Below are 113,554 nucleotides of genomic sequence, written 5' to 3'. Positions count from 1 at the left end.
TGCAAATGCTCTACACACTCCGCTGATCGACGGCGACGCTAAGCCGACAAAACAAACGCCGTTCCCCGCAAACAACCAGCATCGACACGGTTCCTCGGCTTAACGTCATCCTCGGCATAATCGCTGTTAAGCCGAATTCGGCTTAACAGCGACCGCGGCACCCCATATGCCTCGGCTCAGATCACTGCGCCACAGCAGTTCTTCGAAGGTGGCGTTAACAATAGAAGCGACAATCACGATTATGGTGACGGCGAAGAATCCGTAGTCCTGGCCAGGAAGGACCCTCCATTCGAATGACCCACTTGACTCGCGCAGTGAACTAGTGACCCACTGAAGCGTAGCCACCCCGGCCAAGACGACGACAACGCTCGCCACCACAAGCAACGATGCGTGCGGGACGAAGATTCGTCGCCACCGGCGGTGCGCCAGATTGGCCGTCAAGAGGAGCACGCTCCCTAGTGCCGGGACGAGCACATACCAGCCCGCGATGGCGGGCAGAAACGTCACTATGCAGAGCAAAACGAAGAGTGCGCTCGAACGGTCGCCTCGGGTAATGTATGCGATCGCCACGATGCTCAGCAAGACTAGACAGACGACGGGGATCCATAGCGACACAGCGGACCCCAGGTAGAGCGCGCCAATGATTGCCGGAACAACCACTGGTGCGCCACCACAACGGGGGCCGCTAGGCGAGAACGGAAGATCTCTCCTCCAGAGTGCCTTGACGGGACTACGGAACGGAGATGACCTGAAGAGGAGTGACGCACGGGTTCTTGACACCCTTCTTAGTGTCCGTTGTCTGCCACTCGGTCGAGGACTGAGCGACGCCGTTAAGGGCCGCGCTGCCGCGTGATTGAGTACGGAATGTGCCGGTTTGGCAGAGAATGAACCCACTAACGCCGGTGTATGTGACCCCGCTCTTCAAAGTAGTTTGAGACGTCGTGTTGGTGCTGTTCGTCACCGACGCCCACGAATTGCCGTTCCACTTCTGCAGACGCGTCTCAATCTTGAGGTTTGATTGCTTCCCAGACCGGCTCGTCAGACTTTCTACCGAAGCAACCGCCGCCCCCCGAAGCACATACCGCAAAGCTGTCGCCCGACAGCACACGCGGCATTCGCGTACGTCCCGCGATCTGATCCCGGTTGTCGTGATCTTGTCTCCTCGCAGTGGGGTTTTCTGACGCCGTCACAGGCCCGCGGCCTGGGAGTCACGGCGTCGCAGCTGGCCAGGCTTGCTGAGCACGGCGCCCTGACACGCGTGCAGCATGGCGTGTATCTGTTCGCTGGGGTGCCGTTCGATCGGCACCGCGCACGACAGGCAACTTGGCTTTCCCTCGACGCCCGTCATTCAGTGTCCGAGCGACTCCTGGTGCCGGACCCGGCGGGCGTCTCGCACGCTTCAGCCGCCGCGCTGCACGGCATTGGGAACCGAGACGCCGACGTTCTCGAGTTCACCCTCGCGGGCCGCAAACAAAGCCGACAAGCGGATGTGCGCATCCATCGTGGTGTGATCCCGCAATCGGATTGGACCCAAGTGCTGGGACTTCCCGTCACCACGCTGGCCCGCACCGTCGCAGACCTCGTCGCGGCCGGCCTCGACGGGGGACACCTCGCGGGTCTGGCCCGAGACGCGATCTTCTCGGCGGGGGTCGACCTACAGGAGCTCGGCAGCAGGCTGGCACCCTTCGCCGCCAGGTACGGCGCACCGGTCGGCGAAGATCAGGCGTTCGTTCGGCGTCTTCTGGATGAGGCTGGCATTCCTGCGGCCACGGAACAACTGGTCCAGGACCGAGCCCTGGACCTCCTGCGCCAGCTATATCGCCAGCCTAATGCGGGGTGCCGTTCGTAAAGATGGCCGCCTCGGCATCGCGCCGCCGAGTAACGTCGTCCACGACGAACTGGATAAAGTACTCGACGTGATCACCCATTATGACGTCTTCGACTGTACGTCTTCGACAGGCCAGCGGTGGGCGACACTTTATGGTCGGTGTTGCCGCGCGCCATAGACTCGGGAGGACGCGGCGACAAGGGAGACGAATGAGCGAGTTGGAGCATCACGTTCGGGCACTGTGGACGTTGTTCGAGCCGATCCACGCGGTGACGTATTTCTCGCCGGAGGCGAGGGAGGCGTTCGCGGACATCGGATTGACCCGTTACTGGGACGGATACTTCGCCGGTCGCGCCGCCCCGCTCGGAGCTGTGATCGCGGCCCCGGTGGTGGCGATCTTCAGTGGGTTCGCTCCGTTCCTGGTCGAGCGGGTGCTACCGGCTGTGTGGTCGACGGTGACGGTAGACCGGGTCCTCGACGCGCGGTCGCGGGGTGCCGCAGCGACGTTGCGAAACCTCATGCCCGACGAAGGATCTGTCACCGAAGCGGCTGACGTACTTGCCCAGGTAGCGGCTCGTGTCGACACCATAGGTCGACCACTCGCGGCGGCGAACAGGGCTCTGACCGTGGAGTCGGATCCGTATCGCCGTCTCTGGCAGGCCGCGGCGACTCTTCGCGAGCATCGCGGAGACGGTCATGTGATGGCGCTGGTCGAGGGAGGGATCGCGGGCATCAGCACACTCGTGTTGCGGAGCGCGGTGGACCTCGACGCGATGAGTGTGCGGAAGTCGCGTGGCTGGACAGAAGAAGAGTGGGCGGTCGAAGTCGAAGAGCTCATGACTCGGGGGCTGCTGACCGTCCAGGGCGAGATCAGCGAGAATGGCAGGGCGGCAGTGGATTGCGCTGAGAATATGACCAACCAGCTGGCCGTCGGTCCGTGGCGCGGATTGAATGACGATGAGATCGCAGGTATTGCCCGCACGCTCGCGCCCATCGCGAGAGCGTGCCAAACGGTATTCCCGTTTCCGAACCCGATCGGGATGCCCCGGCCGTGGGATCCGGATCTCGACCCGAACGCGTCCGCCGTCCCGACCTCGCCGCGGGCGAGTGAAATGATTCCGCTATGAAAATTCGAGCGAGCCAACCCCGGCTCAGCAATTCAACTGAGACGGCGACGTCGGAGGTCCCCCTTGCGGGCCTGGATCGTGCTCGTCGGCGACGGAATACATTTGACCTATGACTACACCAGCGCGAAAGGGTGAGCGCCCCGTTGTCTCGACCGAAGGCCCGCAGACACAGCTGTCCCAGCAGTCCAGTCCAGGCATGTGGGGTCGGCTCGTGGCAGCAACCTTCGGGCTGGACTCCGTTGTCGAGGGCCACAGCCAAGTGTCACCATCGTCTTCACGCGCCGTCTTCCTCGTCGACATAGCGGAGGCACGTTTGCCTGAAACATCGCTGGCTCCGGGCAAGCGCCTTGAACCGGTTCACCTCCACGGCGTGCATGACACGAGCGTTCACCTGTGCCTGCCAGCGAAACGCGGCACGGAACTCACCGAACTGGGATGGGCCGAACCGCATCAGTATGAGGACTACGGCACCGAATTCATGATCTACGGCCCGCGCACCGAAGCAGAACTGGACTTCGTTCTCGCCCTCATCGTCGAGAGCGTATCCTTCGCTCGCCACGCCACAATCCCAACGCGCTAAACGATCCGCGTCACATGCGAGGCACGCGAGACCTCGATGCCATCGAGACGATTGGAACGAGGCTGACCAACTCTTGATCAGCAAAGTCAAGCCACGCGGCTGGGCGGCCGCACGCGCGGGTGCTGCGCGTGGGCGCGAGCCCGGCCTCAACACCGTCGTCGTGACGATGTGTTCCCAACCCGTTTCGCTCAAGGTCGCCGCGGAGAACTGGCGCCGACTTTCCGGGATGAATCACATTGCTCTTCACGGAGGAATTTCGGCGGATATCGACCGCATTGTCGGTCAGGCACCGACCCACGGCTGGAAGGCGCTGTACTCGGATCGGTATCCCTACGCTGGCGGTCCCGACCACTACGCTGCGTATCTTGAAAACGAAGCGGGTTTCAAGGTTGAAGTCGTCGGCATGGCAGCGCGGCCGTATGCATCCGCTCGGTCACATCGGTGTCTTTTACAGCGTGACCGTGTGCCCGGCTGTGTTTGGTGCGCTGGGCACGACACGGTCTCAGCGTGCGGTGACAGAATTGGGCGGAGAGGCGATACGGATCTCGGTCGCCCTGTGCAGAGAAGGAAATCCATGGCGACAATCGAGCTGCTCCACATTGCCGACTGCCCGAACTCCGGAGAAACCCTTCTCCGCCTGCAGCGCGCGGTCGAGAACACGATGTTGGCGAACACCTTCATCAAATCCACCCTGATCGATTCCGCCGAGACAGCCGCAAGTTTTCCCTTCGCTGGTTCCCCGACGATCCTCGTTGACGGTGTCGATCTCTTTCCCACGGACGGCCGCACCAATGATCTCGCCTGCCGGATCTATCTCACCCCGAACGGCATGGCCGGAGCTCCCACCCAGCAACAAATTGAAGCAGCGCTCAATGCTCATGAATAAGTCCTCAGAACTCACCTGTTCCTGCTGCGGTCGCATCTATTCGCGCCGCCGGGTGCATGCCCTCAGCGACAACGTCTACATTTGCCGTCGCTGCGGGCTGTGGGTCGCACTCCGGCTGCGGGCCGATCCAATTGAGCATGATCAGCACCAGGAAATAGCGCTGCATAAGCCCGGGACCCACCCTTACCGGCCGGTGGTGATTGGTCAGCCCCTGCTGTAATGTCAGTGCATGCTGACTATTGCTTCGCGAGTGGACGTGATGAACCGGTTGGGCCGAGCGATGGCCGTTTCTACCAGATCTCGAATCCTGCTCTCCCTCCTCGCTGGGCCGGGCTATCCGGGTGCGTTGGCACGCGAGCTGGAGCTGTCGCGGTCGAACGTGTCCAACCACCTGTCCTGCCTGCGAGGCTGCGGAATCGTGGCCGCCGTTCCGGAAGGGCGCTCGACTCGGTATGAGATCGCGGATCCTCACGTGACAAAGGCGCTGTTCGCCCTGATGGATGTGGTGCTCGCCGTCGACGACGGTCTCGGCTGCGTCGATGAGACCTGCGACGTGCCGTTCTGTTGCGGGACTGACGCATGAGCCTTCCCGCCCACGCCCGAGTGGTTGCGATCCAGCCTGACCGAACGCAGGTTCTCCGTCGCCGGATTCGGTGGATCGTCGCGGCGACCATTGCCTACAACGTCATCGAAGCGATCATTGCGATCGCGGCCGGGAGTGTGGCGTCCTCAGCGGCCCTCATCGGGTTTGGCCTGGACTCTATCGTTGAGGTTCTCTCCGCGGCCGCGGTGGCCTGGCAGTTCGCAGCCCCAGACCCAGAGAAGCGGGAGAAGACCGCGCTTCGAGTCATCGCGTGGGCGTTCTTCGCTCTCGCAGCGTACGTGACCGTCGATGCCGGGCTGTCCCTGCTCGGTCTTCGGGAAGCGGAGCACAGCACGGTCGGCATCGTGCTGGCCGCGGTCAGCCTTCTGGTGATGCCCTTTCTGAGCTTCGCCGAACGTCGCGCCGGCCGGGAGCTGGGCTCAGCCTCGGCGGTCGCTGACTCGAAACAAACCCTGATCTGCTCCTACCTCTCTGCGGCCCTGCTAGTTGGGCTGCTACTGAATACCCTTTTCGGTTGGGCGTGGGCCGACTCGGTCGCAGCCCTCGTGATTGTCGTCTTCGCCGTCAGGGAAGGCCTCGAGGCGTGGCGCGGCGACGCCTGCAAAGTGCCCGTGGCTGCTCTGACCGGGGAACGCGACGTCGACCACGAAGACTGCTGCTGAACCAAGTCACTCGCTCCGACACAACGGCAACGCCACCGCCGTAAACGCCTGCGCCTGCTGCCCCACGCGCCGGCGCATTTCGCACGATGCCTGAATCGCGACCTACTCGATCAACGCCACCGCGGCATCGAGCTCGTCCACCGTGGGCGCGGTCACGCAGATGAGTCCGGTGGATCGTCGACGACTATCTCGGATCCGTTCGACTCGGTGACCTCCGGGCGGCCACGTCGAATCGAAACAGTGCGGAACCGGAGATTGAGACGCTGTGTCGGTCTGGACGACCGTAGGTGCATTTCGCGCTGCGTTCCTCGGCCTCGGCCTCGACGCGCTCCTCGCTTCACCCTGGCTCAGGGACGCCGAAAGGGCCGCAGTCAAAAGTTGGCGCGGCAGCGTCCAGTCCGTGTGAACGATCCGCCGACCAGACTTCGGCGTGCGGACGCTCACGGCTGGGCGGCTGCGCGCGGCGTCAGTCGACGTTCGTTCGTCGCAGGAGACGGGTTCATCTGAATTTGACGCCCGGATGCGATGGACCATCAAGTACCGTCGTGCCGAGCGCGGTGAGTCACAGAAGCACACGCGCGCAGATCAAGACTTGTCAGGGGCGGCCTCAAGAGTTGATTGTTCGGAGGACGCCTTCTTATCTGTCCTACGATTCAAAATGGACCCGAGTGCGCCGGTAACCCCGGAAGTAGCACCCTTGACGGCTGCACTTGCATTCTCCGCAGCAGCGATTGCCCGCGGCTTATCAGGGATACCGTCGCCGTCGATGTCAATCGCGCGGAAAGATTCGGTGGCCCGGTAGAAGGTTTCGGCCCCAATACGCCCGGCAACATTGACCCCTCCCGATGCAGATGCAAAAGCTTTGTCTCGCGCGTCAGCGACGGCCTGACCCCATCGTCTCGCGTTCTCGGACTCGTGGCCCGACGCGATCCCGAGCCGCCCACGGAATTCAAGGACGCCGACCGCGACTTGATTGCTCGATTTCACCGCCGCCGGGGAGTCGAACGGGTTGAGAATGACTTTAGCGTTCGCGCGCTGCACAGTCGCGTGCATCTGGGCCAGAATGCGTGCCGTCGTGCGCGCGATGAGGTCGACACGATTCTGACGTGCTTGAGCCAGTCCGAATCGGTGAGTCTCCAGATCAGAAGGCGCAGCGTCGAGCACTCGGTCGAGTTCGAGTATTGAGACCCCGTCCTGAAGTTGAACCGTCCGCGCCAGGACCTTGAGCCATTCGAACACCCTTGGCTCGGCTTCTTTGGTCGCCCGGGCGATTTCTCCGAGATCTGCTTTCTTCTCGAGCTTCTCGGCGATGTTGTCGAGTTGAAGAAGCGAGTAGCCCTGCGTGCGCGCTAGCGTCATGCCACAGGCTTGCACCTTCGACCAGGTGACCTCGGAGACTCGCCCGACGTGGTTACGCACAGTAAGGGCGTCTTCGATGATCAGGTCGACGCCGATCATGTCCGCTAGAACTGCGTCCTTCTGGCTTCGCAGTATATCGTCGACCTTTTCGTCGAGCTCCCGGAGGTATTCAACAATCTCATCCATCTGCTGCTGCATCGCGCGCTGTTGCATCATCGTGGACAGGGCGGTCAGAGCGAACGGCCCACTAAGCAATACGGTCGGGTTTGAGATTTGAAGCCACTTCTTGATATCGCCGGGATTACCAATCATCGCGTGGCTGACCCCGGGGGTTTTCGTCGCCATCAATCCGAATTCCTTTATGGCCTCGGCCGACTCGGCGGTCAGCTTCACCCACCGACCAGAGTTCGCCGCGAGATCCGCGCCTACTTGCGCGGCCGCCGCGCCGGTGCCAGAGAACGACCAAAGCCGATGAAGATCAAGCTTCCGCGACGGCGCCCGGTCTAGCCCCGTCGAAAGGAAAAACCGCTCGACATCGGCTGAAGCGCCAAAGGCCACGAGACCGTCCCCGTCACTCACCAGTTCGATCTCGCTGCTCATCGCTACTCCTGTCGCTTGTATGGTTCTCTCTCACCTTAAGGCCCCTGCAGGGCACCTTCTCGCCGGCCAAGTTCCCCATCTGATCGCACCCGCGAGGCCCCACAGCACCAACCACAGCTGCAACCCGATGCCCGTTCAATGGGGTGCCGGCGCTCCGGCAGGCGGTCGTTTTGCACCAGCACCATGTCGGCACATCCGAATGAATCTTCTCCGCACAGGCGATAGCAACCCGGCTGACCCCGGCCCGGCTGCCTCACGGCCCTGATCGCGGCTTCGGGGGCGACGCCCCAGAGGTGACGGGGATCCGCGTGCAAGCGGCGCCTTAACGCAGACGGTGCCAGGAGCAGACGGTTGCTCGGCGTCTCCTGCCGGCCGCTAAAGGATTCCTGCTCAGATGAATTCGACGGTCGTGAATCGTGGAGGCCCATAAACGGGGCGGCGACGACCGGGGCAGAGATGTGGCCGACGTCGGTGCAGACATTCGTTGCGACCGGCACATCGAACACGCTCATCGATTGCTCCGTTTGGATTCGCAGGGTCCGAGGGACTGGCCGACGTTCCAGAAGAAGTTGACGAGTGTGACGGCCACTCCGCAGATGATCGCGGCGCCGCCAGCCACCCTGACGCCTGTCTTGCCGCGGGAGACGAGGTGCGGGGTGGACGACTTGGCGCCGAATCCCTAGACGGTCGCCGCGACGATAAGGGCGAGAACGCTGAGCATGAGGCCGATGGTCTCGTGACCGCCCCGACGATGATGCGCATCAGCCCACTGCCGGGAAGTCCCGTGCCGTTCAGGTTGATATCGATCATTGGACCTTCCTGTTCCTCTGCCTCGGGTTCGCCAGCCAACCCGCCGCCCGCACCCTCCAGGCGCGATCACGCGACCGACAGACCCGCATGCTCGTCCATGATCTCGAGCCCATTTGGGCCGACGCGACGACAGTACGTCCGGGAATCAGCTACAGCGAACATGCCGCATTCGATGCCGCCGACCCCGAGGCGAGGTTGGTGTCTTTGGGAAAGTACTGGCGTAGTAGGCCGTTGGTGTTCTCGTTAGAAGACAGCCTCCCTCGGACGGCGCCAGGGCGACCTCGACTCGATCCGCTTCACTTCCCAGGCCGGATGCGGTTCCCGAATCCGGGTGCCAGAGACCTGCCAGAACGGCACAAACGCCGACGCTACGAAGTTCTCGACAGGATGTTCACAATGCCCTCTCGGAGCCTTCCCAAATTAACTGTTGATCGAATATCGGCCATACTTTTCTCGACGCACGGTACCAGTGGGCCGCCTTCGATTCCGAATAGAATCTTCCTTCGGTACATCGACCGGAGAGCAAATCGCCCGTCATCAAACAAGACGTAATGTGTCCCAGTCCAGGCATCGGCGTCAGCACTCGAATCTAGCAACCAACCACGCCCAATTTCAGCGCCAGCCCAAAGCGTTCGGGTAGGGCCGGATCCGTTGTGGAAGAGCAGGTCACGAATCCTAGTCTCGTAGATTGCTGTCGTGGGGATGGATCGGTGACGCATCTCCGTCGCGAACTCTTTCAATAGCGCCTCGGCGGCCAGAGAGGTCTTGCCCTGGTCGGCCGACTTTCGCGCTTTGTCGACACCACGCTGTGCTTTATGTGCTGCGGCATCCTCTGCAAGTCCCATGGCAAGACAGTAGCGCCTGTCCGCAGGGTCACGTCCCGCTGAGTGGTGTAGTTTCCGGTTTTTCCCGTCATCCCGATGACGTGAGGAGCCATCGTACGATGGTCAGTGAGAACTATCTAGAATTCTCACGAGAGATCACCACACACGATGGCTCTTGACCAGTTGGACCTGTGGACCTGCTAGGCCGACTGAAACAAACCGATGTCACCCACCGGGTTCGCTCGGCCACAGAGAAGCTCTACCAGGAGCTGATCAATCCGAAACATCCGCCTTCATCGGCGCCGGCCCGTTCGAACGCTCCGCTTCCGCGCCCAGAGTATGTCCGCGGCGGAGGGCGCGATCGGATGCGCGCGAGCAGGTGCCGGGAAGCAAGGGGGAGCATCCGCTCTGAATTGTGGCCAGCTACTTTCCCCCAGCAGATATCCAGTTCTAAAGTATGGGAAGGCAACCTCTATTACGCGCCTTCGCCCGTTGCGACGGTATGACTCTTAGTCCCTTCAGGTTCTTGTTGCCGAACATCTGCAAGGCCACGCCATGTTTGGATTCATTCCGGCAGCCACGGTCCGCAGCTATTTCTTCTTGCGCCGGTTCATGCCGACCGCCATTGTTATCGACGACATCAATACGCGGCGTGGGCTGAAGTGGGGGGTGCCTGCGCTCTGGGCTCCCAAGTACCGACCTCTGATGCGTTGCCCTCGCGTTCACGGCGCTCTCCCGGCCGTGAACAGATACGCAATCATGGGTAGGCTCGATGAAGTGCGTTTGCAGAACTTGTTGACGTGCCGCTCGGCGGGCAATGTCCCGTCGCGCTCGGCTGGAACGTGAAGGAAACACCGTGTCTGATCACGCAAGAATCAAGGGGCACACCGTGACCCGCACCGTGCACATCGAGGCCTCGCGCGCGCACGTCTGGAAGGCGCTGACCGACCCCGAGGTGATGGTCAAGTGGTTTGGCGACGGTGTGGGGTTCGCCGCGCTCGAGCCCGGTGCTACCGGCAGCATCGACTGGGATGACTACGGCAGCTTTCCGATCGAAATCACCGAGGTCGTGCCCGACGGCTCGTTCGGCTTCCGTTGGTCGGGAATCCCCGCCGAACAGCTCGACGAGTACTCGACTCACGTGCGCTTCACCCTCGCCGATGCTGGTACCGGGACGGATGTCACGGTGTGCGAATCGGGTTTCGAAACACTCCCCGGCGGCACCCGCTACCGGCGCGAACGTCTTGAGCAGAACCGAGAGGGCTGGGACGTCGAACTCGACGAGCTCGCGATCCTATTCGAGGGTGTCACTGAGTAGTAAACGATTACGGGGGAGTCGCTCGACGAGTTGGCCACGTTGCTCGGCCGTTAGAGGACTGTTTGGCGGACCGCAGAAGATCTGCGTGAAAGCGCCCAAAATCTGCCCAGGGATTGCGCCGCCCGTGAGTTCTAATGACCCGCTTTGGCCAGCTTGTGCATCCGGATTTCGTCTAGACCTCTCGGACGCCGATGACGGCGAGGAGTGCTTCCGGGCTCATAGTTGAGTCCGCGGCGCGCAGGGCTTCGAGATAGATGGGTACGTCTTCAATCCAGTCGAATACCCGGGTGCCATCGGTGAGTGCGAACAAGAGCGCGTCGGCGAATAGCCGAGTGACGCGCCCGTTGCCGTCCGTGAACGGATGACGGTGGACCAGACGGTGGTGCGTGTTCAATGCAATCCACTCGGGTGCTGCCGCCCCGTTCTCGATCTGCCAGGCAAGGGTGCCCAGTCCTTCGGGGAGGCGTTGCCGTCGCGACGCTGGCTCGACCCCGATGCTGAGTTCGCGTTGTCTCAGATTTCCCGACCATTGCCAGATCGTGCCGAAGCATGCTGCGTGGATATCTTCTAGGGTCCCCGCTCGGGTGAGGTCCACCTGTCCAACCTCATCATTTGGCGATGCCTAACAAGAAGTCCTCGGACCCTGCGGCGATCGCGACTGCCTCCACCAAATAGACCTCGTCCATGGTGTGCAAGCAAACTCCCGCCACGAAGGCGATTTGGTCGTCAGGTTCAACGGGGTCCCAGAACAGGGAGAGGGTGCTGCCATCTCAGTCGTTGCGGCGAGCCTTGATCGACGCTACGAGAGTCAAACTCTTCGGCGCACGATCCGACGGTGTGGGTGCGACGCGGGGCGTCCGGCCTTCGATCGCCATTGTGCACTGCGTTGAACGAACCACGAGGGCGCAAGCTAGAACGGCCTTGTTGCCTCCTCGACGAGCTCCAGCAGGTGCCGGTAATTCTGCCCGGTCGCCCGGCTCATCCCGACCTCACAGGTGCGATTGGCCGACGCATACGAGGCAAAGCTGAGCTCGGCGATCTCCGCCGACTCCCGTGCGGTCGCCGAGGCGGTGAGCTCCGGATGCAGTAGCCCGCGGTCTCCGGCGAAGCCGCAGCAACTCCAGTCCACCGGAACGTGCACATCGGGGCTGATTAGTTCCGCTAGTTCGGTCATTATCGTGTTGATGCCGAGTTGTGTCGACGAGCAGGTGTGATGCAGGGCGATCGACGACACTGGCATCGTGACCGGGAGAAGCTCGATCACGTTCTCGTGAATGAACTCGACAGCGTCGACGAATCGCAGCACCGCATAGTCTCCACCGGCGGCGATAGCGTTTTTCTGCATAGTCTCCAACCCCTCGGTGCAGGAAGCCGCGTCGCACACGATCGGCAGCTCACCGCCGCGACTCGCGGCTAGCAGCGCCGGAAGCACGGAGTCGGTCATCCGGTTGTAGCCGCGCGTATTTCCCTTCGACTTCCACGGCGTGCCGCAGCAGAGCGAATCAATGCCTGTGGGAACCGTCAGGCTCACGCCGGCCCGCGCGCACAGCTCCCGAAAGGCATCGGTCACTCCGATACCGTCGGCCGCGGGGCCGAACATCGCACCGATGCAGGCGGCGAAGTACACGGCGACCGGCTCGCCCTCCGGTTCGCGCGCCGGCAGAGTCCGGCGTCGCGAACCGCCGCGCGGCAGATCCTTATCGTAAAGCGGCACCGTGTCGGCGCCAAGCAGCGCCCGGCCGACCCGAGTGGCGGCAGTAACCAACGGTGCCGGTACCCGGTCAGCCACGCTCAGCGCCAGACCGCCGAGCGCGGTGACCGCGCCCCAATTCTTCGCCGCCCCGAGCCAGACCGATTGCTCGAGCGCGCTGGTGTTCTCAGCGCGTAAGCGGCGAACGAGATCGCCGGTGTTGATGTTGACTGGGCAGGCGACCTGGCACATCCCATCGACTGCGCAGGTCTCGACACCGTCGTAGTTGTAGTCGCGGCGCAGCTCAGCCAGCAGCGTCTCATCGCCACGGGCCTCTGCGGACTTCATCTCCCGGCGAATCACAATGCGCTGCCGGGGCGTCATGGTCAGGTCCTTGGACGGGCAGGCCGGTTCGCAGTAGCCGCACTCGACACAGCGGTCTACCTCTCCCTCCACCACAGGGGCGAGCTTGAGGTTTGCCATGTAGGACTGAGGGTTGTCCGAGAGGATCACGCCGGGGTTCAGTAGACCGGTCGGGTCGAACAGGGCCTTGAGCTCGCGCATCACGGTATAAAGTTCGTCGCCGTATTGGCGCTGCACGAACGGGGCCATGATGCGCCCGGTGCCGTGCTCGGCCTTGAGTGAACCGTTGTTACCGAGAACGAGGCAGACCATCTCCTCAGTGAACCGCGCGTAGCGGGCGAGGGAGGTCTGGTCGTCGAAATGCTCGTTGAGCATGAAGTGGATGTTGCCATCCTTGGCATGACCGAAGATTACGCTTTCTTCATAGTCGTAGGCGTCGAAGAGGTCGATCAGGCTTTCGCAGGTGCCGAGTAGCGCCGGAACCGGAACCACGATGTCTTCAAGCAGGGCCGTCGTTCCTGACGGGCGAGCGCCGGCGACGGTCGTGTACAAGCCCTTGCGGATGTGCCAGAGGTTCGCCCGTTCGCGGGCGTTCCCAGTCAACGACAGCGGAGCAATCAGGTCGAGTGCCGCTAGGGTGGCAGCGCCGGCATCCCGCTGCTTGGACAGCTGGTCAGGGCTCGCGGCCAGGTACTCGAGCAGTAGGGCGGCGTGCCCGTTGACGCTGAGCGCCTGAAGCTCCGGCGTACTGTCTGGCTGGGTCTGGGCGACCCGTAGCGAGGTCGCATCCATGAGTTCGATCGTGCCGAGCCCGACTGCGACCAGCGACGGAAGCGCCGAGGTCGCCGCACTTAGGCTGGGAAAGAGCGCCAGTCCGGTCAGCGCATGGGGGAGCGCGGGAACGGTGTGGAAGGTGACCTCGGCGATGAAGCCCAGGGTTCCCTCGCTGCCGATCATCAGGTGGGCGAGGATATCAACCGGGCACTCGTAGTCGAGAAACGAATTGAGCCCGTAGCCCATAGTGTTCTTCATCGAGAACTGTGCTTGGATCACCGACACGGACGCCGCTTTCCCGCGGACTCGATCCCGCAGCCGGGTCAGCCCGCGGTAGAGGGCCGGTTCGAGGTGGCGCAGGCGGTCGTCGGCGTCGCTGGCCCCGGTGTCGACGATAGTGCCGCTCGGCAGCACAACTACCATCGATTCGACAGTCTGGTAGCTGTTTTGTGCGGTGCCGCAGGCCATTCCGCTCGAGTTGTTGGCGACGACCCCGCCGATTGTGCAGGCAATCTCACTCGCCGGGTCGGGTCCGAGTTTGCGACCGAAGCGGGTGAGGCGCGCGTTCACCTGACGCACTGTGACACCGGGCTGCACACGCACCCGCGCGCCGGCATCCAGTACCTCGATGGAACGGAAATTGGCCCGTGTATCGACGAGGATGCCGTCGGTCACGCCCTGCCCGCTCAGGCTGGTTCCGCCGGAGCGAAAGGTCAAAGGGATGCCGCGGCGCTGGCTCTCCCGATACAACTCGGCCACCTCGGCCGCGGAAGTCGGTGTGGCGACACTGGTTGGAACGAGCAGGTAGTGCGACGCGTCGTGCGCGTATTTCAGTCGATCAATCGAGCGGTTGCTCGAGGCAATCGAGGTGTTCGGTGCTGATGCGGGTGCAGAAACGGGTATCGATGCGGCGTTCATTCAAGATCCTTTCAGGCTACGGCTGTGCACTGCCTCATATGTGGTGCGGACCGCAGTCATCGATTCGTCGAATGAGGCCTGTGCTACCGCGGTGAAGAGGCAATCGATAACCATGAGCTGCGCGATTCTGCTGCCGAGCGCCCCGGAACGGAACCGGGTTTCCCGTGCGGCGGTGGTCAGCACGATGTCGGCCGCGTTGGCCAGGGGCGATTCCCCGAAGTTGGTGATGGCGATCGTCGCAGCACCTGCAGCACGCGCGAGCTTCAGAAACTCCACGGTATCGATCGTCGAACCGGTGTGCGAGACTGCGATGGCGACACAGGATGCGTCGAGTGTGGCCGCCGAGGTCCAGGCAGAGTGGGGGTCTGGCCAGTTGAGGGCGGTGCGGCCGATTCGCGTAAGTTTCTGCTGCAGGTCCAGACCCACGAACGAGCTTGCCCCCACGCCGAAACTGTCGATGCGTCTGGCTGACTTCACCAGATCAACGGCTCGGCCGAGCACCAGCGTGTCGAGCACTTTGGCGGTGTCGGCGATCGACAGCGTTTCATTGAGGGCCACTTTCGCCACGATGTCGGCGAGGCTATCCTCCCGGTTGATGTCGCCGGACACCGAGGAGAAGTTGGAGTTCTGCAGGTCTTCCCGCGTCGTCTCCCGAGTGAGGTCGATGCGCAGATCTTTGTAATGTTCGTATCCGATGCGTTTGTAGAACCGCACGACCGAGGTCGTGGACGTGTCGCAGCGGACCGCAAGCTCGGCGATGGACAGGTTCACGGCATCCGCCGGGTGTGCCAGAAAGAGTTCAGCGATCCGCCGTTCGGTGGGGCGAAGCGAGGGCATGGCGGCACGCATGCGCACCAGAACGGTCCGGGAGTCCGGTCGTTCGAGGATGTCATCGGTCACGTTCTGTCCCTTTCGAACGGTGAAACGGCCACGGTGCGGTACCTCTGTCGTGGGGTCCTCACTGCATACCGACAACAATACGAGAAAAGAAAGTACGCATGTTGTAAATGTGGTGTACTTTTATTCCAACCTGGATCACAGACGCTTTCAGTGTGACCGCGAGTCGGCGGCCTCATGCAATGGAGCATCACAACACACCTGAGGAGTAACCCTTGTCGCACGGTTTCCGTTTTACTCGTGGGGCAGTCTCGGCACTCGGTATCGCCGCGATCGTTTCACTTGCAGTATCGGGCTGTTCAAGCCCCGGCACGCCAGCACCCGCTGAAAGTGCCAAGTCCGGCGGTTCGTTGGTCGTTGGAGTCACGTCAGACCCCGACACCCTCTTTCCTTGGAAAGCCACCCAGTTCCAGGCGGTCAACGTTCTGCAGAACGTGTACGGCACCCTGACCGAGTTCGATGGGGACCTGAACGTCGTTCCGGGCCTCGCCGAGTCGTGGGATGCATCCGAAGACGGCTTGACCGTCACCCTGAAATTGCGTGAAGGAGTCACCTTCGCCGACGGCAGCACGTTCGGTTCAGAAGACGCCGTCAGCTCGCTGACGAAGATCCAGGAACAGGCGACCGCCGCGGTGTCACGCAGCGCGCTCGCCTCCGTCACGGCCATCGAGGCCAGCGATGAGAACACCGTGTTGCTGACCCTGTCAGCCCCGGATGCCGCACTGCCGGCTAGCCTCGCCGTGATCAACATGGCGATGCTCTCCTCCGATGACACCGAAGAAGCGCTGAACACGACGCCCAACGGCACCGGCGCCTACTCCTTCGACACCCGCGCGGCGAACCAGTCGATCACCCTAGTGAAGAACACCGCGTATTGGGGCGACGAGCCGACGCTAAAGAGCGTCGAGTTCCGCGTCATCCCCGACGAGTCGTCGATCGTGTCGGCCATGCAATCCGGCAACGTGCAGATGGCTGTCTTCGACGACCCGTTGGTCGCTCAGACCGCTGAAAGCGGCACAATCACGATCGCCAAGACACCGCAGCTCAGTTACCACGCACTGCAGCTGAACGCGACGCGCGGCGATCTCACCGACGTCAACGTGCGCCTCGCGATTTCCTGCGCCATCGACCGCCAGGAAGTGCTCGACACCGCTGCGCTCGGCGAAGGTGAAGTCACCGGCCCGATCACCTCACCGGCCTACAAGTCCGACACGGACGCACGCCCGTGTCCAGAGCGTGACCTCAAGAAGGCTGCCGCTTACCTGGCCAAGGCCGGCAAGGCTGACGGCGTCACCATCAAGACGATCGTGTCGCAGGGCGAGTACGCGACCTCGGTGAACGAATCTCAGAACCTCAAGGCGCAACTGGCCGAGGCGAAAATCACCCTCGATGTCGAGACCCTCGAATCCGGTGCCTACGTCGACCGTTGGATCGCCGGCGACTTCGACGCCGCCGTCGCTCTGAACGGTGGACGCCCGGACCCCGACGGCATGTACGGCCGTTACTTCACCAGCACCGGCAACCTGAACAAGGTCGCCGGCTACAGCTCGCCGGAACTGGACGCGCTGTTCGCCGAGGGCCGTGCCTCGAGCGACCCGAAGGACCGCGCCGCCATCTACGAGAAGGTCTCGGCCGAGCTTGAAGACAACGCCGCCTGGGTGTGGCTGTTCACCAGCTACAGCTACACAGCGACCGACTCTGCGGTGCAGGGCTTCGTGCCCATGGCCAATGGTTCGCTCCAGTACTTGCGCACCACAACCGTCAACTAACGATTGCCGGGGCGGGTGCCGACTGACAACGTCGGTACCCGCCATGCAATTGGGAATGCCCGAAGGACATGCTCAAAACTTTCTCCCACAACAGCGTCGTGCATCGAATTGGCGCCGCAGCGCTCACCCTCTTCGGTGTCGCGATATTTGTCTTCATCATGCTGCGGGCCATTCCCGGTAACCAGATCACCGCGGGTCTCGGCACCGAAGCCGCTGCGCTCACCCCGGCGCAGAAACTAGCTCTCGAGCAGTATTACGGTCTCGACCAGCCCCTGGTCGTGCAATTCTTCTCGTGGCTGGGGAACCTGTTCACCGGAAATCTCGGGTTTTCCTCGCGCGCTCAGCAGAGTGTTCTCGACCTCACCGTCGCAGCCCTGCCGGTCACCTTCGAACTTGCGATCTTCTCGATCATTCTCGCGCTGCTGATCGGGATCCCGCTCGGGATGCTGTCGGCCTCGAAGCCAGACTCCCCGCGTGACGCCCTCGGCCAGATCGTCGGCCTCGCCGGCCTGTCAATCCCCGCCTTTCTGCTCGCCACTGCGTTACTCTCAGGGCTTGCCTCCTCTCTCGGTTTCAATCCGAACGGGCAAGCCTTTGCCCCGCTGTTCAGCGACCCGCTGCTTAACCTGCAGCAGATGCTTCTCCCGTCTTTGGTCCTCGGCTTCGGAATCGCGGCCCCGATCATGCGCACCACACGCACCGCGGTGCTTGAAGTGCGCTCCAACGACTTCATTCGCACGGCACGCGCCAAGGGTGTTCCGCCCCGCCGCTTGCAGCTGAAGCATGTGCTCGGCAACGCTCTCGTACCGATCGTCACGATGACCGGTCTGCAGTTCGGATACCTTCTCGGCGGCGCCGTCGTCGTCGAGCAGATCTTCTCACTGCCGGGCATCGGCCGGCAGGTTCTGCTCGGGATTCAACAGAAGGAGTACGCGCTCGTGCAGAGCACCGTGCTGGTGATCGCGCTCACGTTCGTGATCGTGAATCTACTCACTGACCTGACTTATCGCCTCATCGATCCCCGGGTGCGCGCTTCATGACCGATCTCGCCCCGGCGCCCGTCGGCCCCACGCGCCGCACCGGCAGCGTCGCAGCCGGTCGCCTCCATGCACTACTGCGGAGCCCCAGCGGTCTGAGTGGTGCAATCATCGTCAGCCTGCTCGTGCTCCTGACGTTCGCTTCGTACTTTTCCCTGCTGCCCTATGAACCGATCGCTCAGGATCCGCCGTCGCGGCTCCTTGCCCCGTCGTTTACGCACTTGTTCGGGACCGACCAGTTCGGCCGCGACGTGTTCTCCCGCGTTTCCGCCGGGGTGGCGAACTCCGCCCTGATCGCCGTTGTCGCCGTGACCTTCGCCACTGTGATCGGCACGATGGGCGGCCTTATCGCGGGCTTCTTCCGCGGCATCCCCGATGCCGCCATTGGCGGAGTTACCAACGTACTCTTCGCGTTCCCACCGTTGCTGCTCGCCCTCGCCCTGGTATCCGTGTTCGACCGCAACTGGTTCACCATCGCTGTCGCGATCGCCATTGTCTACGTGCCGATTTTCATCCGCGTCACCCGCGGTCCCGTGCTCTCGCTCCGGGAGATCGAGTACGTGAAGGCCGCCACGAGCACTGGCGCCAGCCGCATCGCGGTGATGATGAGGCACGTGCTGCCGAATATTACCTCGATCATCATCATTCAAGTCACTTTGTCGCTGTCGTGGGCGGTGCTCACCGAAGCCTCGCTGAGCTTCCTCGGCCTGGGAGCACCGCCGCCCACCCCGTCGCTCGGCTCGATGATCTTCGAAGCACGCACCCTGGTCTACATCGCCCCCTGGACCATGATCGCGCCCGGCGTGATCGTCGTTCTTCTCGTAGTCGGTCTCAACCTGCTCGGCGATGGCCTGCGCGACACACTTGATCCCCGAAACAAAGGCAAACGATGACCCGGCACGACCTCAGCCCGACCGAAACAGCAGCTCCCGACGCCGCGACGATCTCACTCGTTGGGCTGACCACCGAAGAAGCAGACCCGCGCTTCGCCGAGATCGATCGGATGTCGGTGGGCAACTTGGCCGCGCTGATGAACGACGCCGACGCCACGGTTCCCACAGCGGTGGCGCTGGCCCTGCCGAGCATTGTGCCGGCGATTGAAGCTACCGCTCTTCGGATGAAGGCCGGCGGCCGCCTGATCTATGTCGGGGCGGGAACGCCCGGGCGGATCGGCGTGCTCGATGCGTCGGAATGCCCGCCCACCTTCAGCACACCGCCGGAGCAGGTCTTTGCGATCATCGCCGGAGGCTTGAAAGCAATCGTGTCACCTTGCGAGGGAGCCGAGGATGACCCCGCAGCCGGCGCATCCGCCATCGATGCGGCGGGCGTGACCTCTCTCGATACCGTGATCGGCATTGCATCCAGCGGCCGAACCCCCTATGTGGTCGCTGCCGTCGCCCGTGCGCGGGAACTCGGCGCGCTCAGCATTGGACTTTCCTGCAACCGTGGAACCGTGCTCAGCGAGGCGGCCGAATTTGGCATCGAGGTTCTGGTCGGGGCGGAGATACTTAGCGGATCCACCCGGTTGAAGGCCGGCACGGCGCAGAAACTCGTGCTCAATATGTTCTCGACCATCGTGATGGTGCAGCTTGGCAAGACCTACGGCAACCTGATGGTCGACGTGAAACCGACCAACGTGAAACTGCGAGCGCGCGCCCTCGGCATTGTGCGCACCATCGCCGGCGTCAGTCGTGACCGGGCAGAGGCCGCACTCGCGACCAGCGGCAACAACGTCAAGCTGGCGATTGTGCTGCTCCGCACCGGTTGCAGCCCCGAGGAAGCCGGCGCTCGCCTGAGCACCGTCAACGGAAACCTACGCGCAGCTCTGGAGGAACAATGAAGATTCTCGGCATGATCTCTGGCACGTCACACGATGGAATCGATGCGGCAGTCGTCGACTTCAACTTCGCCGACGGCGTTCTGACCGGGGCCGTACTACACCGCAGCGGCACGCCCTATGAACCCGAGCTGCGTGCCCGGCTGATCGCGGCGCTTCCGCCCGCCGCGACGACCCTCGCCGAGGTCTGCGAGCTCGACACCCTGATCGGGCAGGCCTTCGCAGACGTCGCGGCTGCGGCAATCGCGGCCGACGGCAGCGTCGACCTGATCGTCTCGCACGGTCAGACCGCCTTCCACTGGGTGGACGGCGGCCACGCACTCGGCACTCTGCAGATTGGCCAGCCCGCTTGGATCGCCGAGAAAACCGGCACCCCCGTCGTCTCAGATGTGCGCATTCGGGACATTACCGCGGGCGGGCACGGCGCCCCGCTCGTCTCCTTCCTGGATGCGCTGCTGCTCGCCGGATCGCCCGGAACCCCCGCAGCACTGAACCTCGGCGGCATCTCGAACATGACGGTGGTCCCCACCGACGGTGCACTCTACGCCTACGACATCGGTCCGGCCAATGCGCTCATCGACGCGACGATCACCGAACGCACCTTGAACACACTCGGCTACGACGAGGACGGCCGGATCGCTGCATCCGGTTCGATTGATGCGGTTCTGCTCGATCTGCTGCTCGGTGATGCCTACTACGTGCTGCCCGCTCCGAAGAGCACCGGAAAAGAGCACTTCCACGGCAGCTATGTCAGCGATGCGATTCTCCGCTCCGAACGCACCGTAAGCGACGTCGATTTGGTAGCCACGCTGACCGAGCTGACGGTGCAGACCGTGGCCCGCGACGTGCGCGGCGCCGAAATCGACCTGCTCGTGGTCTCGGGTGGAGGATGCCACAACTCGGTGATTCTGGACGGCCTGCGCGCCGCCCTGCCCGGTGTCAATGTAGTGCTATCCGATGAGTTTGGTGCACCGGCCGACGAGAAGGAAGCCATCGCGTTCGCGCTCATCGGTTGGTGCACGGCCCACGGCCTCCCCGGCACCAACCCGGCTGGAACCGGGGCGCGCGGAGCGCGCATGCTCGGCACGATCACACCGGGCAACGGCCCGCTGGTGCTGCCAGCTCCGCTGACCGAACCGCTCCGCTCGCTCACCCTGCACACGAAGCGCTGAGCCGGGCATGTCCATCGCCTATCGCCCAGCAACCGCGGGGGACATTGACGGCATCGTGACGGTCTTTCTTGACTGCTGGCGCGGAAGCTACCGGGCGGTTCTGCCAGCACACCTGATCGACGCGATGACCGATGCGCAGGCCCACGCCCTCTGGTCGCGGGTGCTCGCCGAGGCGGCGCCAGGCGAGGTACTCGTTGCCGAGCGGGATGCCGATGCGATGGCGGATGCGGCCGCTGAATCTGATGCGGGTGTGGTGCCGGGCGTCTCCGATACGTCGGGAGCGACCGCTGCACTGGGTGCAGGGGCGCCTCAAATTATTGGCGTCACGCGCTTCGTTGCAGGTCTTGACGGCCAGGGCGCGGTTCACTCCCTCTATGTCTCGCCGCTTGCTCAAGGCACCGGCATCGGCTCCCACCTGCTGCGCGCGGCTGGCGATGCCCTGGTCGAAGCCGGCATGACGACCGCCGGATTGTGGGTCTTCAGGGACAACGCACCCTCGCTTGCCTTCTACCAGCGTCAGAACTGGACGCCCACCGGAGAGACCCGAGTGCAAGCCGAATTCGGCGAGCCGGAACTGGGCCTGGCCCGCCAGCTCACCGCGACCGTAATATCTGGAAGCGCCTCGTGAGCGGCAGCCAGACCGGCACGCGTTCGGTGTGCTCCCTCGCTTTCGCATTCGCCGCGCTCGGCGGTACCGCCGCGGTGATTCCCGCGATCATCCCGGCTTTCGCCGCCGACCTCGAGGTGCAGTCTGCTGTCCTGCTCCCAGCAATTCCGGCGCTGTTCACCGGGCTGCTGGTCGGTGTGTTGTCCACCTCGTTCGCCTCCGCGCTGTTTTCGTTGACTTCTCTGTTGCGGGCCGGAGCCGCGGCTCAGGCCCTCGGCCTAGCTGTGACTGCCTGCGCCCCCGCGCCGCTCTGGTTCGTAGTCGGCGCCGCCCTAGCTGGCTTCGGCTTCGGCATTGTCGAGGCAGCCGGCACCGCTGCCGTGCGGGTCATTCGTTCCGACGGAATACCGCGCGCCCTGACCAAACTCACCCTGATAATCAGCATCGTTGCCACCGTCACGCCGCTCGCGGTTCTCGCTTCGGCGATGCTGGGCTGGGCGCGTCCGATTCCGCTGCTGATCGCGGTCGTGCAGCTTGGTGTCGTCGCAAGCCTCCGGAGGATTCCATCGGTGCCGCGCCGGACACCGGGCGACGGTGCCACCAAGACCTCTGGCGCTGCTGCCGGCGCCGCCCGCCCGGGCGGTTCGGCGCACACTGCGCAACTCTCGTTTCTCGCCGCTGCCCTGTTCTGCTACGTGGGCACCGAATCGGTGATCTCGGGGTGGTCGGCGTCGACCTTGGAACACAACCTCGGGGCATCCGCGGCTGTGGCACCCCTCGGCACCAGCGCATTCTGGTTGCTGATGAGCCTCGGTCGGATGTCGGGCGTCGCGGTGACCGGCAGGGTGTTCCCGGGACGCGTCGCGCTCGGCTCTACCGCGCTGATCGCCCTGGCCCTCTGCGGGGCGGCTCTGCTGCAGGGACCGTATCCCCTCATCGCTCTACTCGGCCTGGGACTCGCGGTATTCGCCTCGGGGTCGTGTTACGGACTCCTCATCGGTACCGCGGTCGAACGCACGCCGGAGCGGAACGCCGTGCACGCGTCCTCGGCATTCGTCGCGCTCGGCGCGGCCGGGGGAGCGACGATCCCGTTCATCGCAGCGTCGGTCACGTTGTCGTCTGGTCAGGGCGCAGCGACGACCACGGCGGCCATGTCGGCTGTGGCGCTGTTCGTGCTCTTCGTCGCTTCGTTGGCCTGGCGGGCGACGCCTACCGTGACGGTGCCCGCTGTCGGGGCGGCCGCTGGGACGGCTAGGACCAGCGGCTTCGTCATCGCCTCCTCCTCATCCTCCGAGACATTCGCCGAGGCCTCGCTCGGCTTATCGATCGGGGGAGAACGATGAGGTCCCACGTTGAACAATCGACCGTGCATACCGTCGATGTTCCGCTGGTGCGCCCGTTTGTTACGGCGATCCGCCGGGAAGAAGCGATTCAGGCCGTGCTCGTTGAGGCCGTCGATTCCGACGGACGCAGCGGGTGGGGTGAAGCCGCCGCTAGCTGGCGGGTGGCAGGCGAGAGCCCGGCGAGCATCGCCGCTCCCGTGGCCGGTCCGCTCTCAGCCGCAGTGCAGGGCCGCACTCTAGAGCAGCTCGCCGCGGTGAGCGCTGAGCTGGCCGGCAGCATCCTGCATAACGATGCCGCACGTGCCGGGGTCGACAGCGCGCTCTACGACCCGGCTGCCGAGCGGGCCGTCGACATCATCAGGGGCTGGGAAGACGCCAGCCTCGGCCTGGAGTTCGTCAAACAGCCCGTCATCGCCGCGGCAGCCTTCGTCAGCATGCTCTCGCCAGCGGATCGTCAGCGCGCGCAGAACCTCGACGCGGGGCGCTGGCAACACTCCTCTCCGGTGTGCGGCGGCGTGAGCTACCGCGGTGACATGGTGCTTCCGGACTCGGATTTTGGCCTCAGAATCAACGGCATCGCTGGCCCCTCGAAAACGGAGAGTGGGCGATGACGCTCTCGACGATTCTCGACCAGGCCGCCCGGCAACTGATCCACACCATTCCCGCCGGTCTTCCCGCCGGCAGCACCCCGCCGGCTGGTGTGGCCTTGGCCGTGCGCGCGCCCGGCTTTGACCAGACGGCGCACGCCGGTTTCCGCGCGCTGCCCACTAGCCAGACGGATACCGCGCCCCTGGGTCTTGACACTCAGCACGACCTCGCGTCGGTCACCAAGGTTGTGGCGACGACCACCGCCCTGCTCCGGCTGGTGTCAGATCGGCTGCTCAAACTCGATGACCCGGCGCACCGGTACCTGCCACGGTTCTGCGACGGCCGGAAAAACGAGATCACGGTGCGCCAGCTGCTGCAACACCGGGCCGGTCTCTGGGAATGGCAGCCGCTCTATCTCGCCGCCGACACCGTTGACGCGGGATTCGAATTCGTCGACCGGCATCCGCTGCGCTATGCGCCCGGAACCGCACGTCACTACTCAGACTTCGGCTTTATCCAGCTCGGACGCATCATCGGGTCGGTGACCGGTCTGCCACTGCCGGACGCGATCGGCGCGTTGGTCACGGGTCCACTCGGTCTCCGCTCCACCCAGTTCGCTCGGTCCCTTTCCGACGACGTCGCTACGAGCTCGCTCGGTGACCAGGCGGAATTCGTCATGGTCGATACTGGAACGCCCTATCCGGTGCCCTACAAGAGCGGCGACTTCAGCGGCTGGCGACGCACGCCCCTGCGCGGTGTGGTCAACGACGGTAACGCTTTCCACGTCTTCGACGGGGTGTCGGGGCACGCCGGCTTGTTCTCGACGCTGCCCGACCTGATGACCTTCGCCGACGCGTTCGCACACTACGGCGATCATGAGCAACTTTGGCGTCCGGAGGTGGCGGAAGAATTTTTCGCCGCTGGACCTGATGCCGAACAGGCATTGGGATTCCGCCGTTCCCAGCTCAAGGTCGGGGGTCGACAGCTCGATCTGCTCTGGCATCCTGGGTTCGTCGGCTGCGTCGTCGGCTTCGTCCCGGGCCACGGAGTGTCGCTTGGTCTCGCGAGCAACCGCCTGGTCACCCCCGGCATCCCGATTCCGACCGATAGCTTGTGGGAGCGGCTGCGCGGGGCCGCAACCGCAGTGCTCGACGAGACCCTCGGCTCGACACACAGCGCGGCGAGAACGTAACCTACGCGCAGGCGGCATCCGCTCGCCCCACACCGTGAGACCATACTCAAGTTCGCACAGCACCGAAGAGGTAACCATGAACACCCCCACACCCGTTCTGTCCATCCGTGACCTGTCGGTGTCCTTTAACACCGGCGCCCGCGAGGTGCAGGCGGTCAAACATGTCTCGATCGACGTGCTGCCCGGTCAGACCGTCGCGGTTGTCGGCGAGTCTGGTTCGGGCAAATCGACGACGGCTGCCGCGATCAACCGGCTACTTCCCGGCACCGGCCAACTGACCAGCGGCGAGGTGTGGTTCGACGGTGTCGACTTGGCCTTGCTGAGCGAACGGGAGATGCAGGCGATTCGTGGCGCGGGCATCGGCATGGTGCCGCAGGACCCGATGTCTAACCTCAACCCGCTGATGCGGATCGGAGCTCAGGTTGCCGAAGCACTTGAGGTGCACGGCGTCGCGTCGGGGGCAGCGGCTAAGGCGCAGGTGATCGAACTGCTCACCATGGTCGGCATTCCCGACCCCGAACATCGGTTGAACCAGTACCCGCACGAGTTCTCGGGCGGGATGCGCCAGCGCGTGCTGATCGCGATGGGCCTCGCCTGTCGCCCCAAGCTGCTCATTGCCGATGAGCCCACTTCTGCGCTCGACGTGACGGTGCAGCGGCGCATTCTCGATCAGCTCGATCTACTGACCGCCGAGATGGGCACCTCGGTCTTCCTGATCACCCACGACCTAGGGTTGGCCGCCGAGCGCGCCGACAAGATTGTCGTCATGCTGCGCGGCGAGATCGTGGAGTTAGGGCAGGCCGAAGAGATTCTGGCAGACCCTCAGCACGAGTACACCAAACAGCTGTTGCAGGCCGCGCCGAGCCTCACCTCGATCAGCATGGTCGGGGCGGTCAGAAATCGCCAGATTGCTGGATCGTTGGATGTCGTCGCGACGACGTCAAGAGATGCCGCGGTGCAGCCCGCCGTCGACAACCTCGTTGAGGTGCGCGACCTCACGAAGGTCTTCACGATTCGGGCGACCGGAACTGGGGTGGCGTCACAGTTCACTGCTGTCGATCAGATGAGTTTTGGTATCCCGCGTGGACACACTGTATCGATCGTGGGCGAGTCGGGGTCCGGCAAGTCGACGACTGCGAATCTGATCCTCGGTCTCGAACCGATCACGTCGGGCACCATCCTGTTTGCCGGTGCCGACATGGCGACCCTCGGCAAGCGGGAACTCTTTGCTTTCCGCCGTCGTGTGCAGCCCGTGTTTCAGAACCCCTACGCCTCGCTGGACCCGCGGTACACAGTCGAGGAATCGATCGCCGAGCCGCTCCGCGTACACAAGGTGGGAACCAAACAGACCAGGCGCACGATGGTGGCGCAGCTCCTTGACCAGGTGGCGCTTTCCGCCGTCATCGCTGAACGGCTACCGCACGAACTATCCGGAGGGCAGCGCCAACGAGTGGCGATCGCCCGAGCGCTCGCACTCTCCCCGGAGCTCGTCGTACTCGACGAAGCAGTCTCGGCGCTTGACGTGCTCGTGCAGGCTCAGATCCTCGACCTGCTCGGCGTATTGCAGCGTGACCTCGGTCTGAGCTACTTATTCATCAGCCACGATCTCGCCGTGGTACGGATGATCTCGCACGAGGTACATGTCATGCAGGGTGGGTGCATCGTCGAGAGCGGAACACCGACCGAGATTTTCGAGAATGCGCAAGTTGACTACACCCGTGAGCTGCTCGATGCCATCCCTGGGGCTCGCCTGAATATCTAGTACGAGAGCCCGGCCAGGGATCAGGTAGACCACCTCGGCCGATATGTTGACGAGCATATGACCATCGCCCGCTTAGACGGCGATAACACCATCAATGAGACTGAAGGCAATAAGACGATCGCGAGGAGAACATCATGGCAGTCGCGCGCTGGGCAACCCGGTCCTGGTTACCGAAAGGCGAGTAATATTCATCGACGGTCTCCTCGCCGTCGCGGTGCTCTTCGACTTGGTGCTCGATCTGGCACTCGAATGGTGGTGGGCCGACCCGCTCGCGGGTTACGTCATCGTCTATTACGCGGCCCCGAGGCCCTTAGTATCTTTGGTTCGAACGGGAGCAGCTCATGACGACCTGGTGGGACGTCGTTCTGAACGTGCTCGGCGGATTGCTGGTGCTGTGGCTGGCCCTTATTCTGGTTCTCTGGATCGAGCAACGCCGGCATCCTGGCGGTGCTTCACTTCGTGATCTGCTGCGCCTCGCGCCCGACGTCGCCCGGCTACTCAAACGCCTCGCCGCCGATCGAACTGTATCGATCGGGGTTCGAATCTGGCTCGCGGTACTTTTGCTCTACCTGCTGTCGCCGATCGACGTCATTCCGGATTTCATACCCGTTCTCGGTTACGCCGACGACGCCATCGTTGTCGCGATCGCTCTACGATTCGCGACGCGTCGGGCAGGCAGCGATGCGGTCAAGCGACATTGGCCGGGAACACCCGAAGGACTCACAGCCGTGCTCCGACTTGTTGGCTTGAAACCCTCGGCGTAATGCTCGCGTTCGCTGTCATCGATCGCCGCCTGCCCACGCTGGACGACCTCAGCGAGGTTGAGGCGCTCGGCCGCAAACTGATCACCACCCCCCTCCTGCTTCTCGCCGCCCTGGGGACGACGGGCGACAAAGTTGCCGGGCTCGACACGGTCGCCATGACGGGCGTATCCTGCTGACTGTCAAAGAGGGTCTCGGCACGACGGGAACCAGCGTGCTGCTCCTGGCCGTGATCCTCATCCTGGTGATCGTGCTCACCCGCCGCGCCCGCTCCACGAACGCCCAACTGACGGCCACCGCGTAAACGACCGCGTCGTCTAAACCACCGCGCGCAGCACCGGATGCGCGGCTCGTCTTCAGAAAACTCAGAGAACCCCAGGTGATGCCGGCGGCCGGATCCTGACCGACGAAGGAGAGAAGCCAGTGACACGCGACGAGGAGCGACTCCACAATCCACTTGATCGGCCAGAGGATCGTGCCAATGATGTCCATCCTGGAATTGTGTCCCTTTGCCGCTGTCAGTCAAACTATTGCGACTCATGCAAGGGGCGGGCGTCGGATTGCGCCACACTCAGATGGAGGCTTTGGGGATGAGCTTCTCGGCACGATAGCGGTCGAACAGCGACATGAAGGAGTCAATCGTGCGGTGGTGGGGGGTGAAGCCGGCGAGGCGACTTTTGGTGATGTCGGTGAAAACCTCGATATTACGTCCGAGGTCGGCGTCGGTGTGCCACCATGATGCGATGCGCCCCAGGTCGGCCTCGACAAGGCCTTGTTCGGCGGCCAGCTCTGCCCATACCGCTTCTAGACCGGCCATCTGCCCCTCAAGCGGTCGCGGCTCGTCGACGAATCCTTCGGGTTCGACGCCGAAGTAGGCGGCGATCTTCGGCCACATCGCTCGCCAGCGAAAGACGTCGCCGTTGACGACGTTGAACGCTTCGTTGGCACCGGCCGCCGTTGTCGCGGCCCACACCATCTGCTCGGCTACGATCGTCGCATCCGTCATGTCGGTGATGCCGTTCCACTGCGTCTCACTGCCGGGAAATACAAAGGGCATGCCGAGGTGCTTGCACAGAGAGGCTTGGGCGGCGAGGGTGAGGCCCATATTCATGAGGTTGCCGACCGCGTGTCCAATCACGGTGTGCGAGCGGTGCACCGACCAGCTAAATCCCTGGCGAGCGGATGCCGCGAAGAGCTCATCTTCCTGGGCATAGTAGAAGTTGGCCACGTCGAGTCGCGGTTCGTCTTCATAGAAAGGGGTGTCGGGCATGTTTCCCTGCCCGTAAGCCTCGAACGGGCCAAGGTAGTGCTTGAGGCCGGTGACGAGCGCGACGTGGCGAAGCGGCGCGTGGGCGAGCGCGGCGAGGAGGTCGCGGACCATGCCGGCGTTCACCTCGATGTTGAGCTCCTCGGTGGCCTGAAGAGACCAAGCCGTGAAGAAGACCTGCTCGGGCATCTCGTCGGCCAGCGCCCGGTTGAGGTCGGCGGCGGAGCGCAGGTCGGCCTGGATCCAGCGCACGCCGGGCAGGTCGCGGCCGGTGCGGCGGGCCATGGCCAGAACGTGCCAGCCCTCGGCCGAAAGCCGGTCGACGACGGCGGATCCGGTGATGCCGGAGGCTCCGACGACGAGGGCGGTGCGGGTGTGGGGCTGGGTAGAAATAGTCATTATGGGGTACAACCTTTTGGGGTGAGAGGTATTCCGCGTAGGCCAGTGTTCGAGTCGACAATTCGTGCGGGTGGGAGTCCTTTTTCGTGAGCGGCGTGCATTCGGCCTGCGCCACGACGGCGGAGGAGGCGCCGTCTGCAACGCCCACAAGTTCAATGCCCGGGTGGACAATTTCTGGTTTGATGACGAGGCCACGGTGAAGAACGTCTCACTCCGAGCGCGCGCATACGCTGGCGCCGGCAGGATCTTCGTCCCCGGCTCCTTGCCGTAGGGCACAGCCTTGGATGCTGACGCAATGACAGGTCAGCGCGTGCGGGCCGGTACGAGTTTGTTTACACCGACGGCGAGGAGCAGCCCTATCCCGGCCAAGGCCGTCGTCGCGGCCACGATCGTTTCGGTCCACGGCGTCGTATCGTACGACTGATATCCGGCCAGCGCTGGCGCGATCACGAATGTGGCGACGAGGTATCCGGGCAGGGTTGACCCCAGCAAAAACAGACAACTTACTGTGGCTGACCACGACGCCGGCAACCAGCGCAGGCCGAGGAACAGCAATCCGACACTCTGGATCAGGCTCAGGGCAATCTGCACCGGTAGGTATTGTGCCGGCGATGGGATGCCGGCTAGTCCCGAGACGACCGCATGCACACCGGTGATGCCGAACGCGAGGGCCACGACCAGGGGGACCACCTGCGTACTGCGGCCAACGCGTAGTCGGGGAGTGTTGGCCAACGCGAGAACGCCAAGCGCGAGCAATATCATGCCAGCTCCGAACAGTTGAGCGGCGACCCCGACGTTCTCCCACGGGTCCGAGGGATAGAAATAGTCGAACCGGTGGTCCTCGATCAAGCTATCCGTGCGTGTCCATCCGGCGCTGTAGACAACCCACCGTTGAAGCGAAGCGATGAGTTGCAGCGTGGCAGACGCCAGAAACAGGCCGCCCGCCATGGTCGACCACAGCGACGAGGCCTTGCCCGGAGTACGCGAAGGCAGCGCGCTGTTGTGAGCGGTGGCTGTTGTCATGCGGACAGGGTAGCAGCGTCATTCTTCTGTTGAAATTGTGCCGCGAACCGTGAGCGGGCTCTGAACGGACAAAGAGATTCGGGGATCGGCGTCGGGATCGGGCCACGCGATCTGAACAACCCAGTCACCATCCGCTTCAGCGAGACGGTAGACCTTGATGAATGTCATCGTCCCGCCTTGATCGACGAGCGGATCGGCCGTCCACTTCTCGGTGAGAAGGTAGGTGCCGACCGCGTCGGCGACGTCGGCCGGTAACGCGGTGGTCGCCAGGGTGACGGTTGACCAAGTCGTCCAGAAGGCGGTATCGGTCTCTCGACCGCCCAGCAATTCGGATTCCTCGAACTGCGCCTGCGAGGTCGGCGGCACTTCGACTGCGCTACTGGCGTGGACCTGCGCGAGCATCCCAGCGTGGATCTCGGAAGCGCGGGTCTCGTACTCGTGGAGCCGACTCTGCGTCTGCGCCGTCGAACAACCCGCCAGCGCGATGGATGCGGTGAGGAGGATGCCGGCCTGAGTCACGTGCAGAGTTCGCATGCCATCACCGTAGCGGTCGACGTGCCCGCACCGCTCGCGACGGGTCGTCGATGCTGCGCCCGGGGAGCGTATCCGTTGGCGGTCCGCATCCATCGGGAGTCCATGACTTTCGCGATTCCGTCGGCGCCGCGCTCAGCGACGACCACGGTCGCTCCGAATTCGATGCCGAGGTCGGTACGAGTAGAGGTTGGTCCACACCGAAAAGGCGCGCAGAGCGTCGTCGTCGAGGCCTTCTGCATCGAGGACCACGGCAACCGGGTTTCCGGTGCAGAGACCGTCGCCAAACACATCGACCTGGCGAAATTTTCGGATCATCCTCAAACGCTACACTCGCGTTTCAGCGTTGCGCCTAATCTCCGTCGCCGATGTCCGACCGCGACGGTCGACTTCATCGAGCTGGCTCGAGGCCGACCGCAGGCGCTTCCGTGCGGGGCCGTCGCCTATCGGTCTTTGAGAACCCGGTTGACGATGTCACTGACCGTTTCGAAAGCTGCAATCCTGCGCTCCAGAACAAAACTAAGGCTTGCCATCCGTGGTGACAACGGCCATGTCGTTTGCGGTGACGTAGACAGCCTGTGAGCGGGCTTTGTGGCGGAGGACAGTTTCCTCAAAACTCAGGTCGAAGGCATAGAAGCGGGCATCATCCGTCATGGATCTGACGCGCGCGAGCAAAGGCGCGTACCGATCGGCGTTGAAGATGCCGTCAAGGATCACGTGCTGTCCGACACCCAGGCAATGCGCCGCCGCAACTTCGAGCAAATCGGGGTGAGCGAGGCTGTCCTGTTCACGCTCGTGTTAGATGACCCGGCGGAAGTAGTCCTGGCTGAAAATGGCGGCTTGTTCCGGCAGCTCCGACTGGAGCTGTTGGGCAATTGTGCTCTTGCCTGAGCCAGAATTTCCACGGAGCACGATCAGCATGAATCGACAGTCGCGGCCGACCCGAACCCCCGATTTGTTCCCATAACCAGCGCGACGCAACCGTCGATGAACATATGTCTCCCCGTCGACCCGACTACTGCTGCCCCCATCTTGTCCACCGTATCGACGCGAGCAGTGGCGGGGTCACAACTCGCCAACAGAATTTTTGTGCGGACGCAGCCGGGTTGGGTTGCAGGAAGACTCTCGACGCGCGCGTGGCTGCGTTGCGTCGGCATCGGCATCGGAAGATCGACAGTGGAGGAGAAGGCTGCCGTCATCTGGTGGAGGCTTGGGCACACAGGTCGTCCTTCGCCGTTTGGCCGGTGAGACCGTCCAGGGGCTGAACGGTCGGCTCCGGGGACGGGACGGCGGTTTCGCCCGGAGGCGTAGGCGGCGTTGACGTTTCGACCGGCACCGCGGCATCCGTTGTCGGTTCCGGAGTGGACGCCGTTCCCGGGAGCGTGAAGGGCTGATCGGCGGCGAGTTTGGTGAACATCTCGGCGGCCACCGATTCCACCGGAACGACCTTGCCCGGGAAGTCAGGATCTTCGGTTGTACCGGGATATTGCACGAACAGCAATCGGTCCAGATCGATGTCTTTGAGCGCCAGGGCCATCGACACCATCGTGTCGATGTTGGCCAGCGATGTCGACAACTGGATGTTGGTGGCTGCAGCGTTGGCGAGTTTGACCAGGGTGGGGATGCTGGTCAGTGTTCCGTTGCTCTGTACGGTACGCATGAGTGAGGCCATGTAGATCTGCTGCGAGGAAATTCGTGCCAGGTCGCTGCGGTCGCCGACGCCCTTGCGGCTGCGCAGGAACGCCAGCGCGGTGTCTCCGGCGACGATGCTGGTGCCCGCGGGCAGGTCCAGCCCGGCGCCAGGGTCGTTGATTGCTGCATTCAGGCAGATGGGTACTCCGCCGACGGCGTCGCTCATCTGCACGACCCCGTCGAATGAGATGAGCCCGGCATAGGGGATGGTCAGCCCGGTCAACTCGGACACGGTCTTGACCACGCAAGGGAGCCCACCTCGAGACATGGCCTCGTTGACGGGTCGAGCGGCCATGGCCGAAAACTCGGTGCCGCTCGCGACGTCTGTGCAGGCGGGGTGCGGCACGATGAGGTCGCGGGGGATGCTCACGACGACGGCGTTGCTGTGGTCGGCCGATACGTGCACGAGAATGTTCACGTCGTTGAGTGTGCCGTCACGTTCACCGTACGCCGCGCTCTGCGTTGCATCATTGTCGATGCCGACCAGGAGAATGTTGAAACCGTTTTGGTAGCTTTGGAGCTGTGGCTCGGGTGCCGCAGGGTCGCCCCCCGTGATGTCGATTGCGTTGTCGTCGACCGTCTTGCTGAAACTCCACACGGCCACCGCAGCCACAGCTGACGTGCTCGCTACGGCGACGGCCAGCACGGCCGCCACCAGTCTGAGCGCGGTCGCATACGGATTCGAGCGCTTCAACCGCCCGTGACGTGCTACTCCGCCGATCCGCTTACTTCGCCTGCCCGCGTCAACCACAGAGCTCCGTTCATTGTGTCCGATCACGCCCCTCGACGGGGCGCTGGACCATTCCGAGGGTATCGCGCCTACCGGTGATGCAACTGAACGGTGTTCTGCTGGCTGCCGGTAGGTTCGGGCCATCAGCAGTCCCCGTTTCTCGGGACAGCCCGCTCACCGTCTGCGACGCCACAGAGCGAATCGATCGGGGACGCTTCGACGGTCCCGATCACGAAGGAATCTGGATCGAAGTAATTACGCTGCGCCGGGTCTGCTCCGCGTTGCTGGATGACCTGGAAGACGGAGCCGCTGTTCGATTTGCGCCTGGGGACCGCGTTTCGCGGTCGAGGCATGGGAACTCCGGCCCTCGAGGCGCTGATGAAAAATCTTAACGAATACGTCCTAGCGCTCTGTGACCCGGCGACCTAGGCTGTCTCCATGGCAGCTGGACCTTTGCCTGCTGGGTTGGACGGAAAAGCGTCGGATGCAATGCTGTCGCTTGGCCGTTTTTTCACGCGGTGGGAACAAACAGATGACGGCCGGGCGGTATTTCGCGAGGGCGGCCGTAAGGGAGACGTGTTCTACCGTGACCGGTGGAGCCACGACAAGGTGGTTAGGTCCACCCATGGTGTCAACTGCACCGGGTCATGCTCGTGGAAGGTCTACGTGCGTGACGGCATCATCACCTGGGAGGCTCAGCAGACGGACTACCCCTCGGTGGGTCCGGACAGCCCCGAGTATGAACCCCGCGGCTGCCCACGCGGAGCGGCATTCAGCTGGTACACCTACTCGCCGACCCGGGTGCGCTACCCATACGCACGCGGCGTTCTCGTTGAAATGTACCGTGAGGCCAAGGCCCGGCTGAACGACCCGGTATTGGCCTGGGCGGATGTCGTGGGAGACCCCGAACGCCGCCGCCGATACCAGCAGGCTCGCGGTAAAGGCGGGCTAGTGCGCATCCCGTGGACGGAAGCGATCGAGATCACCGCCGCGGCCCACGTGCACACGATCAAGACCTACGGCCCAGACCGCTGCTCGGGGTTCTCCCCGATCCCGGCCATGTCGATGGTCTCCCACGCTGTCGGTAACCGCTTCATTCAGCTCATCGGCGGCGTCATGACCTCGTTCTACGACTGGTACGCCGACCTCCCGGTGGCCAGCCCGCAGGTCTTCGGCGACCAGACCGACGTTCCCGAGTCCGGTGACTGGTGGGACGCCACCTACCTCATGATGTGGGGTTCGAACGTGCCGGTGACCCGCACGCCGGATGCCCATTGGATGGCCGAGGTACGCTACCGCGGCACCAAGGTCATCGCGATCAGCCCGGACTACGCTGACAACACCAAGTTCGCCGATGAGTGGCTGCCGGCACAGGCGGGAACGGATGCCGCGCTCGCCATGGCCATGGGCCACGTGCTGCTCAAGGAATTCTTCGTCGAGCGGAGCATCCCGTACTTCGAGGGCTACGTGCGCCGGTACACCGACCTGCCCTTTCTGGTGCGACTCGAGGAGCACGCCGATGGCCAAGGGCTCGTGCCTACGAAGTTCCTCACCGCCGCCGACCTGCCGGAGCACGCCGGTACCGAGGGCGCTGCGTTCAAGACGGTGCTGCTCGATGCGGACACGGGTGCGCCGGTCGTCCCGAACGGATCGATCGGCTACCGCTACGGCGAGGCGGGGCAGGGCAAGTGGAACCTGGATCTGGAGGGTATCGACCCGGCGCTGACGCTTCTTGGAGGGGCGAACGGCGAGGCCGCGAGCATCCGTCTGCCGTGTTTCGAAGCGCCTTCTGGCGAGGGCTCGATCCTGACCCGCGGGGTGCCGGTGCGCCGTGTCGCCGGCCACCTGGTGACGACGGTGTTCGACCTGATGATGGCGCAGTACGGGGTGGGCCGGCCAGGGCTGCCCGGCGACTGGGCCACCGGTTACGACGACGTATCCACGCCATACACACCGGCCTGGCAGGCCGAGATCACGAGCGTGCCGGCCGAGGCCTGCATTCGGGTGGCGCGGGAATTCGCCCGCAACGCCGAGCAGTCCAAGGGCCGGTCGATGATCATCATGGGCGCCGGAATCTGCCAGTGGTTCCACGGCGATGCGACGTACCGGGCGGTACTGTCGCTGCTGATGCTGACCGGCTGCATGGGCCGTAACGGCGGCGGCTGGGCGCACTACGTTGGGCAGGAAAAGACCCGCCCGATCACCGGGTGGATCTCCCTGGCCAACGCGCTGGACTGGAGTCGCCCGCCGCGCACGATGATCGGCACCGGCTACTGGTACATGCACACCGACCAGTGGCGGTCGGACGGGTATTCGGCGGACTCGCTGAAATCGCCGCTCGCTACTGGCCACTTCGACGGCATGCACACCGCCGACACGATCGCCCAATCGGCGCGGTTGGGCTGGATGCCGTTCTACCCGCAGTTCGACCGCAACCCGCTCGACCTCGCCGACGAGGTGCAGGGTGCGATCGACCGCGGCGAAACAACGGATGCCCCGCGCTACATCGCCGACGCGTTGAAGAGTGGCCGACTCACCGCGGCCATCGACGACGTTGATGCCCCCGAGAACTGGCCGCGCACCCTGGTGCTGTGGCGCTCGAACCTGTTCGGTTCCTCCGCCAAGGGAAACGAGTACTTTCTCAAGCATCTGCTCGGTACCCACCACAACGTGCTCGGCCAGGATCACGTGAACGCCGCCCGGCCCCGCGATGTGACCTGGCGCGAGACCGCGCCAGAGGGCAAACTCGACCTGCTGGCGTCCGCCGATTTTCGGATGACCTCGACCACGCTGCTGTCGGACATCGTCTTTCCGGCGGCCACCTGGTACGAAAAGCACGACTTGTCTTCGACCGACATGCATCCATTTGTGCATGCCTTCAGCCCGGCGATCGATCCGCCGTGGGAGGCCAAGACTGATTTCGACACCTTCCGCGTGCTCGCCGAGGAATTCTCCCGGCAGGCGCGAGTTCATCTCGGCACACGACGGGATCTCGTGAGCGTGCCGCTGCAGCACGACACCCCCGGGGAGATCGCACAGCCGGGCGGCGTCGTACGGGACTGGCGGGACTCGTTCGTTGCCGCTGTGCCCGGGCAGAACATGCCGGTTTTTTCGATCGTGGAACGCGACTACACCGCGATCGCCGAGAAACTCGCGACAGTGGGGCCGCTCGCCGAAGAGCGCGGCTTCACGGTGAAGAACGTGACCTACCGCATGGAGCACGAGATCGAACGGCTCGCCCGCAGCAACGGAGTGATGCTCGGCGGTGCCGGTGACGGCCGTCCGGCGATCGACACCGACGCGAAGTTCGCGCAGGCGATTCTGAGTTTCTCCGGAACAACCAACGGCGAGCTCGCTGTGCAGGGTTTTCGGGAACTCGAGAAGCAAACCGGAATGCACCTCGTCGACCTCGCGGCCGGCTCTGAGGAGAAACGCGTCACCTTCGCCCAGACCCAGGCCGCCCCGGTGCCGGTGATCACGTCACCGGAATGGTCTGGGTCAGAAACCGGCGGTCGCCGCTATTCCCCGTTCACGATCAACGTCGAACGACTCAAGCCGTGGCACACCCTCACCGGGCGCATGCACTTCTTCCTCGATCACGACTGGATCATCGACCTCGGCGAGGCCCTGCCGACGTACCGCCCGCCGCTCGACATGCAGCGTTTGTTCGGCGAACCTAAATTCGGGCCCAACGGCACCACCGAGGTCACTGTGCGCTACCTCACCCCGCACTCCAAATGGTCCATCCACTCCGAGTATCAGGACAACCTGTTCATGCTGTCGCTGTCCCGCGGCGGCCCGACCGTGTGGATGAGCCCGATCGACGCGGCCTCCATCGAGGTCGCCGACAACGACTGGGTGGAGTGCGTGAGCATGAACGGTGTGCTCGTGGGCCGGGCCATCGTCAGCCACCGGATGCCGCAGGGCGTCGTCTACGTCTATCACGCGCAGGAGCGCACCATCGATGTTCCCAAGTCCGAGGCTACCGGGCGCCGCGGCGGCATCCACAACTCGGTGAGCCGGCTGCTCGTGAAACCGACCCACCTCATCGGGGGTTACGCGCAACTCTCCTACGCCTTCAACTACCTGGGGCCGACCGGCAACCAGCGAGACATGGTCTCAACCATTCGGCGACGTTCCCAGGAGGTGCGGTACTGATGCGCGTTATGGCTCAAATGGGCATGGTGATGAACCTCGATAAATGCATCGGCTGCCACACCTGCTCTGTCACCTGCAAACAGGCCTGGACCAACCGGGCTGGCACAGAATACGTCTGGTTCAATAACGTCGAAACCCGACCAGGACAGGGCTACCCGCGCCGCTACGAAGATCAGGAGAAGTGGCGCGGCGGCTGGAAGCTCAACAAGAAGGGTCGGTTGGCACTGAAAAGTGGCGGTCGCGTCGCCAAACTTCTCGGGCTGTTCGCAAGCCCGGTGCAACCCGAGCTGAAGGACTACTACGAACCCTGGACCTACGACTACAAGACCCTCATCGATGCGCCGCTCGGCGATGACTTTCCCGTCGCCAGGCCAAAGTCGCTGATCACCGGCAAGGACACCAAAATCACCTGGTCGGCTAACTGGGACGACGATCTCGGCGGAGCCCCGGAGATGGGCCACCTCGATCCCATCGTGGAAAAGGTGCGCCGCGAATCCGAGGACAAGATCAAGTTCGCCTTCGAGCAGACGTTCATGTTCTACCTGCCACGAATCTGCGAGCACTGCTTGAATCCTTCCTGCATGGCATCCTGCCCTTCTGGCGCCATCTACAAGCGGGTAGAGGACGGCATTGTGCTCGTCGACCAAGACAAATGCCGCGGTTGGCGTCAGTGCATCACCGGCTGCCCCTACAAGAAAATCTATTTCAACCACAAAACGGGCAAGGCCGAGAAGTGCACCTTCTGCTATCCCCGCGTCGAAATCGGGTTACCGACGGTGTGCTCGGAAACCTGCGTGGGGCGTCTGCGCTACCTGGGTTTGTTCCTCTACGACGCTGATCGGGTGACGGATGCTGCGGCCGTCACCGACGAGAAAGATTTGTACGAATCGCAGATGGATGTGCTGCTCGACCCGTTCGATCCCGCGGTGGCGGCCGCGGCATCCGCTCAGGGTATACCCGACGATTGGATCGACGCAGCCCGGCGCTCACCGGTGTACGCGCTCGCGAAGGTCTACAAGGTCGCCCTGCCGTTGCACCCTGAATACCGCACCATGCCGATGGTCTGGTACGTGCCGCCGCTGTCCCCGATCGTGGATCTGCTCAGCGACCAGGGCCACGATGCTGAAGACAGCGGAACTCTGTTCGGCGCGATCGACGCCCTGCGCATCCCGGTCGAGTATCTCGCCGAGCTGTTCACCGCCGGCGACACCGACCGCATCACCGCGGTGCTGCGCAAGCTCGCCGCGATGCGAGCCTACATGCGCGGCATCACCCTCGGCCAAGAAGCGGATGTCGACATTCCGGCCTCCGTTGGAATGTCACCGGAATCGATGTACGAAATGTACCGGTTGATGGCCATCGCCAAATACGAGGAGCGCTACGTCATTCCGAAGGCGCACGTGGAGCAGGCGCACGATCTGGAGGAGATGGGCTGCTCCGTGGACTTCGAGGGCGGCCCCGGCATGTACGAGGACTCGCCGTTCGGTGAGGCCAGCGGACGGCCGACACCGGTCGCCGTGGAGAACTTCTACGCTTTGAAGGATCGGCAGACCTCCGACACCGCCAGCGGCGCGGCGACCCTGCGCAACCGGGTGAACCTGCTCAACTGGGACGGCAACGGCGCCCCGGCTGGCCTGTTTCCGGAGACTCGCGATGTGCCACGGGCGGCGGCGGCGTCTCCGGCCGACCTGCACGGCCCGGTGTCGGACTCGGGCACGGGCGCTGGCACGGGTGACGGTGACTCAGCGGGCACGCCATGATGCGAGATCGGGTGGTTTACCAGGCTGCCGGCTGGTGCCTGTCGTATCCCGATGCCGAACTGTTGGAGCGGCTGCCGTTGATGCGCGCCGCGCTCGCCGAGCAGGGCCGCAAGGCCGCGAAATTCAAGGGTTTCTTCGAATACCTGACGGGGGCCGACCTCGGCACACTGCAGCGGCGCTACGTGGAGACCTTCGATCTGAGCAAACATCATCCGCTCTACCTGTCGTACTGGACGGACGGTGACACCCGGCGCCGTGGTGACGTGCTTGCCGCCTTCAAAAAGGTATACCGCCAGACCGATTTTCTGACGAATACCCACGGCGAACTGCCCGATTTCCTACCGCTCGTGCTCGAGTTCGCGGCGATCGCCGACCCCATCGCCGGCCGGGAGTTATTGCGGCAGTACCGACCGAGCCTCGAACTGTTGCGGCTCGCCTTGATCGAGCATGGGTCGCCCTACGGTGAGGTCGTCGCTGGCGTCTGCGGCACACTCCCAGGCTCCTCCCCGGCCGATCAGGAAGCGGTGCAGCGAATGGCTGGATACGGCCCGCCGACCGAAACCGTCGGCCTCGAACCCTACGATCCCCGGCTGCTGCCGCTCAAGGGGGCGTGAAAATGGACCTACTCTTGTGGGGCGTGCTGCCCTACGTCATGGTCGCCATTTTGATCGGCGGCTCGATCTGGCGCTACCGATACGACCAATTCGGCTGGACGACGCGGTCCTCACAACTGTACGAGAGTCGACTGCTGCGGATTGGATCGCCGATCTTTCACTTCGGGCTGCTCGCGGTCATTGCCGGACACTTCTTCGGCCTGGTTATTCCGATGGCCTGGACCTTGGCGGTAGGCATGAGCCAGGACTTTTACCATCTCAACGCTCTGCTCGTCGGCGGCGTAGCCGGGGTTGGTACCCTCGGCGGGATTTTGATTCTGATCTACCGTCGGCGCAAGACCGGGCCAGTGTTCATGGCCACCACCCGCAATGACAAGGTTATGTACGTCGTGCTGACCGCCGCCATCGTGCTCGGCCTGTGGACGACCCTGGCCAGTGTGTTCGAGGGCGAGCATGGGCATAATTATCGGGAGACCGTTGCACCCTGGTTTCGTTCCTTGTTTATCCTGCAGCCCGACATCACGGCGATGGCGGCGGCCCCGTTCTCGTTCCACATTCATACCCTGGTCGGGATGCTGCTGTTCAGCATTTGGCCCTTCACTCGGCTCGTGCACGCCTTCACCGCCCCGCTGCACTATCTGTTCCGGCCGTATATTGTCTACCGCACCCGCGACAAGGTGCCCGGCGCGGTCAGACCGATCCGGCGAGGTTGGGCACCGATCGGCACCGAAGACCGAACGCGAGACAAGAAATAGCCATGGCTGAACCTCTGCGGGAGCGCGCCAGGGGCAGCAAGGGCTTCAATCTCGTTCTCGCGACGATGTCGTCCGTGGTGTGCTTTTGGGCGTGGACGAGCGTGGCACCGCTCGGGGTTCGTTACAGCCTCGATCTGGATCTCTCGTCGACGCAGGCATCCGTTTTAGTGGCCATGCCCGTCTTTGTCGGTTCGATCGGACGTATTCCGGTGGGCGTGCTGACGGATCGCTTCGGAGGACCGATCATGTTCACCGCGGTGCTGTTGGCCACCGTACCGGCGCTTCTGCTCGTTGCGCTGGCTGGAACCCTGGGGGTCTATTGGGCTCTCGTGCTTTGCGCGCTTCTGCTGGGCGTGGCCGGGACGGTCTTCGCCGTCGGCATACCCTTCGTGAGCAACTGGTACGACGTAACCCGGCGAGGCTTTGCCACCGGCATATTCGGTGCGGGAATGGGCGGTACGGCACTCTCGGCATTCTTCACCCCCCGATTTGTGCAGTGGTTCGGCTACATTCCCACTCACCTGATCCTGGCCGGGCTGCTGGTCGCAACGGCGGTCCTGGTGCGCACCTGCATGGGGAACGCACCCAGCTGGGTGTCCAACTCACAGCCGTTCATACCCAAACTGCTAGCAGCCGCGAAACTCGGTGTGACCTGGCAGATGTGCTTTCTCTACGGTGTGGTGTTCGGCGGGTTCGTTGCCTTCTCGACTTACCTGCCGACCTACCTGCGCGATATCTACGATTTCGACCTGACCGCAGCGGGAACGCGCACGGCCGGATTCGCCGTCGCTGCCGTTCTGCTGCGCCCAGTCGGTGGAATTCTGGCGGATCGAATCGGCCCCAAACCTGTCGTCATCGTATCGCTGGCCGCAGTCACGGTGCTCGCCTGGTTGGTCAATCTGCGCCCCGACGGCGAGATCCCGGCCGGACTGACGTTCGTGGCGATGGCGTCGGCCCTCGGGCTGGGCGCCGGGGGAGTGTTCGCCTGGTTGGGACGCAACGCGCCACCCGACAAGGTGGGTTCGGTCAGCGGTATCGTCAGTGCCGCCGGTGGGCTCGGTGGCTATTTCCCCCCGCTCGTGATGGGGGCGACCTATAACGACGCTGACCACAGCTACGCTATCGGTCTGCTCCTGCTGGCGGGGACTGCCGCAGCGGCGCTGGTCTTCACCATCCTGGCCGTGCACGAACGTCCCGCACAAGCACCCTCTCCCGCGAAATGACTGCATTTTCGTGAATCTGAAATTCGACGGTTTGTCAGGTCCTGATTCCGCAGTACGCTCCGTACGGTGAATGCGCGGATGCGTCCACGAGCACCGGTCGACACGGAAACATCCCTCATGCTCACGAAGCGTCTCCTCCCTCCCGTGCGCTGCAGTGTTCCCAGACTACTTGGGGGCGTGGATTTCGGTCGCGAGCAGGGGGCACCCGAGGGCCAGGGCCTGCGGTGTCCGCCGCAACTCATAGACTGCTCATATGAAACATCGTCTTCTCGTCCCGTTCGCAGCTGCTCTCCTCTTACTCACCGGGTGCTCGGCCCCCGCCGCCGAAACCAAGGCTGACTCCTCCGCCGCACAGACGGAGGAGACCGTCGAAGAGGTCGTCGTCGTTCCGCTGGATCTCACGGGTGAGTGGAAGCAGACGAATTCGAACAGCGACGACTCCTATCAGGCTGCGACCATTACGGGCGAACAAATCACTGTTGATTGGGTGAACGGGACCGACTCGACGACGGCCGTTTACTGGATCGGTTCGTACGCTGCACCAACCGAGGACACCGAGTCGTATTCGTGGGACTCACAGGGCGATGTTGCGCAGATGGAGACCGCACTCCTGGCCTCCGGCGACACGGCAAAATCCTTCACCTATAAAGACGGCGTGCTGTCCTACGAGCTCACGGCCATGGGTGTCACTGTAAACGTCGAGATGACGCGCCCGTAGCCTTCGAACACTGAATGGGCGTCACCTCTTCGATGAGGTGGCGCCTATTGTTCTTTTGGCAGGCCAGCCATTAGAGAAGTCCCGTTGAACTTAACCACGGGAACTACTATCGTTCTCAACGATCATCCGTGCACAGCAGCTGGAGTCCAAAAAATGGTCGAAGTCGTTCTGTTCCATCACGCACTGGGGCTCACGCAGGGCATCGTTCAATTTGCCGACGAACTGCGCAGGGCTGGGCATGTCGTTCACACGCCAGATCTCTTCGATGGCCGTACCTGGGAAACCATAGATGAGGGCGTTGGTTATGCCGAGCAGATTGGATTCGGCGCCCTGATCGAACGCGGTGTTCAGGCGGTCGAGGGACTGCCCGATGAACTGGTCTATGCGGGTTTCTCCCTCGGGGTGCTCCCCGCCCAGAAGCTGGCGCAGACGCGCCAGGGTGCCCGAGGTGCTCTGCTGTTCTATTCCTGCGTTCCAGTTTCCGAATTCGGCCCAGCCTGGCCGGATGGCGTTCCGGTGCAAGTGCACGGCATGGACGCTGACCCGATCTTCGTCGGCGAGGGTGACATCGACGCTGCCCGCGCGCTCGTCGAGTCGACGGACACCGCGGAGCTTATTCTCTATCCCGGAGACCAACACTATTTCGCGGACAGCTCGCTGCCCTCGTATGACGCGGGTGCTGCAGCGCTGCTGCTTCAGCGCACGCTGGAATTTCTTCGGCACACCACATAGAACGGATGTCCGAGACTCCGCCTGAAGTAGACGGCGAATATCGGCCCCTGGAAAGGAACAGACCGTGAGTACCACCTTTAGCAAAGAGGAAAAGGCAGCCATGCGGGCGGCCGTGGCCGAAGAGAAGGCCGCTAAAGCGGGCGCCGACTTGGCGGCAGCCTGCCTAGCTGCAATCGCCGATTTGACCGGCACGGACCAGGAATTGGCCGAGACCCTGCACACGCTGGTCATGAGCCACACGAATCTGGCCGGAAAAACCTGGTACGGCATGCCGGCCTACGCCGATCGTGAGGGCAAGGTTGTGGTGTTCTTCCAGAGCGCGGCGAAGTTCAAGGTGCGGTACGCCACCATCGGCTTTCAGCCCGATGCGCGCCTCGACGAAGGTGACTTTTGGCCGACCTCTTACGCCGTCACCAAGCTGACCGCTGCTGACCAGGATCGACTGGTGGCATTACTCAAAAGAGCCGTCGGCTAGGCGAAGTGTCCGTTCGATTGGATGCCTGATCGCCGAGGATTCGATCGTTTGAGCGCTCAGGAGCCACCACGCAGTTTGGCGATTCTTTTCTCAACGCGATGCGCGCTCGTGGCGTCACTCTTCGCATCCGCGATGGTGCGGTCGTGTTCCTTGCGATGGCTGTAGGACAGCCGATGCCGGGCCGCGGTCGCCTCGGGATCAGCCGCGAGCGCGAGCGCATCGGGTACGTCGACCTCTCGCACTGCACGGTCACGCTTCGATGATGACTGCGCCTGTGTCTTCTCCGCCGAGCCCGGAAGCAGCCCGGTGTTGCGCGCTCAGGCCAACCAAATTCAATCCGCTCATCACCGCCGTCGTGTTTCGGTAGCTATAGACCCCATTCAGCGTGATCAGGACGGGTACGCGTCTGCCGCCAAGTTCAGTGGAACGATGCCCAAAATGGGGGTATGGGATTGGGTGTGTCCGCTGGTTTTACCGGTACGTTTCACGTCAGACTTCGTTCACTGGTGCAGTGCAACGCTCAAGTTGCCGCCTCGGGCGTTCCTTCTGTACTGAGTGGGGTGGAACGTAACTCTTCGCGCGCATCCGTGCGAGGAACGACCACACTCGCTGACAGAGGAACCATGACCAACAGCACGAGCTTTCAGGAACGATTTCGCTACTGGTTCGACAACGTCATGGCGAAAGGCGCAGGCGCCCTGATGGCCCTGCTGGCCCTCGCCAGCCTCGTATTCATCGCTCTAGTCGCGCTCGTGGTGATGATTTTTCAGCTCTTTCCTAGTGCCGAGCCCGGTGACCCGTTACCGGGCTTCTTCGAAGTACTGTGGGGCAACCTGATGCGTACCCTCGACAGCGGAACCATGGGCGGCGACGCCGGTTGGGGCTTCCGCGGTGCCATGCTCGTGGTCACGATCGGCGGCGTCATCATGGTGGCCAGTCTGATCGGCATTATCTCCAGCGCTTTCGATTCCAAAGTCGACGAGCTGCGTAAGGGCCGTTCCAAGGTGCTCGAGTCCGATCACACACTGATCCTCGGCTGGAGCCCCAAAATTTACGCCATCGTCAGCGAGATTTGCGTCGCCAACGAGTCCCGCAAGCGTTCGACGATCGTCGTTCTGTCCACCCGCGAGAAAGTCGACATGGAAGACGACCTGCGCGCCCAGGTCCCCAACACCGGCAAAACCCGCATCATTTGCCGCAGCGGCGATCCGATGAACCTCGCCGACCTGGAGATCAGCAACCCGCACACGGCCCGCAGCATTGTCATCCTGGCGCCGGAGGGTAATAGCGACCCGGACTCCGTCGTGATCAAGACGGCACTGGCCCTGACCAACAACCCTCGACGCAAACAGGCGGCCTACCACATCGTCGGTGAGATTCAGCAACCCCGCAACCTCGAGGCCGCCCGGCTGGTCGGCCGTGATGAGGCCCACTGGGTACTGGCGAACGACCTGATCAGCCGCATCACCGTGCAGAGCTGCCGACAGAGCGGCCTGAGCGTGGTCTACACCGAACTGCTCGACTTTGATGGCCACGAAATCTACTTCACCGAACAGCCCAACCTGGTCGGTCAGACCTACTACGACACCCAATTGTCGTTCGCCGAATCCTGCGTCATGGGAATGGTCAAGGCTGGCGTCGTGCACCTCAACCCGCAACCCGACCTCGCGTACGAGCGCGGTGACCAGCTCATCGTCATCGCTGAAGACGACAGCACCATCCGGGTGAGCGCGCCGGGCGCCGCCGACGAGCAGGCCATCAACGACGCCAGTATGCTCACCGTCGCTCCCGAGCGCACCCTCGTGCTCGGTTACAACGCTGGTCTGCACGCGATGCTCGCGGAGCTCAACGAGTACGTCACCGCGGCGTCGAGCGTGACCGTTGTCGCCGACACGGAGCATCCGCTCTTCAGTGCCTTCGCGAATATGACGGTGGCTTTTCAGAATGGCGATACCACGAGCCGGGCGCTTCTGGAGAGCCTCGCGGTGGAAACCTACGATCACATCATCGTTCTGGCCGACAAGAGCGAGAACGTGGAACCACAGCGTTCAGACGCCCGCACACTGATCACTCTGCTTCACCTGCGGGACATGGCCGACCAAGCCGAGGTGGACCTCAACGTCGTCAGCGAAATGCTCGATGACGCTAATCGTGAACTGGCCGAAGTCACCCAGGCCGACGACTTCATTGTCAGCGATAAACTCATCAGTTTGATGCTGTCGCAGATCTCCGAGAATAAACAGCTGACCGACGTGTTCAGTACACTGTTCTCCAGCGCTGGCAGCGAGATCTACCTGCGCCCGGCGGATGTTTACATTCGGCCGGGCACCGAGGTCGACTTCTATACCGTGCTCGAGGCCGCCCGGCGACGTGGCGAAACCGCAATCGGGTACCGTGTGGCCGAACATGCCCGCAGCAGCGCGCACGCCTACGGGGTGGCGGTCAACCCGAAGAAGGGCGTGAAACGCAGCTTCGCCGCAGCGGACAAGATCATCGTGCTCGCCAACGATTAGGTAGAAATCGAGAGAGACCCGGCGGCGCGGGTTGTGTGCGGCACCGAAGAAAGTAGACACCCACCCGGAACGTGCGTGGCTGATCCGTACGATTTCTTTACGCCGTCCGCGGCAACGTTAACGACATTGCCGCGCGCTCAAGCTCTCGGCCACAGAAACTTCCGGAACACTGAACCATTCCCGGCTGTACCTCGTGGTAGCTCCAAGGACCCCTACGCCTCGCACCGAAGCACCGATACCAGTCATCGAATAGCAACACTTCATCACGCACCAATTCGAAAAGCGTGCACCGAGAGAAGGAAGCAATCATGAACAGCAGAATTTGGCTCAAGGTCGGCCCCGTCATCGGGGCGGTATCGCTCAGTGTTCTCGCGCTGACCGGATGCTCGCAGGGAACGACGACACCGGCGGCCGACACATCGAGTTCATCCAGTTCGACGAGCGACGCCGCCGTCAAGCCGGCCCTGGCCACCGCGGATAGTTCGCTCGGTACGATCGTCGTCGATACCGCCGGGATGACACTGTATGTCTTCGACAAGGACGTCGCCGACTCCGGCAAGAGCAGTTGTGAGGGTGAATGCCTGGTCAAATGGCCAGCTGTCATCGCCGAGTCCGACACCCCCACGGTTGACGGTGTGACCGGAACTGTCGGCGTCATCACCCGCTCCGACGGTACCAAGCAGGTCACCCTCAATGGACTCCCGCTCTACTACTGGGCGGGCGACGCCGCTGCTGGTGACACCACCGGCGAGGGTGTTGGCGGCGTCTGGTGGGTCGTCGCTCCAAACGGAGATAAGATCGCCGGCTAGAGCGACCTGACGCAGGCGTTCTCTCGCAGACCCCGTACCCATCGGCACCGCGAAGCCGATGGGTACGGTGCCGCCCGGCACCGGGCAGAATAGATGGGTGTATGTTCTGGTGCGGCAATCGAGCGGGGGCGACGTGCTCGTCGACCCGTTGGACGACGCCGGTCTCCCGCTCGGGACGACCCGCCGACTCACCCTGACCGAGTTTCATTCGTTCGTGATATCGCTCGAGCCGGCAACGCGCGAACCCGCGGCGCAGAACGCCGCTGCGCCCCGCTGGGTCTGGGAAGAAACCGCCAAAATCTATCCCGTACTGCTCGCGGCCGAGATCCGCGTAGACCGGTGCCATGACCTCCGCTTGTGCCACGTGATCCTGAAGAATTCCGCACTGACGATGGCGAGCGAACTTGCGCTGGCCGCACCCGGTCGCTGGGACGTGGCGAGCGTGGGATCGCTCGACCAGACGGAACCGCCGGCGACGCTGTTCGACCTGGACATCGACGAAGACGATGACGATGACCTCGACCTAAACGTTGACGCTGCCGGCCCCGGTGATGTCGCTGCTGGTGACTCCTCCGCAGCGCGCGAGTTTCGACGCCAGCTCGACGCCGTGGCATCCGCTGGCGAACCGGGGCGACTGCGGCTCCTGCTGGCGGCCGAGTCCGCCGGAGCGCTCGTGGCCGCGGAGATGCGCTATGCCGGACTGCCCTGGCGCACCGACGTGCACGACCTGCTCCTCACCCGGGAACTCGGGCCGCGGGTCGCGCCCGGAGTACGGCCGGAGCGTCTGGAGCTGCTGGCCCAACGCATCCGTTTGGAATTGGATGATCCGGACCTCAACCCGGACTCCCCGCAGGAGCTGTTCAAAGCGCTGCAGCGAGCCGGGCTCACCGTCACGTCCACGCGAGGGTGGGAGTTGAAGGAGCTGAAGCATCCGGTCATCGAACCGCTGCTGCAGTATAAGAAACTGTCCAGGCTGCTCAGCGCCAACGGCTGGACCTGGATGGAATCTTGGGTCGTCGACGGTCGGTTCCACCCTGACTACGTGCCCGGCGGTGTCGTGACCGGTCGCTGGGCCACCCGCGGTGGGGGCGCGTTGCAGCTGCCCAAACAGATTCGTGGTGCCGTGATCGCCGACGACGGCTGGAAACTCGTCGTCGCCGATGCTGCCCAGCTCGAGCCGCGGATCCTCGCGGCGCTGGCGCAGGACACGAACATGGCCACGGCCGGGCGCGGAACCGACCTATATGCCGGAATCGTGTCGAGCGGTGTCGTCGAAACTCGCGACCACGCCAAGGTCGCCATGCTCGGCGCTATGTACGGGGCCACGACGGGAGAGAGCGGCCGACTGATGCCGCGCCTCGCCCGCGCCTATCCCCGAGCGATCGCTCTCACCGAATCGGCCGCCCGTGCCGGAGAACGTGGCGAGGTCGTCACGACCAGACTCGGGCGATCGTCACCGATCCCGGGTCCGGGTTGGCACGAGGCCCAGGCACAGGCCTACGATCCGGCGGCAACCGCGAGCGATGAGCGGCGCGCCCGCAGCCAGGCCCGCGACTGGGGGCGATTCACCCGCAACTTCATCGTGCAGGGCAGTGCTGCCGAATGGGCTCTGTGCTGGATGGCCGAAATCCGTCGAGAGCTCACGGCATTGCCAGCACCCGGTAGTCTTCAAGCGGATGCCGCGCACGGTGCGCTCTGCCAGCCTGTTCCGGGGGCTGGCCCAGCGAACCCGGGGGATACCCGGGGTCGCGCTCCATTTCACGCCACACCGCATCTGGTGTTTTTTCTCCACGACGAGGTGATCGTGCACACCCCCGCTGCCCAGGCTGCAGCCGTCGCACAGATTATCGTCACTGCCGCCGAAACCGCCGGGCGACTACTCTTCGGCGACTTTCCGGTCGACTTCATGTTGAAGGTAGCAACCGTCGATAACTACGGCCAGGCCAAGTAACCCGGCGAACGTTCCCCCATAGCCGCTCGCGCTCGTTCTTGTCGTCGCTTACCGCACTGGCAAAGTGTCTCGTTCCGCCCGGTTGTCAGGACAGCCGCACCATGCGCAGACGTCGAAGGGCGCGCGTGGCCGCCCCGGCCAGACCGGAACCGAGCCGATGACGCACGTCAGCCACGGCCACACTCCAGAGGCCGTCGTTGTACGTGGGGTACGCGTGCGTTGTGCTGGCGATATCGCTCGTGGTGAGTCGGTTCTTCACCGCCAGAGAAATTTCGCCGAGGGTTTCACCGGCCCGGGGGCCCACGACTGTTCCACCCAGTACGAGGCCGCGTTTGTCGACGATGAGCTGGGTGTAGCCGGTTGTTTTCGCCTCCGTCACGGCACGGTCAACGTGCTCATGATCCCAGCTGAGGATTCGGTGGACGCCGGCTTGCGCATCCCGGGCTTGCAGGCCGACGGCACCCAGTTCAGGGTGAGTGAACGTAACCCGGGGGATTGCCGTACTGTCGACCGTGCGGCTCAGGCCGAGGATGGCGTTGGCGGCAGCCACGCTGGCGTTTACGGCGGCCGTGTGGGTGAAATGGGGAAGGCCGGTGACGTCGCCGGCGGCCCAGATGCGCGGGTTGGAGGTGCGCAGTCGGGAATTGACCAGGATTTTATCGTGCACGTCGCGGAGCACTCCCACGCATGCCAGGTCGAGATCGGCGGTGTTCGGGCGGCGGCCCAGCGCCACGAATAGCCGGTCGAAAGACAGGGCGGTCCCATCGCTGAGAGCAGCTGTGCCGGCGCGACGGTCGGCGGAGGTGACCGAGATTGCGGTGCAGTTGGTGCGCACCTCGACTCCGTCAGCGATCAGCGCGCTCTGGATCAGGGCACTGGCCCGTTCGTCTTCTTTGGGAAGGATGCGTGGACCTCGCTGCACGAGCGTCACGGCCGCACCAAGGCGAGCCATGGCCTGAGCTATCTCACAGCCGATTGCCCCGCCGCCCAGGAGGACGAGACGCTGCGGGGCAAGCCTCAGGTCCCAGAACGTTTCGCTGGTCAACACATCGACCGCGTCGATTCCTGGGATATCCAGCAGGGCAGGTGCTGCGCCCGTGGCGATCAAGGCTTGTTGGAATTGGAGTTCACGGCCGTTCACATCGATACTGTCCGGTCCGGTGAATCGCGCTCTTCCGATCACTACGTCAATGTTGTCCCGCTCGAGGGACTCTGCGGAATCGACGGGGGCGATCTCGTGCATCGCGTCCTGAACGTGCGCCATGACCTGCGCAAAGTTGACCACGACATCGCTCACGCTTACTCCGAGGCGAGCTGAGGATCGGGCGTTCGCTGCGGCGTTCGAGGCGGCAATGAGAGCCTTCGACGGAACGCACCCGGTCCACAGGCAATCCCCGCCGAGGCGGTTGCCTTCGATCAGAACCACTTTCGCTCCGAAACTCGCCGCGGTGCGGCTAGCCACGAGGCCGGCCGTTCCGCCACCAATGACCGCCAAGTCAAATTTCTTGAGTCCGTTCATGACTGTGAGCGTAGACGGTCGGTGGGGTCCGGAACGACGGCGTGCTGGTTAGGCTGGCAAAAAAAGGAAGGCCGGTCTGCACCATGGCGAACGTCTACGAAGTCGCTGCTCGCTTTTACGATGTGCTCTCCGGAGAACGCGTCGTCTACCGGGCGGGGCGAGAATCCGGCGTGGCGCTCCTGCGGGTGCGTCAGGGCGATACGGTTCTGGACCTGGCCTGCGGTACCGGCCTAAATTTTGCGCTGCTCGTCGCTGCGGTCGGCCCCTCGGGCACCGTGATCGGGCTGGATCGAAGCTCGGTAATGCTGGAGATGGCCCGCCGCCGAGTGATATCGAACGGGTGGACCAGCGTGCGTTTGGTCGAAGCGGATGCCACGACCTTTGACCCGATTGTCGTCGTGAATGAGCTCCCGGCGGCGGCGGAAGGGTTCGTCGACTGCATCTTCTCCAGTTATGCCATGAGCATCTTCAACGACTGGCGCCCGGCCTGGGACCGAACGCGTGCGCTGTTGCGGCCGGGCGGTCGAGCGTGCATTGTCGATATGCAGTTGCCCGTAGGCATCTACCGGCTTTTCTCGCCGCTCGTGCGGTTAGCCGTCGCGATCGGCGGCTCCGATCTCAGGGCTCGCCCGTGGACCATCATCGAGCGCGAGGGAGTGGATGTGCGCTCCTTAGCAGTTCGTGGCGGCCACATTCGCATCGTTGCAGGCACGATCCCCTAGCCCGCGTCCCAGCACCATGTTGTGGATGAACGGTCCGCGAGCTAGCCCCCCCTGTCGACATCGACCTCAACGCCTCCGGCCGCACGGCGTACTTGGAGCAGCTGTCAGCTGACGTTGAGCACCGTTGGGTGACGCGGAATTTCATCCGTCTCATTCGACGTCCGTGACCAGCCGCCGCTTGTCAATGCGCAGGTCGCTGGGGCATAATGGCGCTATCGGCTTGCTGGGCTCCAGCAGTCGAACAATTTCACATTCACCATCGTGCCCGCAGCACTGAGTTGTAAAAAGCTCGACGTTGTACGCGCGGTCGTTCCGAGGTCGTTGGGGAAGACGCACCTACTAGGAACGGAGAAACACGATGGATTCAACACCTAACCGTCGGGCGCGGATTGCGCGGGGGGTGCTATTTGTGCACTCGTCTCCGCGGGCCGTCTGTCCGCACGTCGAGTGGTCGGCTGGCCGCGCTCTCGGCGAGGCTGTCAACTTTGACTGGTCAGAACAACCGGCGCTGCCCGGATCCCATCGGGCCGAATATTACTGGGAGGGTTCCCCGGGAACCGGCGCGGCACTCGCATCCGCTCTGCGCGGCTGGGAACAGCTGCGCTTCGAAGTTACCGAAGACGCCGAGAGCGGGTCGGATGGCGGTCGCTGGCTGCACACGCCGGCGCTGGGCATTTTCTACGCGCAGACCGACAGCGTGGGCAATGTGGTCGTCCCCGAAGATCGCATTCGAGCGGCAATGGAGCGCGCAGGGGCCAATGCTATCGAACTGCACCGGCAGCTGCGCCTGGCCCTCGGGCAGTCCTGGGACGACGAGCTGGAACCGTTCCGCCAGGCCAGCGACCTGAACGCCGTGGTCTGGCTACACCAGGTCGGATGATCAGGCGGTTCCCCCAGCGTGCGGTTCGCCCGTGGTGGCGCGGCCTGTCGACCGGTGATTTTCCCGGCGGCAATCCCACGAAGTCACAGTCTGTTCCCGTCAAAGCGGCCAGACACGGCGAACCGCCTTACAGAAATGACCCCGTCCGGATTCGGACGGGGTCATTCTCATCTGCAGAACTTAGACGGAGCGGAACGCCACAACGGCATTGTGTCCACCGAACCCGAAAGAGTTACTCAGCGCGAGCAGGTCACCCGCCGGAAGCGCCCGCGGAGTGGTCACCACATCGAGTGGAATCTCCGGGTCCTGCGACGTGAGGTTGATCGTCGGCGGTGCCGTGCGCTCGGCGAGAGCCTTCACGGTGAAGAACGCCTCGAGGGCGCCGGCTCCACCGAGCAGGTGCCCGGTCGACGCCTTGGTGGCTGAAACGGGGATGCCGTCCAGCAGATCCCCGAACACACGCTTGAGGGCGTTGTACTCGGCGATGTCCCCGACCGGGGTGCTCGTGGCGTGCACGTTGATATGGGCGACGTCGGCGAGGGTTGCGCCGGCGTTCTGCACCGTGGTCACCATGGCGCGAGCGGCGGCAGCACCTTCGGGATCCGGTGCGGTCACGTGATACGCGTCGCTGTTGACGACGCCACCGAGCAGTTCGGCATAGATGTGGGCACCGCGGGCCTTGGCGTGCTCTTCGGTCTCAATGACGAGGGCAGCAGCGCCCTCACCGAGAACGAAACCATCGCGTGTGACATCGTACGGGCGGCTCGCGGTGGCCGGGTCGTCGTTGCGGGTAGACAGGGCGTGCATCGCCGCGAAGGAGGCGATCGGCAGCGGGTGGATGGCCGCTTCGGAACCGCCGGCGATGACAACGTCGGCCAGTCCGGCTTGCAGCCGGTTGTAGGCGTTGATCAACGCTTCGGTGCTCGATGCGCACGCGGACACGACGGTAGTGATACCGGCGCGGGCGTGCAGGTCCATTCCGATGGCCGCTCCCGGACCGTTCGGCATGAGCATCGGCACGGTCATCGGCAGAACGCGACGAGGACCGCGCTCGCGCAGCGTGTCCCAGGCGTCGAGCAGGGTCCACACTCCACCGATTCCGGTGGCCCAATCAACGGCGAGGCGCTCAGGCTCGACCTCGGGGGAGCCAGCGTCGGCCCAGGCTTCCCGTCCGGCGATAAGCGCGAACTGGCTGGACGGATCGAGGCGTTTGACCTCGAATCGCTGCAGCACATCAACGGTCTTCACACGTGCCTGTGCGGCAAAAGTTACGGGGATCGCTGTTTCGGCGACCCAAGTCTGCTCGAGGGTGGTGGCACCCGATTCGCCGGCCAGCAGGGCCGTCCAGGTGTCGACCGCCGTGCCGCCCAGCGGCGTAGTGGCACCGATGCCAGTGATAACGATTTTCTTGGTCATAAGTCAACTCTCCATGGGACGACAAACGTGTGGGCCGGCGCGTTCGGCACCAGCCCAATGAACAGGTCGGCCGATTTCCGGCCGACCTGTTTCAGGCTTGGGCCTAGTCCTGTGCCTTCACGATGAATTCAACGGCGTCGCCGACGGTCTTAAGGTTCTTGACCTCTTCGTCGGGGATCTTCACGTCGAACTTCTCTTCTGCGTTGACGACAATGGTCATCATCGAGATGGAGTCGATATCCAAGTCGTCGGTGAACGACTTGCCCAGCTCAACCGTGTCGGTTGCAATTCCGGTCTCGTCGTTGATGAGCTCGGCCAGGCCGGTCAGAACTTCTTCGGTGGACAATGCCATGTTTTTTCTCCTTGAGGGTGTCTCGTTGACCGAGACCTAGTTTAGGGGGTGGGTGGGTTAGGGCAGCACAACGACCTGCGCGCCGAACACGAGTCCGGCACCAAAGCCGATCTGCAGTGCCAGGCCGCCGCTGAGCTCGGGGTGTTCCTCGAGCAGGCGGTGGGTGGCGAGGGGGATGGAAGCCGAAGAGGTGTTGCCGGTCGTGGCTACATCACGGGCAATAACCACGGATTCCGGCAGCTTGAGCTGCTTGGCGAACTCGTCGATGATGCGCATATTCGCCTGGTGCGGAATAAAAGCGGCCAGGTCGGCACTTTCGATCCCAGCAACTTCGAGGGCCTTCTTGGCGACCTTGGCCATATCCCAGACGGCCCAGCGGAAGACGGCGGGACCTTCCTGGCGCAGGGTTGGCCAGGCTGCTTCACCGCGGCGATATTCCTGCAGCGTGTGATCCATCTGGATGGTTTCAGCCTTGGAACCGTCCGAGCCCCACACTGTGGTGGAGATGCCCGGGTAGTCGCTCGGGCCGATGACGACAGCGCCCGCACCGTCGCCGAGGAGAAAAGAGATGCTCCGATCGGTGGGGTCGACGAGGTCTGAGAGCTTCTCGGCGCCGATGACCAGTGCGTAGTGCGCGGCACCGGTACGAATCAGGGCGTCCGCCTGGGCTACGGCGTAAGCGTAACCTGCGCAGGCCGCGTTGATGTCGTAGGCCGCCGCCGGATTGGACCCTACGCGGTCGGCGACGATGGCGGCGACCGACGGGGTCTGCCGAATATTGCTGATGGTTGCGACGATCACGGCGTCGATGAGAGCGGGATCGATGCCGCTGCGCTCGATGGCCTCACTGGCGGCATCCGTTGCCAAATCGATGGCGTTGATGTCCCGGCTCGCCCGGGTGCGGGTGATGATACCGGTGCGTTGCTGAATCCACTCGTCAGAGGAGTCGATCGCTTCAACCAATTCATCATTGGGTACAACGAGGTCGCCGCGGGCGGCGCCGACGGACAGAATGCGGGTGTACTGCGGTCCCTGGGACTGCTTAAGTGTTGGTTTGGTCATTGTCTCTCTCATCACATTCAGGACTGCTGGTCGATCATGGCCCAGGCGGCGGGCAAGTCGTCCGGGGTCTTGATGGCGACGCTGGGGACGCCTTTCAGGGCTCGCTTCGCAAGCCCCAGGAGGGCACCGGCGGGTGCCACCTCGATGATTCCGGTGACTCCCTCGGCAGCAAAAGCCTCCATGCACCTGTCCCACCGTACTGGCGACGACACCTGACCGACCAGCAGTTCCACAAAACGGAAGCCGTCGCTCACCCGGCTTCCGTCGCGGTTGGTCCAGATCGGGAGGGTCGGGTTGCTGGGGCTGAGGGAGTCGGCGACCACGGTCATCCGTTCGACGGCTGGCTGCATATACCGGGTGTGGAATGCACCCGCAACCTGCAGCGGGATAACGCGGGCCCGGTGCGGGGGAGTCGCGGCGAGGGCCGCGAGGGCATCAAGGGCCCCGGCGACGACGATCTGGCCGCTCCCGTTAAAATTGGCCGGTTCCAGGCCGAGTTCGGCGACTTGCGAGAGTAGTTCGGTCTCATCGGCGCCGATCACGGCACTCATGCCGGTGGCCTCCAGCGCGGAAGCCGCCCGCATGGCAAGGCCCCGTTCGCGCACAAAACGTACGGCTTCGGCGTTGGTCAGGATGCCGGCGCCTGCGGCTGCGGTCAGCTCGCCGACCGAATGTCCAGCGATACCCGCGATGTGGTCACGGCGTCCATCGGTCAGAAGGGCCTCGAGGGTGAGGATGCCGGCAGCCACTATGAGGGGCTGGGCGATCGCTGTGTCGCGAATGGTGTCGGCGTCACTGACCGTGCCGTGGGCGACGAGGTCGAGCCCGACCTCGTCGGAAATTTGGCGGAGGCCGGTGTCGAAGGCAGGCAGAGCCAGCCAGGGTTCAAGGAATCCGGGAGTTTGGGAGCCCTGACCCGGGCAGACGACAACGATCACTTAGTTAGTCTTCCAATCTGGTGACGTAAATGAATGTGCAGATCGCACTAAGTATCCAGGAAAGCTTTGTCGACAGTAGTACATTCGCTGGTTTCGAGGCTGGATCAGCGACGGCGGGTGGATCCGTCGTGGTCGCTGATTGAGCCGATGATCAACGCGGACTGCAGAATGAGCGCCTCGCGGGCTCCGGTAGCGTCGTAGCCGATGACCTCGGACACCCGTTTGAGGCGATACCGCACGGTGTTCGGGTGCACGAACAGTTCGCGCGCGGTCGCCTCCAGCGAGCGGCCATTATCGAGATAACACCACAGCGTGGTGAGCAGCTCGGTGGAGTGGGCTTGCAGGGGCCGATAAATACGATGGATGAGCGTGGCGCGGGCGAGCGGGTCGCCCGCGAGGGCACGTTCGGGGAGCAGATCGTCGGCCTGTACCGGGCGCGGCGCATTGCGCCACGAGCGAGCGACTGCGAAACCGGCCAGTGCGGCCTTCGCGCTTTTCGACGCATCCACCAGGTTGGGTACCTCGTGGCCCAGCACCAGGTGCCCTGGGCCGAAGATCGGCTCGAGCTGCATGGCGATTTCCATGAAGGTGAGGGCAGCGGCCGTGCCGACGTCCTCGCTGTCGGCAGGCGCCGGGCGGGCGCGACCGATTACGAGCACGAGGCGGTTGCCCTGCACTCCGATCAAAACGTCAGCAGCCATATGCCGGGCGGCCCGGCGCAGCTGATCGACGTCGAGCATCTGTGGCGTCGTGCCGACAAGCACGCAGACCTCGCCGTGGCCGTGCCAGCCCAGGGCTGCGATGCGGCTGGGCAGCTCGTCGTCATATTCCCCGCTGAGAATAGAGTCGACGACGAGCGCCTCGAGGCGTGCGTCCCAGAGCCCGCGCGCCTCGGCGGCACGAGCGTAGACATCCGCTGCTCCAAAAGCGATCTCGCGCGAATAGAGCAGAATGGCCTCGCGCAGGGCCTCGCCGCCGTCCTTGACCCGTTCCTCGACGACTTCAACGGTCACTCGAATGAGCTGCAGCGTCTGCTGCAGGCTCACCGAGCGGAGCAGCTCGCGTGGCGCAGCACCGAAGACGTCCGCGGCAATCCACGGCGTTGACCGTGGGTCGTCGAACCACGAGATAAAACTCGTGATCCCAGCCTGGGCCACCAGCCCAACGGCGGACCGCCGTCCTGGAGGCATATCGCCATACCAGGACAGCGTGTCCTCGAGTCGCTTGAGCGTCTGGGTCGACAGCTCACCGGAAATGGTGCGCAGCCAGTTGAGGGTCTGCTCTTTCGTCTTGGGCGCCGGTGCCACGGTTTCTTAGCTCTCGCCCCCGGCAGAGCCGGTGGTGCCCGCGCTCACATCGTGCAGGCGATACTTGGCAATAGCCTTGCCGGCGAGGCTCTGGTCTACTTCACCGCGACGGGCGAGCAGCTCCAGGGTGCGCACCACCATCGAGGGACCGTCGATCTTGAAGAACCGACGTGCCGCCGGACGGGTGTCCGAGAAGCCGAAGCTGTCGGCGCCGAGCGTCGCGAAGTCGCGCGGAACAAACTGCCGAATCTGATCCGGAACGGCGTGCATGAAGTCCGATACGGCCACGAACGGGCCGGCTGCTCCCTCAAGCTTCGAGGTGACATAGGGAACGCGTGGCTCGTCGTCGGGGTTGAGGAAGTTGTACTCCTCGGCGGCGAGACCATCGCGGCGCAGTTCGGTCCAGGACGTGACCGACCAGACATCGGCCGACACGCCCCAGTCATCGGCGAGCAGCTTCTGGGCCTCAAGCGCCCACGGCACGGCGACACCGGAGGCCATCAGCTGAGCCTTCGGACCACTGACAGCGGATGCGCTCACCCGGTGGATACCGCGCAGGATGCCGTCCGCGTCAACATCGTCGGGCTCGACCGGCTGCACGGCGGGCTCGTTGTAGACAGTGATGTAGTACATGACGTTCGGGTCGGTGTGGGTTCCGCCGTACATGCGGTCGAGGCCGGCGCGCACAATGTGGCCGATCTCGTACCCGTACGCCGGGTCGTAAGAAACCACGGCCGGATTGGTCGACGCCAGCAACGGCGAGTGCCCGTCGGCGTGCTGCAGGCCTTCTCCGGTCAACGTAGTGCGACCGGCCGTGGCGCCGATGATGAACCCGCGGGCCATCATGTCGCCCGCTGCCCAGAGGGCGTCACCCGTGCGCTGGAATCCGAACATCGAGTAGAAGACGTACACCGGAATGAGTGGTTCACCCTGGGTGGCATACGAGGTACCCACGTTGGTGAAGGCCGAGGCGGCGCCGGCCTCGTTGATGCCCACGTGCAGGATCTGGCCCTGCGGGCTCTCCTTATACGAGAGCAGCTGTGCGTGGTCGACGGACGTGTAGTGCTGGCCGTTGGGGTTGTAGATCTTGGCGGTGGGGAAGAACGCGTCGATGCCAAAGGTGCGAGCCTCGTCGGGAATGATCGGAACGATACGGTTACCAAAGTCCTTGGCCCGCACCAGCTCCTTGAGCAGCCGCACGAAAGACATCGTGGTAGCGATTTCCTGCGTACCGGAACCCTTCTTGGCCACCTTGTACGTCTCGTCGCCGGGGAGATTGAGTTTGGTGTGCGCGGTGCGACGCTCGGGCAGGTAGCCGCCGAGCGCACGGCGGCGCTCGTGCATGTACTCGATCGCCTCATCCTTGTCGCCGGGGGTGTAGTACGGCGGCAGGTATGGGTTTTCCTCGAGCTGAGCATCCGTGATCGGCACGTGCATGCTGTCTCGGAAGGACTTGAGATTGTCGAGGGTCATCTTCTTCATCTGGTGGGTCGCGTTGCGGCCCTCGAAGCTCGGACCGAGGCCGTAGCCCTTGACCGTCTTCGCCAGGATGACGGTGGGCTGGCCCTTGTGCTCTGACGCAGCCTTGAAGGCCGCGTAGACCTTGCGATAGTCGTGGCCGCCGCGCTTGAGATTCCAGACTTCGTCGTCGCTCAGGTGTTCGACGAGTTTGAGTGCGCGCGGGTCGCGACCGAAGAAGTTTTCGCGCACGTAGGCGCCGCTTTCGGCCTTGTAGGTCTGGTAGTCACCGTCAGGCGTGACGTTCATGAGGTTGATCAGGGCGCCGTCGACGTCGTTCTTGAGCAGGTTGTCCCACTCGCGGCCCCAGACCACCTTAATGACGTTCCAGCCAGCGCCCCGGAAGAAACTCTCGAGCTCCTGAATGATCTTGCCGTTACCGCGCACCGGACCGTCGAGGCGCTGCAGGTTGCAGTTAATCACGAAGTTGAGGTTGTCGAGGCCTTCGTTGGCGGCGACCTGCAACTGACCGCGGCTTTCCACCTCGTCCATTTCGCCGTCGCCGAGGAACGCCCAGACCTGCTGGTCGCTGGCATCCTTGATGCCGCGGTTGGTCAGGTAACGGTTGAGCTGCGCCTGGTAGATGGCGTTGATTGGGCCGAGACCCATCGACACGGTCGGGAACTGCCAGAAGTCCGGCATGAGCCGCGGGTGCGGATATGAGGAAATGCCGTCGGGGGCGTGCGACTTTTCCTGGCGGAATCCGTCCAGCTGGTTCTCGGTCAGGCGGCCCTCAAGGAAGGCACGAGCATAGGTGCCGGGGGAGGCGTGGCCCTGGATGAAGATCTGGTCTCCGCCGCCCGGGTGGTCCTGGCCGCGGAAGAAGTGGTTAAAACCAACCTCATAAAGGGCAGCGGATGACGCATACGTCGCGATATGCCCGCCAACGGCGATGCCGGGGCGCTGTGCGCGGTGCACCAGAACGGCAGCGTTCCAGCGAATCCAGGCGCGGTAGCGGCGCTCAATGTCTTCGTCGCCCGGAAAGTCAGGTTCGTTCTCCGGGGCGATGGTGTTGATGTAGTCCGTCGTCGGCACCATGGGAACGCCGAGGTGAAGCTCCTTCGAGCGCTTCAGCAGGCTGAGCATGATCTCGCGACCGCGTTCGTGGCCGTGTTCGGCAACGAGCGAATCGAGCGATTGCGACCACTCCGCCGTTTCCTCCGGATCGGAGTCGGCGTTGTTCGTCGAGTACGGGTCCTGGTCGTTGACCGTCACAGTCGACCTCTCCTTGGGGTTTATGCAGCGATGGAGTTTATGCAGCGATGGTGCTCCGCGGTGCATTTTTTCGCAACTACGAGGGCACGTGCCGTAAATGAGCAGGTTGGATTGCAACCAGCGGCACCACGTAAGCCTACAGATTTTTAGTCGTCGTCCGCGTGCGGGCGGTTTCACCGGCCAAAATTCACGAACCGTACTTGACCCGGTCTGTGAATCCACGCACGTTGCCGGACTAGAGTGTGTCACCGGCCAATCCGTGCGTTACGGCGCACCAGGAAAGGAGCATTCATGGCTCTCGAAAACGACACCCAGGCACCCGATTTCAAACTCATTAACCAGTTCGGTGAAAGCGTTCAGCTCAGCCAGTACCGGGGAATGAAGTCGGTCGCGCTCGTCTTCTTTCCGCTCGCCTTCTCCGGAATCTGCAGCGGTGAACTGTGTGAGCTGCGCGACAACCTCGCTCTATTCGACGATGGCGGCGTTGAACTGATTGGTATTTCGGTCGACTCCAGACACGCCCTGCGCGCCTTTGGGGAGCAAGAGAAATATAGCTTCGACCTGGTCGCGGATTTCTGGCCCCACGGCGCGGTCGCGAAAGAATATGGCGTCTTTCTCGAGGACAAGGGTTTCGCCAATCGCGCGACGTTCCTGATCGACCCGAGCGGAATCATCCGTTCCAGCTTCATCACCGCGCCAGGCGAGGCGCGGTCGATCGAGTCGTATCGGGCCGCGCTCGAGCAGCTCGCACCGGTCCACTGAACCCATCGGGTCGGCAATCGCGCAGCGACTCTGACCTATACTGAACAGACCCGCGACGAAGAGTCGTCGTTCGGGGCCTTTAGCTCAGTTGGTAGAGCGCCACGTTTACACCGTGGATGTCATCGGTTCGAGCCCGGTAGGGCCCACAGAGATTTTTTCCACAGCTTGTGATCGTGAGGCCGAGTGACACGCACGATGCAAATATGTCTGGGTTGGGCATTTTAGTGACTAATCGGCTGGCTTTCGGGGCCGCGGTCGAACAGCTTTCGCTCGCTCACGAGAGCCGCACCAGCATCTGTGCGCCTTTTCTGCACGTGCTGCCGGTGAACGCCGCAGCCGTTTGCACGCTCGCGAATCCATTTGGGCGCGAGACCGTCTGCGCGAGTAATTCGATGGCCGCTCTATTCGATGAGCTGCAATTGGACCTCGGTGAAGGGCCATCCTGGGACGCGCTGCACACTCGGCGGCCCATGATCATCAATAATTTTCAGGCGACGAAGGGCGCGACCTGGCCGGCACTGATGAAGGCCTCACTGCACACCGGTGTGCGTGCCGTCTACGCCTTTCCGCTGAGCTTGGGATCGCTGGATATCGGTGCCGTTTCCCTGTTTTCGAACCGCTCAGGTGGACTGTCGCCGGCGCAGATTCTCGACGCGGAAGTGCTCGTGCACATTGCCGCCGTGCAGGTTTTGCGTCGGTCCCTCACATCGCAAACACTAAAAACAAATCTGGAAGATAATGAAGGATATTCAAGGCGCGTCGTTCATCAAGCAACCGGAATGGTTTTAGTCCAGCTCAATCTTTCCGCGGCCGACGCGCTCCTGATAATGCATGGACATGCTTTTGCTCATGGACGAACTGTTCGGGAAGTCGCCACAGATGTAGTGGCACGACGACTGGATTTCTCGTCGATTCCCGAGTCTTAGAATGGAACTATCGTGACAAAAACCCGGGAAGGTCAACTCCTTGAGACTTTCGTTACCTTGGCCGACACACTCGTTGCCGACTACGACGTCGTCGACCTATTGCACACGCTCGTCGAGAAATGTGCGGCCCTGCTCGACGCGTCGGCGGCCGGAATCATCCTGTCGGCCGGCGACGGTGAACTCGAAGTCGTGGCGTCAACGAACGAACGAAGCCGCTTGGTCGAAATTTTGCAGTTGCGTGCCGGAAGCGGCCCGTGCGTTGAGAGCTTCACGACCGGCCTGGCCGTAGCCATTCCCGACATTGACAGCACCGGCGACAAATGGCCGAAGTTTCGTTCGGGTGCCCTCGCGCAGGGCTTCGCTACGATGCATGCCGTACCACTTCGACTGCGGGCCACAACCATCGGCTCCCTCAACCTGTTCTGGGATCGCACCGGGGGATTGAGCGCGGCAGACACCAACACTGTTCAGGCGCTGGCGGATGTCGCCACCATCGGTATCCTGCAGGAGCGGGCAATTCGGGAGAGCGATATTGTTCGCAAGCAGCTGCAGCACGCGCTGAGCAGTCGGGTGCTGATCGAACAGGCCAAGGGCGTGGTGGCCTATACCCACGGCGTGCACATGGGCGATGCGTTTGACAAGATTCGCGAATATGCGCGCAACAACGGTCTTCCCCTCGCGGACGTCGCCGAGCGGATCGTGAATCGCGCGCTCACCCTGTAATCTCGCGCGGTGTGGTCCGATTCATCATCGAATATGCGAGATAGCCGTGTTCCCATCGCCTTAGGGTAGACCGGGCATATACTTCTACAGCGACCCCGGACCCTGGAAGCACGTGAATATTCCGTGAGCTTCCGAGGGGCAATCATGAAACGCATATTTCACCCGGGCGGTTCAGTAACAACCGGCAGCGATCTCGCTGATGCCGTACTCCTCTACGCCGAGGCGCTGTGCAACCGCCGTCAGGTCGATGTCGTCGATATCCCCGTGATGGGAGATGACGGACACCTGCTGCGTGCCCAGTTCCTGATCGGGTCGGCCAGCCAGTTGGTGAGCGTGACGGCCGACAGTCTCGCACCCGAATTGGTTGAACCGGAGACCACCGATTTTCTGCACCGCAAAGCTCAAACCGGCGCCATGATTCCCGCCGCTTGGACGCGCGAGGAATCTGCCGCAGCCCAGTTCGACGACTTCGACTACTGACTTGTCTCTCGCCGGGAACGGAGCATCGGGTTGCTCCTTTCCCGGCGAAGTTCCAGCGCCGGGCGCCCGGTAGGCTGAACGAGTGCCATTCTCGCTCGCCGACGTTACCCGCGTCGCCCATACCCTGTGGCCCCTGGGTGGTGCCGAGGGCTGGGACGCACCGGGCCTGGTCAGCGGAAATCCGAACCAGCCCATTCGCAGCATTCACTTGGCAGTCGATGCCGTCTCCGACACCGTCGACGAAGCTATCGAGGCCGGCGCTGACCTGCTGCTGACGCATCATCCGTTGCTGTTGCGCGGTGTCACGAGCGTGGCCGAAGACGGCTACAAGGGTGCCCTGCTCAGTCGTCTGATTCGCGCAGACTGCGCGCTGCTCGCCGCACACACCAACGCCGACGTCGTCGCAGACGGAGTGTCCGACGTGATCGCCACCCGGCTGGGACTGATCGACGCCCTGCCCATCACAGAAAGTTCCGCTCCGGGCACCGGCATCGGGCGGTTCGGCCGTTTGGCCGTGCCGACGACGCTGGGACACCTCGCCCACACGCTCCTGGCAATTCTGCCGGCCACGGCATCGGGAGTGCGGGTCGCTGGGGATTATTCCGCGCCGATCAGCACGGTCGCTCTCTGCGGCGGCGCCGGTGATTCCCTGCTGCGGAATCCTAAGGTGCTGGCAGCGGATGTCTACATCACCTCCGATCTGCGTCACCACCCGGCGCAGGAAGCGCGGGAGCAGGCGCTCTGCGGCGGCGGACCGGCCCTCGTGGACGTCGCCCACTGGGCCAGCGAGTGGCTCTGGCTGGAACCGGCCGCCAAACAGCTGCGCGTGGCCTTGCCCGGAGTGTCCGTAACGGTAAGCGAACTTAACACCGACCCGTGGGATTTTGCCGTTGTGCACTAATCTCCGAGTCACCCCCATTTTTTCGTAGTACATCTCAATTCCAGCGTTAGGTCAGGACATCGTGAAGGCATCACCACTCCAGCAGAAGGAACTTCTGCGGCTTCAGGCCCTGGACATCAAGGTTCTTCAGCTCAGCCACCAGTCAAAATCGCTCGCGGTGCACACCGAACTGGCCGCGCTCAATCGTGAAGCTGAGGCCAGCCGCATGAAACTGCTCGGTCGGTCGGGTGAGCTCGACGATGTGCGCACCGAACTGGGACGCATCGAAAGCGACGTCGAGGTCGTGGAGAAGCGGATCGCGCGCGACACCGACCGCCTGCAGCACACCTCGTCGATCAAGGACATCCAGGCCCTGGACTCCGAAATTGCTTCGCTCAAAAAGCGCCTGTTCGACCTCGAAGAGATCGAGATCGCAGTGCTGGAGCGCCAGGAAGAGCACGAGGCTGCCGTCGCCGTGGTGGAAAAGGAACAAGGCGTCATCGCCGAACGCCTGAGCGCCACCGAGTCCGCGCGCGATGAGGTGCTGGGCGACCTCACCCGCCAGCTCGGCGAGCTTACCCGCGACCGTGCCACCGTAGCGGCTACCATCCCCGACGACCTTGCCGCACTGTATGAGCGTCTGCGCATCACTGGCCACGGCAACGCGGCGGCGCTGCTGCGTGCCCGCACCTGCAGCGGCTGCACCATGACCCTCACCGGCAGCGACCTCGCCGACGCCCGGCAGGCACCGGCCGACGAGGTTATCTTCTGCCCCGACTGTGGTGCCGTCCTGGTGCGCACCGAAGAGTCCGGAATCTAGCCCCGGTTGGGCGGCAGCCCGCTCAGGGGTAGACTCAAGTCTCGGAATGGGTCGGCAAGACGGTCGCGTCATTCGCGAGATTTTCGAATCGAGCGGATGCCGAGGAACGTCCGGGCTCCACAGAGCAGGATGGTGGGTAACACCCACCCGGGGTAACCCGCGAGACAGTGCCACAGAAAGTAGACCGCCACCAGCGCGAGCTGGTGGTAAGGGTGAAACGGTGGTGTAAGAGACCACCAGAGGCCAGGGTGACCTGGTCGGCTCGGTAAACCTCGTCCGGAGCAAGGTCAGACAGAAAGCGTTGAGGCGGCTCGCCGAGCTTTCGGGTAGACCGCTAGAAGGCTGCGGCAACGTAGTCACGAGATAGATGGCCGTCGACGGTGTGCAAGCACCCGAACAGAACCCGGCGTACTAGCCGGCCCATTCCACCCCCTCGAACACCGCATCCCGCCAGCGCGGGATGCGGGTGCTATCTAGCCGGGAAAGCGCGCCGCCAACGCAGCGGCGCCGAGGATGCCGGCGTTGTTCCGGTGCACGGCCGGGATGATGCGCGTCTTCAGGTTGAGCAGGGGCAGAAAGTCCTCGTGGTGCTTCGAGACCCCGCCGCCGACGATGAACAGGTCGGGCGAGAAGAGCAGTTCGAGCATCGAGTAATACTTCTGCAAACGCGCAGCCCATTTGTCCCAGCTGAGGTCGTCACGCTCCTTGGCGGAGTAGGCCGCACGGGTTTCATAGTCATAGCCGTCGATCTGCAGGTGGCCCAGTTCCGTGTTGGGCACGAGCACGCCGTCGTTCAGCAGCGCTGAACCGATCCCGGTACCGAGAGTAGTCAGCAGCACCACGCCGGCGACGTCTTTGGCCGCACCGAACTGTGATTCGGCGTAACCGGCAGCATCCGCGTCGTTGACGAAGTGAATGGGCAGGCCCAAGCCCTTTTCGAACAGGGCTTCAGCGGCGAGGCCGATCCACTTCGACGAGACGTTCGCGGCCGACATTGTGTGACCGTTCTTCACGACCGCGGGGAAACACACGCCGACCGGGAGGTCGCCGACGTCCTTCGAGACAGTGGCGAGCAGGGTTCGGGTGGTCTCGACGATATCCTGCGGTCGACCGCCCTTGGGAGTGGGCAGCTTCACTCGATCAGAGAGGAGCGAGCCGGTGGCCAGGTCGACCACCGCCCCCTTGATTCCCGTGCCACCGATGTCGATGCCGATTGCGGTCTGTGCGGTCATTTGTTGATCCTCTATCCGTTCGAAAAGGTCGGTCAGGCCAGGGTCAAAATCTCAGCGCCTTGTGCGGTCACCACGAGGGTGTGTTCGAATTGTGCGGTCATGCTGCGGTCTCGCGTGAGCACCGTCCAGTCATCGCTCCAAATGTCCCAGTCGCTGGTACCGAGGGTCAGCATCGGCTCAATGGTGAAGACCATCCCGACTTCCATCACCGTGTCGTACTGCGGTGCGTCATAGTGCGGAATGATCAGACCGGAATGGAAAGCTTCGCCGACGCCGTGGCCGGTGTAGTCACGCACGACGCCGTAATTGAACCGCTTGGCATAGGACTCGATGGTGCGGCCGATCACGTTGACCTGACGCCCGGGGGCGACGGCCTTTATGCCGCGGGCGAGCGCCTCCCTGGTACGTTCGACCAGCAGCGTCACCTCATCGGTGGCTTCGCCCACGATGAACGTGACGTTGGTATCGCCGTGCACACCATTCTTGTACGCGGTGATGTCGATGTTGACGATATCGCCGTTTTCGAGCACCGTGCTGTCGGGGATTCCGTGGCAGATGACCTCGTTCACCGAGCTGCACAGCGACTTGGGGTAACCGCGGTACCCGAGGGTGGAGGGGTAGGCATCGTTGGCCACCAGGAAGTCGTGACCGATCTGGTCCAGGTGTTCGGTGCTGACCCCGGGAACGATGGCTCGCCCGACAGCGGCGATGGCCTCGGCGGCGATGCGGCCGGACTCACGAATAAGCTCGATCTTCTCGGTCGAATAGACGTCAGAGCCGGTGAACGGGCTCGGGCCTTTCTTGCCCACGTACTCCGGGCGAACGATGTGTGATGGAACGGAACGGGTCGGTGACACCGTTCCCGGGACGAGGTGACCGATTGAATCCTTAGGCATAACATCAAGCTTATGGCCGACGACAAAGAACACGCATTCTGGTACAACATGCGCACCGGCGAGGTGGAGCACGGCCTTCAGTCGACGTCGCTGGATCGGGTTGGTCCGTTCGCGACCCGTGACGAGGCAGCCCACGCCCTGGAGAAGCTGCGCGCGAACAGCGCCAAGTGGTCGGAAGACGACGCCAGGGACGCTCGCTAGCCGCTCTACTCGTAGCTGTGTTCCAGCGCCGGGTAGGCACCGGAAGCGACGTCCGCGGTGAACCGCTGCACAGCATCCGTCAGCACCGCCCGCACGTCGGCGTACTGACGCACGAACTTGGGCACCCGGCCGCTGGTCATCCCGGCGAAGTCGGTCCAGACAAGCAGCTGGCCATCAACGGACGGTCCCGCTCCGACCCCGATCGTCGGGATCGACAGCCTCTCCGTCACGCGTGCGGCGACCGATGCCGGAACCATCTCCAGGACGACGGCGAAGGCGCCGGCGTCCTGCACGGCGAGGGCGTCGGCGATGAGCTCGTCGGCGGCATCCCCACGGCCCTGAATGATGTGGCCCCCCAAACCGTGTTCGCTCTGCGGGGTGAAACCGACGTGTCCCATTACTGGGATTCCAGCCGAGACTATGCGCCGGATCTGCTTGTGGCTGCGCTGGCCGCCCTCGAGCTTCACCGCGTGCGCCTGGGCTTCCTTCATGAACCGCACGGCGGTCGCCAGGGCCTGATCCGGCCCGCTCTCGTACGATCCGAACGGCATATCGGCCACGACGAAGGCGCGGGTCACCGCCCGGGCAACGGCACGGGTCAGCGGGATGAGCTCGTCCACGGTGACCGGCAGGGTGGTCTCGTACCCGAAGACGTTGTTGCCGGCTGAGTCGCCCACGAGCAGAAAATCAATTCCGGCCTGGTCGAAAATCTGGGCGGTGAGCATGTCGTAACTCGTCAGACCCGTAATGGGGACGCCCTGCGACTTGGCGTTCTGAAAGTGGCGGGTGCGCACCCGCTTAGGCCCGGAAACCGCGTTGTAGGGACGCTGCCCTGCGGCATCAGCGGGGGAAACCGTGGAATCGGGCTCGGGTGCTGTCAACTCTGGCATGCGACAAGTGTAGTCAGGCAAGCAATCGTGGCCGGAGCCAGTAGCCTAGACAGTAGTTATCGCGGTCGGCAGCTCTGGGGTGCCGACCTGTTGGAGCAATCAGAGAGAGCGTGAATGGACAAGCAGCGCGACTTCGTTCTTCGGACCATCGAGGAGCGAGGAATCAAGTTCGTTCGACTCTGGTTCACCGATGTCGTCGGTACCCTCAAGTCCGTGGCGATCGCACCCGCTGAAGTCGAGGGTGCCTTCAACGAGGGCCTCGGCTTCGACGGCTCCGCCATCGAAGGCCTCACCCGCTCGTTTGAAGCGGATGTCCTGGCTCACCCGGATCCGACCACCTTCCAGATTCTGCCCTGGCGTGGCGAGGTTGACCCCACCGCGCGCATGTTCTGCGACATCACCACCCCCGACGGCCAGCCTGCCGTGGCCGATCCGCGCAACGTGCTCAAGCGCACCCTGGCCAAGGCGGCCGACCGCGGGTTCACGTTCTATACCCACCCCGAGGTGGAGTTCTACCTGCTGAAGTCGTCGAAGTACGGCAAGAACGGTCCCGTTCCGGTCGACTCAGCCGGCTACTTCGACAACGTTCCCGGCGGCACCGCCCACGACTTCCGTCGCCGCTCCGTGCGCATGCTGGAAGACCTCGGAATTTCTGTGGAATTCAGCCACCACGAAGCCGGTCCCGGCCAGAACGAAATCGACCTGCGCTATGCCGACGCGCTCACCACCGCCGACAACATCATGACCTTTCGTACCGTGGTCAAGGAAGTCGCCATCGAGCAGGGCGTGTACGCGACGTTCATGCCCAAGCCCATGTCGGAACACCCCGGATCGGGCATGCACACGCACATGTCGCTGTTCGAAGGCGACGCGAACGCATTCTACGAGGCCGGCGCCAAATACCAGCTCTCCAAGATCGGCCGCCAGTTCATCGCCGGGCTGCTCAAGCACGCCCCGGAGATCACCGCGGTGACCAACCAGTTCGTGAACTCCTACAAGCGCCTCTGGGGCGGCGACGAAGCCCCGAGCTTTGTCTGCTGGGGTCACAACAACCGCTCGGCACTGGTGCGCGTTCCGCTCTACAAGCCCAACAAGGGCCAAAGCGCCCGCGTTGAGTACCGTGCGATTGACTCCGCGGCCAACCCATACCTCGCCTATTCACTCATGCTGGCCGCCGGCCTCAAGGGCATCGAAGAGGGCTACGAGCTGCCGCCGGAAGCCGAAGACAACGTGTGGAGCCTCAGCGATACCGAACGTCGTGCGCTCGGCTACACGCAACTGCCGGCCAGCCTCGATCACGCTATCCAGTTCATGGAGGAGTCCGAGCTCGTTGCTGAGACCCTCGGCGAGCAGGTGTTCAACTATGTTCTGCTGAACAAACGGCAGGAGTGGCGTGACTACCGGTCACAGGTCACCCCGTTCGAACTGCAAAAAAACCTGGAGATGCTCTAACTCGCCAGTGGTCGATGATCGAAGGAACCACCCGCGATGGAGCGTTTGCACTTGACCCTGACCGAACTCGTTCGGGTGGGCTTCGTCGACCTCGCTGAGGTACGTGCTCGGCTCGACGAGGTCGCCCAGCTCGGTGCGGGCCGCCAGCACGGCTTGGATGCGGCGGCCAGGTTGACCGATACGCGGGCGCTGCTGCCGCTCCTCGCTGCGACGGCAAGCCCGGATGCCGCGCTCGTTGCGCTGGTCGCCCTGCTGCGGCAGGGCGCGCCCGAACTGTTCGATCTGCTCCAGTCTCCGGAGGAAACCGGGCGGCTGCTGAAAGTCCTTGGATCCTCCAGCGGACTCACCGAATTCTTCCTGCGGCATCCGGTGGAACTGTCGGTTCTGGCGATACCCCTGGCCGTGCTGCCCAGCGTTGATGATCTGGTGAGCGACCTGTTGGATTCGGTCGGTGCAGCCGAAGGATTCTCGCAGCTCGTTGATGATGCAGCCTGGATCGCTCTGCGGGTTCGCTACCGTCGTCGGCTGGCGCAGCTGGCAGCCTTCGACCTCGAACAGGCCGACCCCGTGAGCGGGCTCGACGGCGTGGCCCGCACACTGTCCGACCTTGCCACCGCAGCTCTCGAAGCGGCCCTCGCGGTCGCCCGCACGATGTCGAGCGGCGACACGGCCGGGCGCGGCGTTTTTCCGACGGACCAGGTGCGTGCTACCCGCCTGGCCATTATCGGCATGGGCAAGGCTGGCGCTAGCGAGCTGAACTATGTGAGCGACGTCGATGTGATTTTTGTCGCCGACGGCGACGACGCGGCCGGGCTGGAAAGTTCGCGAGCCGTTGAGATAGCGACCCGCCTCGCTGTCCTGATCATGCGCGGCCTCGGCGAATCCGGCATCGAACCGGAGCTCTGGGAAGTCGACCCCAACCTGCGCCCTGAGGGCAAGAGCGGCGCTCTCGTACGATCGATCGAATCACACCTGGCCTACTATGACCGCTGGGCCAAGAGTTGGGAGTTCCAGGCCCTGCTCAAGGCCCGCACGCTGGCCGGTGACCGCGAGCTCGGGGGGCGCTATCTCGATGCGGTCACGCCCAAGGTCTGGAGCAGTGCCAGCCGGGAGAATTTCGTTGAGTCGGTGCAGCGGATGCGGGAGCGCGTCACCGATAACATTCCCGACGACGAGGTCGATGTTCAGCTCAAACTCGGCCCTGGCGGTCTGCGCGATATCGAGTTCACAGTGCAACTGCTCCAGCTCGTGCATGGCCAGACCGACCCCGACGTTCGACAGGCCGGCACACTGCCGGCGCTGACCGCCCTGGCCACCGCCGGGTACGTTGGCCGGGCCGAAGCCACCGAATTCGCCCAGGACTACCGCATGCTGCGCCTGATGGAACATCGGCTGCAGCTGCAAAAGCTCCGCCGTACCCACCTGGTGCCGCGCGACGAAGCAAATCTGCGAGTCTTGGCTCGCTCGACCGGTCTGGCCACGAGCGCTGACGGGCTGACCATCCGTTGGTCGGAGACCAAACAACGGGTGCGCGGCCTGCACGAGCGGCTGTTCTATCGGCCCCTGCTGTCAGCCGTGGCATCGCTGCCGGCCGAGGGCCTCAACTTGACGAGTGCACAGGCCGAGGCCCGCCTCGCCGCAATCGGCTTCCTGAACACCAAGGGTGCCCTGGCCCATATCGCGGCTCTCTCCGGCGGAGTGTCCCGGCGTGCGGCGATCCAGCGGCACCTGCTTCCCGTGCTGTTGCAGTGGCTGTCGCAGGGTGCCGACCCCGACTACGGCTTTCTGGCCTTTCGTCGCCTGAGTGACAACCTTGGCTCGACCTACTGGTTTCTGCGCATGCTGCGGGACTCCTCGGGTGCCGCAGAGCGACTCACCCGGGTATTGTCCGGAAGCCGGTACATCGGCGAGTTGCTCGAGAAGATCCCCGAGGCGGTGGCTTGGCTCGAAGATGAAGCTGATCTGCAGCCACGGCCGCGGAAGTCCCTCCAGGACGAAACCAGAGCTGTGCTGGGCCGGCATGAAAGCCCGGATGCCGCCGCCACCATTCTGCGCGCGGCCCGTCGACGGGAGATGCTGCGTCTGGCTTTTGCAGCGCTGCTCGGCCAGATAGATCTCGACCAGCTCGGCCAGGGCCTGACCGACGTCAACGCGACCTATATTCAGGGCGTGATCGCCGCCGTCCGTGGGGGAGACCTACCCGTTCAGGGTGCCTCCGAGGCGGTTCGCGACGGCGCGGCCGAGCCCGCCTCGTCCGGCGGCGACGGCATTGAATTCGGCGTGATCGGTATGGGCCGGTTCGGCGGCGCCGAGCTTGGTTTCGGCTCCGATGCCGACGTCATGTACGTCTTTCGCGCCGGCGTGCTCGAGGGTGAAGCGGCCAACGAACGGGCACGCTATATCGTGCGGGAACTCAACCGGCTCACCGAAGACGGTCGGTTGCCGCTCGATCTGGACATCGGGTTGCGGCCCGAAGGCAGCAACGGGCCGGTGGTACGGTCACTGCAGTCCTACCAGGCGTATTATCGCCGCTGGTCGCTGACTTGGGAGGCCCAGGCCCTGCTCCGCGGACGCGGTGTGGCCGGCGATGCCACGTTGCTACGCGACTTCGAAGCCGTCGCCGACGACGTGCGGTACCCGGCCGCGATCAGCGAGCAGGCCGTACGGGAGGTTCGCCGCATCAAGGCTCGGGTGGAGAACGAGCGGCTGCCGCAGGGCGCAGACCCGAAACGGCACCTCAAGCTGGGGCGCGGTTCGCTCAGCGATGTGGAGTGGCTGGTGCAGTTGCTGCAGCTCCAGCACGCGGCGGCGATTCCGGCGCTTCGCACCACGTCCACGCTCTCAGCGTTAGCTGAAGCGGTCAGTGCCGGTCTGATACCGGCAGCGGATGCGGCGGTGTTGCGCAGCGCGTGGATCTTCGCATCCCGCGCCCGCTCAGCCATCACACTCTGGACGAACCATACCTCTAACGTGTTACCCACCGATCGTGCGGCCCTAGAGGGCATTGCCCGGGTCATGGAGTACCCCCCGGGATCGGGAAACCAGCTCGAGGACGACTACCTCGCGGTGACCCGCCGGGCCCGCGCCGTGTTCGAGCGCCTGTTCTACGGTCCCGTGGAGCGTCCGGGGCCCACCGTCGGCTGATCCGGCACGAGGCGCGATCCACCGAGTGCACACTGCAACACCGCTTCGCGTAGCAACACAGAAGGGACCGCATCCAAAGATGCGGTCCCTTCCCTCGCTGCGGTACAGCCTGACTATGGTGAGATTTAGACGCCGTAGTACAGTTCGAACTCGAACGGGTGCGGACGCTGGGCGAGCGGCTTGATCTCGTTTTCGCGCTTGTACTCGATCCAGGTCTCGATCAGTTCGGGCGTGAACACGTTGCCGGCCATCAAAAAGTCGTGGTCGGCTTCGAGGGCCTGCAGCGCCTCCTCGAGTGAGGCGGGAACCTGGGGGATGTTCTTGGCTTCTTCGGGCGGCAGCTCGTAGAGGTCCTTGTCGACCGGCTCGTGCGGCTCGATACGGTTCTTGATGCCGTCGAGGCCGGCCATGAGCTGAGCGGCGAAGGCGAGGTAGGGGTTGCCGGAGGCGTCGGGGGCGCGGAACTCGAGGCGCTTGGCCTTGGGGTTGGTTCCGGTGATTGGGATACGGATCGACGCCGAACGGTTTCCGGCCGAGTAAACCAGGTTGACCGGGGCTTCGAAGCCGGGTACGAGACGGTGGTACGAGTTGACCGTGGGGTTCGTGAAGGCGAGCACGGCCGGGGCGTGCTTGAGCAGGCCTCCGATGTACCAGCGAGCCACGTCGGAGAGTCCGCCATAGCCGGCCTCGTCGTAGAACAAGGGCTTGCCGTCGGCCCACAGGGACTGGTGGGTGTGCATACCGGAGCCGTTGTCGCCGAACAGCGGCTTGGGCATGAAGGTCGCGGTCTTGTTCCAGTCGTGCGCCGTGTTCTTCACGATGTACTTGAACTTGAGCAGGTCGTCGGCAGCGTGAACCATGGTGTCGAACTTGTAGTTGATCTCGCCCTGGCCGCCGGTGCCGACCTCGTGGTGGCTGCGTTCCAGGATGAGGCCGGCTTCGATCAGCTTGAGGCAGATGTCGTCGCGCATGTCGACGTGCTGGTCGACCGGGCTGACCGGAAAGTAGCCGCCCTTGAACGGGGTCTTGTTGGCGAGGTTTCCGCCGTCTTCCTTACGACCCGAGTTCCAGGCACCCTCGCTGGAGTCGACCTTGTAGTAGCTGGTGTGCTGGTTCACTTCGTAGCGCACGTCATCGAAGATGTAGAACTCGGCTTCTGAGCCGAAGAAGGCGGTGTCGCCGATGCCGGTGGAGGCGAGGTATTTCTCGGCTTTCTTGGCTACCTGACGCGGGTCCTTGGAGTAGATCTCACCGTTGCGCGGGTTGTAGATGTCGAAGAGCATGATGAGTGTCTTCTCGGTGCGGAACGGGTCGAGGTACGCGGTCGACACGTCGGGGATGAGCTGCATGTCGGATTCGTGGATCGACGCGAAACCGCGGATCGAGGAACCATCAAACATTTGGCCCACGGTGAAGAACTCTTCATCGACGGTGGATGCCGGGATGTTAAAGTGCTGCTGCACACCGGGAAGATCGGTGAAACGGATGTCAAGAAACTTGACGTCATTCTCTTTGATGAATTTAAGCACTTCGGACGAATCGCGGAACATGCGGTGTAACTCCAGACGACGAGGGCGTGGAAACGGCCGAATCGGACACATCGGCTTCATTGAGATTAGTAGCGCTGCGTTACTTGTCCGTGACGCTTATGTTTCGCCCATGTTACAGGGGCGCCCCCTCGGTAGACTCATTGGGTGCCAGCCTCCGACTCCCGCCCGAACACTTTTGGTCAGCTTCCACCGAGTCAATGGCCGGGGGAGCGCCTCGGATTCCCCCGGATCGGGCCGAGTTCCATCGGTCGCCCCGGTCGACGGTTGCTTGGCTTCGCCATCGACTGGGCCCTCGCGATCGGGGTATCTAAGATCTTCTTCAGCTACGATCCGGCGGCGAACCTGATTATCTTCGTCATCATGCAGATCGTGTTTATTCCGACCATCGGTGCCAGCATCGGCCACCGTCTGGTCGGTTTGCGCCTTATCTCCATCCACGGCGGCTGGATTGGTCTGTGGCGACCGGTGGTGCGGTCACTGCTGCTCGGAATTGCCCTTCCCGCGTTGGTCTGGGATTCCGACCAGCGCGGCTTCCACGACAAAATTGCCGGAACGGCGCTCATCCGCCAGTAACGGTGCTGCAACTGGGCCAACGATCGTGCGGTAACGAAGAACGGCCGGGCGATAGACGCCCGGCCGTTCTGTAATCTGGTGAGGTCAGCCGCGCTGCGGGCGAGCCTTCATCGGGTCGACGCCCTTGGGAATGGGAAGTTTCGTGCCCATGGAGTTGAAACGGTTGTTCACGGCCAGTACCTCGGCCTTAGTCAGGGTGGGCTTGATGCGGGTCAGGCGGCGAGCCAGTTTGTGCAGCGGCACGGCATCCTCGTCGGGTCCGACGGAGATGACCGTTACGCCGACGTTGCCGCCGATGCGCACAATCTTGCGCTTTTCTTCGTCGAGCATGCGGGCAGTGCGCGTCTTGGGCCCCTCGCTGATCAGTACGACCCCGCCGCGACCGACCGCGCGATAAACCGCATCCTGCGTCTTGCCGTTGACCGCTACCGGCATTTCACTGCCGACCCAGCCACGCTTGAGTGAGCTGCGCAACACCGCCCCCACGGCACCGGGCTGGCCCTCGATCTGCGAATATGCAGCTTTCTCCGCCCGACGACCGAGGATGATGAGCATCGCCAGAATGCCGGCGAGTACGCCGGCGACGATCCAGAGCACCGTCGTGAAGACGTTGCTTCCCGGGAGCAGCAGGGCCAGAGCCAGGCTAATCAGAACGGGGATAACGAAGGCCAAAACCAGAATCCAGACGATGTTCGAGTCGTAGCGTCTCGTCATCTGGAACACCTGCCACATTTGCTTCAAGCGGCCGGGCTGTTTTGGTTTTTTGGGGGTCTTTTCCTTGCTGCGTGCCATGGGTATAAGACTACCCAGTCACTCGAATGCTGCGTGACCGAATTCGACTGCGTCCTCGCATCACGAGACCGCCTGGGCGAACCCAAGTTGGGCATCCGCCAGCTGACGCAATTCGGCGGGGATCTCCCGACCGGTTGCGACCATGGACTGGGCCCACAGCCGACCGGCGCGGTAGGAAGAACGCACCAGCGGACCGGACAGAACGCCGAGAAAGCCGATCTCCTTGGCCTCCTCGTTCAGCTCGACGAATTCCTCCGGGCGCACCCAACGAGCGACCGGGAGGTGCCGGGCGCTGGGGCGAAGGTACTGGGTGATGGTGATGATGTCGGTACCGGCCTCGTACAGGTCGTGCAGTGCCTGGGTGATTTCTGCGCGTTCCTCACCCATGCCGAGAATGAGGTTGGACTTAGTGATCAGCCCGGCATTGCGGCCTTGGGTGAGCACGTCGAGCGAGCGGTCATAGCGAAACGCCGGGCGGATTCGCTTGAAAATGCGTGGCACGGTCTCGACGTTGTGTGCGAAAACCTCCGGTTTGGCGTCGAAGACCTGCGCAAGGTGCTCCGGATTGCCGGAGAAGTCTGGTACCAAAATTTCAACACCGGTGCCGGGGCTCTGCTGGTGGATCTGCCGAATCGTCTCAGCGTAGAGCCAGGCGCCTTCATCGGGCAGGTCGTCGCGGGCTACGCCGGTCACGGTGGCGTAGCGCAGGTTCATCGACACGACGGACTCGCCGACCCGGCGCGGCTCGTCCGTGTCATAGTCAGCGGGCTTGCCGGTGTCGATTTGGCAGAAGTCGCAGCGGCGGGTGCACTGCGAACCACCGATCAGGAAGGTTGCCTCGCGGTCCTCCCAGCATTCGAAGATGTTCGGGCAGCCGGCCTCTTGGCAAACCGTGTGTAGGTTCTCGCTCTTCACCAGCGCCTGCAGCTTCTGGTACTCCGGCCCCATCTTCGCGACGGTCTTGATCCAGGCGGGCTTCCGCTCGATCGGCGTTTCCGCGTTCCGAATTTCCAAGCGCAACAGTTTGCGGCCTTCGGGTACTGCGCTCATGCGTTCGTCCTGACGGTGTCGAGGTTGGCTGGGGTCATGGTGTCGGCATTCAGGCTCGACGTGCGACGGAAAGCGGCCGTAATCGGATCGATCAATTCGCTCGGGTCGACGGTTCGGCCGAGCACACGGGACATCGTGGTCACCCCGGCATCGCGGATTCCGCAGGCGATGATACGCGAGTAGGCTTCCAGCGAATTGCTGCAATTGAGCGCGAAGCCGTGCATGGTCACTCCCTGGGCAACCCGAATTCCGATCGCGGCGATTTTGTCTTCGTGGCCGACCGGTCCCACCCACACTCCGGATCGTCCGGCCACCCGCACAGCATCAATGCCGAAGTCAATCAGAACTTCGATCAGAACTGCCTCGAGGGATCGAACGTAGCCGACGACGTCGACGGGTTCCGTCAGATGCAGGATTGGATACCCGACGAGCTGGCCCGGGCCGTGCCAGGTGATCTTGCCACCCCGATCGACGTCAATGACCGGCGTGTCGTCGACGGGGCGTTCCTCCGGCAGGGTGCGTTTTCCGGCGGTATACACGGCCGGATGCTCCAGGAGAAGGACGGTGTCCGGTCGCTCGCGGGCGACGACGGAACGATGGACTGCGCGTTGGAGCTCTAGGCCCTCAACATACGGCACGGAGTTGGCGCTTAGCCCCGCGACGACAAAGTCGAGCATCTGCCCAGTCTAGGGGGCGTCGTGGGCAATCGCGGACAGCGAGCACCTGTGCAGAGCCGTAGTCGGCCCGCGCTGTCACGTCTCCTCCACATCGGTGCGGATCACCTGTTCTGCACGAATGAGCGGAACGTCAGTGCGGCGGCCTGTTCAGCGACCGATCATGGTCCGGTGAGACGACGCACTGAACAGAACCCGGCCTCGGCCGACGACCCACCGTGGCGCGATTTGGATCGAGGCCAGCACGCGACACACCGTGAGACCGCATCCGCAGCTGCGGAGGCAGTGCACACGGACGGCGTCGTCGCCGGACACCGCGTGATCCGTTTGCTGGGCACTGGGGATCGAGCCGTGGTGTACCTGGGCTACTCCGGTGCGGCAAGCGCGGTGGCTCTCAAAGTCTTTCGCGCCGACACCGAGTCGTCGAGCATCGAACTCGACATTGCTGTGCTGACCTCTGCGGCCGCACCGGGACTCGTGCGTCTGCTCGACGTCGCGCAGCTCGGTGATGGCCGTATTTGTCTGGTGCTGGAACGACTCACCGGCGGTTCTCTGGCCAGGTACCTGGTCGAACACCCGCGCCTTTCTCCCGGCGAAGCCGTGACTCTGCTGGCGCCGATCATCGTCGCCCTGGGCGCCCTGCATGCGGCCGGGTTCATGCACGGGGCCATCAGCCAGTCGACAATTCTGCTGGATGCCAGCGGCCGATCGGTGGTGACCGGTTTCGGTGCGGTTGCGCAGCTCGCTGACGTGCCCAGGGAACGGATGCGGCGCCTGCACGCCGACTACGAACGGCTAGGTGTCGTGATGGCTTCCCTCGTCGAAGCGGTCGATCCAACGGACTCGCACCGTGCCAGTGGGGCGGCACTGTTGCGGCGTTTCCAGGCTGCAATCGACCCGGCCGTTCCTCCGAAACCTTTGGAGGTGGCAGTTAGCGCGGCACGAGTGGATTCGATCCTCGGCACACTGGAGCACGAGCTCTTTGATTGGGCCGATGCCCAGCCACTTCAAGGCTTCCAACTCACTGAGCTTCGGGATGCACAAGCACAGAGCGTGAACACCGCCACGGTCGAGGCGGGGGCCGGCCGGGTCAATGGAGTGCAGCTCCGCCACAGTGTGCTCGAGTTAAACCAGGGCACAGCGATAGCTGGCGACGACAGGCGATGCGTCACAGTCGTCGACGCGCAATTCGCGCACGAACCACAAGGCAGACTCGACCCGGGGGTCGACGACACGTTCAACGAGACGTTGGACGTCCGGCCGTCACGCGCGCGATTCGGCTTCGCTGGCGACATCCTTGGCAGCCTCCGCGCTCGGGGCGCTGCCCTCGCGCACCGGTTGCAGTTACAGGCGAGGCCCGGTAGGTTCGCGACCGTTGTTGACTCTCTGGTCGACTGGCAACCGTTCCAATCGTATGCGCACGCCCTGCGCAAACGACTGTACGGGCACCATCGGCCGCTTCTGGTGGCAGCCCTGGGAGGCGCCAGCATTCTCGTGCTCGCCCTGACACTGTTCCCCGTGTCGGGCCGTGCCGGGGAGACCCGACCATCCGGCCCTTCGGGTGGCGCTGCCACGGCGGGTAGCACTGCGGGCGCTATAGACATGTCGACCGCTGCACCAACGACCGCTGCGGATGCCGCCGGTGCGGCAAGTCTGACAGCGATAGCGGGGGACGACCCGGTGTCGGCCGTGCCGGCGCTGCTCGTGCGACGCGCGGCGTGCCTGGCGGCCGGCTCCCTGGTCTGCCTGGTCGACGTGGATCAGACCGGGTCGGCCATCCTGTCAGCCGACAGCTATGACGCCTGCGAGCGGCAACAGGGCCGATCCGGCCGGGAGGTCGCCGACTACACGGACTTCCTGCCGTCCCTTGCTGAGCGAAGTGGCGACCTGGCAGTCGTCGCGTTGACGCCGGCGTCCGGGGAGCAAAAAAGCCAGCCGGCCTCGGTCCTTGTGGTCAAGGGGGAGGGCGGCTGGCGTCTTCGTGAGATTTTCGACTACTGAGATGTCCCAGGCCGAAAGGTCGTACGGTTCGTGCTGTTAGATGCCGAGGTTGCCCTCGAACGCACCGGCTTCGAGCCGCGCCTTCATCGTGGTGAGGAAGCGGGCTGCATCCGCTCCGTCGATGATGCGGTGGTCGTAGGACAGCGCGAGATACACGCTCGAACGGATCGCGATCGAGTCGAGACCATCATTGGTGACAACGAGCGGCTTTTTGTACACGATGCCGGTGCCCAGAATGGCGCTCTGCGGCAGGAACACGACGGGCGTGTCGAACAGTGCGCCGCGCGAACCGGTGTTGGTCAGCGTGAACGTTCCGCCACTCAGTTCATCGGGCTTGAGCTTGTTGTCGCGAGTGCGAGCGGCGAGGTCGGCGATCTGGGCGGCGAAACCGGCCAGGTCGAGTTCGCCAGCGTTGCGCACAACCGGAGTCAGCAGGCCACGCTCGGTGTCAACGGCAATGCTGATGTTCTCCTGCGCCGGGTAGACGATCGTGTCGCCCTCGATCGTGGCGTTCACGATCGGGATGGCACGAAGGGCCTCGGCGGCAGCGAGTGCGAAGAACGGCAAGAAGGAGAGCTTGTTGCCGGTCTTCTCGGCGAATGCACCCTTGACCCGGTCGCGGAGCAGGGCGACGCGGGTGACGTCGACCTCGACCACGGTCGTGAGCTGAGCGGATGACTGCATCGAGATAACAGCGCGCTCGGCGACGACCTTGCGCAGGCGCGACATCGGCTGGGTGGTTCCGCGCAGCGGCGAGACCTCCACAACCGGTGCGGCGGTGGTCGTGCCAACGGCCGAGGCTGCCTGCACGATGTCTTCCTTGCGGATGCGTCCGCCCACTCCGGTTCCACTGATCGTCGCGAGGTCAACGCCGGCTTCGTTCGCGAGCTTGCGTACGATCGGGGTGACGTATCCGCTGGTGCCGGCGTGTGAACCGCGTGCCGCGGGTGCTGCTGCGGGTACTGGAGCTGCTGCAACCGGTGCTGGTGCTGCAGCAACCGGTGCTGGTGCTGCTGCAACCGGTGCTGGCGCTGCGACGGGCTCCGGAGCGGCGACCGGCGCGGGTACCTCAGCAACGGGTGCCTCAGCAGCCGGTGCCTCGGCGACGCGTGCCTCCACAGCCGGTGCCTCAGCGGCCGGTGCCTCAGCGGCCGGTGCCTCGGCGACAGGTGCGGCAGCGCCGGATCCGTCGCCGATGGTGACGAGGGGGGTGCCGACCTCGACGGTCTCGTCTTCCTGCACCAGGATGGCTTCAATAATGCCGGCGACGGGCGACGGGATTTCCGTGTCCACCTTGTCGGTCGATACCTCGAGCAACGGCTCATCGACCTCCACGCGGTCGCCCACGTTCTTGAGCCAGCGGGTGACCGTGCCCTCTGTGACACTCTCTCCGAGTGCCGGGAGGCTGACGGATTCGCTCATGCGTTTGTCTCCTTCAAAACCGTTTGCTTATCTAAAAATGGATGAAATTGTAGGAATCCGACTACATCGCGTGAAGCGGTTTGCCAGCGAGGGCCAGGACGGCCTCACCCATCGCTTCGTTCTGCGTCGGGTGGGCGTGCAGGAACGGAGCGATGTCCTCCGGGTATGCTTCCCAGTTCACCACGAGCTGGCCTTCGCCGATGAGCTCGCCGACGCGGGCGCCGATCATGTGGATACCCACGATGGGGCCGTCCTTGACCCGCACCAACTTGACCGAACCGGCAGTGCCGAGAATCGAGCTCTTTCCGTTCCCGCCAAGGTTGTACTCGTAGGTGGAGATCTGATCGGCACCGAACTTGTCGGCGGCCTTGGCTTCGCTGTACCCGACCGAGGCAACCTCGGGGTCACAGTAGGTGACCTTGGGGATGTTCACGTCTTCGACGATGATCGGGTTCAGTCCGGCGATTTCTTCGGCGACGAAGATGCCCTGCTGGAAGCCACGGTGAGCGAGCTGCAGACCGGGAACGATGTCGCCAACGGCGTACACACCGGGGATGTTCGTGGCAAGGCGCTCGTCGGTGATGACGAACCCGCGGTCCATGGTAACGCCGACCTGGTCGAAGCCGAGGCCTGCGGTGACCGGGCCGCGGCCCACGGCCACGAGCAGGAGGTCGGCCTCAACCGTCGCACCGTTCTCGAGAGTGACCACGACGCCCGAATCGGACTGGGTGACACTCTGAAAGCGGATGCCGAGGGAATACTCGATACCGCGCTTGCGGAACGCCCGCTCGAGCTGCTTGGAGATCGACTCTTCTTCGTTGGGCACGAGGTGCGGCAACGCTTCGATGATCGTGACGTCGGCGCCGAAAGACTTCCAGACGCTCGCGAACTCGACGCCGATGACGCCGCCGCCGAGCACGGCGACCTTCTTGGGCACGTAGTCCAGGGCGAGTGCGGTCTCGCTCGTGATGACGCGGCCACCGATCTCGAGGCCGGGCAGCGAACGAGAGTACGAGCCGGTGGCCAGAATGACGTTCTTGCCCACGATCGTGTCTTCGCCGACCTGAACGGTCGTGGGGGAGACCAAGTGTCCTTCGCCCTCGATCACGGTGATTCCGCGAGCCTTGACCAGGCCCTGAAGTCCCTTGTATTTGCTCGCCACGATGCCCTCGCGGAACGCGGTAACGGCAGCGATATCGATGCCCTCAAACGCGGTCTTGACGCCGTATTTAGCGGCTTCACGGCTGACATCGGCCACTTCAGCCGAGTGCAGGAGGGCCTTGGTCGGAATGCAGCCGACGTGCAGGCAGGTGCCGCCGAGTTTGCCCTTCTCGATCAGACCAACGGTGAATCCCAGCTGCACGGCACGCAGCGCTGCTGCGTATCCACCGCTTCCGCCACCGAGAACGACAATGTCAAAATTCTGTTCCGACACTCAGCTACTCCCTCACGCATTACGCTTTGTCACGACGGCCGACAGATTATGCTGATCGGCCGCGTGGTTTGACAAGCTTTTTCTTGCCCCTTCGACTGTACTACGGGCGTGAAAAGTCCTCGGCCAGTCGAAGAAGCGCCCGAACGGACACCCCGGTCGGGCCGGCAGCGGTGAATCCCCAGCCCGCGCCGTCGTGGTGGGCCGGTCCGGCAATGTCGAGGTGAGCCCACGGAATGATCTGGCCGGCGGCATCCGTTCCGATGAATTCCCGCAAAAAGACCCCGGCGAGCAGCATTCCGCCGGCCGCGCTGCCGATTTTCGCGTTGGCGATGTCGGCGACATCCGAGTTGAGGGTGGCACGCAACTCGTCCGGGAACGGCATCGGCCACGCTGTCTCGCCGGCGGCAGCGCTGGCCGCGAGCACGTGTTGCACGAGAGCGTCATCGCCCATGGCGCCAAAATACCGGTTGCCCAATGCGACGACCTGGGCTCCGGTCAGGGTCGCGACGTCGATGATTGCGTCCGGGTGTTCTTCGCCGGCCGCGACGAGGCCGTCGGCGAGTACCAGACGACCCTCAGCATCCGTGTTGAGCACCTCGACGGTGCGGCCGCCGCGCATGCGCAGCACGTCGTTGGGTCGAATAGCCGAACCCGACGGCATGTTCTCTGCGATGCACATCCACGCGGTGATCCGAACCGGCAACTGCAGCCGGGCAGCAGCGACCACCACGGCCAGAACAGTGGCGGCTCCGGTCATGTCGTATTTCATGCCCACCATAGATGCCGGCGGCTTGAGGGAGAGTCCGCCGGTATCGAAAGTGATGCCCTTGCCGACCAGGGCGAGGTGCTTGCCGGCGCTGCTCGGGGTGTAGCTGAGTTTGACCAGGCGCGGTGGCCGTGACGAGCCGGCTCCGACCCCGGCAATGCCGCCGAACCCGTCGGCAGCGAGCTGCTGCTCGTCCCAGACCGTCACCTCAAGCGGCAGCCCGCTGGCGGCCTCGATCGCCAGATCGGCTAGCGTTGCCGGGTACAGGTCGAGCGGCGGCATGTTCACCAGGTCCTTGACCAGGCGTATGGCCTCGGCGCTGACCCGGGCGCGTTCCACAGCGGATGCTGCCGACGTCTCCGTGTGCACCACGACCTTTTGAGCCGGCAACTTGGTGGCGGCCAGCGAACTGTGGCGGTAGGCCGTGTACGAATAGCCACCGAGGGCGGCGCCCTCGAGCACGGCCTCGACCTGATCGGCGTCGCTCAGCGGCAGAGCGAAGGCTACCGAGGTCGCGCCGGTCAGCTGCCGAACGGCAGACCCGGCCGCGTGGCGAAGCGCATCGGTGCTGACCAGACGCCCCAGCCCGACGACGGCGATGCTGCGCGGAGTGCCGACGGTCGACACCACACGCACGACCTCATCACGCGCTCCGGTCGCGTTTAGGAGCGACAGCTGAGCCGTCACCGCTGCGATCAGAGCGTCACCGAGAGTGACGCCCGCGACTAACTGCACCCCATCATCCGTTTGCAGCGAAGCGAGGATGAGGACGTCGGCGGGGGAGTCCAGCGCGGACTCGGTGGACAGGGACAGGGTGGGAACAGTCATACCTCGATGCTATCCGGGGCCGTTACCCGGCTGTTCGCTCTGGGCACGATGGTGAAAGCCCCTCAAACACAGCACAAATGGGCACCTCGGATTAGAGTTAAAGAATGTCAGATCCCGAGGAGCTCTACGAACTCACCGCCGACGCCGCTGGCGTCCCGCAGGGGTTGCACCTGATTATGGGCCTGACCGGCTTTGCGGATGCCGGTGGTGCGGTCGCGCAGTTCACCGACTATCTGTTGACCACCCTGGATCACACCGTCGTGGCGTCGTTCGACACCGATGCCCTGCTCGATTATCGGGCCCGGCGCCCGATCATCTACTTCGACCAGGATCACCTCACCGATTACCAGCCGCCGACGTTGCAGCTGTATCTGGCCCGCGACGAGATCGGGCAGCCGTTCCTGTTTTTGACCGGCTTCGAACCTGACTTCCGCTGGGAGCAGTTCACCAAGGCGGTGCTGCAGCTCGTCGACCGGTTCACGGTTGCCGGGGCGACCTGGGTGCACGCCATCCCGATGCCCGTTCCGCACACCCGACCGATCGGTGTCACGGTCAGCGGCAACCGCTCCGATCTCATCGAGAACCGATCGGTCTGGCGGCCACACACGCAGGTCGCGGCCAACGTTCTACACTTGCTGGAGTACCGCCTGCAGGAACGCGGCGCCTCCACGGTCGGCTACGTGCTGCTCATTCCGCACTACCTGGGTGATACCGAATTTCCGGCCGCAGCCCTCACCGCATTGGAAAGCACGAGCGCATCAACCGGTCTGATCTTTCCGACCGATCGCCTGCGCGAAGCCAATCGAGAGTTCGTGGCGCGCATCGACGACCAGGTGCAGAACAACCCGGAGCTGGCCAAGCTGGTGGGAACCCTGGAGCAGCGGTACGACGCTTATATGGAGGGGAGCCCGCTGCGGTCACCGCTCACCGACGAAGACGGCGAGCTGCCGTCAGCCGATGAAATCGCCGCCGAACTCGAGAATTTCCTCGCTCTGCGCCGCAGTCGCGATGACGGTACCGTCAACTAGACGCAGCTGGCCGCACCTGGCACCGCACGCCTGACCGGCTGGTCGGGAACGCGATAGGTTAGATCGAGTGAACTCGCCTCGATCCACCTTGATCTTTATCATCGGGTCGTTCGCGTACCTGTCGGCCGTGCTCCAGCGCACCTCGATGGGAATCGCCGGGGTGGCCGCCACGGAGAAATTCGGCGGCTCAGCCGCCATCCTCTCGAGCCTGGCCGTCGTGCAACTCATCGTCTACGCCGCCGCGCAGATTCCGGTCGGGGTATTGATCGACCGGTACGGCCCACGAGTGCTCATGATCACGGGAACGACGCTCATGGTCACCGGCCAGGTAACACTGGCGCTGGCACCGGATATCTCGGTCGCTGTCATCGGTCGAATCCTGGTCGGTGCCGGAGACGCGACCATCTTCATTTCGATGATCCGCCTGATCAGTTCCTGGTTCAGTGGTCGCCTCGTTCCCCTGCTGTCCCAGTGGATGGGTAACATCGGCCAACTTGGCCAAGTACTCTCTGCGGTTCCCTTGGCCTGGCTGCTGCACACGAGGGGCTGGGAACCCGCTTTTCTCTCGGCGGCATCCGTGGCCGTGATCGCCCTGATCGTGGTCATCATTTTCGTGCAGGACCGACCCCCAGAAGTCACCGAGCACGTACGTGCCAACAGCCTCGGCATCGCACTGACCCAGCTGCGACACAGTTTTCGGCGTCCGGGCACCCAGCTCGGATTCTGGTCGCACTACGTGACGCAGTCGTCCGGTACCGTCTTCAGTCTGCTCTGGGGCTATCCGTTCATGGTCTTCGGCCTCGGCTACGAACCGGCATTCGCGGCCGGAATGCTCACCGTGTTAGTCGGTGCCGGCCTCGTGTTCGGGCCGATCCTCGGCCTGCTGACAGCGCGCTACCCGCTGCGTCGCAGCAATATCGTGCTCGGCATTGTGACCGGCATCGGGATCGCCTGGGCGATCGTGTTGCTCTGGCCCGGCGTTCCCCCGCTCTGGACCATCGTGCTGTTGTTGGTCGTGCTCGGCATCGGCGGGCCGGGCTCGCTGATCGGCTTCGACTTCGCGCGCACGTTCAATCCTCAGCGCAGCCTGGGCTCGGCCAACGGCGTTGTCAACGTTGGTGGCTTCACCGCGAGCTTCGTCATGATGTACCTGATCGGGCTGCTGCTCGATCTGCAGAACGGATGGCGCGTTGCCGGGGGCGCGGCGAGCGACCTCTATGCCCTCGACGCATTTCGACTGGCGTTCACGGTGCAGTACCTGGTCGTCGGATTCGGCATCGGTTTTCTCGTACATGCCCGGCGGCGAACCAGACGTCAGCTCTCCCGCGATGAGGGAATAGAAGTCGCACCGATCTGGGTTGCACTATCACGCGGCTGGAAACGGCGTAATGGATGATCGTAGTACGTGTCGTGGCTTGTCGTCCAGACAAACCGTGCAATAATTATTTATAGGACCCGTTCTGGTCCGGGGCACACTAAATTCACTGTGGTGTGGGCATCCCGGGACTTGACATGGGTCCAAGTTCTGCCCAAAAACGCATCTGGCACCGTCACTGGTCGCACAGAAGCAGGTACGACTCCGCATGAGAGGTGTTCGAATGGCAACCACTGTCAAGACCGAGGTGACCGACGAGTCCGTCACGACTCCGGCAGTACCGCCGGTCAAGAAGACCGTCACCAAGGCCGCAGCCGCAAAGGCCGCAGCCGCGGAGGCCGCAGCGACGAAGAAGTCCGCGGCCGCCGGTCTGGCCGCCGAAAAGCCGGCCCCGAAGAAGCGCGCGACCAAGGCAAAGGTCGTCAAGAAAGACGACGAAGCCGACGTCGACGGTGGTTCAGAGCCCGATGACGACGAGTCAGACGAGGACAGCACCAAGCGCACGACATCGACCGAGCCACTCCCCAGCGGCGCCCTCGTACTCTCGCTGGTCGACGATGACGACGAGGTCCCGGTCTATTCCAGCGCCATCACCGGTGCCACGGCCGACCCGGTCAAGGACTACCTCAAGCAGATCGGTAAGGTCGCCCTGCTGAACGCGGCCGAAGAGGTCGAACTGGCGATGCGCATCGAAGCCGGCCTGTTCGCCGAAGACAAGCTGTCGGAGATGACGGACGTCGAGAAGAAGAACGCACTCGGCCGTGAGCTGCAGTGGGTTGCCAAAGACGGTGCCCGGGCCAAGAGCCACCTCCTCGGTGCCAATCTACGTCTCGTCGTGTCGCTCGCCAAGCGCTACACCGGCCGTGGAATGCAGTTCCTCGACCTGATCCAGGAGGGCAACCTAGGCCTCATTCGTGCCGTCGAGAAATTCGACTACACCAAGGGCTTCAAGTTCAGCACCTACGCCACCTGGTGGATTCGCCAGGCCATCACCCGGGCCATGGCCGACCAGGCCCGCACCATCCGTATTCCCGTGCACATGGTCGAGGTCATCAACAAGCTCGCCCGCGTGCAGCGCCAGATGCTGCAGGACCTCGGTCGCGAGCCCACCCCCGAAGAGCTCAGCCGCGAACTCGACATGACGCCGGAAAAAGTCGTCGAAGTTCAGAAGTACGGTCGCGAGCCCATCTCCCTGCACACCCCGCTCGGTGAAGATGGCGATAGTGAATTCGGTGACCTCATCGAAGACACTGAAGCCGTCGTGCCCGCCGATGCCGTGGGGTTCACCATGCTGCAGAAGCAGCTGGAGAGCCTGCTCGACTCACTGTCCGAACGCGAAGCGGGCGTGATCCGCATGCGCTTCGGACTGGGCGACGGCATGCCGAAGACGCTCGACCAGATCGGCGACACCTTCGGGGTTACGCGCGAGCGCATCCGCCAGATCGAGTCCAAGACGATGGCCAAGCTTCGTCACCCGTCTCGGTCGCAGTCCCTGCGCGACTACCTCGAGTAAACGTGACAGCGACAGGTCCCGCCCGGATTGCGTTGTGCGGTTCGTGAGTTCCCTTCGGTACGCCCCCGCGATTCTGGTCGGTCGAATCGTTCGAGTACTCGCGCGCTGGCGCAAACCGGGCGGTGGCTCAGCTATCCCCGGCGTCGTCGTCAACCGCATCGCCCCGGGCTTTCTGGCCGCGACGCTGAACGGGTTTCCGCTCGGCCTCGTGATCGTGACCGGATCCAGCGGTAAATCGACCACGACCAAGATGCTCGTCGCCGTTCTGCGCGCGCACGGCCTGTCCGTGTTCACCAACCAGTCGACGGCCAACATCAGCCAGGGGTTGACCAGCGCCCTGCTGGAACAGGTCGGCCTGTCCGGCAAGATCGCCGGCGACGTCGCCGTGCTTGAAATGGATGAGGGACATGGCGCGTTCATCGCCGGGTCACTGACTCCGCGGGTCGTCGCCCTGACCAACGTCATGGTCGACCAGATAGACCGGTTCCATGACTCCGAAATGGTCGCCGCCCTGCTGGCGAAAATCGCCGCGCGGGCGACGGAGTCGGTCGTACTCAATGCCGATGACCGCTACCTGGCCGACCTCGGTCAGGTCCTCGAACCTACCGTTTCGGTGGCTCGCTACGGCGTGACCGCCGAGGTTCTCGCCCAGTATCCACGCGGACTCGGTTACGCCGACACCGCGCCGACTCGCCTGTCGGCCGGAACCGGGCTCCAGCTCACCCGGGTGGCCGGCCGCGACGCCGACGTGCACTTTGCCACTGGCGTTCAAAGCATCCGCTTGCCGGCCCGCGGCATCCACTACGCCGTCGACGCGCTGACCGCGCTGAGCACGGCCCAGTCGACCCTCGGAGAACGCTTCGATCCGGCGATCGCCTGCACGGCGCTGTCGGCCATGCCGGCTGTTTTCGGTCGCGGTGAGGTCGTCACCGTTGGCGGCAAGACCATCGAGTTTGTGCTCGTGCAGAACCCATCGAGTTTTCAGCTCAACGTCGACAGTCTCGAACCGGGTACCGAGCAGATTCTCGTGATCATCGGGTCCGATGTGCGGGACCCGTCGTATTTCTGGCCGGTGGACACCTCCGGGCTCGGCCACGTGCTCATCGCCTCCGGGCTGAAGGCACACGACATCGCCCTGCAGTTGGCCTACGACGACGTCACGGTCGATCGCATCGAACCGGACGTCCCAACCGCCCTCGACGCGTTCGTAGCCCTGCCCGATCCCGTCGCCGGCGTGAAAACCATCATCTTTTCCGCCGACGGAATGCGGCGCACCCGTGCGCACCTCGGCCTCGTCTCCAACACGGAGGAACCGGTATGACCGCCACTTCGCTGGACCGGCCGTTCACGGTCGTCTCGTTGCTGCCGCGCCTACTGAATACGAATGGTGATGCTGGCAATGCCCGAGTGCTCGCGCAGCGCGTTCGATGGAGCGGCCACGATGCGCGGGTGGTCGACGTGCATACCCGCGCCGACCTGCCCGAACATGTGGACGCCGTATCGATCGGCTCTGGAACGGATGCTGCACTTCTGCCGGCCAGAGACGCGCTGCGTACCCTGGTCGATGAGCTGCGCGTCTGGTCCAATTCCGGCGTTCCGGTCCTGGCCGTCGGCACCGGGTGGGAATTGCTGAGCTGGGGGATCGACCTCGCAGACGGCAGTGTGCTGGAGGGACTCGGGCTCGTGGCCGGCCACGCTGTACCACGCGCAGCACGTGCCACCGACGATATCATTGTCGCGTCGAAGTATGGACGGCTGATCGGGTTTGAAAATCATGCCCGTGACTATGTCGGTGCCGAAGCCAGTCCGCTTGGCCGGGTGCTGTACGGAACCGGCAATGCGGATGCCCCGGCGAGCGGACCGCAGATTGAGGGACTGACCATGGGCGAGGTGTTCTGCACCCACCTGCACGGGCCCGTGCTCGCACGCAATCCCGCACTCGCCGATCACCTGCTGAAGGCAGCCTTTGGCCGGCTCGATCTCGAGTATGCGCTCGGCGTGACAGCGGAATCCGTCGATGAGACCGCGCGAACAGCACGCAATCAGGTGGCCGTGCGGCTGGGCCAGAGCGCCGAATAGGGGCTGCGGACTAAGCACTGCTCTGTGAACCGAAAAAAACGCGGGAACGAAAAAGCCGCGCAGGTGGCTGACCGAAGCCAGTCGCCTGCGCGGCATCCGTTTTGAGTGCTGCGAGCAGCTAGGAGCGCTGGTCTTCGAGCAGTCGGCTCGACTCGTCGTGCCAACTTTCGGCAATGGTTGCGAGCTTCTCCTGGTGCTTGCGGCCGTGGTGCGCGCAGAACAACAGTTCGCTGTTCTTCACGACGACACGAATGTAAGCCTGGGCGCCGCAGGCATCGCAGCGGTCGGCTGCGGTGAGCTGGTGGGGGGTGCCCGGCTGGTTTCCAGCACCGTTGTCTACAGCACCATTTTCGGTGGCTATCTGGGACATATTCTCCTCCTCCAGACTGAATTGCATGAACCCTCGTAACTAATGTAAACACGTCGAAGGGACAATGACGAGATGAATGGCCGGTATTTCGCTCACCGCGTAGACGGGTCGTGGGGGGTTGCCTGCCGTGCCCAGCCTGCCCGGCGCGAAAGATTCCCGATCGGGGCCGGTATTCTTGGTTGTTGTGAGCTCTGACTATTCCGCGCGCCACCTGTCGGTCCTTGAGGGACTCGAAGCAGTGCGCAAACGCCCCGGCATGTACATCGGTTCCACCGACTCGCGTGGACTGATGCACTGCCTGTGGGAGATCATCGACAACTCCGTCGATGAGGCCCTGGGCGGTCACGGGGCCAGCATCAATATCGAGCTGCACCCCGATCACAGTGTCGAGGTACGCGACACCGCGCGTGGCATCCCGGTCGATATCGAGCCCAAGACCGGCCTGACCGGTGTCGAGGTGGTGTTCACCAAACTGCACGCTGGCGGAAAGTTCGGCAGCGGGTCGTATGCCGCGTCGGGTGGTCTGCACGGGGTGGGGGCATCCGTTGTCAATGCCCTCTCCGAACGTCTCGACGTCGAGGTCGACCGCGACGGCAAGACGTGGGCAATGTCATTCCACCGCGGCGAGCCCGGCCTGTTTGCGGATTCGGGGGAGAAGAGCCCGGACGCCCCGTTCACTCCGTTCGAGAACCAGAGCGAGCTGCGCGTAATCGGCAAGGTCAAGCGCGGCGTCACGGGTACCCGCATCCGCTATTGGGCCGACCGCCAGATCTTCACCAAGGGTGCAGCGTTCCAGACCGACGAGGTGCTGAACCGGGCCCGCCAGACCGCATTCCTCGTTCCCGGTCTCGCGATCGAGGTCTCCGACCGTCGCACCGAGGAGCCGGTGACCAGCCTGTTCCAGTTCGACGGCGGTATCAGCGAATTCGTCGAGCATCTCGCGACGGATGCCCCGATCACCGATACCTGGCGACTTACCGGCAACGGCTCCTTCAGCGAAACCGTACCCGTGCTCACCGACAAGGGTGCCATGGTGCCGACCGAGCTCGTGCGCGACTGCCAGGTGGACATCGCCCTGCGCTGGGGCACCGGCTACGACACGATCGTGCAGAGCTTCGTCAACATCATCGCCACGCCCAAGGGCGGCACCCACCAGGCCGGTTTTGACGCCGGACTGCTGAAGTTCCTGCGCGGCCAGGTCGAGCTGAATACACGCCGCCTCAAGGTCGGAAATGACAAGCTCGACAAGGACGATGTGATGGCCGGCCTCACCGCGGTACTGACAGTGCGCCTGCCGGAGCCGCAGTTCGAAGGCCAGACCAAGGAAGTGCTCGGCACGCCGGCCGTGCGGGCGATCGTCGCCAACGTCGTCGCGAAGTCCATGGCGGAGCGGTATGCCTCGCCGAAACGTGACGACAAGACCCAATCGGCGCTGCTGCTCGACAAAATCGTCGCCGAGATGAAATCCCGCATTTCAGCCCGTGCCCACAAAGAAACCCAGCGACGCAAGAACGCCCTGGAGAGTTCGTCGCTGCCAGCCAAGCTGGTCGACTGCCGCAGCAACGACGTTTCCACGAGCGAACTGTTCATCGTCGAGGGCGACTCCGCCCTCGGCACCGCCAAGCTCGCCCGCGACAGCGAGCACCAGGCGTTGCTGCCGATCCGCGGCAAGATTCTGAACGTGCAGAAGGCCTCCGTCGCTGACATGCTCTCCAACACCGAGTGCGCCTCGATCATCCAGGTGATCGGCGCCGGCTCCGGGCGCAGCTTCGACCTGTCAGCAGCGCGCTACGGCAAAGTCATCATCATGAGCGACGCTGACGTCGACGGCGCCCACATTCGCACCCTGCTACTAACGCTGTTCTTCCGCTATATGCGCCCCATGATCACCGAGGGCCGCGTCTTCGCCGCCGTGCCGCCGCTGCACCGCGTCGTCGTCATGAACCCCGGCTCGAAGCCCAACGAGACTATCTACACCTACTCCGAGACCGAGCTGCACGGGGTGCTCAGTGCCCTCGAGAAGAAGAACCGGCGCTACCAGGACCCGATCCAGCGCTACAAGGGCCTCGGCGAAATGGATGCCGACCAGCTCGCGACCACCACCATGGAACGCGCCCACCGCACCCTGCGGCGCGTTCGCGTTGGCGACGCCGAAGCCGCCGGCAAGGTCTTCGAGCTGCTGATGGGCAACGATGTGGCCCCGCGCAAGGAGTTCATCATCGACAGCTCCGACAAGCTCTCCCGGGACCGCATCGACGTTTAATGCATCCCAGCGGCTTCGTGCGCGGGCTTAGATTTCGGTGCCGATGGCTCCGATCAGGGCGTCGAGCATGACTCCGGATGCGTCGCGTCGGGAACCGGAGTCTGGCAGGGTGCGGGGAGTGCCGTCCGGTCCGACGGCACAGGCGGGCGCGGGGCCGACCCAGGCCACGGCGAGGGTGTCTTCGCCCTTGAGGAACCGCTGGGCACGAACGCCGCCGGTGGCGCGGCCCTTGGCCGGATACTCCGAGAAGTCGCTCTGCTTCGCACTGCCCGGGTCGGTGCCCGGCAGAGTCTGGCTGCTCGACGCCACCGTCGCCACGACGGCCGTGGACACGTCTTCGGCCGACAGGCTCGTGAAGAACACGACGGTTTCACCCGCGGTCAGCTTGATGCCGGCCATGCCGCCGGCCGCTCGGCCCTGCGGCCGCACGCCGGCGGCGGTGAAGCGCAACAGCTGCGCATCCGTCGTGATGAAAACGAGGTCGTCGTCCTCGGCACCCTGCACCGCACCGACCACCTCGTCCTTGGGCTTGAGCGCGATGATCTCGAAGTCCGGCTTGTTCGCCCAGTCGCCAGGAGAGACCCGCTTGACGACACCCTGCCGCGTGCCGAGCGCGATCGCCCGGTCGGCGTCGAGTGAGACGATGGCCAGTATGCGTTCCTTCTTGTCGGCTAGGAGCAGGTATTCGCTGATGCGCACCCCGGCGGCCAGCTGGATCGACGTCGGCGGCATCACGGGCAGGTCTACCGGCGAGAAGCGGATGAGCCGCCCCCGGTTGGTCACCGCGCCCACCTCGGTGCGGCTGGTTGTGTCGAGCGTCGAGAGGACGGCATCGTGTTTGCTGCGGCGCTGCGGCGGCTGGATCCGCGGCGGCAGCGAGTCGTCGACAGCGACCAGGTCGACCCGGGCGATGCGGCCGGTCACGCTCAGGAAGATGCGGGTCGGAATGTCCTGCACCTCGAGCACGGCGGCCTGACGTTTCGCGGCAGCCGCCGACAGTCCGGCAATGCTCGGCTTGGCCTCGGTCAGCACGGTGCGGCGGGGGGTGCCGAATTTCTCGGCGACCGCGTCCAGTTCCGCGGACACCAGGGTGCGGATAGCAGCTTTCGAGGACAGCAGTTTCTCGAGTTTCGCGATCTCGGCCAGCAGCTGGTCACGTTCGGCTTCAAGCTCAATCCGGGAGAACTTAGTGAGGCGGCGCAGGCGCAGCTCGAGAATATATTCGGCCTGAATCTGGCTGAGGTCGAACACGTCGATGAGTTTGGCGCGTGCCTGCTCGGTGTCGTCGCTCGCGCGAATTACCTGGATGACTTCGTCGATGTCGAGAATCGCCACGAGTAGGCCGAGTACGAGATGTAGACGTTCCTTGCGCCGGGCGAGTCGATAGGAGGAGCGCCGGGTGACGACCTCGATGCGGTGGTTGACGTAGACGTGCAGCAGTTCGAGCAGGCCCAGGGTCTGCGGGGCCCCATTGACGAGAGCGACAGCGTTGATGTTGAACGAGTCTTCCAGCGGCGTGTATCGGTAGAGCTGCTCGAGCACGGCATCGGGGCTGAATCCGGTCTTGATGCCGATGACCAGTCGCAGTCCCTTGGTACGGTCGGTGAGGTCGGTGACATCCGAGATGCCGCTGAGCTTCTTGGAGTTGACGCCGTCCTTGATTTTCTCGATCACCTTTTCCGGGCCAACCAGATAGGGGAGTTCGGTCACGACGAGCCCGGTTTTGCGGGCGCTGATCGCCTCGACTGAGACGCGGGCACGGGTCTTGAAGCTGCCGCGGCCGGTGCTGTAGGCATCCTTGATGCCAGCCAGTCCCACGATGGTGCCACCGGTCGGCAGATCGGGCCCCGGCACAAATTCCATCACGTCGTCGAGGGTCGCGTTGGGGTGGGCCAGCAGATGCCGAGCGGCCCCGACGACCTCGATCAGGTTGTGCGGTGCCATATTTGTTGCCATACCGACGGCGATGCCGCTGGTACCGTTGACGAGCAGGTTGGGGTAAGCGGCCGGCAGCACGTCGGGCTGGGTGAGCTGGTTGTCGTAGTTCGGCACGAAGTTGACGACGTCTTCGTCAAGGTTCTCGGTCATCGCTAGAGCAGGCGCCGCCAGCCGGGCTTCGGTGTAGCGGGGCGCGGCGGGCCCGTCGTCGAGCGAGCCGAAGTTTCCATGCCCGTCGATCAGCGGAACCCGCAGAGAGAACGACTGGGCCATGCGCACGAGGGCGTCGTAGATCGCGGTATCGCCGTGGGGGTGCAGCTTACCCATCACCTCGCCAACGACCCGGGCGCTCTTCACGTGGCCCTTGTCGGGGCGGAGCCCCATCTCGTTCATCTGGTAGAGGATGCGACGCTGCACCGGTTTGAGACCGTCGCGGGCGTCGGGCAAAGCCCGGGAGTAGATCACCGAATAGGCGTACTCGAGGAACGACCCCTGCATTTCCACCGACACATCGACGTCTTCGATGCGCTCGGTGCTGGCTGTGCTGGCGGCTGGTGCGGTGCTGTCTGAGCGGCTCATTGAAAAATTCTGCTTCAAGCGTGCCCCGGCAACCGATCGAACCGGTCACCGCTGCACTGCGTAGGGAGCGCTCTCGGGAGCGCTGGAGGGCTCGGGTTCCTCCCTGTGAAAGAATGAGACCCGATGCCCACCATGCTACCGGCCCGCCAATTCAGTGCTCTGCGCCTTGCCGATGTTCTCACCAGTTCCCTCGACGCTGTCTGCGCCCGGCCGAACCCGCTGGGCTTGCCCGCCGTTCGCAAGGCGGTCGTGATTCTGGCCGATGGGCTCGGCGTCAGCTCGATCCGGGCGCGCGCCGGGCATGCACGTTTCCTGTCGTCCCGGCTCAACAAATCGAGCATCATCGACGGAGTTTTTCCGGCCACGACCGCTGCGGGAATCGCGACGCTCACCACCGGCGTGGAACCGGGCCAGCACGGGCTGGTCGGCTACCAGGTGCTGGACAGCGCCAACGATCGCGTCGTCAACCAGCTCACCGGCTGGGATGACGGCATGCAGCCCGGCACCTGGCAGCGCGCCCGGACCGTCTTCGACCGAGCCTCCGACGACAACGTGCCGAGCTTTGCCATCGGTCCCAAACGGTTCGTGGCCTCCGGCTTCACCCAGGCCGTGTTGCGCGGCGCCCAGTACGTTCCCGCCGAGACGGTGGCCGATCGGTTCGCTGCCGCCCGAAGCATTCTGGGCGAGAACCCGACCGCGCTGATCTACCTCTACGTGGCCGAGCTCGATGTGGCCGCGCACGCGCACGGCTGGGAGTCCGATCGGTGGCTGGCCCAGCTCGAGAACCTCGACTCCGAGGTGACCCGGTTCGCTGCAACCTTGCGCTCCGATGAGGGCCTGCTGCTCACCGCAGACCACGGTGTGGTCGACGTGCCGAGCACCAGGCATGTCCTGTTCGACACCGAACCGGCGCTCGTCGCCGGTGTGCGCCACATTGCGGGGGACCCGCGATGTGTGCAGCTCTACCTCGAGCCGCAGCAGTCTGACTCTCACGCCGCTGACACGCTGGCGGATGCTTGGCGGGCGTCTCAGGGGGACCGCGCCTGGGTCTACACGCGCGATGAAGCCGTGGCGGCCGGACTGTACGGCCGGGTAGCCGACGAGGTCCAGCCGCGCATCGGCGATGTGCTGGTCGCTGCCCGCAAGTCCATTGCGTACTACGACTCCCGCCCGGCGAACCAGAAGGCACGCGGCATGATCGGACAGCACGGTTCCCTCACCGATGAGGAAGTGCGTGTGCCGCTGATCCGCGCGGGCGCCTTCGCAAGGTAACCCCGCCGGAGCCTACCGGGGAGCACCGGGTGCTAAACCGTGTGCTAAACCGGGTACTGGCGGCGCTTCACCTGCGGCTTGGGCAGCCGCATCGGCCGCAGCTGGAGCGCGCGCATGGCCGCGTACCAACGCACGCGTTCGGCCTTCTCCTTGCCGAACTTGGCCTCGATCTTCTTGGTGAGTACGAAGCCGAGCACGACGCAGTCGCCGACCGCGAAGATGAAGAACGCCCACAGCGCGATAATCGAGTAGCTTGAGATGCTCGGAATCGTGGTGAGCAGGATGACCAGGAACATGATCGGGATCATCAGCTCCCCGACGTTGAACCGGGCATCGACGTAGTCGCGGGCATAGCGCTTCTGCAGGCCACGTTCCCGCAGCGGCAGATACTTGTCGATACCGGCGGCCATGCCGGCACGCGCGACGTCGCGCGCGGCGGTCGACTTGGCGCGCGCCTGCTTGGCGGCAAGTTTGCGGTCGTCCGGAACCAGCGGGCGCTTGTTGGCCGCTTCCTGCTTTTTGCGGGTCGGGGTCGCCTGACCCTTACCGGCTGTATGCGAGAGGCCGAGGCGCGCTGCGGTCTCGTCGGAATTTTCAATCGACGGCTGGGCGTCGGGGTTTATGGGAGGGTTGGCCACATCAAATCCTTGCAATTGGGTGCCTTAAGATTACCGGTATGACTGGTAACCCACAGACAAATTCCCATTCCGCTGGCCGAGCGGCCGATGCCGCTCCCGATTCGGTCATCCAGGCCGGCCTCCGCAGCGCGGTCGAACGGGGTCTCCCCAGCACGATCGCCGACCTGTGCGCACTGGTGCGCATCCCGTCTGTGTCCTGGGCTGCCTTCGACCGTGCGCACGTCGCCGCGAGTGCCGATGCCGTCGCCGCCCTGGTGCGCGGGCTCGACGTGTTCGAGTCGGTCGACATCGTTCAGGCCGCCATCACGCCCAGCAACTCGGGCGGCGATACCGAGCTGGGACAGCCGGCGATTCTAGCTTCGCGGGCCGCCCGCAACGGGCGACCCACCGTCTTGCTCTATGCGCATCACGACGTGCAGCCCCCCGGCCAGGACGACGACTGGGAGTCCGATCCGTTCACGCCCACCGTGCGCGGCGACCGCCTCTATGGGCGGGGAGCTGCCGACGACAAGGCCGGAGTCATGGCGCACGTCGCGTCGATCCGCGCTCTCGTTGCGACCATCGGCCCCGACTTCGATCTGGGTATCGCACTGTTCATCGAGGGCGAGGAAGAATTCGGCAGTCGTTCCTTCGCCACTTTCCTCGACGAGAACCGCGAGGCTCTGCGCGGAGATGTCATCGTTGTGGCCGACTCCAACAACTGGGACATCAATACGCCCGCCATCACCACGGCTCTGCGCGGCAATGTGACGCTTCGGTTGACCGTGCGCACGCTAGCCCACGCTTCACACTCGGGAATGTTCGGGGGAGCCGTCCCCGATGCCATGCTCGCCACCATCAAATTGCTGTCCACGCTCTATAACGAGGACGGTTCGGTCGCCGTTGCCGGGCTCACGGCCATTGACGTTCCCACCCCGGACTATTCAGAGGAACAGCTACGCGCAGAAACCGGCCTGCTTCCCGGCGTCAGCCCGATCGGCCACGGTTCGATCCTGAGCCGGATCTGGTCGCAACCAGCCCTCACCGTGACCGGAATCGACGCACCGACCGTCGACAACGCCTCCAATACCCTCACCCCCGCGGTGACGGTTCGGCTCAGCACTCGCATCGCCCCTGGCCAGTCCGCGGTGGCAGCTGCCGCAGCGATCGACGCGCACCTGCGTGCGCATGCACCGTTCGGCGCCGTTCTCGATATCGACGATGTGGATACCGGCGAGCCCTTCCTGGTCGATACCAGCGGCTGGGCAGTGACCGAGGCTCGTTCCGCCATGACGGCCGCCTGGGGCGTCCCACCGGTCGACATCGGCGTCGGTGGATCGATCCCGTTCATCGCTGACCTGGTTCGTGTGTTTCCGGCGGCCCAGATCCTGGTGACCGGTGTGGAAGACCCGGACTCCCGGGCCCACAGCCCGAATGAGTCTTTGCACCTCGGCGTGTTCAAACGGGCTGTGCTCAGCGAGGCGTTCCTGCTGGGCAGTCTGAACGAGCGCACCGGACACTGAACAAACACGGGGTCAGCTGCCAACGCCCAAAGAAATGTGAGAGCGTGGGAATGCCACCGTGGACTTTCTGGTTGTCGAAGGTAGAATTTATGACATCGTCATCTATGAGACCGCACTATGCGTGACTGCGTGAACCGAGGAGAAGCATGACCGACACCATGACCGAAACCGTCAGCGTAGCTGACACCGCGCCTACTGACACCGCGAATGGTGCCCACGGCGTCGGACTCACTGAGGCCGCCGCGCTCAAGGTCCGCAGCTTGCTGTCTCAGGAAGGTCGCGAGGACCTTCGTCTGCGCGTGGCCGTGCAGCCCGGCGGTTGCTCCGGCCTCATCTACCAGCTCTACTTCGACGAACGCGTGCTCGACGGCGACGCTCTCGTTGATTTCGACGGAGTCGAGGTCGTTGTCGACAAGATGAGCGTTCCCTATCTCGACGGCGCCTCAATCAACTTCGAGGACACGATCGAGAAGCAGGGATTCACCATCGATAACCCGAACGCCGGCGGCAGTTGCGCCTGTGGGGACTCCTTCCACTAAAGCAGTTCCACCGGCGGGGACACCATCATTTCGATGGTGTCCCCGCTATTTTTCTGTCCAATCTGCATCGGATTCGCCCGGATTTGCCGCAACTACGGTGTGTCAGGCACACAAATCGCGTGCGACCTGAGCCGGAGTGCACTTCGTGCGCGCTCTCGCGGAGTAGGCTAGGAATCGATCAAAACGCTTCCTGAGAAGCGTCCTCGAATCTCCCGAAAGGTCCCCGGTGCGCAATAATCACCGCCTTCGTTGGGCTGCCATTCCGCTCGCAGCGACGTTAGCCGTTGTACTGGCCGGATGCACGCAAGCCCAGCTCCACGGTTTCCTGCCCGGCTTTGAAGAAGAGGGCGAAACGGCGGTGACCAATCAAACCGACCGCATAGCGGGTCTCTGGACTACCTCGTGGATTGTGCTCCTGGTCGTGGGCCTCATCACCTGGGGCCTCATTATCTGGACGATCGTCGTCTATCGACGTCGTAAGGGCCAGACCGGTCTCCCGGTTCAGCTTCGGTACAACATGCCGATCGAGATCTTCTACACCGTCGTGCCGCTGATTCTTGTCGTTGGCTTCTTCGCCTTCACAGTGCGCGACCAGATCGCCATCGAAGCACGCTTCGACAATCCCGACGTGACGATTGAAGTTCAGGCCAAGCAGTGGGCCTGGGACTTCAACTACGTCGACGAAGACGTGTACTCGCCCGGAATCCAGGGCCAGGTCGATCCCAACGGCGAAACCGGTGCGATCAACCAGTCCGAACTTCCCGTGCTCGTGCTCCCCGTCGATAAGACCATTGAGATTGCACTGGAATCTCGGGACGTCATTCACTCCTTCTGGGTCATCGACTTTCTGTACAAGAAGGACGTCGTCCCGGGTAAGACCAACTACATGTCGGTCACCCCGCAGCGCATCGGTACTTACGCGGGCAAGTGTGCCGAGCTCTGTGGCGAATACCACTCCCTCATGCTCTTCAACGTCAAGGTCGTCTCCCAGGCTGACTACGACACGTACATCGAGTCCCTGCGCACCGCGGGTAACGTCGGTCAGCTCGACAATGAGTTCGATCGCAATCAGAATCAGCCGGGCACCAGTGCCCCGACGGCTCCGGAGGGCAACTAAGCCATGACTACGACCATCGCACCAGTGGAGTCTCGCCCGGCCGCGCCGGTCTCCACGTCCGCGGAACGCAAGGGCAACGTCCTTGTCCGGTGGATCACTTCCACCGACCACAAGGTCATCGGGTACCTGTACCTGATTACTTCGTTCGTCTACTTCTGCCTCGGCGGCGTCATGGCGCTCATCATTCGCGCCCAGCTGTTCGCCCCCGGCCTCGACGTCGTGCAGACGAAGGAACAGTACAACCAGCTGTTCACGATGCACGGCACGATCATGCTCCTAATGTTCGCTACGCCGTTGTTCTTCGGCTTCGCCAACTTTCTGGTTCCGCTGCAGATCGGCGCCCCTGACGTTGCGTTCCCTCGCCTGAACGCCCTCGCCTACTGGTTCTTCAACTTCGGCAGCCTCATCGCCGTCGCCGGGTTCCTCACTCCGCAGGGGGCGGCATCCTTCGGCTGGTTTGCCTATCAGCCCCTGGCAAGCACGACGTTCTCGCCCGGCGTCGGTGGCAACCTGTGGATGGTCGGCCTGGGATTGTCCGGGTTCGGCACCATTCTCGGCGCGGTCAACTTCATCACTACGATCATCACCATGCGCGCACCCGGAATGACGATGTGGCGCATGCCGGTGTTCACCTGGAACACCCTCATCACCGCGCTGCTCAGTCTCATGGTGTTCCCTGTTCTGGCAGCCGCCATGCTCGCCGCAGCATCCGACCGCATCTTCGGCTCTCACATCTACGATCCAGCCAACGGCGGGGCGATCCTCTGGCAACACCTGTTCTGGTTCTTCGGGCACCCCGAGGTCTATATCATCGCGCTGCCGTTCTTCGGCATCGTGTCAGAAGTATTCCCCGTCTTTAGTCGCAAGCCGATGTTCGGGTACAAGACTCTGATCTACGCGACCATCTCGATTGCCGCGTTGTCCGTCTCCGTCTGGGCCCACCACATGTACGTGACGGGCTCCGTTCTGCTTCCGTTCTTCTCGCTCATGACCATGCTTATCGCGGTGCCCACCGGGGTGAAAATCTTCAACTGGATCGGCACGATGTGGCGAGGTTCAATCACCTTCGAAACCCCTATGATCTGGGCCATCGGCTTTCTCGTCACCTTCACCTTCGGTGGCCTCACCGGTGTGATTCTGGCATCACCGCCGCTTGACTTCCACGTGTCTGATACCTACTTCGTTGTCGCCCACTTCCACTATGTGGTCTTCGGTACGGTGGTGTTCGCAATGTTCAGCGGATTCTACTTCTGGTGGCCCAAGTGGACCGGCAAGATGCTCAACGAAAGCCTCGGCAAATGGCACTTCTGGCTGCTGTTCATCGGTTTCCACACCACCTTCCTGATCCAGCACTGGCTCGGCGTCATGGGCATGCCACGTCGGTACGCCACCTACTCACCGGAAGATGGGTTCACCTGGATGAACCAGGTATCGACGATTGGCGCCATGATCCTTGCGGTGTCCATGATTCCGTTCTTCCTGAACGTGTACATCACGGCCCGCAAGGCTCCACTAGTGACCGTGAACGACCCCTGGGGTTACGGTTCGTCGCTCGAGTGGGCCACGTCCTGCCCGCCGCCGCGCCACAACTTCACGTCAATTCCGCGCATCCGTTCAGAACGTCCTGCCTTCGATCTCAACCATCCCGAAGCTGGCCTGCCGGTTGGCATCGGCCCGGGCAAGGATGCGCCCGACGAGCTGGTTTACGACATCGATTCGAATCGGGTTAAATAATGAAGACCAACGCTAACCTGCTCTGGGTCCTCACCGCCTTCTTCGCCATCATGACGGTCGTGTACGTTGTCTGGAACCTGCTCGATCACGGCACGATGGAATGGGCTGGCACCTTCATGCTCGGCCTGTGCATGCTGCTCATGGCGTTAGTGGCGTTCTATCTCGTCAAGGTGCACGCGGCCCAAGGCGGCGAACTCCCCGAAGACCGTCTCGATGGCAACATTGATGACGGCGATCCCGAGATGGGCTTCTTCAGCCCGTGGAGCTGGTGGCCGATTTTCCTGGCGGGCTGTACCGCGCTGCTGTTCCTCGGTTTGGCCGTAGGATTCTGGATCAGCTTCATCGCGCTCGGCTTGGGCCTTATCGCCCTCACGGGTTGGGTCTATGAGTACTACCGAGGCATGTTCGCCCGCTAAAACGCTCGACACATTCGGTACCGATCTTCCTGAGGGGAGGTCGGTACCGTCGTTTAACAAAACGAACAGGGTTCAGGGCTCAGCGCCAGACAATGGTTAGCGGCGACGGAAGCCAAAGATATCGAAGGCGACCGTGACGTCACGAATGAGGTCAGGTGCGCCCTCTGCGGCCGTAGCGCCGGCATGGTAAGCGGAGGGGCCCATGCCGATGAGCGATACCACCTCGGGCGGCGATAACTCAACGATGCGGGACCGCTGGTCATGCGACTCAAGGTGGAATCGAGCGGCCAGGCTCTTCGTCAGGTGGGCGGCCTTGTCGGCCTGCATCTCCACGGCCAGCCCGGATTCCCGCAGCTCACGCAGATGGGTGGGTTGCGGCACGACGACGAGCAGCAGGCCGTGCGGCCGGAGCACTCGGTGAAACTCGGCAGCGTTGCGCGGTGCAAAGACGTTGAGGACAGTGTCAGCGACGCCGTCGCGCAGGGGGAGTGGCGACCAGACATCCGCTACGAGACCATCAACGCGATCGTGCGAGCGGATGGTACGGCTAACCGCGATAGGGGAGAGATCCATTCCCAGCGCCCGCACGTCGTCTCCTGGGGGCAACGCTGCGCCCAGGTAGTAGCCCGTGCCGCAACCGACGTCGAGGAGCCGTCGGGGGGACTCACCGGCGACGAGAGCTCGGATGGCATCGCGGAGCGGACTGTACCACCCAGCCAGGAGAAATCGATCCCTGGCATCCAGCATCGCCGCACTGTCGCCGATGAATTTGCGCGGGCCGGTGAGCAGGTTGATGAAGCCCCGCTTATTCACGTCAAAGGAATGCCCGCGGTCACAGCGCAGCAGAAGGTCGCCGCCGGGGTGAAGGGGGAGAAAACAGTTCGGGCACCGAAGCCACTCCGATAACGTCTGGAGTGACATCGATGCCCGTTCTGTTGGATTTCTGTCTACTTGTCGGTGATCTCCGCGGGGTGATCGCCGTGAGCCTGGTTCAACTCCGTTTGCGTGACCGGAGTGATCCGGTCTTCGAAGAACCACCGAGACAGGCCGGCACGTACCTTCTCGGCCGGGCCGATCTTGCCCTGAGCGTTGGGACGAAGCATGAGCGGCTTGAAGTCGCTGTAGCTGACCAGTTTCCAGCGCTCGTACTCGTCAACCGGCTGGTGCACCTCGACGAATTCGCCGCCGGGAAGTCGAACGATACGGCCGGATTCATAGCCGTGCAGCACGATTTCACGGTCCTTCTTCTGCAGGGCCAGGCAGACACGCTTGGCGATGAAGAAAGCGAGGAACGGGCCGAGCAACGTGGTGGCCTGGAGCGTGTGGATGACACCTTCCATGGTGAGGTGAAAGTGGGTGGCCATGATGTCCGAGGATGCGGCAGCCCAGAGCGAAGCATAGAAGGTAACTCCGGCCGCGCCGATCGCGGTGCGGGTCGGAGCGTTGCGCGGACGGTCGAGGACGTGGTGTTCCCGATTGTCGCCGGTGATCCACGCTTCGATGAACGGGTAGATCATGACGGTCACGATGAACAGTCCGACCACGGCCAGCACGACCACAATGTTCATAGAGTACGTGTGGTTGAGCCACACGAACTCCCACCCCGGCGGGATCAGGCGCATAGCCCCATCGGCGAAACCGATGTACCAGTCGGGCTGCGTACCTGCAGATACCGGTGACGGGTCGTACGGGCCGTAGTTCCAGATCGGGTTGATCGTGAACAGGGAGGCGATCAGCATGACCACGCCGAAGACGATGAAGAAGAATCCACCGGCTTTAGCGGCGTACACGGGGAGAACCGGGTAGCCAACCACGTTCTGGTTAGTGTGGCCGGCCGCTGGGTACTGAGTGTGCTTGTGCACGACGACAAACAAGAGGTGCATCGCTATCAACGCGACGATGATCGCCGGCAGCAACAGAATATGGAGCGAGTACAACCGCCCGACAATATCGGTACCCGGGAATTCTCCGCCGAAGATCAGGAACGAGGTCCAGGTACCGACGACGGGGATGCCCTTGACGAGACCGTCAATGATGCGCAGGCCGTTTCCGGAAAGCAGGTCGTCGGGGAGGGAATAGCCGGTGAAGCCTTCAGCCATCGCGAGGATGAAGAGTACGAAGCCGATGACCCAGTTGAGCTCGCGCGGTTTGCGGAAGGCCCCGGTGAAGTAGATACGGAGCATATGCAGTCCGATGGCGGCTACGAACAGCAGCGCTGCCCAGTGGTGCACCTGACGCATGAGCAGTCCGCCGCGAATGTCAAAGGAGATGTCCATGGTCGACGACATGGCCGCCGACATCGGAATTCCCTTGAGTGGTGCGAAGGAGCCGTCATAGACGACTTCCGCCATCGACGCCTGGAAGAAGAAGGTCAGAAATGAACCGGAGAGCAGGATGATAACGAAGCTGTACAACGCCACCTCGCCCAAGAGGAACGACCAGTGGTCGGGAAAGATCTTGCGGCCAAGTTCTTTGACGGCGCCCGAGATGCTGGTGCGTTCGTCAATGTAGTTGGCGGCCGATGCCGTGAAGCCACTGGCCTTCTTGGCCCCGACGGTTTGACCCTCAACGGGTTCGCGGGTGGTTATCGTTGTCATGCTCGCTCCCAGAAACTCGGGCCGACTGGTTCAGTGAAATCGCTTTGCGCGATCAGGTACCCCTGGGCGTCCACGGCGATCGGGAGCTGGGGTAGTGCCCGTTTGGCCGGTCCGAAGATGACCTTGCAATGGTTCTCAACGTCGAACTGCGACTGGTGACACGGGCACAGGAGGTGGTGCGTGTGCTGTTCATAAAGAGCAACCGGACATCCAACGTGGGTGCATATCTTAGAATATGCCACGATGCCGTCATACGACCAGGACTTGCGATCTTCCGCTTCGATCAAGTCGTCCGGATCCATTCGGATGAGCAGAACAGCGGCCTTCGCCTTCTCTTCCAACCGTCCGTGGCCCATTTCGGACAGACCCTCCGGGATGACGTGGAACGACGAGCCGAGCGTGACGTCCGCTGCCTTGATCGGAGCTCCGCTCGGGTCCATGGTCAGGCGAACGCCTTTTTTCCACATGGTCTCATTGAGTAGAGCTACCGGGTCCTGGTCCATCGGGCCGAGGCCACGAAACAACACGACAGCCGGGAGCGGGAAGACGACGAGCGCGCCGATGAGGCTGTTGCGAATGAGTGTGCGGCGACCGAAGCCCGATTCCTCATTGGCCTGCTGAAAGATCTCCACGGCGCGGGCCCGAACGGGTTCGGTACCACGCACGGGGTGGCGTTCGTCAACACCCTCGTGATCGCTCATGAGTGCCTTACCCCAGTGCACAGCGCCGATACCGATGGCGAGCAAAGCGAGGGTGAGGCCGAGACCGATGAAGAGGTTGTTCAGTCGCACCGAACCTGGGTCCTCGGCCACGATCGGGAAGGCCATGTACGCCGCGATCGCGAAAGCACTACCCACGATAGAAACATAGAACAGCGTGTAAACGGTGCGCTCAGCCTTGCGCTCTTCCTTGTGATCAAGGTCGGTGATGCGCGGACGGTGCGGCGGGAATCCTGGGTTAGCCAGGGCATCCCGTGTAACGACGGCTGTGCTTGCGGCGGATGTCGCGAGCTGCGCGCCAGGCGAGTCGGCGGCGGTTACGTCCTCCGCGCCGTTATCGTCCTTGGCCATGGGTCTCCTTCGTGGGTGTAAATTCTGTGCACTGTGGTGCTACGCGACGTTCGATCGGTACCGAATGGCGTGTCAAGAACGGATACCGAGTCTTACCGGATACCGAGTCTTAGTTTGATTTTGCGGTGATCCACACGGTGAGGGCCACGATTGCGCCCAGTCCGAAGATCCATATGAAGAGTCCTTCAGCTACCGGCCCCAGGGATCCGAGAGCCAGACCGCCCGGAGACGGGTTGTCCTCGACGTACTTGAGGTACGTGATGATGTCGCGCTTGTCTTCGGGGGAGATGTTCATGTCATTGAAGACGGGCATGTTCTGCGGGCCGGTGATCATGGCCTCGTAGATGTGCTGCGCCGAAACGTTCTCGATCGCGGGGGCGAACTTGCCCTCGGTCAACGCGCCACCGGCACCGGCAACGTTGTGGCACATGGCGCAGTTAATTCGGAACAGTTCAGCTCCGTTTGCGGCATCGCCAGCAGCGTCCAACAGCTCGGCGGCTGGGATAGCCGGACCGGGAGCCAGCGAGGCTACGTACGCGGCCAACGCGGCAGTCTGCTCGGCCGTGAACTGCACGGGCTTCTTCTGTGCCTGTGGACCCTGCATCTGCATCGGCATGCGGCCGGTGCCGACCTGGAAGTCGACCGAGGCAGCACCGACTCCGATCAGGCTGGGGCCTTCTGAGGAGCCCTGGGCGCTGAGGCCGTGGCAGGTCGCACAGTTTGCGGCAAAGAGTTTTTCACCCTGGGCGATGGTCTGCTGGGAGGAAGCATCCGTTGTCGCAACGGCAGTGCTGCTGCTGAAGGCGACATAAGCGCCTCCGGTAAAGAGCAGTCCGACGGCAATGAGCGCAACGCTGGCGAGGGGATGGCGACGTCCGGTCTTGCGTGGCCGGCGTGCGCGAGGGGTTTTGATCGTGGTCATGCTGAAGTAGTCCGCTCCCGTTTCTAGGTATGTACTTCTATTTAAGAACGTAGATGACCAGGAAAAGCCCGATCCAGACGACGTCGACGAAGTGCCAGTAGTAGGAAACCACGATCGCGCTGGTGGCTTCCTTATGGCCGAAGTTCTTGACCGCGAAACCGCGCCCAATCACAAGAAGGAAGGCGAGCAGACCAGCCGTCACGTGAATGCCGTGGAAGCCGGTCGTGATGTAGAACGCGGAACCGTAAGCGTTGGAGGAGAGTGAGATTCCCTCAGACACCAGGGTGGCGTATTCGAATACCTGGCCGGTGACGAAGATCGCGCCGAGGGCGTAGGTGAGGAAGAACCACTCGACCATGCCCCACTCACTCGGCTTCCAGCCGGTTGAACGAGCCTGCAGCCGTTCCGCGGCGAATACTCCGAACTGGCAGGTCACCGAGGACGACACGAGTATCAACGTATTGATCAACGCGAAGGTGACGTTGTGCTTGTCGGCCTCAAAGAGCCACAGCTCGGGGGCGGTTGAACGAAGCGTGAAGTAGATTGCGAAGAGCCCCGCGAAAAACATCACCTCGCTGCCCAACCACACAATGGTGCCTACAGCCACGCTGTTGGGCCGGTTCACGACGGGCGCACTCGCCGTCTGAGTAATTGAGGTGCTGGTCACCCCTCCATTATGGCCGATATTCCCACAGGTTTTTCTCAAACAGGCATGCAAGTGAGAGTTTCTACCCCGTCGGGGTGGGCAAATTCAGCGCTTACAGGCCGTGAATTCGGGGGAGTTGGGCCTGTTCTTCTATGATCGGAATCATGCTTGAATCGCAGTCTTGGCCCAACATATTAAATTCCCTTCTTTCTGGTAGAGACCTGAGCGTGGCGGATGCCGCCTGGAGCATGGAACGCATCATGCTCGGAGAGGCTTCTCCCTCGCAACTGGGCGCTTTTCTCGTTGCCCTTCGCGCCAAGGGGGAGACCGTCGATGAGATTGTCGGCTTCCGAGATGCGATTCTCGAACAGGCCGTTGTGCTGCCGGTCAATCCGATGGCGCTCGACATTGTCGGGACCGGTGGTGATCAGTTCGGCACCGTGAACATCTCGACGATGGCGTCCATCGTCTGCGCGGCGGCCGGTGTGCCGGTTGTCAAACACGGCAACCGGGCCGCCAGTAGCGCCTCTGGGTCATCCGATGTCCTCGGTGAATTAGGCATCGATCTGTCGCGCGACGCGACGCGGGTCGCTCAGGTCTTCAAGGAAACCGGGATCACGTTCGCCTTTGCGGCGGCTTTTCATCCCGGATTTCGCCACGCTGCCCTCACCCGCAAGGAGCTGGGCATCCCCACCGTGTTCAACTTTCTCGGCCCGTTGTGCAATCCGGCGCGGCCGGAGGCATCCGCTGTGGGGGTGGCCGACCTCGAGCGGGTGCCGCTGTTCGTCGGCGTCTTTCAAACCCGCGGTGCGACCGCACTGGTCTTTCGCGGGGACGATGGGCTGGATGAAATGACGACCACCGGGCACAGTCACGTTTGGGAGGTATCGCGCGGTCTGGTGACCGAACACGATATCGACCCGAGGGATCTCGGCCTGAAGCGAGCGCAGATCAGCGAGCTGGTCGGCGGTTCGCCCCAGCACAACGCGGACATCGTGCACTCCGTGCTCGCCGGCGAATCAGGCCCGATTCGTGACATTGTGCTGCTGAATGCTGCGGCCGGACTGGTCGCGTTCGACCTGGCCAATGATGCCGCACAGGTGCAGGTTGCCATCCTGGATCGTTTTCGAAATAAATTGGCCGTGGCTGCCGAGGCGATTGATTCCGGGGCGGCCACGGCCAAGCTGTCGTCGTGGATCGCGGCGACCCAGGTCTGAGACCGGGTCGCCGCAGTTTCGGGTTGCTCGCTAGAGAACGTCGTCGTCGACCCACCCAAAGGTCTTCGTGACCGCTTTTTTCCAGTTGCGCAGTTGGCGGCTGCGTTCGGCTTCGTCCATCTGTGGCGTCCAGCGGCTGTCCTCCTGCCAGTTGGTGCGTAACTCGTCCAGGCCGCTCCAGAAACCGACGGCGAGGCCGGCAGCGTATGCTGCGCCGAGCGCTGTCGTTTCGGCGACAACCGGTCGGACGACGGGGACGCCGAGGATGTCGGCCTGAAATTGCATGAGCAGGTTGTTGGCGATCATGCCGCCGTCAACCTTGATCTCGGTGAGGGGGACACCCGAGTCGGCGTTGACCGCGTCGATGACCTCGCGCGTTTGAAAAGCCGTCGCCTCGAGTGCCGCTCGGGCGATGTGCCCCTTGTTCACAAACCGGGTGAGCCCGACCAGAGCTCCGCGGGCGTCGGAACGCCAGTACGGTGCGAACAATCCCGAAAATGCCGGAACGAAATAGGCTCCGCCATTGTCGTCGACTGTTTTCGCCAGGGCCTCAATTTCTGAGGCCGAGCTGATCATGCCGAGGTTGTCACGCATCCACTGCACCAGCGCACCGGTTACGGCGATGGATCCTTCCAGGGCGTAGTGCGGGGCGTCATCGCCGAGCTTGTACCCGAGGGTGGTCAGCAGGCCATTCTTGGAGTGCACGATTTCGGTGCCGGTGTTGAAAATCAGAAAGTTTCCGGTGCCGTAGGTGTTCTTTGCCTCGCCCTGGTCGAACGCTGCCTGACCGAACGTCGCAGCCTGCTGGTCGCCGAGGATACCGGCGACGGGAACCTCCCGCAGCAAGCTCGAGGTGTGCGCGGTGCCATAGATCTCCGACGACGAACGGATCGACGGCAGCATTGACTTCGGAACGTCGAAGATGTCGAGGATCTCGTCGTCCCACTGCAGGGTTTCGAGGTCCATGAACAGCGTGCGACTGGCGTTGGTGACGTCGGTGGCGTGCACTCCGCCGTCAACGCCGCCGGTGAGGTTCCACAATACCCAGGTGTCGGTGGTGCCGAACAAGAGGTCGCCGGCATCCGCTTTGGCGCGGGCGCCCTCGACGTTTTCGAGGATCCAGACGATCTTGGTGCCGGAGAAGTAGGTGGCCAGCGGCAGGCCTACCTTCATCTTGAACCGTTCGACCCCGCCGTCGGCGGCAAGGCGGTCGACGATGGGCTGGGTGCGGGTGTCTTGCCAGACGATGGCGTTGTAGACCGGAATACCGGTCGTCTTGTCCCAGACCACGGCGGTTTCGCGTTGGTTGGTGATTCCGATGGCTGTGATATCGTGCCGGGTGAGGTTGGCCTTGGAGAGCGCCTGCCCGATCACTTCTCGGGTGTTGTCCCAGATCTCCTTCGGGTCGTGCTCGACCCAGCCAGCCTGCGGAAAAATCTGCTTGTGTTCGAGCTGCCCGGTCGACACGATCGAACCGGCCTTGTCGAAGATGATGGCCCGGGAACTGGTGGTTCCCTGGTCGATAGCGAGAATGTAATCAGTCATTGCTGGGTGTCCCTCTTGTAGGTGTGCATGACGCTGTGAGTGTGCCAGTGCAGATGTGGTCGCACGACAACGGGCCGGTCCGCGGGAGACCGGCCCGTTTGTTCGGGTCAGGTGGCGAGCAGTGGTAGCAGAATGAGCGCGGCCCAGCCGGCCAGCAAGCCGCCGATGACCGGGCCGACGACGGGTACCCAGGAATACGCCCAGTCGGAGCTGCCCTTGCCCTTGATCGGCAGGATGAAGTGGGCGATGCGCGGACCGAGGTCACGGGCCGGGTTGATGGCGTACCCGGTGGGCCCACCGAGCGAGGTACCGATGACGATGACGAGCAGGGCCACCGGAAGTGCTCCGAGAGAGGCCAGACCGCCGGTCGTGCCCTGCCGGTCACCACCAAAGGCGATGACGACGAAGACCAGCACAAAAGTGCCGATGATTTCGGTGACGAGGTTCCAGCCGTAGGAGCGGATGGCCGGCCCGGTGGAGAAGACGCCGAGTTTGTTGGCCGGGTCTGGTTCGGCATCGAAGTGTTGCTTGTAGGCGAGCCAGCAGGCCACGGCGCCGAGAATGGCACCGATCATCTGCGCGCCGATATAGGCGAGCACGGAAACCGCGTTGACGGGGACATCCATCCCAAATTTTTCCGTACCGTTGGCGACGAGGCCCAGGGTGACAGCTGGATTGAGGTGGGCCCCCGAACGGTAGGCGACTACGACACCGGCGAACACTGCGAATCCCCAGCCAATGGTCACCATGAGGAACCCACCCCCCAGGCCCTTGTTCTTGGCCAGGGCGACGTTGGCGACGACGCCGGTGCCGAGGAGAACCAGCATGGCAGTGCCGACGACCTCCGAGATGAATACAGCTCCGATATTGTCCACGAGAACCTTTCTGATCAGGTTGGGGATGCCGAAGCCACCCCTCGGCGGCGAGCGGTTGGCAATAACATAGCGCGCGGTGTGATCGAGGGGAATGGGTTGATGGAGTTGCTTGCCGTCCTTTACTGTGTAGCGTCGCCACGCGTATGGTGACCGTGGGGAAATAGCCGTATTGGGCAGTGCCTCGGCGCCGCCAGCTCCTCCCTGTTTCGAACCGTGGCATCACCGAGTGAATGGATGGTCATGAAAAAGCTCATAAACGATCCCAAGAACGTCGTCAACGAGGCCGTCGCCGGATTCGAAGCGGCTCACGGCGACATCGTGCGCGTTTCGCACGACCCGATGTTTATCGCTCGCAGCGATGCCCCCGTTCAGGGCAAGGTGGGGATTGTCAGCGGCGGCGGAAGTGGTCACGAGCCACTCCACGGCGGGTTCGTTGGGTACGGAATGTTGGATGCTGCTGTTCCGGGAGCCGTTTTCACGTCGCCGACGCCCGATCCGATCCTCGCGGCCACCCAGGCCGTCGATGGCGGCGCCGGCGTGCTGCACATCGTGAAGAACTACACCGGCGACGTCTTGAATTTTGAGACCGCAGCAGATCTGGCAGGCGCTGAAGGCATTGAGGTGCGCGCTGTCATCATCAACGACGATGTGGCGGTCAAGGACTCGCTCTACACAGCCGGACGCCGCGGCGTGGCCGGCACGGTTCTGGTCGAGAAGATCACCGGGGCCGCCGCCGAACGCGGAGAAGACCTGGATACCGTCGTCGCCATCGCCGAAAAGGTGAATTCCCGGGTGCGCACTATGGGAGTCGCGCTCACCCCTTGTGTAGTGCCGCACGCCGGGGAGCCGAGTTTCGTGCTCGCCGACGATGAGATCGAAATTGGCATTGGAATCCACGGCGAGCCGGGTCGGGAGCGGATCAAGCTCGAGCCCGCCGACGCAATTGTTGACCGGTTGCTCGGCCCGATCCTTGAAGATCTCCCCTTTGTCAGCGGTGACGAGGTGCTCCTGTTCGTGAACGGCCTGGGCGGCACACCGCAGATTGAGCTATATATCGTGTTCCGCCGGGCCGCCGAAGTCCTGGCCGAGAAAGGCATCACGGTCACCCGGAGCCTGGTGGGCAACTACACGACGAGCCTCGAAATGGCGGGAACGTCCATCTCGGTTCTGAAACTCGACGACGAGCTCACAGGGCTGTGGGACGCCCCGGTGCAGACTGCCGCGCTACGGTGGGGACGGTAGAAGGAGATTCGATGACCCTGAACGATCAACCAAACTCTGCCCTCGCTGACGCGGCGCCACGGCTCGACGCCGCCTGGACCGTGCGCTGGATTCGCCGGAGCGCCGAGGTGCTCGCGGCCAACCGCGCCGCCCTGAACACCCTAGACCGGGAGATCGGCGATGGTGATCACGGTGAGAATATGGATCGCGGCTTTCAGGCGGTCCTGCCCAAACTCGACGCTCTGGCCGAAGGGACAACGCCCGGTGCGGTGCTGAAACTGGTCGCCACGACGCTGATCTCGACGGTGGGCGGGGCAGCGGGGCCGCTGTATGGCACGGCTTTTCTCAAGGCCGCCGGCGCTGTTGGGGCTGCAGAGTCGGTGGATGCGGCCGCACTGGTCGTCCTTCTGACGGCGGCTCGCGACGGCATCGTGCTGCGTGGCAAAGCGGAAGAGGGCGATAAGACCATGATCGACGCTTGGACTCCGGCGGTGAACGCGGCGTCGTCGGCACAAGCAGCCGGGTCTGCCGTGGGCACGGTGCTGTTGGCCGCAGCGGACGCCGCAGCGGACGGCGCGCAGGCCACCGAGCCGTTGGTCGCACGCAAGGGACGAGCGAGCTACCTCGGTGAGCGGGCCATCGGCCACCGAGATCCTGGTTCTCAGTCAACGCTGCTGCTGCTGCGCGCCGCAGCCGACGTGCTGGCGACCGCGTGATGGTACGCGAGTGAGCGCGGCGGCATCCGCTGACCGGGTTGGCCTGGTTTTCGTCTCGCACAGTGCGAAGATCGCGGAGGGATTGGTTGAGTTGGCGCGTCAGATGGCACCGTCTGTGCGTCTGGTCGCTGCGGGGGGAACGAATACCGGTGGCATCGGTACCAGCTTTGAGCAGATCAGCGACGGCATCACCGCGGCGAACAGCGGCGTCGGCGTGGTCATTCTGTGTGATCTCGGTTCGGCGGTTCTGACCGCGGAAACAGCGCGTGACTTTCTTGAGGATGCCGAGCAAAACCAGGTGCGAATCGTTGACGCGCCCCTGGTCGAGGGCGGGGTAGCCGCCGCGGTCGCCGCAGAGATCGGGGGAGACCTCGATGCGGTCGTGGCGGCCGCCCAGTCCGCGCTGCACTCGGCGAGTAGCGCCACGCCGACCACCGAACCATTCGCTCCGGTGGGGGTGTCGCGCACCGTTATCCTCGTCAACAAGGATGGCTTGCACGCACGCCCCGCCGCAGAATTCGTGAAACTGGCGAGCACGTTCTCGGTTCCGATCACCGTGAACGGCACGGACGCCAGCAGCCTGCTGAGCATCATGTCGCTCGGTCTGGCACGGGGGAGCAGCGTGCAGCTGTCGTCGACGGACCCGTCGGCCGGCCCGGCGATTACCGCACTCGCAGAACTACTGGAATCAGGTTTCGGCGAGGAGTAGCCCGTCCGGCACCGACAGGCGGAAAAACCCTTAGCCGTTCCGTGCCTGATTGTCCAATCAGGCGTATCGTAATGGCATGATTCAGGACAGGAATACCTCAAGCGGTCCGGAAGAGCGGGGCGCGACTGATTTACGGGCGTGCCCGATCTGCGGTCGTGCAATGCGCGAACACACCATTGATCACGCAAGTCGAAATACCGTGATCAACTGCCCGGTTCCCCACCCCGGTGCCTGGGACCGCGACGCCTTCAAACCGGTCAACGAATTTGGCATGGTCATACATCGGACGCAGACCTGACGCTCAGGGCGAACTGGCGCTGAGGGAGGATGCTTCCGCATTCGTGGGTCTGGCCCTTGTGCACAGGGGTTGCCCAGTGGGTGTGCTTATAGTCGGGGAGGCCGTGGAATGCGACCCCGGACGACGGATCAGTACCCGGAACGCGACAAGACTGGCCGAGGAGTATCAGTTATGTCGTGGATCGTACTTATCGCGTCCGGAGTGCTAGAAGCCGTCTGGGCGACCGCGCTCGGCAAGTCCGAGGGTTTCACCAAATTGTGGCCGACCGTCATTTTCGGTGTCGCGCTCGCG

Annotated in this window: 99 protein-coding genes, 1 tRNA gene, 1 other RNA gene, 3 pseudogenes and 1 riboswitch (1 of these 105 cut by a window edge); of the genes and pseudogenes, 63 read left to right on the top strand and 41 right to left on the bottom strand. The window is 63.5% G+C overall.

Translation table 11 applies throughout. From position 1 onward, the window contains the following. Positions 1-1,018: 1,018 nt before the first annotated feature. The 7 genes and pseudogenes from CJ028_RS22025 to CJ028_RS20025 all read left to right on the top strand — a co-directional run. Positions 1,019-1,273 (top strand): annotated as a pseudogene (locus tag CJ028_RS22025) (type IV toxin-antitoxin system AbiEi family antitoxin domain-containing protein); the annotation flags it as partial. A gap of 78 nt (positions 1,274-1,351) precedes the next feature. After that, on the top strand, positions 1,352-1,849 hold the full coding sequence (locus CJ028_RS21605) for a hypothetical protein (protein WP_240607448.1): 498 nt from the start codon (positions 1,352-1,354) through the stop codon (positions 1,847-1,849). A 188-nt stretch (positions 1,850-2,037) separates the two neighbouring features. Beyond that, entirely contained in the window at positions 2,038-2,955 is a 918-nt protein-coding gene (locus CJ028_RS20045; protein WP_205684103.1) for an SCO6745 family protein, read from the top strand. A gap of 109 nt (positions 2,956-3,064) precedes the next feature. Further along, a complete protein-coding gene (locus CJ028_RS20040) occupies positions 3,065-3,535 on the top strand; it encodes a luciferase domain-containing protein (protein ID WP_240607446.1) in 471 nt (156 codons plus the stop codon). Between the two features lie 73 nt (positions 3,536-3,608). Continuing rightward, entirely contained in the window at positions 3,609-4,421 is an 813-nt protein-coding gene (locus CJ028_RS21600; RefSeq protein WP_240607444.1) for a VOC family protein, read from the top strand. A gap of 229 nt (positions 4,422-4,650) precedes the next feature. Further along, positions 4,651-5,004, top strand: coding sequence for a Cd(II)/Pb(II)-sensing metalloregulatory transcriptional regulator CmtR (gene cmtR / locus CJ028_RS20030; protein WP_105036901.1), 354 nt, complete (start codon positions 4,651-4,653; stop codon positions 5,002-5,004). Next, on the top strand, positions 5,001-5,687 hold the full coding sequence (locus tag CJ028_RS20025) for a cation efflux transmembrane domain-containing protein (protein ID WP_105036900.1): 687 nt from the start codon (positions 5,001-5,003) through the stop codon (positions 5,685-5,687). The genes cmtR and CJ028_RS20025 overlap by 4 nt, the downstream gene beginning before the upstream one ends. Before the next feature lie 6 nt (positions 5,688-5,693). Here the strand turns inward: CJ028_RS20025 and CJ028_RS21595 are convergent. The 3 genes and pseudogenes from CJ028_RS21595 to CJ028_RS21590 all read right to left on the bottom strand — a co-directional run. After that, a pseudogene (locus CJ028_RS21595) lies at positions 5,694-5,864 on the bottom strand (PrgI family protein); the annotation flags it as partial. 408 nt (positions 5,865-6,272) lie between these two features. Continuing rightward, entirely contained in the window at positions 6,273-7,646 is a 1,374-nt protein-coding gene (locus CJ028_RS20020) for a hypothetical protein (RefSeq protein WP_105036899.1), read from the bottom strand. A 508-nt stretch (positions 7,647-8,154) separates the two neighbouring features. Then, a pseudogene (locus tag CJ028_RS21590) lies at positions 8,155-8,456 on the bottom strand (DUF6112 family protein). A gap of 1,680 nt (positions 8,457-10,136) precedes the next feature. On the opposite strand from CJ028_RS21590, the gene CJ028_RS20010 reads away from it, so the two are divergent. After that, positions 10,137-10,598, top strand: a complete 462-nt coding sequence (locus tag CJ028_RS20010; protein ID WP_161499033.1) for an SRPBCC domain-containing protein — start codon at positions 10,137-10,139, stop codon at positions 10,596-10,598. Between the two features lie 172 nt (positions 10,599-10,770). Here CJ028_RS20010 and CJ028_RS20005 read toward each other — a convergent pair whose 3' ends face one another. The 3 genes from CJ028_RS20005 to CJ028_RS19995 form a co-directional block, all read right to left on the bottom strand. Continuing rightward, a complete protein-coding gene (locus CJ028_RS20005; RefSeq protein WP_105036897.1) occupies positions 10,771-11,193 on the bottom strand; it encodes a Fic family protein in 423 nt (140 codons plus the stop codon). Between the two features lie 315 nt (positions 11,194-11,508). Next, a complete protein-coding gene (locus tag CJ028_RS20000; protein WP_105036896.1) occupies positions 11,509-14,343 on the bottom strand; it encodes an FAD-binding and (Fe-S)-binding domain-containing protein in 2,835 nt (944 codons plus the stop codon). Continuing rightward, a complete protein-coding gene (locus CJ028_RS19995; protein ID WP_240607443.1) occupies positions 14,344-15,243 on the bottom strand; it encodes a MurR/RpiR family transcriptional regulator in 900 nt (299 codons plus the stop codon). 212 nt (positions 15,244-15,455) lie between these two features. On the opposite strand from CJ028_RS19995, the gene CJ028_RS19990 reads away from it, so the two are divergent. The 12 genes from CJ028_RS19990 to CJ028_RS21120 all read left to right on the top strand — a co-directional run bounded on the left by CJ028_RS19990 (position 15,456) and on the right by CJ028_RS21120 (position 27,487). Further along, positions 15,456-17,009: an ABC transporter substrate-binding protein gene (locus CJ028_RS19990; RefSeq protein ID WP_105036895.1), complete on the top strand. Its 1,554-nt coding sequence runs from the start codon at positions 15,456-15,458 to the stop codon at positions 17,007-17,009. Positions 17,010-17,077: 68 nt separating this feature from the next. Then, positions 17,078-18,049 (top strand): ABC transporter permease, encoded by a 972-nt coding sequence (locus tag CJ028_RS19985; RefSeq protein ID WP_105036894.1) that lies wholly within the window; start codon positions 17,078-17,080, stop codon positions 18,047-18,049. Beyond that, on the top strand, positions 18,046-18,939 hold the full coding sequence (locus tag CJ028_RS19980) for an ABC transporter permease (RefSeq protein ID WP_105036893.1): 894 nt from the start codon (positions 18,046-18,048) through the stop codon (positions 18,937-18,939). Before CJ028_RS19985 ends, CJ028_RS19980 begins: the two co-directional genes overlap by 4 nt. After that, complete coding sequence (gene murQ, locus CJ028_RS19975) at positions 18,936-19,886, top strand: N-acetylmuramic acid 6-phosphate etherase (protein WP_105036892.1); 951 nt, start codon at positions 18,936-18,938, stop codon at positions 19,884-19,886. Before CJ028_RS19980 ends, murQ begins: the two co-directional genes overlap by 4 nt. Further along, the gene (locus CJ028_RS19970) at positions 19,883-21,055 is read left to right on the top strand and encodes an anhydro-N-acetylmuramic acid kinase (RefSeq protein WP_105036891.1); all 1,173 of its coding nucleotides are present in this window, start codon (positions 19,883-19,885) and stop codon (positions 21,053-21,055) included. The genes murQ and CJ028_RS19970 overlap by 4 nt, the downstream gene beginning before the upstream one ends. Before the next feature lie 7 nt (positions 21,056-21,062). After that, on the top strand, positions 21,063-21,683 hold the full coding sequence (locus CJ028_RS19965) for a GNAT family N-acetyltransferase (protein WP_105036890.1): 621 nt from the start codon (positions 21,063-21,065) through the stop codon (positions 21,681-21,683). Beyond that, the gene (locus tag CJ028_RS19960) at positions 21,680-23,005 is read left to right on the top strand and encodes an MFS transporter (RefSeq protein ID WP_105036889.1); all 1,326 of its coding nucleotides are present in this window, start codon (positions 21,680-21,682) and stop codon (positions 23,003-23,005) included. Before CJ028_RS19965 ends, CJ028_RS19960 begins: the two co-directional genes overlap by 4 nt. Beyond that, on the top strand, positions 23,002-23,616 hold the full coding sequence (locus tag CJ028_RS19955) for an enolase-like domain-containing protein (RefSeq protein ID WP_105036888.1): 615 nt from the start codon (positions 23,002-23,004) through the stop codon (positions 23,614-23,616). Before CJ028_RS19960 ends, CJ028_RS19955 begins: the two co-directional genes overlap by 4 nt. Continuing rightward, a complete protein-coding gene (locus CJ028_RS19950) occupies positions 23,613-24,785 on the top strand; it encodes a serine hydrolase domain-containing protein (RefSeq protein ID WP_105036887.1) in 1,173 nt (390 codons plus the stop codon). Before CJ028_RS19955 ends, CJ028_RS19950 begins: the two co-directional genes overlap by 4 nt. A 76-nt stretch (positions 24,786-24,861) precedes the next feature. Beyond that, positions 24,862-26,547, top strand: coding sequence for an ABC transporter ATP-binding protein (locus tag CJ028_RS19945; RefSeq protein WP_105036886.1), 1,686 nt, complete (start codon positions 24,862-24,864; stop codon positions 26,545-26,547). Positions 26,548-26,888: 341 nt separating this feature from the next. Further along, complete coding sequence (locus CJ028_RS19935) at positions 26,889-27,311, top strand: YkvA family protein (RefSeq protein WP_105036885.1); 423 nt, start codon at positions 26,889-26,891, stop codon at positions 27,309-27,311. After that, on the top strand, positions 27,311-27,487 hold the full coding sequence (locus CJ028_RS21120; RefSeq protein ID WP_167395149.1) for a hypothetical protein: 177 nt from the start codon (positions 27,311-27,313) through the stop codon (positions 27,485-27,487). Before CJ028_RS19935 ends, CJ028_RS21120 begins: the two co-directional genes overlap by 1 nt. 392 nt (positions 27,488-27,879) lie before the next feature. On the opposite strand, the gene CJ028_RS19925 is transcribed toward CJ028_RS21120, so the two are convergent. From CJ028_RS19925 to CJ028_RS19890, 7 genes are all read right to left on the bottom strand, one after another. Further along, positions 27,880-28,974 (bottom strand): SDR family oxidoreductase, encoded by a 1,095-nt coding sequence (locus tag CJ028_RS19925; protein ID WP_105036884.1) that lies wholly within the window; start codon positions 28,972-28,974, stop codon positions 27,880-27,882. 303 nt (positions 28,975-29,277) lie between these two features. Beyond that, on the bottom strand, positions 29,278-29,997 hold the full coding sequence (locus CJ028_RS19915; RefSeq protein ID WP_105036882.1) for a hypothetical protein: 720 nt from the start codon (positions 29,995-29,997) through the stop codon (positions 29,278-29,280). Positions 29,998-30,015: 18 nt separating this feature from the next. Then, positions 30,016-30,531 carry a hypothetical protein gene (locus CJ028_RS19910; protein WP_129590555.1) on the bottom strand — a complete coding sequence of 172 codons (516 nt, stop codon included), beginning with the start codon at positions 30,529-30,531 and terminating at the stop codon, positions 30,016-30,018. Between the two features lie 132 nt (positions 30,532-30,663). Beyond that, positions 30,664-30,846, bottom strand: a complete 183-nt coding sequence (locus CJ028_RS21855) for a PhzF family phenazine biosynthesis protein (protein WP_129590554.1) — start codon at positions 30,844-30,846, stop codon at positions 30,664-30,666. A gap of 201 nt (positions 30,847-31,047) precedes the next feature. Beyond that, on the bottom strand, positions 31,048-31,245 hold the full coding sequence (locus CJ028_RS22020) for a P-loop NTPase family protein (RefSeq protein ID WP_105036879.1): 198 nt from the start codon (positions 31,243-31,245) through the stop codon (positions 31,048-31,050). 81 nt (positions 31,246-31,326) lie between these two features. Continuing rightward, a complete protein-coding gene (locus tag CJ028_RS22015; protein WP_369126453.1) occupies positions 31,327-31,449 on the bottom strand; it encodes a phosphotransferase-like protein in 123 nt (40 codons plus the stop codon). Between the two features lie 274 nt (positions 31,450-31,723). Beyond that, positions 31,724-32,914, bottom strand: a complete 1,191-nt coding sequence (locus tag CJ028_RS19890) for an LCP family protein (protein WP_240607441.1) — start codon at positions 32,912-32,914, stop codon at positions 31,724-31,726. 474 nt (positions 32,915-33,388) lie between these two features. Between CJ028_RS19890 and CJ028_RS19885 the strand changes: the two genes are divergently transcribed. From CJ028_RS19885 to CJ028_RS19850, 8 genes are all read left to right on the top strand, one after another. Further along, positions 33,389-37,108 carry a nitrate reductase subunit alpha gene (locus CJ028_RS19885; RefSeq protein WP_105036877.1) on the top strand — a complete coding sequence of 1,240 codons (3,720 nt, stop codon included), beginning with the start codon at positions 33,389-33,391 and terminating at the stop codon, positions 37,106-37,108. After that, entirely contained in the window at positions 37,108-38,868 is a 1,761-nt protein-coding gene (gene narH / locus CJ028_RS19880; protein ID WP_105036876.1) for a nitrate reductase subunit beta, read from the top strand. The genes CJ028_RS19885 and narH overlap by 1 nt, the downstream gene beginning before the upstream one ends. Further along, on the top strand, positions 38,865-39,482 hold the full coding sequence (gene narJ, locus CJ028_RS19875; RefSeq protein WP_105036875.1) for a nitrate reductase molybdenum cofactor assembly chaperone: 618 nt from the start codon (positions 38,865-38,867) through the stop codon (positions 39,480-39,482). The genes narH and narJ overlap by 4 nt, the downstream gene beginning before the upstream one ends. Before the next feature lie 2 nt (positions 39,483-39,484). Next, the gene (narI, locus tag CJ028_RS19870) at positions 39,485-40,237 is read left to right on the top strand and encodes a respiratory nitrate reductase subunit gamma (protein ID WP_105036874.1); all 753 of its coding nucleotides are present in this window, start codon (positions 39,485-39,487) and stop codon (positions 40,235-40,237) included. Positions 40,238-40,239: 2 nt separating this feature from the next. Further along, positions 40,240-41,460, top strand: coding sequence for a nitrate/nitrite transporter (locus CJ028_RS19865; RefSeq protein ID WP_105036873.1), 1,221 nt, complete (start codon positions 40,240-40,242; stop codon positions 41,458-41,460). 253 nt (positions 41,461-41,713) lie between these two features. Continuing rightward, positions 41,714-42,178 carry a hypothetical protein gene (locus CJ028_RS19860; RefSeq protein ID WP_105036872.1) on the top strand — a complete coding sequence of 155 codons (465 nt, stop codon included), beginning with the start codon at positions 41,714-41,716 and terminating at the stop codon, positions 42,176-42,178. Positions 42,179-42,331: 153 nt separating this feature from the next. Then, the gene (locus CJ028_RS19855; RefSeq protein ID WP_105036871.1) at positions 42,332-42,910 is read left to right on the top strand and encodes a dienelactone hydrolase family protein; all 579 of its coding nucleotides are present in this window, start codon (positions 42,332-42,334) and stop codon (positions 42,908-42,910) included. 64 nt (positions 42,911-42,974) lie between these two features. After that, the gene (locus tag CJ028_RS19850; protein ID WP_240607439.1) at positions 42,975-43,385 is read left to right on the top strand and encodes a hypothetical protein; all 411 of its coding nucleotides are present in this window, start codon (positions 42,975-42,977) and stop codon (positions 43,383-43,385) included. Between the two features lie 56 nt (positions 43,386-43,441). On the opposite strand, the gene CJ028_RS19845 is transcribed toward CJ028_RS19850, so the two are convergent. After that, complete coding sequence (locus tag CJ028_RS19845; RefSeq protein ID WP_205684102.1) at positions 43,442-43,627, bottom strand: YdeI/OmpD-associated family protein; 186 nt, start codon at positions 43,625-43,627, stop codon at positions 43,442-43,444. Positions 43,628-44,008: 381 nt separating this feature from the next. On the opposite strand from CJ028_RS19845, the gene CJ028_RS19840 reads away from it, so the two are divergent. From CJ028_RS19840 to CJ028_RS19830, 3 genes are all read left to right on the top strand, one after another. Next, entirely contained in the window at positions 44,009-45,898 is a 1,890-nt protein-coding gene (locus CJ028_RS19840) for a CASTOR/POLLUX-related putative ion channel (protein ID WP_105036868.1), read from the top strand. Between the two features lie 308 nt (positions 45,899-46,206). After that, the gene (locus tag CJ028_RS19835; protein ID WP_105036867.1) at positions 46,207-46,707 is read left to right on the top strand and encodes a COG4315 family predicted lipoprotein; all 501 of its coding nucleotides are present in this window, start codon (positions 46,207-46,209) and stop codon (positions 46,705-46,707) included. Positions 46,708-46,804: 97 nt separating this feature from the next. Continuing rightward, entirely contained in the window at positions 46,805-48,658 is a 1,854-nt protein-coding gene (locus tag CJ028_RS19830; protein ID WP_240607438.1) for a bifunctional 3'-5' exonuclease/DNA polymerase, read from the top strand. Positions 48,659-48,743: 85 nt separating this feature from the next. Here the strand turns inward: CJ028_RS19830 and CJ028_RS19825 are convergent, their stop codons facing one another. Beyond that, positions 48,744-50,177, bottom strand: a complete 1,434-nt coding sequence (locus CJ028_RS19825) for a dihydrolipoyl dehydrogenase family protein (protein ID WP_105036865.1) — start codon at positions 50,175-50,177, stop codon at positions 48,744-48,746. An 83-nt stretch (positions 50,178-50,260) separates the two neighbouring features. On the opposite strand from CJ028_RS19825, the gene CJ028_RS19820 reads away from it, so the two are divergent. Continuing rightward, the gene (locus CJ028_RS19820) at positions 50,261-50,899 is read left to right on the top strand and encodes a class I SAM-dependent methyltransferase (protein WP_105036864.1); all 639 of its coding nucleotides are present in this window, start codon (positions 50,261-50,263) and stop codon (positions 50,897-50,899) included. Positions 50,900-51,257: 358 nt separating this feature from the next. Next, entirely contained in the window at positions 51,258-51,779 is a 522-nt protein-coding gene (locus CJ028_RS19815) for a DUF3145 domain-containing protein (protein ID WP_105036863.1), read from the top strand. Positions 51,780-51,959: 180 nt separating this feature from the next. On the opposite strand, the gene CJ028_RS19810 is transcribed toward CJ028_RS19815, so the two are convergent. From CJ028_RS19810 to aceE, 6 genes are all read right to left on the bottom strand, one after another. Continuing rightward, positions 51,960-53,195 (bottom strand): beta-ketoacyl-[acyl-carrier-protein] synthase family protein, encoded by a 1,236-nt coding sequence (locus CJ028_RS19810; RefSeq protein WP_105036862.1) that lies wholly within the window; start codon positions 53,193-53,195, stop codon positions 51,960-51,962. Positions 53,196-53,298: 103 nt separating this feature from the next. Further along, positions 53,299-53,547 carry an acyl carrier protein gene (locus CJ028_RS19805; RefSeq protein WP_092108059.1) on the bottom strand — a complete coding sequence of 83 codons (249 nt, stop codon included), beginning with the start codon at positions 53,545-53,547 and terminating at the stop codon, positions 53,299-53,301. A 57-nt stretch (positions 53,548-53,604) separates the two neighbouring features. Further along, a complete protein-coding gene (locus tag CJ028_RS19800) occupies positions 53,605-54,609 on the bottom strand; it encodes a beta-ketoacyl-ACP synthase III (protein ID WP_105036861.1) in 1,005 nt (334 codons plus the stop codon). 17 nt (positions 54,610-54,626) lie between these two features. Continuing rightward, positions 54,627-55,547, bottom strand: coding sequence for an ACP S-malonyltransferase (locus tag CJ028_RS19795; protein WP_105036860.1), 921 nt, complete (start codon positions 55,545-55,547; stop codon positions 54,627-54,629). Between the two features lie 104 nt (positions 55,548-55,651). Beyond that, entirely contained in the window at positions 55,652-56,854 is a 1,203-nt protein-coding gene (locus CJ028_RS19790) for a PucR family transcriptional regulator (protein WP_105036859.1), read from the bottom strand. Between the two features lie 6 nt (positions 56,855-56,860). Further along, the gene (gene aceE / locus CJ028_RS19785) at positions 56,861-59,587 is read right to left on the bottom strand and encodes a pyruvate dehydrogenase (acetyl-transferring), homodimeric type (RefSeq protein ID WP_105036858.1); all 2,727 of its coding nucleotides are present in this window, start codon (positions 59,585-59,587) and stop codon (positions 56,861-56,863) included. A gap of 291 nt (positions 59,588-59,878) precedes the next feature. On the opposite strand from aceE, the gene CJ028_RS19780 reads away from it, so the two are divergent. From CJ028_RS19780 to rnpB, 8 genes are all read left to right on the top strand, one after another. Continuing rightward, on the top strand, positions 59,879-60,349 hold the full coding sequence (locus CJ028_RS19780) for a peroxiredoxin (RefSeq protein ID WP_105036857.1): 471 nt from the start codon (positions 59,879-59,881) through the stop codon (positions 60,347-60,349). A gap of 73 nt (positions 60,350-60,422) precedes the next feature. Beyond that, positions 60,423-60,495 (top strand) — tRNA-Val (locus CJ028_RS19775). A 57-nt stretch (positions 60,496-60,552) separates the two neighbouring features. Further along, positions 60,553-61,275 (top strand): GAF and ANTAR domain-containing protein, encoded by a 723-nt coding sequence (locus tag CJ028_RS19770; protein WP_129590552.1) that lies wholly within the window; start codon positions 60,553-60,555, stop codon positions 61,273-61,275. A 12-nt stretch (positions 61,276-61,287) separates the two neighbouring features. Further along, positions 61,288-61,998: a GAF and ANTAR domain-containing protein gene (locus tag CJ028_RS19765; protein ID WP_105036855.1), complete on the top strand. Its 711-nt coding sequence runs from the start codon at positions 61,288-61,290 to the stop codon at positions 61,996-61,998. A gap of 144 nt (positions 61,999-62,142) precedes the next feature. Beyond that, on the top strand, positions 62,143-62,478 hold the full coding sequence (locus tag CJ028_RS19760) for a hypothetical protein (RefSeq protein WP_105036854.1): 336 nt from the start codon (positions 62,143-62,145) through the stop codon (positions 62,476-62,478). 82 nt (positions 62,479-62,560) lie between these two features. Next, positions 62,561-63,379, top strand: coding sequence for a Nif3-like dinuclear metal center hexameric protein (locus CJ028_RS19755; protein ID WP_105036853.1), 819 nt, complete (start codon positions 62,561-62,563; stop codon positions 63,377-63,379). A 61-nt stretch (positions 63,380-63,440) separates the two neighbouring features. After that, the gene (locus CJ028_RS19750) at positions 63,441-64,178 is read left to right on the top strand and encodes a zinc ribbon domain-containing protein (protein ID WP_105036852.1); all 738 of its coding nucleotides are present in this window, start codon (positions 63,441-63,443) and stop codon (positions 64,176-64,178) included. Between the two features lie 47 nt (positions 64,179-64,225). Beyond that, positions 64,226-64,605: RNase P RNA component class A (gene rnpB / locus CJ028_RS19745), an RNA gene on the top strand. A gap of 46 nt (positions 64,606-64,651) precedes the next feature. Here rnpB and ppgK read toward each other — a convergent pair. Together ppgK and map are read right to left on the bottom strand one after the other, a co-directional pair. Beyond that, positions 64,652-65,410 (bottom strand): polyphosphate--glucose phosphotransferase, encoded by a 759-nt coding sequence (ppgK, locus tag CJ028_RS19740; protein WP_105036851.1) that lies wholly within the window; start codon positions 65,408-65,410, stop codon positions 64,652-64,654. 32 nt (positions 65,411-65,442) lie between these two features. Further along, positions 65,443-66,306, bottom strand: a complete 864-nt coding sequence (gene map, locus CJ028_RS19735) for a type I methionyl aminopeptidase (RefSeq protein WP_105036850.1) — start codon at positions 66,304-66,306, stop codon at positions 65,443-65,445. Positions 66,307-66,318: 12 nt separating this feature from the next. Between map and CJ028_RS19730 the strand changes: the two genes are divergently transcribed. Next, on the top strand, positions 66,319-66,507 hold the full coding sequence (locus CJ028_RS19730) for an SPOR domain-containing protein (protein WP_105036849.1): 189 nt from the start codon (positions 66,319-66,321) through the stop codon (positions 66,505-66,507). A gap of 5 nt (positions 66,508-66,512) precedes the next feature. On the opposite strand, the gene panB is transcribed toward CJ028_RS19730, so the two are convergent. After that, positions 66,513-67,397, bottom strand: coding sequence for a 3-methyl-2-oxobutanoate hydroxymethyltransferase (gene panB, locus CJ028_RS19725; protein ID WP_105036848.1), 885 nt, complete (start codon positions 67,395-67,397; stop codon positions 66,513-66,515). 114 nt (positions 67,398-67,511) lie between these two features. Here panB and CJ028_RS19720 point away from each other — a divergent pair, with 114 nt between their 5' ends. Beyond that, positions 67,512-68,849: a glutamine synthetase family protein gene (locus tag CJ028_RS19720; protein ID WP_105036847.1), complete on the top strand. Its 1,338-nt coding sequence runs from the start codon at positions 67,512-67,514 to the stop codon at positions 68,847-68,849. Between the two features lie 36 nt (positions 68,850-68,885). Then, positions 68,886-71,993: a bifunctional [glutamine synthetase] adenylyltransferase/[glutamine synthetase]-adenylyl-L-tyrosine phosphorylase gene (locus CJ028_RS19715; RefSeq protein WP_105036846.1), complete on the top strand. Its 3,108-nt coding sequence runs from the start codon at positions 68,886-68,888 to the stop codon at positions 71,991-71,993. Positions 71,994-72,118: 125 nt separating this feature from the next. Here CJ028_RS19715 and glnA read toward each other — a convergent pair whose 3' ends face one another. Beyond that, positions 72,119-73,543 carry a type I glutamate--ammonia ligase gene (gene glnA / locus CJ028_RS19710; protein WP_105036845.1) on the bottom strand — a complete coding sequence of 475 codons (1,425 nt, stop codon included), beginning with the start codon at positions 73,541-73,543 and terminating at the stop codon, positions 72,119-72,121. 144 nt (positions 73,544-73,687) lie between these two features. On the opposite strand from glnA, the gene CJ028_RS19705 reads away from it, so the two are divergent. Beyond that, a complete protein-coding gene (locus tag CJ028_RS19705; RefSeq protein ID WP_105036844.1) occupies positions 73,688-74,116 on the top strand; it encodes an RDD family protein in 429 nt (142 codons plus the stop codon). 84 nt (positions 74,117-74,200) lie between these two features. Here CJ028_RS19705 and CJ028_RS19700 read toward each other — a convergent pair whose 3' ends face one another. From CJ028_RS19700 to lipB, 3 genes are read right to left on the bottom strand one after another with little or no spacing between them, the layout of a single operon-like run. Continuing rightward, positions 74,201-74,908 carry a DUF4191 domain-containing protein gene (locus CJ028_RS19700; RefSeq protein WP_105036843.1) on the bottom strand — a complete coding sequence of 236 codons (708 nt, stop codon included), beginning with the start codon at positions 74,906-74,908 and terminating at the stop codon, positions 74,201-74,203. A 60-nt stretch (positions 74,909-74,968) separates the two neighbouring features. Then, positions 74,969-75,958: a lipoyl synthase gene (gene lipA / locus CJ028_RS19695; RefSeq protein WP_105036842.1), complete on the bottom strand. Its 990-nt coding sequence runs from the start codon at positions 75,956-75,958 to the stop codon at positions 74,969-74,971. After that, entirely contained in the window at positions 75,955-76,635 is a 681-nt protein-coding gene (gene lipB, locus CJ028_RS19690; RefSeq protein ID WP_105036841.1) for a lipoyl(octanoyl) transferase LipB, read from the bottom strand. The genes lipA and lipB overlap by 4 nt, the downstream gene beginning before the upstream one ends. 168 nt (positions 76,636-76,803) lie before the next feature. On the opposite strand from lipB, the gene CJ028_RS19685 reads away from it, so the two are divergent. Then, positions 76,804-78,633, top strand: coding sequence for a protein kinase domain-containing protein (locus CJ028_RS19685; RefSeq protein ID WP_129590551.1), 1,830 nt, complete (start codon positions 76,804-76,806; stop codon positions 78,631-78,633). Between the two features lie 36 nt (positions 78,634-78,669). Here the strand turns inward: CJ028_RS19685 and CJ028_RS19680 are convergent, their stop codons facing one another. The 3 genes from CJ028_RS19680 to CJ028_RS19670 form a co-directional block, all read right to left on the bottom strand. Further along, entirely contained in the window at positions 78,670-80,055 is a 1,386-nt protein-coding gene (locus tag CJ028_RS19680; RefSeq protein ID WP_105036839.1) for a 2-oxo acid dehydrogenase subunit E2, read from the bottom strand. A 61-nt stretch (positions 80,056-80,116) separates the two neighbouring features. After that, a complete protein-coding gene (gene lpdA / locus CJ028_RS19675; RefSeq protein ID WP_105036838.1) occupies positions 80,117-81,490 on the bottom strand; it encodes a dihydrolipoyl dehydrogenase in 1,374 nt (457 codons plus the stop codon). Positions 81,491-81,590: 100 nt separating this feature from the next. Continuing rightward, complete coding sequence (locus tag CJ028_RS19670; RefSeq protein ID WP_105036837.1) at positions 81,591-83,084, bottom strand: leucyl aminopeptidase; 1,494 nt, start codon at positions 83,082-83,084, stop codon at positions 81,591-81,593. 104 nt (positions 83,085-83,188) lie between these two features. Between CJ028_RS19670 and CJ028_RS19665 the strand changes: the two genes are divergently transcribed. The 5 genes from CJ028_RS19665 (at position 83,189) to CJ028_RS19645 (ending at position 89,079) form a co-directional block, all read left to right on the top strand. After that, positions 83,189-84,112 carry a proteasome assembly chaperone family protein gene (locus CJ028_RS19665; protein ID WP_105036836.1) on the top strand — a complete coding sequence of 308 codons (924 nt, stop codon included), beginning with the start codon at positions 83,189-83,191 and terminating at the stop codon, positions 84,110-84,112. Between the two features lie 67 nt (positions 84,113-84,179). Next, the gene (locus tag CJ028_RS19660; RefSeq protein ID WP_105036835.1) at positions 84,180-85,508 is read left to right on the top strand and encodes an MFS transporter; all 1,329 of its coding nucleotides are present in this window, start codon (positions 84,180-84,182) and stop codon (positions 85,506-85,508) included. Positions 85,509-85,653: 145 nt separating this feature from the next. Next, entirely contained in the window at positions 85,654-87,000 is a 1,347-nt protein-coding gene (locus CJ028_RS19655) for an RNA polymerase sigma factor (protein ID WP_439099064.1), read from the top strand. Between the two features lie 43 nt (positions 87,001-87,043). Continuing rightward, positions 87,044-88,321, top strand: coding sequence for a MurT ligase domain-containing protein (locus CJ028_RS19650; protein ID WP_129590550.1), 1,278 nt, complete (start codon positions 87,044-87,046; stop codon positions 88,319-88,321). Further along, the gene (locus tag CJ028_RS19645; RefSeq protein WP_105036832.1) at positions 88,318-89,079 is read left to right on the top strand and encodes a type 1 glutamine amidotransferase; all 762 of its coding nucleotides are present in this window, start codon (positions 88,318-88,320) and stop codon (positions 89,077-89,079) included. The genes CJ028_RS19650 and CJ028_RS19645 overlap by 4 nt, the downstream gene beginning before the upstream one ends. A 118-nt stretch (positions 89,080-89,197) precedes the next feature. On the opposite strand, the gene CJ028_RS19640 is transcribed toward CJ028_RS19645, so the two are convergent. Next, the gene (locus tag CJ028_RS19640; protein WP_167395153.1) at positions 89,198-89,449 is read right to left on the bottom strand and encodes a DUF7455 domain-containing protein; all 252 of its coding nucleotides are present in this window, start codon (positions 89,447-89,449) and stop codon (positions 89,198-89,200) included. 184 nt (positions 89,450-89,633) lie between these two features. Here CJ028_RS19640 and CJ028_RS19635 point away from each other — a divergent pair, with 184 nt between their 5' ends. Beyond that, on the top strand, positions 89,634-91,712 hold the full coding sequence (locus CJ028_RS19635) for a DNA gyrase/topoisomerase IV subunit B (protein WP_205684101.1): 2,079 nt from the start codon (positions 89,634-89,636) through the stop codon (positions 91,710-91,712). A gap of 27 nt (positions 91,713-91,739) precedes the next feature. On the opposite strand, the gene CJ028_RS19630 is transcribed toward CJ028_RS19635, so the two are convergent. Beyond that, positions 91,740-94,229 (bottom strand): DNA gyrase/topoisomerase IV subunit A, encoded by a 2,490-nt coding sequence (locus CJ028_RS19630; protein WP_105036830.1) that lies wholly within the window; start codon positions 94,227-94,229, stop codon positions 91,740-91,742. Positions 94,230-94,352: 123 nt separating this feature from the next. On the opposite strand from CJ028_RS19630, the gene CJ028_RS19625 reads away from it, so the two are divergent. Continuing rightward, positions 94,353-95,501: an alkaline phosphatase family protein gene (locus tag CJ028_RS19625; RefSeq protein ID WP_240607436.1), complete on the top strand. Its 1,149-nt coding sequence runs from the start codon at positions 94,353-94,355 to the stop codon at positions 95,499-95,501. A gap of 44 nt (positions 95,502-95,545) precedes the next feature. On the opposite strand, the gene CJ028_RS19620 is transcribed toward CJ028_RS19625, so the two are convergent. Beyond that, on the bottom strand, positions 95,546-96,139 hold the full coding sequence (locus CJ028_RS19620) for a DUF3043 domain-containing protein (RefSeq protein ID WP_105036829.1): 594 nt from the start codon (positions 96,137-96,139) through the stop codon (positions 95,546-95,548). Positions 96,140-96,177: 38 nt separating this feature from the next. Here CJ028_RS19620 and CJ028_RS19615 point away from each other — a divergent pair, with 38 nt between their 5' ends. The 5 genes from CJ028_RS19615 to CJ028_RS19595 all read left to right on the top strand — a co-directional run bounded on the left by CJ028_RS19615 (position 96,178) and on the right by CJ028_RS19595 (position 101,447). Then, a complete protein-coding gene (locus CJ028_RS19615) occupies positions 96,178-97,641 on the top strand; it encodes a dipeptidase (protein ID WP_105036828.1) in 1,464 nt (487 codons plus the stop codon). 158 nt (positions 97,642-97,799) lie between these two features. Continuing rightward, on the top strand, positions 97,800-98,180 hold the full coding sequence (locus tag CJ028_RS19610) for a HesB/IscA family protein (RefSeq protein ID WP_105036969.1): 381 nt from the start codon (positions 97,800-97,802) through the stop codon (positions 98,178-98,180). 226 nt (positions 98,181-98,406) lie between these two features. Then, complete coding sequence (ctaC, locus tag CJ028_RS19605) at positions 98,407-99,297, top strand: aa3-type cytochrome oxidase subunit II (RefSeq protein WP_105036827.1); 891 nt, start codon at positions 98,407-98,409, stop codon at positions 99,295-99,297. A gap of 3 nt (positions 99,298-99,300) precedes the next feature. Then, positions 99,301-101,031 (top strand): aa3-type cytochrome oxidase subunit I, encoded by a 1,731-nt coding sequence (gene ctaD, locus CJ028_RS19600; protein WP_105036826.1) that lies wholly within the window; start codon positions 99,301-99,303, stop codon positions 101,029-101,031. Continuing rightward, positions 101,031-101,447 carry a cytochrome c oxidase subunit 4 gene (locus CJ028_RS19595; protein ID WP_105036825.1) on the top strand — a complete coding sequence of 139 codons (417 nt, stop codon included), beginning with the start codon at positions 101,031-101,033 and terminating at the stop codon, positions 101,445-101,447. Before ctaD ends, CJ028_RS19595 begins: the two co-directional genes overlap by 1 nt. A gap of 96 nt (positions 101,448-101,543) precedes the next feature. Here the strand turns inward: CJ028_RS19595 and CJ028_RS19590 are convergent, their stop codons facing one another. From CJ028_RS19590 to ctaE, 5 genes are all read right to left on the bottom strand, one after another. Continuing rightward, complete coding sequence (locus CJ028_RS19590) at positions 101,544-102,368, bottom strand: methyltransferase domain-containing protein (RefSeq protein ID WP_105036824.1); 825 nt, start codon at positions 102,366-102,368, stop codon at positions 101,544-101,546. A gap of 26 nt (positions 102,369-102,394) precedes the next feature. Next, positions 102,395-104,044 (bottom strand): cytochrome bc1 complex cytochrome b subunit, encoded by a 1,650-nt coding sequence (qcrB, locus tag CJ028_RS19585; RefSeq protein ID WP_105036823.1) that lies wholly within the window; start codon positions 104,042-104,044, stop codon positions 102,395-102,397. Beyond that, positions 104,041-105,114, bottom strand: a complete 1,074-nt coding sequence (gene qcrA / locus CJ028_RS19580; protein ID WP_105036822.1) for a cytochrome bc1 complex Rieske iron-sulfur subunit — start codon at positions 105,112-105,114, stop codon at positions 104,041-104,043. The genes qcrB and qcrA overlap by 4 nt, the downstream gene beginning before the upstream one ends. Positions 105,115-105,223: 109 nt before the next feature. Next, the gene (gene qcrC, locus CJ028_RS19575) at positions 105,224-106,036 is read right to left on the bottom strand and encodes a cytochrome bc1 complex diheme cytochrome c subunit (protein WP_105036821.1); all 813 of its coding nucleotides are present in this window, start codon (positions 106,034-106,036) and stop codon (positions 105,224-105,226) included. A gap of 37 nt (positions 106,037-106,073) precedes the next feature. Further along, complete coding sequence (gene ctaE / locus CJ028_RS19570) at positions 106,074-106,703, bottom strand: aa3-type cytochrome oxidase subunit III (RefSeq protein ID WP_240607435.1); 630 nt, start codon at positions 106,701-106,703, stop codon at positions 106,074-106,076. 143 nt (positions 106,704-106,846) lie between these two features. Between ctaE and trpD the strand changes: the two genes are divergently transcribed. Next, the gene (trpD, locus tag CJ028_RS19565; RefSeq protein ID WP_105036967.1) at positions 106,847-107,899 is read left to right on the top strand and encodes an anthranilate phosphoribosyltransferase; all 1,053 of its coding nucleotides are present in this window, start codon (positions 106,847-106,849) and stop codon (positions 107,897-107,899) included. A 30-nt stretch (positions 107,900-107,929) separates the two neighbouring features. Here the strand turns inward: trpD and glpK are convergent, their stop codons facing one another. Then, a complete protein-coding gene (glpK, locus tag CJ028_RS19560; RefSeq protein WP_105036820.1) occupies positions 107,930-109,444 on the bottom strand; it encodes a glycerol kinase GlpK in 1,515 nt (504 codons plus the stop codon). Positions 109,445-109,551: 107 nt separating this feature from the next. Next, positions 109,552-110,319 carry an MIP/aquaporin family protein gene (locus CJ028_RS19555; protein WP_105036819.1) on the bottom strand — a complete coding sequence of 256 codons (768 nt, stop codon included), beginning with the start codon at positions 110,317-110,319 and terminating at the stop codon, positions 109,552-109,554. Between the two features lie 240 nt (positions 110,320-110,559). Here CJ028_RS19555 and dhaK point away from each other — a divergent pair, with 240 nt between their 5' ends. From dhaK to CJ028_RS19535, 4 genes are all read left to right on the top strand, one after another. After that, positions 110,560-111,561, top strand: coding sequence for a dihydroxyacetone kinase subunit DhaK (dhaK, locus tag CJ028_RS19550; protein WP_105036966.1), 1,002 nt, complete (start codon positions 110,560-110,562; stop codon positions 111,559-111,561). An 11-nt stretch (positions 111,562-111,572) separates the two neighbouring features. After that, entirely contained in the window at positions 111,573-112,256 is a 684-nt protein-coding gene (dhaL, locus tag CJ028_RS19545; protein WP_105036818.1) for a dihydroxyacetone kinase subunit DhaL, read from the top strand. A gap of 10 nt (positions 112,257-112,266) precedes the next feature. Continuing rightward, positions 112,267-112,965 carry a dihydroxyacetone kinase phosphoryl donor subunit DhaM gene (gene dhaM, locus CJ028_RS19540; protein WP_240607434.1) on the top strand — a complete coding sequence of 233 codons (699 nt, stop codon included), beginning with the start codon at positions 112,267-112,269 and terminating at the stop codon, positions 112,963-112,965. A gap of 393 nt (positions 112,966-113,358) precedes the next feature. Continuing rightward, positions 113,359-113,423, top strand: a riboswitch (guanidine-III (ykkC-III) riboswitch). Between the two features lie 11 nt (positions 113,424-113,434). After that, positions 113,435-113,554, top strand: partial view of a DMT family transporter gene (locus CJ028_RS19535; protein ID WP_105036817.1) — the beginning only. It continues 255 nt past the right edge of the window; 120 of the gene's 375 nt are visible here — the first part of the coding sequence; the start codon lies at positions 113,435-113,437; its stop codon lies beyond the right edge, outside the window.

The sequence above is a fragment of the Cryobacterium aureum genome, assembly GCF_002954245.1.
In the GTDB taxonomy this organism is placed as follows: domain Bacteria; phylum Actinomycetota; class Actinomycetes; order Actinomycetales; family Microbacteriaceae; genus Cryobacterium; species Cryobacterium aureum.
The sequence above is the reverse complement of the archived record's forward strand: the minus strand, read 5'-3'. Positions and strand labels throughout refer to the sequence as shown.

Excerpts from the sequence above, each read along its gene's own strand:
- CJ028_RS19925 (WP_105036884.1), bottom strand. The coding sequence starts at position 28,974 with ATGACTATTTCTACCCAGCCCCACACCCGCACCGCCCTCGTCGTCGGA.
- CJ028_RS19955 (WP_105036888.1), top strand. The coding sequence starts at position 23,002 with ATGAGGTCCCACGTTGAACAATCGACCGTGCATACCGTCGATGTTCCG.
- map (WP_105036850.1), bottom strand. The coding sequence starts at position 66,306 with ATGCCTAAGGATTCAATCGGTCACCTCGTCCCGGGAACGGTGTCACCG.
- CJ028_RS19985 (WP_105036894.1), top strand. The coding sequence starts at position 17,078 with ATGCTCAAAACTTTCTCCCACAACAGCGTCGTGCATCGAATTGGCGCC.
- CJ028_RS22015 (WP_369126453.1), bottom strand. The coding sequence starts at position 31,449 with ATGCTGATCGTGCTCCGTGGAAATTCTGGCTCAGGCAAGAGCACAATT.
- glnA (WP_105036845.1), bottom strand. The coding sequence starts at position 73,543 with ATGTTCCGCGATTCGTCCGAAGTGCTTAAATTCATCAAAGAGAATGAC.
- CJ028_RS19805 (WP_092108059.1), bottom strand. The coding sequence starts at position 53,547 with ATGGCATTGTCCACCGAAGAAGTTCTGACCGGCCTGGCCGAGCTCATC.
- narH (WP_105036876.1), top strand. The coding sequence starts at position 37,108 with ATGCGCGTTATGGCTCAAATGGGCATGGTGATGAACCTCGATAAATGC.
- CJ028_RS20000 (WP_105036896.1), bottom strand. The coding sequence starts at position 14,343 with ATGAACGCCGCATCGATACCCGTTTCTGCACCCGCATCAGCACCGAAC.
- CJ028_RS20025 (WP_105036900.1), top strand. The coding sequence starts at position 5,001 with ATGAGCCTTCCCGCCCACGCCCGAGTGGTTGCGATCCAGCCTGACCGA.
- CJ028_RS19815 (WP_105036863.1), top strand. The coding sequence starts at position 51,258 with ATGGATTCAACACCTAACCGTCGGGCGCGGATTGCGCGGGGGGTGCTA.
- qcrC (WP_105036821.1), bottom strand. The coding sequence starts at position 106,036 with ATGACCACGATCAAAACCCCTCGCGCACGCCGGCCACGCAAGACCGGA.
- CJ028_RS19770 (WP_129590552.1), top strand. The coding sequence starts at position 60,553 with ATGTCTGGGTTGGGCATTTTAGTGACTAATCGGCTGGCTTTCGGGGCC.
- CJ028_RS19670 (WP_105036837.1), bottom strand. The coding sequence starts at position 83,084 with ATGACTGTTCCCACCCTGTCCCTGTCCACCGAGTCCGCGCTGGACTCC.
- CJ028_RS19715 (WP_105036846.1), top strand. The coding sequence starts at position 68,886 with ATGGAGCGTTTGCACTTGACCCTGACCGAACTCGTTCGGGTGGGCTTC.
- lipB (WP_105036841.1), bottom strand. The coding sequence starts at position 76,635 with ATGCTCGACTTTGTCGTCGCGGGGCTAAGCGCCAACTCCGTGCCGTAT.
- CJ028_RS19980 (WP_105036893.1), top strand. The coding sequence starts at position 18,046 with ATGACCGATCTCGCCCCGGCGCCCGTCGGCCCCACGCGCCGCACCGGC.
- CJ028_RS20045 (WP_205684103.1), top strand. The coding sequence starts at position 2,038 with ATGAGCGAGTTGGAGCATCACGTTCGGGCACTGTGGACGTTGTTCGAG.
- lipA (WP_105036842.1), bottom strand. The coding sequence starts at position 75,958 with ATGAGCGCAGTACCCGAAGGCCGCAAACTGTTGCGCTTGGAAATTCGG.
- CJ028_RS20020 (WP_105036899.1), bottom strand. The coding sequence starts at position 7,646 with ATGAGCAGCGAGATCGAACTGGTGAGTGACGGGGACGGTCTCGTGGCC.
- CJ028_RS19610 (WP_105036969.1), top strand. The coding sequence starts at position 97,800 with ATGACCGAAACCGTCAGCGTAGCTGACACCGCGCCTACTGACACCGCG.
- CJ028_RS19910 (WP_129590555.1), bottom strand. The coding sequence starts at position 30,531 with ATGCGAACTCTGCACGTGACTCAGGCCGGCATCCTCCTCACCGCATCC.
- trpD (WP_105036967.1), top strand. The coding sequence starts at position 106,847 with ATGCTTGAATCGCAGTCTTGGCCCAACATATTAAATTCCCTTCTTTCT.
- CJ028_RS19820 (WP_105036864.1), top strand. The coding sequence starts at position 50,261 with ATGGCGAACGTCTACGAAGTCGCTGCTCGCTTTTACGATGTGCTCTCC.
- panB (WP_105036848.1), bottom strand. The coding sequence starts at position 67,397 with ATGCCAGAGTTGACAGCACCCGAGCCCGATTCCACGGTTTCCCCCGCT.
- murQ (WP_105036892.1), top strand. The coding sequence starts at position 18,936 with ATGACCCGGCACGACCTCAGCCCGACCGAAACAGCAGCTCCCGACGCC.
- CJ028_RS19855 (WP_105036871.1), top strand. The coding sequence starts at position 42,332 with ATGGTCGAAGTCGTTCTGTTCCATCACGCACTGGGGCTCACGCAGGGC.
- CJ028_RS19595 (WP_105036825.1), top strand. The coding sequence starts at position 101,031 with ATGAAGACCAACGCTAACCTGCTCTGGGTCCTCACCGCCTTCTTCGCC.
- narJ (WP_105036875.1), top strand. The coding sequence starts at position 38,865 with ATGATGCGAGATCGGGTGGTTTACCAGGCTGCCGGCTGGTGCCTGTCG.
- CJ028_RS19865 (WP_105036873.1), top strand. The coding sequence starts at position 40,240 with ATGGCTGAACCTCTGCGGGAGCGCGCCAGGGGCAGCAAGGGCTTCAAT.
- dhaL (WP_105036818.1), top strand. The coding sequence starts at position 111,573 with ATGACCCTGAACGATCAACCAAACTCTGCCCTCGCTGACGCGGCGCCA.
- CJ028_RS19665 (WP_105036836.1), top strand. The coding sequence starts at position 83,189 with ATGTCAGATCCCGAGGAGCTCTACGAACTCACCGCCGACGCCGCTGGC.
- CJ028_RS19965 (WP_105036890.1), top strand. The coding sequence starts at position 21,063 with ATGTCCATCGCCTATCGCCCAGCAACCGCGGGGGACATTGACGGCATC.
- CJ028_RS19645 (WP_105036832.1), top strand. The coding sequence starts at position 88,318 with ATGACCGCCACTTCGCTGGACCGGCCGTTCACGGTCGTCTCGTTGCTG.
- CJ028_RS19950 (WP_105036887.1), top strand. The coding sequence starts at position 23,613 with ATGACGCTCTCGACGATTCTCGACCAGGCCGCCCGGCAACTGATCCAC.
- glpK (WP_105036820.1), bottom strand. The coding sequence starts at position 109,444 with ATGACTGATTACATTCTCGCTATCGACCAGGGAACCACCAGTTCCCGG.
- CJ028_RS20040 (WP_240607446.1), top strand. The coding sequence starts at position 3,065 with ATGACTACACCAGCGCGAAAGGGTGAGCGCCCCGTTGTCTCGACCGAA.
- CJ028_RS19915 (WP_105036882.1), bottom strand. The coding sequence starts at position 29,997 with ATGACAACAGCCACCGCTCACAACAGCGCGCTGCCTTCGCGTACTCCG.
- CJ028_RS19825 (WP_105036865.1), bottom strand. The coding sequence starts at position 50,177 with ATGAACGGACTCAAGAAATTTGACTTGGCGGTCATTGGTGGCGGAACG.
- CJ028_RS19840 (WP_105036868.1), top strand. The coding sequence starts at position 44,009 with ATGACCAACAGCACGAGCTTTCAGGAACGATTTCGCTACTGGTTCGAC.
- CJ028_RS19700 (WP_105036843.1), bottom strand. The coding sequence starts at position 74,908 with ATGGCACGCAGCAAGGAAAAGACCCCCAAAAAACCAAAACAGCCCGGC.
- CJ028_RS19720 (WP_105036847.1), top strand. The coding sequence starts at position 67,512 with ATGGACAAGCAGCGCGACTTCGTTCTTCGGACCATCGAGGAGCGAGGA.
- CJ028_RS19640 (WP_167395153.1), bottom strand. The coding sequence starts at position 89,449 with ATGTCCCAGATAGCCACCGAAAATGGTGCTGTAGACAACGGTGCTGGA.
- CJ028_RS19835 (WP_105036867.1), top strand. The coding sequence starts at position 46,207 with ATGAACAGCAGAATTTGGCTCAAGGTCGGCCCCGTCATCGGGGCGGTA.
- CJ028_RS19730 (WP_105036849.1), top strand. The coding sequence starts at position 66,319 with ATGGCCGACGACAAAGAACACGCATTCTGGTACAACATGCGCACCGGC.
- CJ028_RS21855 (WP_129590554.1), bottom strand. The coding sequence starts at position 30,846 with ATGATCCGAAAATTTCGCCAGGTCGATGTGTTTGGCGACGGTCTCTGC.
- CJ028_RS19810 (WP_105036862.1), bottom strand. The coding sequence starts at position 53,195 with ATGACCAAGAAAATCGTTATCACTGGCATCGGTGCCACTACGCCGCTG.
- CJ028_RS19885 (WP_105036877.1), top strand. The coding sequence starts at position 33,389 with ATGGCAGCTGGACCTTTGCCTGCTGGGTTGGACGGAAAAGCGTCGGAT.
- qcrA (WP_105036822.1), bottom strand. The coding sequence starts at position 105,114 with ATGGCCAAGGACGATAACGGCGCGGAGGACGTAACCGCCGCCGACTCG.
- CJ028_RS19800 (WP_105036861.1), bottom strand. The coding sequence starts at position 54,609 with ATGACCAAACCAACACTTAAGCAGTCCCAGGGACCGCAGTACACCCGC.
- CJ028_RS19780 (WP_105036857.1), top strand. The coding sequence starts at position 59,879 with ATGGCTCTCGAAAACGACACCCAGGCACCCGATTTCAAACTCATTAAC.
- narI (WP_105036874.1), top strand. The coding sequence starts at position 39,485 with ATGGACCTACTCTTGTGGGGCGTGCTGCCCTACGTCATGGTCGCCATT.
- CJ028_RS19625 (WP_240607436.1), top strand. The coding sequence starts at position 94,353 with ATGCCCACCATGCTACCGGCCCGCCAATTCAGTGCTCTGCGCCTTGCC.
- ctaD (WP_105036826.1), top strand. The coding sequence starts at position 99,301 with ATGACTACGACCATCGCACCAGTGGAGTCTCGCCCGGCCGCGCCGGTC.
- CJ028_RS19970 (WP_105036891.1), top strand. The coding sequence starts at position 19,883 with ATGAAGATTCTCGGCATGATCTCTGGCACGTCACACGATGGAATCGAT.
- CJ028_RS19590 (WP_105036824.1), bottom strand. The coding sequence starts at position 102,368 with ATGTCACTCCAGACGTTATCGGAGTGGCTTCGGTGCCCGAACTGTTTT.
- cmtR (WP_105036901.1), top strand. The coding sequence starts at position 4,651 with ATGCTGACTATTGCTTCGCGAGTGGACGTGATGAACCGGTTGGGCCGA.
- CJ028_RS19945 (WP_105036886.1), top strand. The coding sequence starts at position 24,862 with ATGAACACCCCCACACCCGTTCTGTCCATCCGTGACCTGTCGGTGTCC.
- qcrB (WP_105036823.1), bottom strand. The coding sequence starts at position 104,044 with ATGACAACGATAACCACCCGCGAACCCGTTGAGGGTCAAACCGTCGGG.
- CJ028_RS19615 (WP_105036828.1), top strand. The coding sequence starts at position 96,178 with ATGACTGGTAACCCACAGACAAATTCCCATTCCGCTGGCCGAGCGGCC.
- CJ028_RS19860 (WP_105036872.1), top strand. The coding sequence starts at position 41,714 with ATGAAACATCGTCTTCTCGTCCCGTTCGCAGCTGCTCTCCTCTTACTC.
- CJ028_RS19935 (WP_105036885.1), top strand. The coding sequence starts at position 26,889 with ATGACGACCTGGTGGGACGTCGTTCTGAACGTGCTCGGCGGATTGCTG.
- CJ028_RS19760 (WP_105036854.1), top strand. The coding sequence starts at position 62,143 with ATGAAACGCATATTTCACCCGGGCGGTTCAGTAACAACCGGCAGCGAT.
- CJ028_RS21120 (WP_167395149.1), top strand. The coding sequence starts at position 27,311 with ATGCTCGCGTTCGCTGTCATCGATCGCCGCCTGCCCACGCTGGACGAC.
- dhaK (WP_105036966.1), top strand. The coding sequence starts at position 110,560 with ATGAAAAAGCTCATAAACGATCCCAAGAACGTCGTCAACGAGGCCGTC.
- CJ028_RS19630 (WP_105036830.1), bottom strand. The coding sequence starts at position 94,229 with ATGAGCCGCTCAGACAGCACCGCACCAGCCGCCAGCACAGCCAGCACC.
- CJ028_RS19680 (WP_105036839.1), bottom strand. The coding sequence starts at position 80,055 with ATGAGCGAATCCGTCAGCCTCCCGGCACTCGGAGAGAGTGTCACAGAG.
- ppgK (WP_105036851.1), bottom strand. The coding sequence starts at position 65,410 with ATGACCGCACAGACCGCAATCGGCATCGACATCGGTGGCACGGGAATC.